The organism is Chitinophaga sp. CF118 (assembly GCF_900112615.1).
In the GTDB taxonomy this organism is placed as follows: domain Bacteria; phylum Bacteroidota; class Bacteroidia; order Chitinophagales; family Chitinophagaceae; genus Chitinophaga.
This window is the reverse complement of record NZ_FOMK01000003.1, coordinates 1-115,343: the sequence shown is the minus strand read 5'-3', so window position 1 is coordinate 115,343 and position 115,343 is coordinate 1. Positions and strand designations below refer to the sequence as shown.

The following is a 115,343-nucleotide window of genomic DNA, read 5'->3' as shown; positions in this document are numbered from 1 at the left end:
GTAAACTGGCCAGGAAATATCACCCGGACATTAACCCTAACGACAAAGAAGCTAACAATAAATTTCAACAGGTTAATGAGGCTAATGAGGTACTGAGCGATCCGGCAAAACGCAAAAAGTACGATGAATATGGGGAGAACTGGAAACATGCTGATCAATATGAACAGGCAAGACAACAACAATCCTGGTCTGGCGGTGGCAGACAACAGGGCGGCTTCTCCGGCGACTTTGGCGATGAACATTTCTCTGATTTCTTTGAATCCCTTTTTGGTAACAGACGTTCCAGCGGTAGCGGTGGCCGTAAATACCGCGGACAAGACTACAATGCAGAAATACATCTTACCTTACAGGATGCACATAAAACCCATCAGCAGACTTTAAACGTAAATAATAAACAGGTAAGGATTACCATCCCTGCCGGTATTGCCAACGGACAGGTGATCAAACTGAAGGAACATGGTGCCCCGGGCGCAAATGGCGGCCCTAACGGCGACCTGTATATCACCTTCGTCATTGCCGAAGATCCTGTATTTAAAAGACTGGATAACGACCTGTATACAACAGTGCAAATAGATCTGTATACAGCCGTATTAGGTGGAGATGTGATGATAGATACACTGGATGGTAAAGTGAAACTAAAGGTTAAACCTGAAACACAGAATAATACAAAAGCAAGATTAAAAGGTAAAGGATTTCCTGTTTATAAAAAAGAAGGCCAACATGGTGATCTGATTATTACCTATAACGTCAAAATCCCAACGGAATTAACAGAAAAACAAAAAGAATTATTCAGGGAGTTAGCGAAGTCTTAACAATAAAACCCATGTTCAATGCAAACAGAATTAATAGCTGTCAGCCAGTATTGCAGTGTACACAACATAGACTCTTCCTTTATCCACTCACTTGTAGATGAAGGTCTAATATCCGTAACCATTGTTGAAGGTGGTACCTATATAGCGTCTGAACAGTTGCCCGACCTTGAAATATATACCCGCTGGCATGCAGAGATGGGTATCAATACTGAAGGGATCGATATTATTAATTACTTATTGGGAAAGATAAAAACGATGCAGCATGATATGGAATTGCTGCAAAACAAGTTGCATATCTACATGCACGACTAGTAGAATCTCATAATGTTCATCTATGGATAACCTGGTAAATATTGAAACCCTCTTTATGGAAAGGGCAACTGGTTCTTTTTCGGCCTGTATAGCCACTTCACAACAAACGTTACCTTCTTTACAAACATTGAAAAACAGTTTCCTTCATCCGGATGAACATACTTATTTCAATACACTTAAAGCCGCTAAAAGACAACACAGCTATCTTCATGGGAGATATACTGCCAAGCAGGCTGTTGCTGCTTATACTCAGCACAAGGAACTTGCTGACATTAAAATAGCTACAGGCGTATTTCAACAACCCATCCTGCAGATAACTAATGTACAGTTAAGTATTTCTCATACTGAAAAATGGTGCGTGGCAGTTATATATCCGGAGGCACATCCCATGGGAGTTGATGTAGAATTAATCTCCCCGCAAATAAATGAAAGTATCAATGAAATCATTACGGAGAAGGAACGGGGATTACTTCCATCTGATGCACCTAATTTATCGTTGCTGTGGACTATCAAAGAAGCTCTTTCAAAAACACTCAGAACAGGCTTAATGACTCCGTTGCAGGTGTATGAGGTTAGTAAGGTCATACACAAGGAAGGTATGATAGAGGCGCATTTCACTAACTTCGCCCAGTACAAGTCTTTATCATGGATTTCGGGTGATCATGCCTGGTCAATTGTACTTCCCCTGAACAGTATGCCCGACCCGCTGGTTCTTGCACGTATACAAAAGAATGTGCGATGATTATTCATCCATCCCTTCAGCACTACTTCCCTTATCAGTTTTACTGCTGGTAGCCACCATCTCATTGATCGTACTGATCTCTTCTTTGGTGAAGTATCTCCATTTACCCGGAGCCAGATCTTTCAGCGTCATGTTCATGATACGTGTCCGCTTCAGGCTTCTTACATTATATCCCAGCGCTTCACACATCCGGCGGATCTGCCGGTTCAATCCCTGTGTGAGAATGATCTTGAACCTGTCATTGGTTTCCTGCTGCACAAAACATTTCTGGGTAGTAACGCCCATGATACGTACACCGTTTCGCATTGCTTTGATAAACTCCAGGTTGATGGGTTTATCCACTACTACGGTATATTCCTTTTCATGGTGATTACCAGCGCGCAGGATCTTATTCACTATATCCCCATCGTTCGTCAGGAAAATGAGCCCTTCAGATAATTTATCCAACCGCCCGATAGGAAAAATGCGGGAAGAGAAATTGATATAATCTATGATGTTGGTCTTATCCTTCAGATCTGTAGTACAGGTGATTCCTTTGGGCTTATTCAGAGCAATGTAGATAGTTGCCTTCTTCTTTTTCAGGGGTTCTCCATCTACTTCCACCACATCACCATCTTCTACACGGTTACCTTTAGAAGCGATGTTATCATTGATGGTAACGCGCCCCTGCTCAATATACTTATCTGCTTCCCGACGGCTGCAAAAGCCCGTTTCACTGATATATTTGTTTATGCTCTTGTCCATGATAACCTTAATATCCTGCAATATTAGGCAAAAGGAGTTAAATGCTAAACCGCTTTATCCAGGATTAAATGACTTGCTGATATAATTGTTCATCCCATGTATCTGATTGTCCGCTTATTCAGTAATAAAACGGAGTTGGAAGTTTATTAGAGCACTGAAAAGGCTCCATTTATATAAAACAATCATTATATTTACAAAAAACAGTATACAATGACGCCTATTAGTCCGGAGAAATTGATTGAGATTGGCTTTTCTTTCCTGGAAGGTAAAAAGTATTTTAAGATTGAAGTAGGCACATCTTCCTATGGCGTTGTGCCACAGGGAGGTGTATGGTTATTTTCACCCCTCCCCATGCAGTTTGCATCGCTTGAAAATGTTATGACTATCGAAGATGTAGACAAAAGCATATTCAGAGAAACCGGCAAGCATCTTATGAATGCTTAGGATTCACCTTTAAAAGTCTCACCAGCCACGGCAGACTTAATCCCTGCACTACAAGTGTAATCAGTACAACCATTACTGAAATAAAGATAATAATGTTCCGCTGAGGGAAAGCACTTCCATCACTTAATGTCATGGGTAAAGCCAGTGCTGTGGCCAGCGATACGATTCCACGCATTCCAGACCATCCAATGATCAGGCATTCTTTCCAGTTCAGCAATGCCCGTTTATTACTCCTGATACTCTTTCTTTTGAAAGCTCGTTCCAGGTTTACACGTTGCAGGAAAATTCTTGCCATTCTGATAATCAGCGCCACAAAACATATAAGGAAGCTATAACCTATCAAAGGTAGGATGAGGTTATGATCTATATTTTCAATTACATAGGGAAATGTAAATCCGATCAGGACAAAGATCAGCCCATTCAGAATAAAAACAATAATATCCCAGATTGATTTATAGGCAACACGAAGTCCGCCGGCTGCTTGTCTTCTGCTAGCTCTGGAAATGAGGATACCAACTTGTACTACAGCAATTACACCGGAAACATGCAGTTCCTCCGCCAGCAGATAAGCAATGAAAGGCATTAATAAGGTGAAGCTGATTGCAACATTTCCCTTATGATGAGTGTACTTTAAGATCAGTATTAACAGCAGACCTAATACCAATCCTACCAGGAAACCACCAAGGATCAATATGAAGAATTGTAAACCAGCTTTCCATAATATGAAAGAAGAACCTGTTATTGCCGCTACCGCCAACCGGTAAGCAATGAGGCCGGAAGCATCATTGATCAGGCTCTCTCCTTCCAGGATGGTCATTGTTTTATGAGAGATTCCAAGTCCTTTGGTGATGCTCATGGCAGCTACGGCATCGGTAGCAGACAGGATTGCTCCCAGGGTAAATGACAGTTCCCAGCTCATACCCGGAATCAGGTAATGCACGAGTACGGCAATACCGGCAGCTGTGAAAAAGACCAGTGCAAAGGCCAGGGTCATGATTGTATGGATATTCCTTTTGAATTCTATAACGGAGATATTGAATGCCGCATCGTACAGCATTGGCGGCAGGAACAACAGGAATATTATTTCAGGGTCGAGTTCGATCTTAGGCACTCCAGGAAGGAAACCTACACCGATCCCCGCTATCACCAGTAATATTGGATAAGGTAATTTTACTCTTTCAGCAATTGCGGATAAGCCCAGCATGATAGCCAGGATAAATAAAATGATACTATAGTTTTCCATCCTGCTGCTTTAGTTTCTTTCTATGAAGATAATGAGCTATCAGTATTTCAACGAGAGGTATTGCGATAATCAGAAAAAAAGTAATCAGGATCCCCTTCTGTACACCCTGTAAAAAATGGTCCAGCTGAATCAGTATGATCTTTGCAAACAGCCCTGCACGTAATATTTCTTCTACCTTTGTTGCCATCAGATCTTTACTTACGCTCTCATCCAGCCCACCTTTTTCTGACAGTAACTTACGAATAGACTTCTTCATAAAATAAGCTACTCCCTTACCTTTTGTTACACTGGCAATAAAACTAACGAGTACGTTCCCTCCTTCTTTCAGTTCTGACTGTTTTTCCAGTGTATTGTAATACTCCCTGTAAATGATCTCCGCAGCGGAATCTATGAGTTGATTTGTAGAATAGCTGGCCAATGGGGCAACATTTACGCCTGCACTATCCCGGATAAAAAAGGCACTAAGTGCGGCAGATGTCTGCTGATCAAAAGATGGGGGAATATGCTGGATATAAATACTGGTATGCTGTTTTATATCTTTTCTTAAAGAGTTGAACAGTCCCCATTTAAAGCCGAAAAAACCTGCCAGCGCAGGCAGTAACAGGAAATAAGCCCAGGCAATATATTTCAGCAGCTGATGACGACGAGGCACCAGCATAAACTTACGCAGTAAAATAACAAGTACAATAGCCACGATAGCGGTGAGAATGCCTATAATTATGGCGCCGGATACAATCTTAAAGGGGTTCGTGAATTCACTGAACAGATGAATAACTCTAAAGGTTTCCTTCATGATATAGGTTTGGAAACCACTAAAGTATAAATTAATTCTAATATCTAATAATCCAATGTGTTCGCCAGAAGCTTTAACTGGATCTCCGCTGCTTTGGCGGCATATGATAAATTCACCAGCATATATCCTGCATTTTCAAAACTCTGCTGTGCCGTTTTTACATCAACGATAGTTGCCTGCCCCAGCTGGAACCGTTGTAATACGAGATTAAGCAACCGGGAAGAAAGATCATAATTATTACCTGATGTTTCGATCTGTTGCAGATTGCTGGTATATGACTGCCACAACTTTATCACACTGGCCGTATAGTCTTTCGTATAGATATCCTTTTCGATCTTTGCATTTTTGGTGGCAATAGCCGCTACCTGCTGTTGCCGCCGGTAAATACTACCGTTAAAAATAGGGATCACTAAACCGGCACCAACATAGGGCCCATAGTTCTGGTTGAACAATACATTGCCCGCTCCGGCTTCTGTACGGTTATAGTTAAATCCTGTGTTAAAGCTCAGGGAAGGATAACGCTGTGCAGCAGTTTCTTTTTCCCTCAGTTCATTGATCCTGATTTGCAGGTCTGCCGCCAGCAGGCGTGGATTCTTTGTTTCCATGTAAGTGAGTACACTATCCAGGCTTATTTTTTTATCGATGATGATCGTATCACGGACAAGGATACTTGAATCCGGTTTTAATGTAAGAAGACGGAGCAGATCTGTCTTATCCTGATCGATGATCAGTTGTTGCGCCTGTAAGGTTTGCTGTTGTGTATTGATATCTACCTGTGCCTGGAAAAGATCTGCATCATTTGACATACCCAACTCCCGCTTTGCTTTTACGATATCCAGTTTTTGTTGTGAAACAACGATAGATGCCTGCAAAGTATTAGCGTAACTCTGCTGACGGACAACATCAAAATATTTTAGCTGAACGTTGGCCACCACATTAATGATCATAGAATCCAACTGGCGCTGGCTCAGTTTTTCCAGAGTGGCCAGCCGCTGTTTGGTAGCCACTACATGCCTACCGTTATACACCAGTACACTTGCACCCAAACCTGAATTTAATGTGTTGGTAAAAGTCCCGTCCCTTTGGATGGTAACCCCGGTATTCAACCGCTGATTGAGATTCGTACTTTGTGCATTATCTGTACCCGAAGCCTGGATGAGCGGATATCCACCCGCCACGCCATAGTTATTATTAATAACGCTGGCATCGAGATTATTCTTTGTCAGCTGGATATCAAGGCTGTTCTTCAGCGCAATGTCAACAGCCTGTTGCAGCTCCAGCTTTTGCTGTGCTACAGCAAAAGCAGGGAGCAGTAATAACACGAACACATATCTCATACTATTTCTCTTCATGTTTATGTTTGCCGGAGATGAATGTATATACAGCCGGTATTACCAATAATGTGAGGATCAGCGAGAACAGAATACCTCCTACTACCACTATTCCCAGAGGAACACGACTGGCAGCGGCAGCTCCAAGACTTAACGCGATGGGTAAAGCACCTAAGGAAGTAGCCAGGCTGGTCATCAGGATGGGGCGCAAACGCTGAGAGGCGGCTTCTATAACGGCCTCCACTTTATTCATCCCCAGTTCTCTTTTCTGATTAGCAAATTCCACTATCAATATCCCGTTTTTAGTAACCAACCCAATGAGCATGATCATACCAATTTCGGAGAAGATATTCAGCGTTTGTCCGAATACCCACAGGCTTAATAATGCACCGGCAAGTGCCAGCGGTACCGTAAGCATAATAGTAAGCGGATCTATAAAACTTTCAAACTGGGCTGCCAGGATCAGATAAATTAATACGAGTGCCAGTCCGAATGCAAAAGCAGTATTCGAAGAGCTTTCTGCATAATCCCTGGAAGACCCTGCCAGTGAAGTATGGAAAGTAGGATCGAGCACTTTCGCTGAAATAGCCTGCATGGCTTTGATCCCATCCCCGATAGTATTGCCGGGAGCCAGTGAGGCAGAAATAGTGGCCGACTTATACCTGTTATAGTGATACAGGATAGAAGGACTGCTACTCTCTTCCAGATGGACTACAGCATCCAGCGGAATGTTGTTTCCGTTGCTGCTCCTTACATATAGCTTGTCTATATCCGCAGGTTTATTCCTGTCTTTATATTCCACTTGCCCTATTACCTGATACTGATATCCATTCATGATAAAATAGGCCAGCCTGCCGCCGCTAAAAGCCGATTGCGCAGCGCCTATCACATCGGCAGTAGAGAGCCCCAGGTCTTTCGCTTTTGTTCTGTCTACCGATAGTTGTACTTCCGGTTTATTGAACTTCAGATCTACGTCTACGTTAGAGAAGGTTTTATCGTTACGGGCAGCTTCAAGAAATTGTGGAATGACGGACTTTAATTTGTTCAGATCCAGGTTTTGCAGTACAAATTGTACGGGTACCGACGACTTGGAACCTGATCCCACAGAGATGGTTTGTTCCTGGATAGCAAAAATTCTTGCATCATTGAAACGGCCCATTTTCTTTTGCAGATCTGTAGCAATATCATTCTGACTACGGTCCCTGTATTCGGGATCAACAAGCCCAATCCTCGGCTGTGATGCATTCACTGCACCAGCTGCCCCGCTGGGTGTTCTGCTGAATACAAAGTCTCTTTCAGGCACAGAATCGTAAAGGTAATCTGATACCTTGTCGGTGATAGATTGCATGCGACCAAAACTTGTACCCTCTGCCGCTGTGACATTAAAACGTATACTGTTCCTGTCTTCCAGCGGAGCTATTTCACTGCGGAGGCCCGACATTGTTAGTACAATGAGAACACCACATATCGCAATGATAAGCCATGCCGTCCATCTCAGTTTCATGAAACTTTCCAGCAGTCGTTTGTACCCCGTTTCCATGCCTACGAAAAAAGGCTCTGTCTTTTTATAAAACCACCCATGTTCTGCATTCTTTCGGTTCAGTACCACATTCAGAACAGGCGTGATAGTCAGCGATACAAAAGAAGATATCAGCACAGCAGATGCCAGCACCACTCCAAATTCGCGGAATAACCTTCCTACGAAACCCTGTAAAAAGATCACAGGAAGGAATACAACGGCGAGTGTGACAGATGTGGAGATAACCGCAAAGAAGATTTCTTTACTGCCTTCAAGTGCCGCCTCTTTAATAGACATGCCTTCCTCTATCTTCCGGAAAATATTTTCCGTCACTACTATCCCGTCATCCACCACTAACCCTGTTGCCAGTACGATACCAAGTAATGTCAGAATGTTCACGGTAAAGCCGGCCATATACATGACAAAGAAAGTAGCGACCAGTGAGATTGGAATATCAATCAATGGCCTGATGGCTATCAGCCAGTTACGGAAGAACAGGAAGATAACCAGTACTACCAGTCCGAAAGCTATCAATAACGTTTCCTGCACTTCTTTCAGCGACAGGCGGATATTCCGTGTATTATCTACCAAAACGCGAAACTGGATATCATCTTTATTTGATTTCTCTATTTCTTTTAAGCGCTTATAAAAATCATCTGCGATCTGGATATTATTGGCGCCAGGCTGCGGAATGATAGCTAAGCCTACTGCATTCACACCGTTATACTTCCAGTTTTGTTCATACTGTTCCGGACCTAATTCTACCCGCGCTACATCGGACAAGCGCACGATACCGCTGCTGTCTTCCCGGATAATGAGATCACTGAATTGTTTTTCTGTAGTCAGCCTTCCCAGTGTTCGGATCGTTAATTCTGTGTTGCTGCCATAGATTTTACCGGGAGGCAGATCTACATTTTCATTATTCAGTGAAGTACTGATATCTGTGAATGCCACATTATACATGCTCATTTTATCCGGGTTCAGCCAGATGCGCATGGAGTAGCGTTTTTGCCCGAGTATATTAATTGAGCTAACGTTATTGATAGTCTGAAATTGTTGCTGTAATACATTTTCGGTGTAATCACTCAGCTGCATGAGGCTTTTGGTGCGGCTCTGCACGGCCATGATCACAATGAAATCTGCATTGGCGTCTGCCTTGGTCACAACAGGCGGGGCATCAATATCCTGCGGAAGGTTACGTGTAGCCTGGCTCACCTTATCACGTACATCACTGGCAGCAGCTTCCAGATCTATACCCAGATTGAACTCTACAGTGATAGTACTTGTGCCCAGCGAACTGGAAGAAGTGATGGTGCGGATACCGGGAATACCATTGATCTGTTTTTCCAACGGTTCGGTAATCTGACTTTCTATAATATCCGCATTAGCACCTGTGTAGGAAGTAGACACAGTGATAATAGGTGGATCGATAGCAGGATAATCCCTTACGGCAAGAAAGGTAAATCCCACTACACCGAAAAGGATCAAAGCCAGGTTCATTACCGTTGCAAGCACCGGTCTTTTAAGTGACAACTCCGATATATTCATCTGCTATAACGTCTTAACACTATTAACTTTAATCACAGCATCCGGCCGTGCAAACAATACTCCGGTTACCAACACAGAGTCTCCCTCACTGATCCCTTTTGTTATCTCTACATTTGCGGCCTGCCTGATACCCGTTTCCACACTAACAAACTTCGCCCTGCCATTCTTTAAAATCACTACCTGATTATTCTGATCGTTCGGGATAAGTGCATTGGTAGGAACCATGATGGCATGTTTATTTTCTCCTGCATCGATATATACTTTCACAAAACTACCGGGATGTGTTTTTGTATTCTGCAGAGTGGCCCTTACTTTCAGATTACGTGTGATAGTATTGGCTTGTGGCTCTACGGCAACAATGGTAGCACGCTGTTTTATTGTATCTGTAGCATCCAGTTCAACAGATACTACATTTCCTTTATGCACCAGTGTTCCGTATGATTCCGGCAAAGTGAAATCTATTTTCAAAGTATTTAACTGCTGAATAGAAGCAATTACATCAGCAGGAGTAACATAAGCGCCTATACTCACAAGCCGCAGGCCCACTGTTCCGGAGAAGGGAGCCTTTACAACTGTTTTATCGATCAATGCCTGGTAGTAAGCAATATCTGTCTGAATACTTTGTAACTGGTTCAGAGCGGAATCGTAATCTGCCTGGTTGATACCATTAATAGCCAGTAATTTTTTTAACCGTTCTTCTGTTTTAACAGCCAGTTCCAGTTGTACTTTTGATTTGCTAAGCTGCGCCTGTAAGTCAGCATCATTGATGCGGGCAATGATAGTTCCCTGGTTCACGAACACTCCTTCCGGCACATTGAGATAAGTAATCCGGCCACTTGCTTCCGGATGTAATTGTACATATTCGTTGGCCACGACCGTACCATTTGCTTCTACAATATTGCTGATATTACGGGGTGAGGCAATTATCACATCGGCAGATGCAATTGCATTATTACGCTTATCTGAAGGCAATTTTTTACTATGGCATGCACTGAGCAGCATACCTGCATAAACGATTAGAATATAACGCCTCATGAGACCCATATGACTTAAAAATTTTAACAAATCCTTACATTTCAAAACCCATAATTTTATCCCACAGCTTTCCAGCCATTAAAGATACTTTCCACCAAAAGTGTGAAAAGAGTTAGTAGCCGGATAGGCAAAAACAATCGTTAAACAAGTTAAAATGGGCTTTTTGGAGATTAAACAGGATAACTATGCACGATAAGAATCATAAATCACCGCACATATTGAATGCATCATCGAATCTGTTGGGGCTTTGTTTTGTGGTGCTTACTTCTTTAAGATTACTGAACATTTCACAAAAGACGGCAATCGATGAAAGTACGACTGCCGCCATTATATTTTTCATGTCCAGTTGCATTCTCTCGTTTTTATCAATCCGTGGGAATATTAAAAATGGCGGCCGCTATGAGAACATTGCGGATTACCTGTTCCTCGCCGGATTGTTCATTTTATTTATCACTACTATTTTGTTTTCGTTCAACCTGATTTCGTAATATTAATACTGCCATTTCCAGTCTTTTATTTCCGGCATATCCTCTCCATAAGTGGTTACATATGCTTTATGATCCAGCAGTTTGTTTCTAACATACTGCTTGGCGTAAGCACCTTTTGAACCCAGTCCGGATACACGGTCAATCACTTCCCCTACGAGGTGAAATCTGTCCAGTTCATTTAGTACCACCATATCAAATGGTGTGGTGGTGGTGCCTTCACCTTTGTAGCCTTTCACATGAATATTATCGTGGTTTGTACGACGATAAGTGAGGCGATGGATGAGCAGCGGATAACCATGAAAAGCAAAAATCACAGGTTTATCTTTTGTAAAAAGAGTATCAAATTCTTTATCGCTGATACCGTGCGGATGTTCACTTTTGGGTTGGAGGGTCATAAGATCTACCACATTAATCACACGTACTTTCAAATCAGGGAATTGCCTGCGTAGTATTCCTACTGCAGCAATTGTTTCCAGTGTAGGCACATCTCCCGCGCAAGCCATCACTACATCCGGCTCGGTACCTTCATCATTACTGGCCCATTCCCAGATTCCCAGTCCGGCGGTACAATGTTTGATCGCCGCATCCATATCCAGCCATTGTAATTCGGGTTGTTTACCGGCTATAATCACATTGATATAATTGCGGCTACGCAAACAATGATCTGTAACAGAAAGTAACGTATTCGCATCCGGTGGGAGATAAATACGGACAATGTCGGCTGTTTTATTCACCACATGATCAAGAAAACCAGGATCCTGATGACTGTTCCCATTATGATCTTGTCGCCATACATGTGAAGTAAGCAGATAATTAAGAGAAGCCACAGAGCTTCTCCAGGGAATTTTATTGGCCGCCTGTAACCATTTGGCATGTTGGTTAAACATAGAATCCACAATATGTATAAATGCTTCGTAACAGGAGAAGAGCCCATGCCGGCCAGTGAGCAGATATCCTTCAAGCCACCCTTCACACAGGTGTTCACTCAATACTTCCATAACACGTCCGTCGGGTGAGATATGATTATCTGTTTCCAGGATCTCAGCGGTAAAAGTTTTGTCAGTGATATCGAAGAGATGAGTAAGACGGTTGGAGGCAGTTTCATCTGGTCCGAATACCCTGAAGTTTCGTTTTTTCCAATTCAGTTTTATTACATCTCTCACAAAAGCCCCCATTACAACTGTCGCCTCCGCTGTATTCTTTCCTGGTTTGGTTACATCTACAGCATATTTACTAAAATCGGGCATGGTCAGGTCTTGTAGCAGCAATCCCCCATTAGCATGCGGATTAGCCCCCATACGCCGTTTATCTTTAGGAGCCAGCGCTGCCAGTTCGGGTATTAACTCCCCGTTCTCATTGAATAATTCTTCCGGCCGGTAGCTTTTCATCCATTCTTCAAGCATTTTAAGATGTCCGGGTTTTTCCCTTAGTTCAGCCAATGGCACCTGATGTGCACGCCAGGTACCTTCTACAGGGAGTCCGTCAACTTCTTTAGGGCCAGTCCATCCTTTAGGCGTAACCATAATAATCATTGGCCATTGCGGACGTTCTGTAAAGCCATTACTGCGGACGCTTTCCTGGATCTGCCTGATTTCAGCGATGATCATATCCAATGTGGAGGCCATCTGCCGGTGAACATCAGCAGGATCTGTACCTTCCACGAAATACGGTTTATAGCCATATCCGTAAAAAAGTTGTTCCAGTTCTTCCCGGGGAATGCGGGCAAGTATAGTGGGATTTGCAATTTTATAACCGTTCAGGTGAAGAATAGGCAATACCGCACCATCATGCACCGGATTCAGGAATTTGTTAGAATGCCAGCTGGCTGCCAGAGCGCCTGTTTCTGCCTCCCCATCTCCTATTACACATGCCACAATCAGATCAGGGTTATCGAATACCGCACCATATGCGTGCAGCAATGCATATCCCAGTTCTCCACCTTCATTAATGGAGCCTGGAGTTTCCGGCGCCACATGACTGGGAATACCTCCGGGAAAGGAGAACTGTTTGAACAACTTTTTCATTCCCAGTACATCAGGGGTGATATTAGGGAAGAACTCACTATAGGTCCCTTCCAGGTAAGTATTGGCCACCAGTCCCGGGCCACCGTGCCCGGGACCGGTCACGTAGATCATGTTAAGATCATACTGTTTAATAATACGGTTCAGATGAACATAAATGAAGTTTAAACCGGGCGTAGTTCCCCAATGGCCAAGTAGCCTGGGTTTGACGTGCTCCAGTGTCAATTCTTTTTTAAGCATGGGATTATCCATCAGGTATATTTGGCCTACGGACAAATAATTAGCAGCCCGCCAGTAAGCATCCATATTACTGAATGTTTCAGCGGATAACTGATAACCCACTTCTGCGATGTCTTTTGTTTCCATAAAAAAATGTTATGTTTCAATTGAAAAATTCAATACCTCACATATTATTTTTGCTATCATTAACTCTTCGTTGGTAGGAATAACATACACGCTTACCTTGCTGTTATCTGAAGATATAATGTGCTCATTCCGGTGGTTCTTTTCTTTATCCAATGTGATTCCAAGGAAGCCAAGAGATGTGCAGATACGTTCCCTGACTTCAGGAACGTTTTCCCCTATCCCACCTGCAAATACAAGCGTATCCAGTCCGCCAAGGACGGCGGCAAATGAACCTATCCATTTACGGGTCTGGTAACAGAAAAATTCCACAGCTTCCGCAGCATGGGGATTATCTTTCTCCTGCTTCATTAATTCCCTCATATCGGGACTTATTCCGGAAATACCCAGTAAGCCGGATTCATGGTTAACAAGATGATTAAACTGTTCGGGGCTGAGTTTTTCGGACTGCATTAAATACCAGGCCACACCTGGGTCTAAGTCACCTGTGCGGGTACTCATAGGCAACCCTGAAGTTGGAGTAAAGCCCATAGAGGTATCCATACTTTTACCCTCTTTTATTGCAGCAAGGCTAGCGCCATTACCTAAATGTGCCAGAATGGTCCGGGCACCGGCATCTTTACCCAGCTCTTCCAGCAGGTAAGCATAAGAGAGGCCATGAAAGCCGTATCGCTGAATACCTGCCACATCAAAGCGACGGGGAAGCGGCAACAGCTTTGCCATTCTTGGCATATCTGCATGGAAAGAAGTATCAAAACAGGCAATCTGTGGCAGGTCCGGGTTATGTGCCGTGAATACTTCAATAAGTTTGATCTCTCCCGGCATATGTTCAGGGTCTAAGGCAATGCTTCCCTTCAGTTCTTTCATTAATGCCGGGGTGATTTTTTGAGGTCCGGTATGCCTCATACCGTATACTATTCTGTGTCCTATAGCCTTCACGACTGCAAAACCGGGTTGTTTCTCCAACCATTCAATGAGGAACATTGCAGCAGCTGCGTGATCGCTTGCTTCCACTTCAATGCTTTCTTCTTTATTCCAGGTTAGTTTTGTGCCTTCAATGCCTATCCGTTCAATTTCTCCAATCAGCACATTTTTCAGCGGCCCCTGCACTTCATACAAAGAGAATTTAATGCTGGAAGAACCCCCATTAATAGTAAGTATGCAATCTTTTACTGCTGTCATGGTTAACTATAATATACCATGACAGCGCATCAACTTTCAGGCCATCAATATCTCGTTTTGAAAAAATGGATGTTATAAAACAGACCTATCTGCATGCCTATCCATAATTTATTATAGCTTGAAGAGGAAGGAGAATAGTTACTCCAGATAGAATATGGAGGTTTCAGGAAATTAAATCTTTTGTCGGCTGTTGGCTCGGGGAAACTCAAAGGAGCTTCTACACCATTCCGGTAATATTTTGTTTGGAGATCGTTGAACGAAAGTCCCAGTTGTACTGTAAAGTGACGGCCTAACTTTCTTTCTGCCAGCACAGCTGCTTTATTTAGTCGCATTTTCACAAGCCTGTTCATTCTGCTGGAATCATATGTTTGCTTGATGCTGTTGCCGGTAGTGACCATCAGGTGCAACCGCCAACTATCTGTTAAACGAATAGAAGTCCTTAAGCCATACCTGAAGTTGGAGTATTTAAAGTTGGTATTATAAGAAGCTATTCCATACAAAAAGGGAAGGCCAGCCTGTATGCCAGTATTCATGTAAAAAAATTCTTCTGCCGTAACACCTGCTTTTACAAAAAGTGGCAATTCAATTCTGCTCTTTTCTGCAGATACGGGATTATTTATTACTTGTGATAACTTGCCGGGATGAATAGCATGGATGTGTATGGAAGGAGTGTCAATACTTCTGGAAATACCTGCCAGAGAATGGAGTTCCAAAGGCACGACAGTTACCGGTTTTGCAGGTAATATTTTTTTATGATGATGGACAGTTGGCAGTATAACTTCTTCTTTTTTATGAGGTGGATTATCTGCGAAAATAATATGGGAATCTAACAACGTATAATAAATACCTGTACCTGCTTTTATATCTGCAAGCACTTGTGCTACGGGTTGTGATCCTTTTTTTACATGAATGATTTTAGATGGTGGAAATTTCCGGGTATTCAGGGAAAATTTCACACCTGATTGTTTACTGATCAGATGAAGTAGTGAATCGAACCGGATATTTTCAGCAGGAACTACTATTTTCTGTTGCAGGCGGGATCCTGTTTGTCCGTAAGCAGAAATACCGGCTATTATAAGTATTAAAACAGGTGGAACTACTTTATTAATTACATCCTTCACCACTGATATATACTGTATTGTTCTCAATCCTGCATTCAACATTCAACGTAATTGAAATAACTTCAAAAATATATTTAATGGATTTGTTCTCAAAAGGGCTACTCATAGTACAGTTTTCCAGCTTTTTGTTTTCGAATACTACAGTGATGTCATAGGCTTTTTCAAGTTGTGCTACGATTTCTTTTAAAGAAGCATTCTCAAAATTAAATATTCTGGTAACATATCCTATACTATTTACATTGAACGAAGAATCCAATTTAAACAGATGATTTTCTACATTATACATACCCAGTTCATCTGCCTTCACGATAATTTGCTGATTGTCCCGGTACATCATCACAGCACCGGTTTTTACTGCTACTTCAATGGTTTTCTGTTGCTGGTGTACATTAAAAGAGGTGCCCAGTACTTTTATATAAATGTCTCCAACGCTTACGATAAACGGATTTTCCTGATCAGATGTTACATCAAACCATGCTTCTCCTGTTAAATGCAATGTTCTCTTAAAATTCTCGGGGTATTTTATATTAGAATTACTATTCAGTACTACGAGAGAATGATCGGATAATGTATCTCTGTAAATTCCTGTCCCTGTTGCTCTGTTCACATAACGGATAACCTGCTCCCTTTCTCTGAAGAAGAAAATGTAGATAGCGGCAGCGGCCAGCAGCAGGAATACTGCGGCAATACTGCTCAGATAAAGGCGCTTTCTCACTGGGTACACTTTAGCTGTTGCTAAATGGGCCTTGATCTCATGCAGGAGTTTTTCTTTATCAGGTAGCTGATGTCCTTGTTGCTGCTTAGCCTGGTTCCATATAACAGAAACCTGGTCAAACAGTTTTCTGTTTTCCGGGGCATCAAGGATCCAATTGTCCAGTGCTACACCTTCTTCCGGTGTAGCTTCGCCAGACAAATATTTCCCCAATAATTCAAAATCAACCTGTTGATGATTATGATTGCTCATTTTTTTAAATTGTACGCATCAGCTTCTTTATAATGTAAGTAAAATGATGATAGTTATCATGATTTCTGCCAGCTTTTCCCGTAAAATTTTCAATGCTTTGCCCATCTGTACCTCCACTGTTTTTACAGACAACCCTAATTCTGCTGCTATTTCAGTATATTTTTTCTCTTCGAATCTGCTCTTGGAAAAAATCAGTTTGCATTGAGGTGGCAGCTCATCTATCTGTGCCAGTATCTGCCGGTTCGTTTCTTTACTTATCAAGTCATTACTCTGACTATATACCGGCATGTTATTGTCCGTAACATATTTATCTTTTATTTTCTGATGCCTTTTCACGTTAAGACACTGGTTATAAACGCATGTGTATAAGTATGATTTTACAGATTGCTGTTCATCCAGTATTATCCCTTTTTCCCACAGTCGCAAAAAAACAGTCTGCACAGCATCCTTCGCATCATCATTATCTTTCAGTATCATAAAAGCATAACGATGTAACCCTTCAAAGTAAGTATGAAAGTATTGCTCAGTTACATTAGTCAACTTATCCTGTGGTAAATCCAATTTAAGCCTGGTTACATTTTTTAAGTTCCACAATAATACAACTGAAAAAGAAAATACCCTTATGCGATAAAAAAAAATTAATTTGGGATAAGGGTATTCTCTTTTTCAAGTGTAATGGCATAAATAAGTTTACCTATGAAAAAGAACCAGAGGTATGTATACCTGTTGCTAACAGCAACTATCTTTATTATCAATACCCAATCCTGTAAAAAGAATTCTTTTGATGCCAAACTTCAAACGGAAGCGATATCCGTGAATAGCAGCCCTGTACCTAATCTGCCTGCTACTTTGTATGATTATGTAAGTACCGGAATCAATATTCCTGCCTATTTGCAGACACTGATCACAAACAATCCCGGGATCGACAATACACCTGCTGGGAATGCTATCACTAATGAGGGAGCCACTTTGGGAAGGGTACTTTTTTATGATAAATTATTATCTGCAAATAATACAATTTCATGTGCCTCTTGTCATCATCAGGATAAAGCATTTACAGACGGAGTAGTATCGTCTGTAGGATTTGAAGGAGGATTAACAAGACGGAATTCCATGCCAGTGGTAAATACCCGTTTTTTCAAAGCCAAATCCATGTTCTGGGATATGCGGGCCGCCAGCCTGGAAACACAAACGCTGATGCCTATATTGGACCATATTGAAATGGGTATGCCTACACTTGCAGCACTGGAATCAAAACTGGCACTTACAGCTTATTATCCTGACTTATTTAAAGCTGCTTTCGGTACACCCGATATTACTTCAGACAAAATAGGGAAAGCATTGTCCCAGTTCCTTCGTAGTATTGTTTCGTTTAATTCACGATATGATCAGGGAGTAGCAAATAATTTTGTTGATTTTACTGATGAAGAAAAAGAAGGCAGACGCATCCTCAGCGCAAACTTCTGTACAGAATGTCATAGCGACCTTGCTAATTCACGCGTGGGACTAAATGCTTCTTACCTGGTTGTGGAAAATTCCGGAATAAATACAGGTTTTGGTTCTAATAACGGACTGGAAGCCGTTTATACAGACAAGGGCATCGGAGAAATTACCCAGCAGGCGAAGGACATGGGAACTTTTAAAATCCCCAGCTTAAGGAATGTGGAATTAACCGCGCCATATATGCATGATGGACGTTTTGCCACCCTCGAAGATGCAATTGAACATTATTCGTCAGGGATCAAACAAAATCCTAATATCGGCATACAATTGAGAGGGTTGAGAACCGGGGGAATTCATTTCACCGATCAGCAAAAAAAGGATATTTTCGCTTTCCTGAAAACATTAACGGATCATTCTCTTGCAACAGATCCTAAATATGCAGATCCTTTTACAAAATAGGTAACTACTCCTCTGTAGCTTTTAATTTACTTCGTTTTATTTCCGATATAAATGGACCAGAGATTCGATCATCCTACGTTCATCCTACGTTAATAACGTAGGATGAACGTAGGATGATCGAATCTCTGGTATATATCATCCGCGAATAAAGCGAATCTCTGGACTTATCATGATCCGGATTGTATGGATATCATCATTCGTTTATGAGATTACGCGACAATTATTCCTATAAATTGTCGCAATAAACTTTTCACGACAGTTTCTGTCGTAAAGTAGTAATCTATAATATGAGGAAAATTGTAATGGGAATATTGAATAGCCGATAACTTTTACTGAAGCTAAAATAAACCTACTCAAATACATCCCTGATATGGATCAGGATAGCATATCTTCCCACATCAGGCAAGTCTTCAATATTCAATTGTTTCTCATCAAATGGAGTGGTGAGCTTATCCTGAAACTGCTGATATACTTCTTGTAATACCACAATTGCTTCCGGCTTACTCTCCACTACCCAGGATTTAGATGCTTTATTGTTGTCGAACAGCTTATTAAACTCTTTCCTGCTGACCTCCGTTTTTTCATAGGGTACTACTTTAACGGTCCATACCTCCCCGATTTTTTCCGGAACTACAGGGTTATCCAGATTTATTTTAAACCGCTCCAGGCCTCCAGGATCCAAAGCACGAATGATATCCATTGCTACCGACATAACAGAATCTATTTAGAAGAGGCCGCAAATTACAATAATCAGGGTTTTTATCTGCTTCCATTTTTTTACAACTACTTTAGGGTTACACTAATTGCAAAGGCAAGCCAACTGTTAAAGGGAAATAGACATCCATTGCTATGCAATAGCCCTCTATTTTGAATATTACAACTTCATCAGAATTCATTAATCACACCAGCTATGGAAGCTAAACTTACTAAAACTGTAATGAAATTAGAAGATATAGCAAATATGGCTACTTCCGCATAAATATTTATTCCTTAAATTTCTTTATTACTTCCCATGTAGCCATCCATGAGACTGCAAAACCACCTCAGAATCTTCAAGGTTTATTGGATTATTATTTAATTTGTTCAGGATAGTCACATACATGAGTTTTATTCCACCTAAGATAGAGGCGGCAGATAGAAATGTAGTTACTACATTAACCAAAGAATCACGAGATAATTTCTTCTTGTATATAGAAGTTATTATATATCCCATGGTAACAAACCCTGCTATTGTTATAATCCAATGGGATTGAAAGAAGCTTTCATTCTTCAAGGTAGAAGGTAATTGAGGTTAAATGTAAATTGTGGAATTAAAAGTTTTTGGTGGCTTCTGTAGAATTTGCCTTTATTTCTCGTTGATATTCGGCTATGCTTGTTACACCCGCGCCCAACAAACTACCTAATACCATCGCAGCCGCTCCAGGAACAACTGATGCAATAGTAATAACTCCCCCCGCTAGACCAACAATGCCAGCTGTAATGATTTTACGAATACTTATTTTGGTGCTTCTAGCCATGATAAAGAATTATCAAATTATACTTTATCGAAGATAAGAAATTACGATAAAAAAACTGTTTGTCTATCATATTATTGTGTTGATATAACATCGCAGAGGTTACCTCTTAGCTATAAAGGCTAAACTTACTAAGACCACATGAAAATTGAGGAAATCACAAAACTACCGGAGACTTATATAATTTGAAATTGGTGCTTAACGCAGTTTCAGATATTTTGCACAGTTGTTTGATTTTTGTAGTTTTGTAAAATGGAGAAGCCACAAAGTATTGAGGATTTCTACAAATCCAAACTAAACTGGATGCCAGACAATCTGCAAAAGGAGATCGGGCATTTCAATGTGTTTAACATGGAAGACTTTGTTGGGCTCTGTGCCAAACCACTTCCATATAATCGTAAGGACTATTATAAGATCAGCCTGATTATAGGGAAAAACAAGATCCATTATGCGGATAAGATGGTGGAAATCAAAGAACAGGCATTACTGTTTGCTAATCCGCATATCCCATATGGCTGGGAATCAATGGATGAACAGCAATCAGGAGCCTTCTGCATCTTTACAGAAGCATTCTTTAACCAGTTTGGCAATATAAAAGACTATCCTATATTTAAGCCCGGCGGTAACCCAATCTTAGAGCTATCAGAAGAACAAAGTATCCAGGTAAAAGCAGTGTTCAGCAAGATGTTTGAAGAAATAAATTCAGACTATACCTTTAAATATGATGTATTAAGGAATCTTGTATTTGAATTGATACACAATGCGATGAAGATGCAACCTGCCACTTCTACTTTATATACAGGTTCCAATGCTTCTACCAGGGTATCGTCCTTATTCATGGAACTGCTGGAAAGACAATTCCCGATAGAATCTACTGTGCAGCAGATCAAGTTTCGTTCTCCTACAGAATATGCCAACCAATTATCTGTACACGTGAACCACCTGAACAGAGCACTGAAAGAGATCACCGGCAAAACCACCTCTCATCTGATAGCGGATAGAGTAGTGCAGGAAGCAAGGATGCTGCTGAAACATACCGACTGGAACATTTCAGAAATCGCCTGGTGCCTGGGCTTTGAGGAACTATCTCATTTCATTAACTTCTTCAAAAAGAATACACAGATAACGCCTAAGTCGTTCAGAACTGCAATTATATAAGGTCTTTTTGTGTAAGAATCTTATCAGAACTCTTTCTCTCAATAAGATATACAAATTTATATAAATCAATAAGTTAAATAAATAGATTGGCATAATAATTTAAGTCTGATACAAGGATTTATATCTTTGTTTATGAATTCAGGTTCATGTTAACTAAATGATTTGAGCCCGGATATATAGATTTATTTCCTCCTTTGTGAATACCAGTTCCATAATTAACAGAATGATTTAAGCCGGATGTATAGACTTCATTGTGGTTTGGAAATTCTTTTCAACGACTTACCTCGTTTGCGACCTCCGTTAATGTAAGTTCCCAGGTAGAGAGATGTAGTCATTTAATCAATTTCCAGAGCCCTCATTATTATTAATAGTCTAAATGACAGATTTCTTTTGGAGTTCGTCGTTAATTATAATTGTTTGATTTTCGCAATTATCTGTTTGAATCATATAACAATCAGGGTTTGTCTCCCAGCTACCTTTGTATCATAATAAACAGAACATTATGAGCAACAAAGTATGGTTCGTTACCGGCGCCTCCAAGGGCCTGGGACTCACACTCACAAAAAGACTTTTAACAGAAGGATATAAAGTAGCTGCCACATCAAGAACAGCTGATGCACTGATCAAAGCCGTTGGCACCAGTGATAATTTCCTTCCCCTGGAAGTTACTTTAACTGATGAAAATAGCGTTCAGAAAGGGATAACAGACACGCTGAAAAAATTTGGCACTATTGACGTGATTGTAAATAATGCAGGATACGGACAGTTTGGTACACTTGAAGAACTCAGCGATGCGGAAGTCCGCAGAAATTTTGACATCAATGTATTTGGTTCTCTGAATGTGATCCGCCAGGTAATGCCTTTTCTTCGTGAGCAGCGTTCCGGCAGAATCTTTAACATCTCTTCTATAGGTGGGTTGTTTGGTAACTTCCCGGGCTGGGGTAGTTACTGTGCTACTAAATTTGCTGTCGTGGGTTTTACTGAAGCCCTCGCTGCAGAAGGAAAAGAGTATGGTATTTCCGCAACAGTGGTATATCCGGGTTATTTCCGCACTGAATTTTTATCCAGCGAGTCGCTCGCATTGCCAGCGAAACAGGTCGATGCTTATCACGAAGCTAAAATATCGTTAGCGGCACATCAGAATGAAATTTCAGGCAACCAGGCCGGAGATCCTGAGAAAGCTTCCGCTTTACTGATCAAAATAGCTTCAGAACCAGATCAGCCACTACATCTGATCCTGGGACAGGATGCCTATAACCTGGCAGAGGTGAAAATAGATGCACTTAAAAAGGATATGGAGCAGATGAAAGCTGCTGCAGTAGCGACTGCATTCTAATCATCAAAAATAAATGAAGGGTTTGAGAATTGCTTAAACACTGCATATCTCCCATCAGAGAAAATAAAAGAGCCTGTATCGCACGTGATACAGGCTCTTTTTATTTTTAAATTTCGTCTTTCAGAATATTGGTCAGTTTGAAATTCTGAGATGCAATTCCAGCATGGAAAATTACATTTCGGATAAAGTGACACATAAACAAGCTCAGGGTAAAATAGCACCTTCGATTAAGCCGGTCAGATCTTTGGTGATTAATTTATCGCCATCATAAAATGAAACGGTCATTTTCTTGTTGATAGTGAATTTTTGAAATTGCCCCAAAAGAACAGTACCAGAGAAATCATCGAGTGTAAGTACTTTACCGTTACTTACCTTTTGAATCTGCATGTAGGTGATTGGATTTGGAGATGCTTTAGACAGATCTGCATAAAAAGTATAGTAATACATTCCATCTTTTTGATAACCGATTTCGGTAACAGTTGGTATAGCAACTTTTTTTTGCGGCGTCGTAAATGAAAGAAGTACACTTGCGATCGCAATCATGAATAGGGATAGTGATAGTTTCTTCATGGAATGTAATTGTATTTTAATAATAGGTCATCTCCATACAATTTAACATTTATTTAAATATTTCCACAAAATTTTTTCCTTATAAGCATAAATATAGTAGCGCATTTTAACTTTCAGGGGTATATGAAATTTTTTTAGACTGATTTTCAATTACTTAGTTCTATTACCCGATTGAGTATTTTTTTTAAGATTTTCCGTCCATAACCAGCCCCAGATGGAGAAATTACCACATTTCTGATATCCTTAATATCTATGAGTAATCAGGAGCCCTAACCTATATGTTATATTTTTTTTTAAAGCTTGTACGCATATCGGGTATTAAAAGTTGTCTTATATGCAAAGGGTTATTCCAAAGAACAGTGAGCGATGTTTTTTGAGATGGTAACAGCGGTCTGTTACAAATCAATTCTTCGCAGACAGTATGTTGCACTGTATATAATGCAGTACTATATACTATATTATTAAAGGTAAATAGAATGATTAAAAGAAGTTTAACGGCTCTTACGGTATGTTTTCTGTCTCTGTCTGCTTTAGCACAGACCAGTTTTACTATCAAAGGAAAATTAGGCAATCTACATGACGCAAAAGTTTACATCGGTTACAGTTATGACGGGAAGTCTGTATTTGACTCCGCATATCTTAATCATGGTACTTTTGAAATGACACACGAAACTCCATATCCCGTAGTTGCTTTATTATCAGTAAGCAAGGACGGAGATACTAAAAAGTATTTCGATGGTGAAAATATCGCCCGTATATATGTTGAACCGGGCGCTATTATCTGGATTACATCCGATGAGAACATTTCCAATTTTGAGTCAAGTGGTTCTAAATCACAAGACGACTACCTGATCTACCAGAAATACATGGCTGGTATAGAAAAGAAGCTCGACGCACTCACACTTGAAGCTACTCAGGGTACGGCAAAAAAAGACTCTACCAACAGAAGACTGTATATGGAGCGCTTCCGTACAACAATGGAAGAAAGGAGAGAATTAATGAAGGATTTCGTGGCGCAATACCGCGAAATGTATATCAGTCTTGATGTCCTGGAAGAGTATGCCGGTCACTTCATTGATTATCAGGAAATAGAACCTATGTTCTCCCAATTGAGCGTTACTGCACAAAAAAGTGCAAAAGGTAAGGCCTTCCTGAAAAGAATCAATGAGTCAAAACAAACGGCCATTGGTACACAGGCGCCTGATTTTACACAGAAAGACAGTGAAGGAAGTAAAGTTTCATTATCATCTTTCAAAGGTAAAAACGTGTTACTCATTTTCTGGGCCAGCTGGTCTGCTCCTTCAAGAGCAGAGAACCTGGAAATAAAGGAAATGCTGAAACAATTTAAAGGAAAGAACTTAACAGTAATAGGTGTTGGACTGGAAGACCGTAAAGATAGCTGGATAGAAGCGATTCAGCAGGACGGACTGGGCTGGTTACAGTTAAGTGATCTGAAATACATGAAAAACGAAGTAGCAGAACTTTACGATGTAAGGGCTGTACCGCAGAACGTGCTGATAGATGCTTCAGGACATATTGTTGCCCGCAATCTGAAGGGTAATAATCTGAAGGATAAACTGACCAGCATTGTTGCGCAATAAACATTAAGTGGATGAATCGAGAATAAACAAATGACCTGATGATTGCTAAATGAGACGACATTGTCTCCCTCAGGTAACCCGTATAAAGAGGATGTATCACACTTCGATACATCCTCTTTTCTTTTGAACAGATGGCCATCCATCAACCATTCTTAAATTAATTTATTCAGGCAGGATACCCATCATTCCTATAATCTATTCAAACAACTCCTGCTCGTCTGTAAAATAAGTGTTTCTACCACCTGCTGTGTGTTTCTTAATCTCCGCACCTGTGGGGCTTTTTTCCAGTGCAGAATTATGAATCAGCATAAAATCTCTTATTTCACCGGCTATAATATCAGGGTTCTTCTTCTGAATCTTTACTATGGCATCAGATAATACTGAGTAAATGGATCTGGCCAGTTTCTTGGTTTTTGCTATTGGAATCTTATTACTGATAGAAAATGGTGAGATACGGGCATCCCACAGAATCTCATCTGCGTAAGCATTTCCTATACCTCTGATAATATGTTGATCCAGCAACACATTTTTAATAGTAGCACGGGTAGCAGACAACTTTTCATCCAGATACGCTGCGTTCAGGTCATCAGACATCGCATCCGGGGCTTCACTCTTTGCCGGGTTCACGGTCAAAGCAGCTATCTTCTGAAAATCTGTTAATGCCAGTCCGGTACCATCCGTAAAATGTAACTCGGCAAGAGTATGCTTTTCCTCGTTATCATCCTTGAATAAAAATAATTTACCGTGTAGCATTAAATGCATTCCCAGAATATGTCCATTCTTAAATTCAAACCGCAGCTCCTTCCCTTCCCGGTATACTTTATATAACTTTTGCTGTTCGAATGATTTTTTGAAAGTAGCAGCGTTCGCTATTATATTTTTTGTATTGGTAATCGAAATATGATCTATCGTTTTTCTGGCTAACTTCTTATCCAGATTACTACTAAAAACTTCCAGATCTGGTAATTCGGGCATATGATCAGTTTTATCAATTGTAATAGTAAGAATTATGCCGGAATATAAATAATTATCTTATTGGGCAACATGGGATAACACCAGGTTAGTATTACTTTGTGAGGCTATAAATTCATCCAAAGTATTACAGGGAAGTTTACTACCATTTGATTTTACATCATGAATAAATGCATCACATTCTTCCTGGGTTAAGATATTTTTCTTAAAGGCTTCCAGCAAAATATCCATTGTGGTCAGATACATAATACCATGAGTCCGGCAATATGCACTTATATCTTTTAAATTACTGCTGGCAATAAATTGCTTTTGATGCCGGGCTACAGACATACAAGCACTTTCTCCTTCGCCAAATTGCCTTGTAAGTAATGCATATTCCTGCATGATTATCCTATCTGTTGGGAAGGGAATAACCGGAACCTTGGTCATTGAGAGAAAATTATTCACTTGAAGAACGATACCTCTGCTTCTGCAGAGTTCATTCTTTACTTTATCCAGCATCACAAAACGGTTCGGAAAAATCCTTGAGAGTATAAGGAGCTGGTTACCGTTAATGAAGTGACGAATAACATCTGAATCTAATAATATTTTAGGTTCATCATTATTCCTGCTCATCGGTGTTAATTATTTTGGTAATATCCACACCGATATCACTCATCAGATTGATGAAGTGGGATTCAGAAATGACTCCTTTATCAAATAATTTTTTAGCTCTTGGTCCATAATCACCAATTACAACATTATTATTACCTGCTTTGTAAAGCAGATCATCATAACCAAGCATTTGAGCACTGGAGGCAACATTAATAATGAATTGCTGATATTTACTATATTCAATCAGGTCCATCCCATCAAGACGTAATAATAAAGCCGTTCTGCTACAGGCAAAATATTGCTCTATTTTCACTATAGTTTCCAAGCGGATCTTATTTCTGGATAATTCCTCTTTCGGGATAAGAGAAAGTATTCCCTCTTCCGGCATCAGTAAATAAGCGGCAAACCAATCAGCCTCATATTCAACTTTATCTTTCCTGTCAAACCTACCCGCATGACTTATTTCCGCAACAAATTCTTCCTGAATGAAAAGATGATACAGTTCATGTGCAATAGTAAAATGCTGTTTACTGAGACGATGGGAAGAATTAACAAGGATAAACTTATGTTCCCCCTGTTTTACAGCCATCCCTGAGAAATTGTTACTTAACGGCCTGAACATAACAACTACTCCCAGCTTAGGAAGCCAGCTCTTTATGCGAATGGGTTCACTGGAACCAATACCATGCTCTATTCTAAACCGGGAAGCTCCACTTCGTAAGTGATAATTATTAACCATTATTACGTTCCAGTTCTAAAATTTTAAAGTAATTCTTTACCACTTTTCTAAATTGGGCTATTTCACTCAAATCAGATTTTTCAATGCCGTTAGCTCTAAAAGCAAAGGCTATATTAGCTTTGACTTGATTATATTCAGTTTCAAAAAAATCGGTAAGATCCGCACCATATAGATCTGCGAGTTTCTCTAACACATCTAAAGGAGCCTCCCGGCTATCATTTTCATAATAACTTAATACTTCTCTTTTAACGCTTAAAAAAGAAGCAACATCTTCCTGTGAAAGATTATTCCTTTCACGAAATGCTTTTAAAATAGCACCTGTTGTCATATCTGTAAGTTTGATTAAGGGTTATCGTTAAACTGTTACAAAATAACTCATTTTTTATTTTTTATCCAAAAATGTAACAAACTAATTTTGTCTTTCCTGAAAGTAAAAGATTAACCATATTTCGAAGGGCGTTCGCAAATTAACGATATATCGTTAATTTGCAATTCTTCAAAAACAACATAAATACATATAAATCAACATCTTATAGCGATGGCATCCTTATTGACTATTGAGGCCCAAAATAGTCTTTATGAAACCATCACCAGATTTGCTGTCGCCAGACAACCATGCCTTAGTATTAATTGATTTTGAAGGACAGATGGGATTTGCTACAAAAAGCATTGCCCTTAGTGAACTCCGTACCAACACCGCCATCATTTCAGGGGCTTCTAAAATTTTCAATGTAGCGACTATCGTTACTACAGTAGCTGAGCAGTCATTTTCCGGCCCTGTATTTCCTGAGATAGAAGAGTTTTATCCACAGGCCACGTCTGGTTACATAGACCGTACCAGTATGAATACCTGGGAGGATGAGGCAGCTTATAAAGCCATCACAGGTACCAAAAAAAAGAAACTGGTATTGGCTGGTTTATGGACAGGAGTATGTATCGTAGGCCCGGCATTGTCTGCCCTTGCGGAAGGATATGATGTATATGTTATTACCGATGCCTGTGGAGATGTAAGCACGGAAGCGCATGAACGTGCTGTTCAGCGAATGGTACATTCAGGTGTGAAACCTATAACCTCAATACAGTACCTCCTCGAGCTGCAAAGGGATTGGGCGAGACAGGAAACTTATGTGGCCGTAACCAACCTGATGAAAAAATATGGAGGTGCTTATGGCATCGGGATCCAGTATTCCCATACTATGCTCAAACACTAAATCAGCATCTAAATCTAAATCGTAAAAGGCAGGGCTTAAAATACCGCCATAATCCGGGTTAAACGTGCAATCAAAACACATCATACCATCATTGCGGCAGATTTTCCCTGCCTTTATTGTCATCTGTATTTGCCTGACGACTATCAGTACTTATGCCCAATCTTTTAAACTGATGCGTTATGATGAAAACTATTCCATCCTTAAAGATTCTTCAAAGAATTTTTATGATCATATCAAGTTCATTCCGCTTTCAGGAGATAAAAAGATCTACCTGTCATTCGGAGGTGAAGCACGGTTTGAATATGCAGCCTTCAACAATGAAGACTGGGGGAAAATGAATACTGGTCATAATAACTTTCTGTTACAGCGATACGACCTGCATGCAGATCTGCATATAGGCAGTAACGTGAGGATTTTCAGTCAGCTGAGAAGTGCACTGGAAGGAGGAAGAAAAAACGGGCCCAGACCTATTGATGAAGATCAGTTAAATGTACAGAACCTGTTCGTTGATGTTGTAGCCTGGAAACACCAGGATAAGTCACTCACCTTCCGTGCCGGCCGACAGGAAATTGATTACGGTTCCGGCAGACTGATCTCTGTGAGAGAAGGTCCGAATGCACGACTGTATTTTACCGGTGGTAAAGTGATGTATGCATCATCAAATTTGTCGGTAGATGGTTTTGTGATGATGGCTGATACTACCTATACTGGCGTGTTTGATAATAAAAGCACCAGGCAGGCCAACCTCTGGGGAGTGTATTCAAAACTCATCATCCCCCGCTCTGGCAATATGGATTTCTATTACCTGGGAATCCATAGGGAAGCATCCACTTTTGAAGAAGGCACAGCTAATGAAGTAAGACATACAATTGGTACCCGCTTATGGAAATACGGAGGAGGTTTCATTTATAACCTGGAAGCCGCCTGGCAGTTTGGCAAATTCGGGAATGGCAATATCAGCGCATGGACAGGTTCCATTGATATAGGTTACTCTTTTGAAACAGTAAAATTCAAACCAACCATTAATCTCCGTAATGATTATATATCCGGAGATAAACGTGCCGGTGATGGTAACCTTCAAACATTTAATCCGCTGTATCCCAAAGGAGGATATTTTGGCTTTGACCCACAGGTAGGACCAGTAAATCTTATCGATATCCATCCTTATGGTACACTCGCCTTACTAAAGAACCTTACACTCCAGATGGATGTAGTCTTTAACTGGCGATATTCCCTTCAGGATGGTATTTACAGGCCCAGCGGCACATTTAATATGGCAGGTGCAGCTTCGGGCAAACGCTATATAGGAACTGCTTACCTGGCAAGTGCGGTGTACAGTCTGAGTAAGTTCATCAGCATGAATACGGGTATACAATATTTCAATACAGGCAGTTTCGCTCACGATGTAATACCTGATCCTAAAAATGGATTATTTATCAATAGCAGGATAGCATTTAAATTCTAGTTATTCAATAATAAAACTAATTACAATGAAGATTTCCGGATTAATCGCAGCCTTTTTCATGTTCAATGGTTTAGCCGCATTTGCCCAGCAGCAGACAGCTATAGGCACATCCACTATATGGGGAAAGATTGATGGCGTTGCTATTGAAGGAATGGTACAGGGCCCGTCAACAGAAGTGACTCCTTTGCAGGTGGCCTGCGTATTTGAATATACCGAAGGTGATATTTTTAATTCACCACCAGCCTTACCAGCAGCTGTGAATGGGATGGTACACCTGGATCATGATCTGAAAGGTATCATTACTGATATCAGGAAAAGCGGAAAGTTTGCCGGACATGCTTTCGAAACATTACTGATCACTCCTCCTCCTGGCACTATTGCTGCAAAAAAATTACTGCTGATAGGATTGGGTGACAGGAACAAGTTCACTCCGGACCTTATGACAGGCATTGCCAGTGTTGCGGTGCGTGAAGCATTACGTTTAGGCGTAAGTAGTTATGCTTTTGCAAGTGATCTGAAAGATGCCGGAATCGACTCTCCTACTGCGCTTGTTACCGGTAATGTAGTGAAAGGTACATTCGAAGCTTACCGCACAGAAGCTTATCTCAAAGAAAAGAAAATGTCTTTATACAAACCGCTGACTAAAGTAACACTATTGGCGGGACCTGCTTTTTACACAGTAGCTGGTGAAGGTATCAAAGAAGCGATTGCAACTTTTAACAATTAGTGAATAATGAAAGCAGATATCGTTCTATATAACGGAAGGATCCATACGAAAGAAGGAGCTACGGCCGTCGCTATAAAAGATGGTAAGTTCATTGCCGTAGGTGATGATACAACCATTATGCATCTCGTATCAGAAGGAACAAAGAAAATAGACCTGCAGAAAAAACGAGTGATTCCAGGCATCAACGATTCACATACGCACCTGATTCGTGGAGGACTCAATTACAACCTTGAACTCCGCTGGGATGGAGTACCTTCACTTGCAGATGCTTTACGCATGCTTAAAGAACAGGTATATAGAACCCCTTCCCCGCAATGGGTGCGTGTAGTCGGAGGCTGGTCCGAATTCCAGTTTGCCGAAAAGCGGATGCCTACTCTCGATGAGATTAATGCGATAGCTCCGGACACCCCCGTATTTATCCTGCATTTATACGACCGCGCCTTACTCAACAGGGCCGCACTGAAAGCTGTAGGATATACCAGAGACACCCCTGCCCCTCATGGCGGACAGATTCAGAAGGATTCAAACGGAGAACCTACTGGCCTTATTATTGCAACACCAAATGCTTTGGTTCTTTATTCCACACTGGCAAAAGGGCCTAAACTTTCTTATGAACATCAGCTGAACTCTACCCGTCATTTCATGACAGAACTGAATCGTTTTGGTATCACCAGTGTAATAGATGCCGGCGGAGGATTTCAGAATTTTCCTGATGATTACAAAGTCGCAAATGAGTTAAATGAGAAAAAGCAGTTAACAGTACGTATTGCTTATAATCTTTTTACACAACGGCCCAAGCTGGAGTTTGAGGATTTCGACAACTGGACAAAAACAGTAAAGTTGCACCAGGGAGATGATATGTATCGTCATAACGGTGCAGGTGAAATGCTGGTATTCTCGGCAGCGGATTTTGAGGACTTTTTAGAGCCACGCCCGGACTTACCTGAGAACATGGAAGCAGATCTCGAAAAGGTAGTACGGTTACTCGCAGAGAAACGCTGGCCTTTCCGGATTCATGCCACTTATAATGAAAGTATTTCCCGTTTCCTGAATGTTTTTGAGAAAGTAAACAGGGATATTCCTTTTGATGGATTACACTGGATATTTGACCATGCAGAAACCATTGATGAACGGAATATTGAAAGAGTGAAAGCACTGGGTGGAGGTATTGCCATACAAAGCAGGATGGCTTACCAGGGAGAGTATTTCACTAACCGTTATGGTGCGGAAGTCGCACAGCATACTCCGCCGGTAAAACGGATGCTTGAAATGGGCGTACCTGTGGGAGCCGGTTCAGACGCTACACGGGTAAGCAGTTACAACCCCTGGGTATCCATATACTGGCTTACAGTTGGCAAAACAGTAGGTGGGTTACAGTTATACGGCGAAAAGACCCGCATTGGCCGGGAAACGGCACTCGAATTATATACAAGAGGCAGTGCCTGGTTCTCCAACGAGCAGGATAAAAAAGGTGCTATTGAAGTGGGCATGTTCGCAGATCTCGCTGTATTGGATCAGGACTATTTCACAGTAAAAGATGAAGAGATCAAAAATATAGAGGCTGTACTTACAATTGTGGATGGCAGGATCGTATATGCAAGGGATGAGTTCTCATCATTCTCACCGGCACCGCTACCTATTTTGCCTGACTGGTCGCCCACCCATATTTATAACGGGTATGCACAACCGCCGGGAAGGCTGGCACAACCAGCCGCGCCGGTACATTGTTGTGCTGGTAGCTGTGATGTACATGGGCATCAGCATGATACCGCCAGGTTCAGTAATATTCCGGTCAACAACTTTACAGCTTTCTGGGGAGCCCTGGGTTGCTCTTGTTTTGCATTTTAATTCTTACAAAATGATAGAAATAATAAAACACTTGTTGTATTCCGATGTTGGAAGTGATCTTAATAATCTGGCGATACTCATTTACAGAGTTTTATTAGGATTCGAATTGTTCAGGGTACATGGTTTGAAAAAATTCAGAGTAGAAAACGGGCAGCGGGAACATGTACCTAATCCCCTTCATCTACCGGACAAACTGAATGGTATTGTCGCCACTTTCTCAGATACTGTAGTACCATTTCTCCTGATGCTGGGTGTATGCACAAGGCTAATTCTTTTACCCGTTATAGGAGTAACCGCCATCGGTTATTTTGTGGTACACCGAAAAGACTCTGCAGAGGTAAGGGATGTACCTTATATGTATACACTGTCGTTCCTCTTCCTGCTTGTAACAGGAGCAGGCACTTTTTCTGTGGATCATTATCTTTTACAATCTTTCTTTAATCAATAAAACACAATAACAATGGAAGCAAAAATTGGTATTAAACAGGAGTACCTGGCAGCAGTTGCACTCTCACTCAGTAAGATCCTTGCAGACGAGTTTGTGCTGTATACAAAAACACGTAAAGCACACTGGAATGTAGTAGGGCCGGATTTTCTCAGCAAACATAAATTCTTTGAAGAACAATATGGCCAGTTGGAAGAAATCGTAGATGAAGTAGCTGAAAGGATCAGAAGTCTGGGGCATTATGCACCTGCATCTTTAAAAGAATATCTGGAGCTTACCCATCTCACTGAGCAGACCCGGGAAAAGAACACCAGCTTAGGCTTTATAAAGGAATTACTGGCAGACCATGAAAGTATCCTGATTCACCTGCGTGAAAATATCAACAACTATGTATCGGCACTTCACGATGCAGGTACCAGCGATTACATTACCGGTTTAATGGAAACCCATGAAAAAATGGCATGGATGCTCAGAGCTCATTTAGAATAATAAGTTATGGAACAGCCCAAAAACATATGGTACGTTACCCTGTTGCTTACAGCTGTTGCAGGATATTGTGATACCGTCACCTTCGTTGCAGCCGATACAATATTCTCTGCCCATGTTACGGGTAACTTTATTGTGTTCGCCTACCAGATGGTAAAAGGTTCGGATATTCAGGCATGGATAAAACTGTTTACTTTTCCTGTATTCATTCTTGCTGTGATGACGGGCGGATGGATCTCCATCAGATCGTCCAATCAGCATATCCTGTTACTCTGGCAGGGCGCAATACTCCTGCTTGCCGGTATTCTGGCCTGCACATTTGGATTATACAGCACTTCTTTAAAGGAATGGCCGGTGTACCTGGTAGCAATGCTGGTGGTATTTGCCATGGGGATACAAAATGCCTTCGGGAAACTTTTCAGTAAAGCAACCTATGGTCCTACCACGATGATGACAGGCAACGTTACGCAGGCATCACTGGATCTGGGTACATTAATCAGGGCCAAACTAAAGGATGCTGTTACTTTTCAGAACCTGAAGAACCAATTTGTGACTATTGGTGGTTTCCTGGCAGGCTGCCTCCTGGGAGCATTGTTTGCGCAACGATTTGGTTTAAGTGTCTTACTTTTACCAGCTCTGGCAATGATCGTGTGCTATTTCAGTACACACAAAAGAGCTGAATGATATGAATACCTGCTTCAATATGTTATCAAAACCATTGCTGCTATCAGCAATGGTTTTGATGTTTGTATCAAATACACATGCACAATACTTAAAAGAACTGAAGCACAACAGGAATGATACCGGAAGGGTGGAGTTATTGCAGAAATACAGCCATTATTACCTGAGTAAAGAAGGAGAACTTGCCAATGATCTTGATAGTGCGTTGAGACTGAATGATCTTGCCCTGAAACTGAGTGTTAATTTAAAGTATAATAAAGGGATTACAAAAGGGATTTTACTGAAAAGCCAGATCTACCGGGAGAAAGGGGAATGGAAAAAGGCGTTGGAAATATTAAATGAGGCATTTACAACATCAGAGAGATTTCACCTAAAGGAACAAACAGCGGCCATTTATATTGAATACGGGCAGTATTACAGGAATGAAGGCAATGACCTTGAACAAAAGATCAGTTATTATAAAAAGGCTTTACCCCTTTTCAGAGAAACCGGCAATAAAAAAGAGGAAGGAACAACGCTCCAGTTACTGGGCGACTTTTACCAGCTTAAAGGAAATGCAGATACAGCTATCTTATACCTGGAACAATCGCTGGTAGCTTATCATGGTGCAAATTATAAAGACCTTCAGGGAGTGTATAACCTGATAGGTATGGTATACATGCAGAAAGGGAATTATCCGCTCGCTTTAAAATACGGATTAATGGCTGTAAAAACCGGCGAACTGTTGAATGATTCCAGCATCCAGATGGGTACCACCTATAATCGCGTGGCACTTATCTATTATAACCTCTTTAATGACAAAGAGGCTATGGAGTACTGGAATAAGGGGCTGGCTGTGGCTGTCAGACATAAGGACACGGCTTCTTACCAGGTGATCACGTCCAATATTGTTGCAGGGTTACGAAGAGCGGGTAAATATAACGAGGCACTGGTAGTGCTTACGAATATGATTAAAAAGTATCCGCCATCTATGCTGGAAACACGACTGAGGGTGCCCTATCTTTTCTTTAATCTCTATATGGATATGAAAGAATATAACAAGGCACTCCCCTATTATAATCAGATTGTCCGGTTTCATGAGCAGGTTGGTAATAATGCTGTTTTCCAGATATATCTTTCCCGTAGCATCATCAGGTATCTGATTTATACCAAACAATATGAACAGACCTATAAATATCTGAAGGAAATTGATGAAACCTGTAAGTTAATCGGCAACAACCAGAACAGGTCGGAAAATCAACTGGACTGGTTCAGGGTTGACTCTGCTCAGGGCAGGTATTTCTCAGCTATTCAACATCATCTGTTATATAAATCTTTGTCAGATTCTATTTTTAATATTGAAAAGAGCAAGCTGTTCTCCAGCCTGCAATTACAGTTTGAAACAGAGAAGAAAGATAAAGACATCCTGTTGTTAACACAGCGAAGTCAGTTACAATATAACAGTTTGTTAAGGGAAAAATCAATCAGAAATATTATTATCGGCGGTATAGTGATATTGTCTCTTTTTTCAGGGCTGATCTATAACAGCTACCGGAGTAAGAGACGCAGCAATATGAATCTGGAGTTAAAACAAAAGGAGATCAATCAACAGAATGAATTACTCAAAAAGCTACTGGGAGAAAAAGAATGGCTGCTGAAAGAAATTCATCACAGAGTAAAAAACAATCTGCAGATCGTGATCAGTTTACTGAACACACAATCTGCTTATTTAGATAATGAAGATGGTTTAGCGGCTATACGTAATAGTCAGTACAGGATGTATGCCATGTCTCTCATCCATCAGAAACTATATCAATCGGACGACCTGGCCAGTATCGATATGTCCTGGTACATCCGGGAACTGGTAAATTATATGCAGGAATGTTTCCATACCGATACCAGTATCCAGTTTCACCTGAACACAGAAAAAGTAGACCTGGATATAGCACAGGCAGTGCCACTCGGACTGATCCTGAATGAAGCCATCAGTAATGCCATCAAATATGCGTTTCCCGGAAAAAGGAAAGGTGATGTAGAAATATCGCTGCAAAAGCTGGCAGGGAATACCTGTGAGTTAATTATTGCTGATAATGGTATAGGGCTGCCCGAACATTTTGAACCGGGTAATACAGACTCATTAGGCATGAGTCTGATGCTGGGATTAAGCGAGCAGCTGGATGGAACATTCGAGGTAGAAAATGATAATGGATTGAAAATTAAAATCACTTTTGACAAACATCAGCAGTTGCTTCAGTATGAAAGATAGAACAACCCTTTCTTTAATGAAAGAAAAAATACTGATCGTAGAAGATGAATTCATTGTAGCCAATGACCTCCGGATCATGCTCACAAAAGCTGGATATATTGTTTGCGGAACGGCATCTTCTGTGGAGCAGGCCCGTAAAATTATCGAATTGAAAAATCCGGACTGGGTGTTACTGGATATCATCCTCAAAGGAGATCTTACAGGCATTGATCTGGCATGGGAACTCCATGAAAAGAAGCTGCCTTTCTTATATATCTCAGCCAATACCGATCAAAGCACACTGGAAGCGGTAAAAGAGACGCAACCCTATGGCTTTATGGTAAAGCCTTTCCGTGAAAGAGACCTGCTGGTTATGCTGGACATTGCCCGTTACCGTTATGCCGTTGAAACAGCACAGATCACCAAAGAACCGGTTACGCCTACCACTATTGGAAATGCAGAAGAGATTATTGGCCGTAGTGAAATCCTGTTACATGTACTTGAAAAAATCAGGGTTGTTGCACCGTCATCCACCTCAGTATTAATAATGGGAGAAAGTGGCACAGGTAAAGAAAAGATAGCACATTCCATACACAACAATTCAGCATATAGCTCAATGCCCATGATCACGGTCAACTGCGCCGCCTTACCCTCCGCATTAATAGAAAGCGAGTTGTTCGGTCATGAAAAGGGAGCATTTACCGGAGCAAACAGCAGAAGGATAGGAAAGTTTGAACTGGCTAATAACAGCACACTTTTCCTGGATGAAATAGGTGAACTACCCCTGGATGCGCAGGTAAAACTACTTAGGGTTTTACAGGAAAAAGAAATAGAAAGGCTGGGAGGTAATGAAACGCTGAAAATTGATGTACGTGTGATTGCCGCAACTAACCGTAACCTGGAAAAAGAAGTAGCTGAAGGTCGTTTCCGCCTGGATCTCTATTATCGTTTAAATATATTTCCAGTGGAAATTCCTCCATTACGTAAACGCAAAGAGGATATTGAAGAATTGGCATATTATTTTCTCAAAAAGTATACGCAGCGTACAGGAAAGAACCTCACAGATATCTCGCCACGGGCATTGGAGCAGTTAAAACAGTATTCCTGGCCTGGTAATATCCGGGAATTAGAACACCTGGTAGAAAGAAGTGTTCTGATGGCAACCGGGAATGTGATCAATATGGTTGAAATACCAGTCATTACAACTGCGGACCAGGGGAGTGATAACCGGATCAGGACAATGGAAGAAGTGGAAAGAGAGCATATCCTGCATGCGCTGAAAGCATGTAATGGAAAAGTTTTCGGACCGGGAGGAGCCGCAGAAGTATTAAATTTGCCTCCAACTACCCTTTATTCAAAAATGAAGAAACTGGGAATCAAACAAGGTTATGTATAAAACTATAATTTATGGAGGTTATTAATAATGAAAAAGCACAACAGTTTGAAATAGAACTGGATGGAGAGAAAGCCTTTCTTGTATACCGCTTCTACAAAAAAGATATTGCATTAATGCATACTACTGTACCCAAAGCAATGGAAGGAAAAGGAGTTGCCAGCACATTAGCTATCGCAGCATTTGATTATGCAAAAGCTCATGGAAAACCTGTGATGGTGTATTGTCCGTTTGTAGCGAAATTCCTTACCAAACATACGGAGTACAGGATCCAACTGGACCATGAATATCATAAATGAAGTTAGTTTCTATCTACAAAATGTTCTTTTTTAATACCCAGCCGCTGCATTTTTGAAATCAGGGTGGTAGGTGGGAGTCCTAGTTTAACTGCAGCCCCATGAGGCCCTGAAATTCTCCCGTTACACACTTTTAATACTTTGAGGATATATGTTCTTTCCATTTCATCCAGCGGCAGGATCTGAAATTCTTCCGGTGTATTTACAGGCTCTTTTGGGGTACGGGAAGGCAGATACATTTGTTTTATAGTAGTTCCGTTAGTAAGCAACACGCTTCTTTCTACAAGGTGTTCAAGTTCCCTTACATTGCCCGGCCATGAATAAGCAACCAGTTCCTCCATTACTTTAGGAGACAATGTCATCATTTTTTTCCCTGCATTTCTCGAATACCGCGCAATAAAGTGGGCTGTCAGCACAGGAATATCTTCCTTACGGTTACGCAATGGCGGCAGGGTGATTGGGAAAACATTCAGGCGGTAGAATAAGTCTGCCCTGAATTTACCTGCATCTACCTCTTTCTGAAGGTTCCGGTTGGTAGCGGCAATGATCCGCACATTTACTTTAATGCTTTTTCTGCCACCCACACGTTCAATCTCTTTCTCCTGCAAAACACGCAATAGTTTAACCTGCAATTCGAGGGGTAACTCTCCTATTTCATCCAGGAACAGCGTACTGTTATTGGCCAGCTCAAACTTACCTATCCGCTGATCTGATGCGCCGGTAAAGCTTCCTCTCTCATGTCCGAACAACTCGCTTTCTATCAGGCTTGCGGGTAAAGCAGCACAATTTACTTTGATCATCAGTTTATTCTTACGCGGAGATGCCATATGAATAGCGCGTGCTATCAGTTCTTTTCCTGTGCCGGTTTCGCCTAATAACAAAACAGTTGAATCAGCCGCAGCCACCTGTGATACCAGTTGAAAAATCTTTTGCATTTCAGTACCTGAACCTACTATTTCGGAGAAGTTATAAGCCACATTTCTCTCTTCCTGCAAATAAAGATTTTCTTCTTCCAGCTGTTGCTTATAGTGACTGATCTCTTGCAGCTGTTTCTCTATTTTCTCATTGGCTATAATGTTGGCAATAGTAATAGCCAACTGATAGGATAGCCCTTGTAACAGCCGGAGTGCTTGTGTGGTAAAGGTATCCGGATTTTTCAGAAGCAGAAAAAAGGTACCTACTTTCCCTTTCTGATTGTGTAAGGCGATTGCGATCACTTCCCGGATCCCATTATTATACTGATATTGTATGTATTGCGGGAGTTCCTTTTTATCCTTTAACAGTTTGGCAAGATCAAATCTTACAACCTCCGCCGACTGAAGCACCACATTATAGAACCCATCCTCTACCGGGTAACTTTCGCTGATTACCTGCATGTAGAAATCATAATCTTTGGGCTTTTCTCTGAAAAAATGAAAGAATGTTTTATGAAGCCCCTGTTCTTCATCTACCGTGCAAATGATGAAATCGTCATAGACAAACAGTTCTGTTAATCGTTGATGAATGATTCTTGAGAGATCCTCTTTATCACGGGCAGCAGCAAGGTCATTACTGAATGAAAGTAATACAGCTTGCTCCTTCTCTCTTTCCTGCAGGCTTTCCCAGAGGGCGCTGGCTTCAGTATTCGTTGTCATGGCTGCAAGTTCGTAAAAACTTACGACATATCGTATTTCCACATCCTCCCACACGGATAAATGACAGAGCGTGACAGCATCATAAAATTACGGTATATCGTAACTTATTTTTCAGGTTAATTATACGCAAATTACTTACTATCAATGTATTAAATGAGTGGCATACCCTTTGAATACTCCATACTGTTGAATAACATTTATAGGGGGCGACCAGGCATGTTCTCAGGAACTGCCGGTCCCCTGTTTACTTATAAAATACCTGTATGGAACAACCAGCTTTTGACACAGTAACCGAATCTATTAACTGGCTAATGGCATTGGGTTATGAGCACGACTTTAATCTGGATAATGATTGCCTCTGTTATGAAAACGGAAAAAAGAAACTAACACCTGAACAATTCCAGATCGATAAAGTATTCCGTTTTGAAGGAATGACAGATCCGGGCGATGAGAACATTGTATATGCCATCTCTTCCAATGATCATACGATAAAAGGGATCCTCGTGAGTGCCTTTGGGATGTATTCAGATTCTGTCTCTGATGAGATGGTGAGAAAGTTATCAATTATTGTGTGATATAAGCAAAAGGGGTTCTATCAGCAGTATGATACAACCCCTTTTTATTCCGATTGTCAGACTTCATTTACTTCTTCTCTGCTATAACCGGTTTCACCTCAAAGTTCTCAAACACAACAGGGAAGCTCTTTTTTCCCGGCGCTGCAGCCACTATTCCGATCTGCGCTTTTACATTTGGCGGGAAGTATGCCAGTCGCAACATATCATATTTTGCACCATCAAAAGAGTATTTGATTTCCACGAAATCTCCTTTTCTCAATAACTTCAGCCATACATGTTCAGGGCTATCATGACGGGGCACCACAGACCAGTCAGACACTTCGCGGGTTACTACTGCACTTACATTCTGCACTCCATCCACATATTCAATCCCTGTTTTGATCCAGTTCTTATTATCAATCCGGACCATTAATCCAGCCTGATGGAATAGTTCCTGATAATGTCCGGAAATCTTTACACTTGCTTCAAAGTCGCCTTCCTGTTCCTGGAAATAAAACGGACCATTATCGCGAATAAACCCGTAATGGGTTACCCGCCAGTAATCGGTAGCAGGATCAACAGTTACATCTAATTTCTTTGCATTACCAGTCCATTTACCGGGTTCATTAAACCATTTCATAACGGGTGTTTGATTTTGAGCATGAAGGTTACCAATACAAAAACTAAGTACTAAAATTAATAATAGGATTTTTTTCATAAACGATTAATTTAAAAAAGTACGGCAAATGTAATACAATTACATGTCCCAAATCCCCCCTTAAGAAGTCGTAAATACGCCCTCTAATTGTCCATTTTAGTATAGACATTTGGTATATCAATAAATACTTTTATGGAAAGTCAATTAACAAATACCCCTACCCTGCAACTGCTACCCGAATTTGAATCTATAGCAGCAGAACTATTTGAGGTACTATCTTCCTTTACCGAGGAAGATATCAACACCATCCCCTTTGAAGGCAGCTGGACTGCCGGACAAGTAGGTGAACATATCTATAAATCTGCATCAGGCATATCGCATTCATTACAGGGAGAGGTAAAACAAACAGACAGGGATCCCGGACAAAAGATTGAAGCGATCAGGGATGTATTTTTAAATTTCGATTTAAAATTCACTTCTCCAGAATTCATTCGGCCCTCTGAACTTCCACATGACAAAACACTGTTATTGAGATGCCTGAAAATAATTATGGAAGAAATTCGTCAGCAGGCACAAACACAGGATCTTACAGCTATCTGCCTTCAATCTGTATTACCCGGTTTCGGAGATCTTACGCGGCTGGAATTGAACTACTTCATTATCTTTCATACACAGCGGCATATTCATCAGCTGAAAAAAATTAAAAGTTATTGTTGAGTAAAATATCTTAAACGTAACCTCACTTCTGTTTATTAAACAGTATATTTTTTATCCTTCCGCTTGAGAGTCTGAAGCTGGTCACCTTATTTTGTTCGTCTTTAAAAAAGTTGATAGTACCATTGGAACTACTGAATCTTTCAGTAACAACCATATCCGGCTCAAAGTTAAAATCGCCCAGACGCATATGGTGAGCAACAAGTTTACCATTTTCTACCGAAAGCCTGTATGCTGTTTCCAGTTCTTCGCTATAATAAGTACCAGCATATTGGTTAAGCTGTGAAAGGTCAACCTTAACTGGGATCACTCTTTTTGCTATTATATTCCGGTATTTAAGTGCACCTGCCTTATCTTTTATATCCCTGAAAGTAACAGATGAATGATAGTCCGGTACCCAGAGCACTGTATCCGATTTAAGATCTGTAGCGAATTTATCCTCACCATTGGCCTGTACCATTATGTGCCCATTTTCAAGGGTAAAGGTTACATACCAACCCACTCCCAACTGGTAGCTGCCGGTATATTTTTTCAGCAATAGCGTATCAACGTTAACTGTTGGCAGGCTACTAAGATCTTCACGCTTTTGTCCGGGCGCTATTTTATCTCTTAAAAAAAGTCTTGCAATTGCATTTGTACTTACGTAAGGGTCAAAATCACCGTAATTACTTAGCAGGATAATAGCAACTTTTTGATCCGGATAATTGGAAACAATGGTACGGAAGCCTGCCCAACCGCCATCATGAGATATATTTCTTACACCGTTATTATTAGTTACCTCCAGGCCATAGGCATAATTTATCTTTTGTTTGTTATTGAGCTCGTCTGTTTCAATCATTCTTAAATAAACCGGATCTTTCTCGTCGAGAGCTTGTTGAAAATGAATAACCCATTTAGATAAATCTTCTATAGTAGTAAATATGGAACTGGAACCATAGGCCGTCAGTGCATCATTACTCTTATTGTATTCATTACCATTAGGGTAGTATGAGCTTGCCAGATGTCTGATAACTTTTGAATAGTCGCTGCATACCTGGGATGAGTTCATGTTTAAAGGTTTAAAAATATGCTCATCGATCCATTCGGGGAATGTTTTACCGCTTACTTTGGCCACTATAGCTGCCAGCAGGTTATAGCCAGTATTCGAATACGAATATTGTGAACCAGGGTCAAAATTGAGCTCGCGCTGCTGCTTAACCATTCGCATGATGTCCTCATATCTGAAGCCTTCGTCCCAACGCCACCCTGCCGTATGAAGAGTCGCGGGCCAGTCTCTTAGTCCACTGGTATGGTGAATCAGGTTACGAATAGTAATTGTTTTACCAAACTGCGGCACATCGGGCAGATATTTATGGATATCATCATCAGGAGATATTTTCCCCTCTTGTATCAGCGTTGAAATGGCGAACCCTGTGAACTGTTTTGATACTGAAGCGATATCAAAAACTGTGGTAGGAGTAACCGGGATATCATACTCCAGGTTTGCCATCCCGTAGCCTTTTTCGAAGACCACCTTTCCTTTTTCTACAATTAAAACAGCTACGCCCGGGCTGCCCGGACGAGTATATGCACTAAACAATGAATCAATGTTTGTCTGAAGCGAATCGGGGGTATTTTGAGCAATACCGGACAAAGAGCTTAAAAGCAGCCCAAGAACATAATAATATATTTTCATAGTTTCTTATCATGATGTTATATCTAATGACGCCAAAAGTTTACAAAAGTTGCATGCCCTTTATAAAAGAGAAAGCCGCTTACATTCTACGATGTAAACGGCTTTCCAAATGATGACCTATATATTATTTACAGGTAATATAAGGATCCCAGTTAATGAAATATTTAGAACCTGAAGAATCGGTCAATAAGATTTGTACCTGGTATGTTTGAGAACCAGCATTTACGGCTCGTCCTATCCAATAAGCCAGATTCGTTGTGGGCTGAGGATAACCGCTAGAACCTGCAAATACATTTCCTGAAGAAACATTAAAACCAGTGATCTGAACTGTATCACCACGCGTAGGATCAATGGGCACCAGGTACCAGCCTACACGGTCGCCCGCAAAACAAACAGTGGAGAGTTCCATTTGCCCTTCATTCTTGCTTCCTAGCTGAGCACGGTTATCAATCATATAAATACCTGTGGAAGGTTGTGTTCCGGGAGGCAAACTTTCGAGATATGCAGTATCAAGCGCAATCCCAATTTGTGTTTGTGGAGTTGATGCAGCTGCCAACATAACTGTTTTTACAGAGGACATATTTTTATTTTTTTTAGTTAACTGAAATACCCAGGGTTGTTTGAGGTTGATAACCACCTCCGCTTTGTGGCAGAACATTCAATAGAATGTTATACCCCGCACTACCACCATTTTGAGTCGTACCTGTATAAGCTCCATCTGTAGATGCGGTTGGTTGTCCAGTAGGTCCCCATGCATTACTGCTACCAATAACATTGATGGAAACCTTGCTTCCATCATTAGGGTTTAACGGATATACAGTCCAGCAAACATTATCCATCTTGAGAGAGGCCGTATTTAATTTGGCAGTACCTTCATTGCTGCTACCATTATTTCCCCTGTTGTCTACAAAGTATAATCCGGTTGATTGTCCTGAAGAAACAATGCTGCTATCAACAAACCCTATAACGAATACCTGGCATGCTGAAGGAGGGAGAGCATTTGACATATTATATGTTTTAATTTAAAAGGGGTTGCCTACTTTTTTATATGGCTTTTCGGCATCTGCCATTTGTATCTTTCAAGCGCTTTCAGATAGTTCAAAGTAACAACAGGAATCTTGTTTTCTTTCGCGTGAAAATACGCGTTCTTAAAGCAGGTATTTTTACGGGAATAAATAACTATTTAAAACTCCATTTCAAAAATATGGTACTTAACAGCAAACAATACCAGTCCGGCAGTATTGCGGCAACCGGTTTTAAGTATCAGGTTATTCCGGTGACCTTCCACAGTTCTTGCGCTAAGATGTAGATCTGCTGCAATTTCCACATTGGTATATTCCTTACATATTAATAACAATACCTGTGTTTCTCTTTCAGTTAACTCAATAGGAATGTGGTTAATATTTTTAATAACCATATTGTGAAATTCTGATGCACGCCGCAAAACTTTCAACACAGCGTCATTCATATAGAATCCACTTTTATGTACAGTTTGTATAGCGGTAACTAATTCTTTTTTATCACAATTTCTGGCAAGATAAGCGGCGACGCCGGCCTCAATCATCTGGGTAATAAGCCGGTCCTGCGTATGCACGGAAATAACAATTACTTTTATCTTTGGATAACGACGATGCAGAAAATTATTTAATTCTACTCCGTTCATTCCAGGCATATTCATATCAATTAATGCCACATCCGGTAATAACTTCATTTTCCGGAGTTCTTCTAAAAAAGCAGTTCCACTTTCTACTTCTGCTATTAATTCAAATTCTTCTGTATGACTTACCAGCATTGCCAAACTTTGCCGGAACAAATTATGGTCATTTACAATTGCCACGCGTATCCTTTCCATATAAATAAGTTAGAATAAATTCCTTAGGGGTATATAGGGGCTAACCCTGCCAGGACATTGTAACACCGTGTTACTATCCTTTATAAAATAAAATCTGTCTGGCACAATAATATTGCGCCTATGGGACATGAATATCAGTTAAAGCTAGAGACGCTTAAAGGGAAATAAAGTTCAATGTGCAAAAGCAGGAAATATTTTAATTTTCTTCAAAAAAAACCTGCAGATTATCCGGAGGACTATAAATAATGCGTGGAAGGATTGCTGGAGGGTAATCCATAGGAATTTGGGGATAGGTTATGGCGCTCATGATACATCTGGGTTTAAAATATTACAATGGCTTGTAATGAAGCTAAGGTAGCTATTCTTTTAGAAAATATAACGAGGAGAAGTACTCAAATTTTAATCATTAGATTCATTCTAATGTTCTTATCCGAAATAGTTGATTGTTATTCTAAGACTTTATTTTTGATGCCAATAATGTAGTTCCAAAACCCAGTATCGCAATCAGCGCAAATGACCATCTTAAGTTCATAGCCTCTGCTATAAAACCAATTACCGGCGGGCCTAATAAGAAGCCCAGGAAGCCTACCGTTGATACCGCTGCTATAGCTACTCCTGGCGGCAAGGTTTTCGACTTCCCTGCCAACGCTATTACAAGTGGCACCACAGAAGATACCCCGATACCTACCATCAGAAATCCCAATGTAGCAGTATAGATATTGGGGAAAATTATCGCCATCAATAATCCGGTGGTACTAATAACTCCACTGAACTGCAATACATGCTTTACACCGAAACGGGTAACAATACTATCGGCAGCAAACCGGCCTCCGGCCATCGTTCCCATAAAAGCAATGTATCCTGCCGTGGTCAGAGACTCCGGCACTGCGACTACCTTTTGAAAATATACCCCACTCCAATCGAACATTGTGCCTTCTGTAACCAAACTGGCAAAGGCAATCAATCCAAGTTTGAGGATGTTACTATCTGGTTTTGCGAATAATGGTTGTGATTCCGAAGGTTCATCTTCCGGTAATAAATTTTTCCAGGAAATGAATACTAATGTCCAGCATAAGATCCCTATTATAACGAAATGAATCCATACAGGCCAGTTCATTGCGATTGCCAGTGTGCCAATGCCAACACCGGTAAAGCCAGCCAGACTCCATAAACCATGAAAGGACGCCATGATAGAACGCTGATACAGAACTTCAATGCCTACTGCCTGTGTGTTCATGGCTATTTCAAATACATTGTTCATGAAACCGAACAGGAAAAGCACGATTACCAGCTGCCAGATAGATGTAGTTAACCCGATCATACAAAGCATGAACGGGAAGAGCAGTCCTGCGAAAATGAGCACCCTCCGACTACCAGCACGCGTGACCATCCATCCTGAGACCGGCAGGCTGACCATCAGTCCGACGGGCAGGGCAAACAGCACACTACCCAGTTCTGCATTATTAAGACCGAAATGTGCTTTCATGTCATGGATACGGCAGGCCCAACTTGAGTAAGTCAGGCCTGCTATAAAAAAGAAGATACTTGTCGCAATTCGGTAAGACCGTTTTACGTCGATCGTCAATGGGAACATAGATTATCTTTTAATCTGCATATACGCCGATATGCTGATGGATCTCATCATAGTCGGCAATCTTTATAATATCGTTAAGATGTGCGATCTTTTTATTCTCTATTCCGATGAATTGAATACCGAGTTGTTTTGTTGCCAGATAATCCCAGTTGCCATCGCCAACATATACAATACTTTCGGGCACAATATTATGCACTTCATTCATCCTGCGGATAGTATGACTAATAATCTCGTGACGGGCCATTGCATCCTGAGCAAAAGACGCTGCAGTACATCCATCAATATTGATGCCGGCACAATTGAGTTTGAATAATGCAGATTCACGCCATCCACCGGTTGCCAGTCCGACGCTGATATGTTCCTGCTGACAAAGTACTTCAATTACCTTAGCCGCTTTATTTATTTCGCGGATACTTTCGTTTCTATGTGCTTCTTCCAGTAATGAGCAAAAGTGACTGATAAATAGCTGTTGTTCTTCCGGTGTATAAGAACGTTCCATCCTTTCGCGGAAGAGTTGATCTATGATACCGGAGTCTGTAGTATTCTTATAATGCCCGTAGTTGGTTTCAAAATTGTGAAAGCCAAATACGTCTTCAATCGCTTTTGTGTAGCATTTATCGTCTACTTCCGTCGTATCTGTTAAAGTACCGTCAATGTCGAAGATGATATATTTCATATAACTATTACGGATTTAAGGCTTGAAATATTATTGTTTCGTTGTTTGATATCCAGATCACAGCCCAGATCTTTAATTGCAGCACTGAAATCATTCAGGCTGTACTCGTTGGTAATGATCTTTTCCAGTCCCATCCTACCGCTGTTTATCAGATCTACAGCATGTTTAAATGTATCCTGTGAATCGATGGAACCAATGATAGAGATACTACGGTCTGCAATTTCGCGGGGGTTGATAGTCTGCTGGTTATTACGCAACCCCATCAGCGATATTTTACCACCGTCAGCAATAGCCTGCATAGATTTTTCCAGCAGGCTGCCGGTTGTATCAATGATCAGATCATATTGATTTTTCTGTGGGGTGAAGGCCGGCTCTACTTTCCAGCCTTTCGACAATACATTGTTCTCTTCTATCAGCCGGATCCTGTCCTTTGAGGTTTCATAGATCACGCCTTGCTGAATACCGTGCTGGGTAAGTGCCATGTAGAACAGCAAACCGATAGGGCCGCCACCCAGGATAGCGGTCCGCATGAATGGAGTAACTGCCAGCTTTTTCACGGCCGTTAATACACAACTCAGTGGTTCGGACATAGCCCCTTGTTCAAAAGGAATGTCATCCTGCAATGGATAGATAAAGCGCTGCGTAGTTTTGAAATACTTTGTGAAAGTACCATCAATAGATACACCCGCTTCGGTAGTCGCTTTCAGCAGGCAATGGTTGCGGAGGCCCTTTCGGCAGTTATCGCAATATCCGCAATAATAAGTTGGGTCTATGATTACGCGGTCGCCCAGATTACAATTATCCACGCCGCTTCCTTTATCAACTATCACACCAGCAGATTCGTGACCGATAATTACCTGCTGTCGTGCAAGATATTCTCCGGAGATAATGCTGAGGTCTGTCCCGCAGATTCCGGTAGCGCGTATTTCCACGATGACTTCATCCGGTAGGATAATAGCCGGTTCTTCCTTCTCTTCTATCCTGATATCCCAGGGATTGTTATATACGATTGCTTTCATAATTTGCTGAATAATTTATTTAAACGTGAACAGATTTCTTCAATATCATCTAATGTTGCGGTGAGTGCGGGTCTTACTTTTACCACATTTCCGAACCCGTATCTTGAACCTCTGAGGATCATTTTATGATCAGTCAATGCCAACTCAATGATCCTGTTAGCCAGGTCTACATCGGGAGCACCGTCTTTATCCACGATTTCCAGTCCCCACATATAACCGATGCCCCGAACATCTCCGATGATATGTCCATAACTTTCTTTCAGTGTATTCAGCAGGTCACCAAGGATTGTTCCGTTTTCACGTACATTTTCGAGAAAGCCATCTCTGGAAACTACTTCCATTGTTTTCTGTGTAGCCGCCAGTGATAAGAGATTACCTCCTGATGTATAGGAGTGTTCAAACTTTTCAAGAACTGCAAACTCAGATCTGTAGAGTATGGCAGCAGCCGGAATACCGATACCGCCAAGTCCTTTTGCAAGTGTGATAATATCGGGCTGGATATTGTAATGTTCACTTGCAAACATATAGCCTGTTCTGCCAATGCCGGTTTGCACTTCGTCGGCAATCAGCACAATATCCAGCTCATCACAGATCTTGCGGATCCTTTCGAAATATCCTTCCGGAGGAACGATGTTGCCACCATTACCCAGGATAGGTTCAAGGATGATGCAGGAGATATTATCAGAGCTGGAATACTGAATATAATCGTAGATCGCTTCTGTACATAAATAGCCACAGGCAGGAGCTCCTTTTGCGGAATATGGGCAACGGTAACAATACGGAGCAGGCACAATTCCATTCTGCGTGGTAAGAGTATTCGAAAAGGATTTCCGGCGAAAAGCGTTACCAGAGATGCTGGTAGCATACAGTGTTTGTCCGTGGTGCGACATAGACAAACTGATGACTTCATTTTTACCGTTATACTTGTTGGCGATCTTCACCGCACCTTCATTGGCAGTAGATCCGATAATATCACGCATCCAGCCATCGGTAATATGTTCCGGTGCATGATCAAGAATACTGTCTAATACATTTTGTGCGAGCTCTCCTGTAAAGGAGGAGGAAACATGGACGAGGTCTTCTAACTGTGTTTTAAGTACTTCTACTAATTCCGGGTGGCTATACCCTAATGCGATGTTAAATGTTCCGGACACTGCATCGATATATTCATCATTCTGAGGGGTGTAAAGGCGTATGCCTTTACCTTTGGTAAAATGAACATTACTGGACATGGTAAATGGTTTAATAATGAGGGTTGTGGAATTTCTGTCTGTTTGCTGGCAATAAGTTTCCATTAAGACACCTGTCTTTTACGCGTTTTAAAGGTTATCTGAGTGCATTAAAGGCTTCTTATCTGCTTTACGGTTTTACATTGGATCTGAAAATAAAAATACAAGTGAAATAAGGGTTACATAAGATAAATTTGGATTTGGGTAATAAATAATAACGTAGAATTATATGGGTTAAATACAATTGCAAAATAGAACCCATTCTCAATAATTTATTTTTTTTGTTTTCAAAAAATGAGTTATAATATATTATTCAGATTGTCCTTTTTAATCAATTGTTTATTGGGCTTGTATTAATAATATAAAATGGACAAGTTGCAGTTTCTTGTTATGCTTCAATTATTAATGGTTTAACATTATCATCAGAAATAATAATTTAGTTTATTATAAGTACACTTACTATATTTGCACTTATAATATACTTTTATGATACAACAATCCTACTCCGTTATTACCAATGAAGTGACCAGGGAACAGATGTGGCAGATCATGTCTAACATCAATGACTGGAAATCCTGGGACGACAGTGTTGAATTTTCAGAATTGCAGGGAGAATTCAGGCCTGGTTCTACCTTTCTGCTGAAGCCCAAAGGTGGTCCTAAAGTAAAGATCAAACTGGCAGAAGTAAAGACTGGCGAATACTTTAAGGATCTTACCGTATTTCCCCTCGCTAAAATGTATGGAGAACACTGGTATCAAAATACGCCAGAAGGGCTTAAAGTCACAATTACCATGACGATGACCGGTTTATTATCCGGCCTCTGGAACAAGATTGTTATGAAAGGCATTGTATCAGGATTTGCGGCAGATGTGCAGAACCTGATAGCAGCAGCGAAGAGATTAAACTGATTTATATTGGGGGATATTTTTTGAAATAGCCCCCAAATTACTTTTCTTTGAGATCATGAAAGCAAATGATAAGATTTTCAGCGTGGAGAAGTCGGAAGAAAGTTCGGGGTTTCTCCTGTGGCAGGTAACCACTCTATGGCAAAGGGAAATTAAAAATATCCTTGCCCCACTGGATCTCACCCATCCGCAATTTGTGCTGATGGCCTCCCTTATGTGGCTATCACAGCAGCAGGAGACAGTCACCCAGATTGATATTTCCAATCATAGCAAGATAGATCCGATGACCACCTCTACGGTATTGCGTACGTTGCAGGCAAAAGGATTCATTGGCCGTAAAGAACACGCTACCGATACGAGAGCGAAAACAGTAGTAATGCTGGATGCAGGTAAAAAGGTAGCCAAACAAGCTATAAAAGTAGTAGAGAAATTTGATCATGATTTCTTTTCAGTACTTGGCGGGAAAGTGAAAGATCTGAACAAAAAACTGAATATCCTTATCAGGTCATAAAATTGGACACCGCATGTATCAAAAGCGGACAGTTCATAAATGTAAATCATTCATTATCAATACTGATAAAAGCGGCATTTTCTTTGAGACCTCCCGTCATCAAACCCATCACCCACATGCTGCAAAACTATATCAGGATAGCCTGGCGGAACATCCTTAAGAACCGCTTTTATTCTTTGCTGAATATCGCCGGACTGGCAACAGGTATTGCTTTTGCCATGCTGATCATGGCTTATGTATGGAATGAGCTACAGGTGAATACCCGCCTGAAAAACGCGAACAAACATTATATCCTTCAAAGCAAATGGAAAGATCCCAATATGGGATATGAACTGGCTTCTATAGGTGCATTACCGAAAGCGTTAAAAGAGCAATACCCAACACTTGTAAAGAACTACTACCGCTGGGATGGCATTACCACCAACGTAACCGTAGGTGAAAAAAGTTTCCGGGAGGGATTACAGATTGGCGATAGTACTTTGTTGAGTATGTACGGATTCAAAGTATTGTATGGAGATGCCACTACTGCCCTGCGTGATCCATACTCAATAGTGATCACAGATGAAATGGCTAAAAAGTATTTCGGAAAAACCGATGTGGTAGGAAAAGCCATGACAATAGAAAGCTTTTCAGGATCAAAGCATGATTTCCTTATTACGGCCATACTACAAATCAATGGTAAAAATTCTGTAGTCAGTCTGAATGATGAGAATAAAAACGAATTATTCCTTCCGCTTGGCGCGTTATCTTATTTCGGACGGACGTTGGACAACTGGACTAATACAGCTATTGTAGGGATGATAGAAGTGCAGGACGGAGTACAACCTGAAAATCTTAAAAAGCCGGTGGCCGCATTACTGAAACAAAACACAGCGGCACAGATCTATGAAAACCTGACACCTTATTTTGTGCCGTTAAAGGATTATTATCTTGATAAAGATAATAGCCTTGTGAAACGGATGCTTTATACCTTAGCAGCAATAGCGTTATTCATTCTATTGATGGCTGTTGTCAACTTCATTAATATGTCTGTCAGCCGCTCCTCTTCGCGGATGAAAGAAATAGGTGTACGCAAAGTGTTGGGGGGATTGAGAAGACAGCTAATCTGGCAATTTCTGATAGAATCCACTATTCTGGTTTGCTTTTCCTCACTGCTGGCATTTGTAATCTATCTATTGGCCAGTCCGGCCTTCGGACAGTTGCTGGATACTAAGATCCTTGCTCCGTCGGCATTTCCGCTCTATTTTATCGTATTCCCCTTGTTGCTGATTTTTATAACCGGATTAGCGGCGGGCTTATATCCTGCCTTTGTATTATCAGCATTGAAATCTGTTGATTCATTGAAAGGGAAACTGAAAACTGTGAAGGACAATGTACTGTTGAGGAAATCTCTGGTAGCCTTTCAGTTTTTCACAGCCGCAATCGTACTCATTGCCGCCTTTATCATTTCGAAACAGGTACAGCTCTTTTTCAGCAGGGATCTTGGATATAGTAAAGACTTTATCGTTTCTGCACAGGTACCAAGGGATTGGACGCCTGCCGGGATCAACCGTATGCAGGGTATCCGTAACCAGTTTGCAGCCATGCCAGAAGTGAAAGATGTTACTCTGTCATTCGAAGTACCTGATGGCAATAACTCAGGCAGTTTAAACATCCATAGAGCAGAGTCAGATTCTAATACTGCCGTAGCCTCCTTTATGTTGACTACAGACCAGTATTATGCTGCTACCTATGGCATTCCTATGGCGGGAGGTCAGTTCTTTAATGAGCCGGTTGATACCAATAAAGTTGTAATTAATGAAACGCTGGCCAGATCACTGGGCTGGAAAAACCCGGAAGATGCAATAGGCCGTCAGGTAAAAATGAAATTGACAAGTAACATATTTACAGTGGCAGGTGTTACAAAGGATTTTCACTTTACATCCATGCAAAAGGCTATGCAACCTATCATTTTCCTGCATGTAAAGCTTTCCAATATCTTCCGTTTCTATTCTTTTAAAGTCAAAGGCACATCTTCTATTGCAGCATTACAGCGTAAATGGTCTGAGTTAATGCCCGGAGCGCCGTTTGAATATAAGTTCATGGATGACCGGCTTGCTAAAATGTATAAAACAGAGATACAGTTGAAACAGGCAGCGTATACCGCTACACTCCTCTCCATCATTATAGTATTGCTGGGAGTAACCGGCATGATCTCTTTAAGTGTGCAGAAGCGCACCAAAGAGATTGGGATACGTAAAGTACTTGGCTCATCGGTTAGCGGTATTGTAGGACTTTTTGTGAAAGAATTCATGGTCGTAATTGCAGTAGCAGGATTGGTTGCCTGTCCGGTAGCCTATATCATCATGCAGCGATGGCTGAATAATTACGTATACCGCATTGATATTACAGTTACGCCATTTATTATAACGATCGCCATACTGGCTATTGTAACGGGGATATTGATTGTATTGCAAACGATTAATGCGGCACTGAGAAATCCTGCCAGGAGTTTGAAAACAGAATAATGATATATTTTCAAGAATATTTGGCCGGCAATAACCATCTTATTGCCGGCCAAATCTATTTATTGAAGAGTCGTACAGTAATTTTTCCTATTTTCGTTTTAATTGTTAGCCAAAAAGAAGGTCCTTATATCTGACAGGGGGAATTCAATAGCGAGCTTAAAAGTAAATCATACAATAACATTCCTTATGACCACAAAAGAATCTTTCGTACTGCATGGTGAAAACCTGCTCAAAAAAGTAAAGGAGCTAATTGCAGAAGGTAACATCAGAAAAATAACAATTACTGATAAGTCAGGGAAAGAGATCATGTCATTTCCATTAACGTTTGGTGTAGTAGGCGCATTACTGGCACCTGTATTTGCAGCTATAGGAGCTGTGGCAGCGGTAATCGGGGAATGCACGATCACGGTAGAAAGAGAAGAAGAGCCTAAAAAAGATTCATAATTTCATAGCGACTTTTCATAGTAAAGCCCTGTTTAAAGCGGGGCTTTACTATGTCCGGACGAACCGACTACACAAAGTCGGCATATACTTTCCTGGAGAGCAGGTAATTGCGTAATTGTCCGTCCCAGCGAAAGCCATGCCCGGAAGTGCCGCCATATTCCACAAATAATTTGGCAAGTGCATCAGCAGTATCTTTCTGTCCTCCGGTATCCTGTAATTCATTGATATAGGACCAGGTAGTAAGTAGTATAGCCCCTGCTTCCGCCATACATTCAATAGCTTTCTGATGATCTTCCAGAGAGGCCCCTCCGGAAGCATCTGTAATAATATAGACCTCATAACCGGCAGCGAGGGCATTTAATGCCGACAACTGCAAACAGACTTCTGTCCACAATCCGGCCATTACGAGTTTTTTCCCGCCGTTATTCTTTATCCATTCTGTTACATGTACATCCTCCATAGCGTTCATCGTATTTCTGTCAAGGGGAGTCTGTTCCGGGAATAACTCTGTTATTTCACGGATCACGTCCTTTTGTTCTGTAAAGGCGGTTGTCACTAATGTAGGAATCCCGAATATTTTACCTGCCTTGGAAAGTGTCGTTACATGGTTGATTACCGAAGAGGTATTGTGGGAGCGTATTGTAAGAAGTTGTAAATACTGATAATCGATCAGCAATAGGGAATGATTACCGGGGCTTAATGAAAAAATCCTTTCCATAGTTTCTGTTTATAAGTTATCAAATCCTGGTCAATGCTCAAAATTATCAAAATAAGGCTGAAACATTGTTGCACGATTCAAAGCATTGCTTGCATAAATCAACTGATATTTGATATTTTAATTATTTTTATGCCCGGTAGCTGTCTTCCTCCCATACTTACATAGAATGAAAATTACTTTATTACTTTGTTTTTCTTTACTTCAGATAGGCCAGGTGTTTGCAAAGCCGGAACAGGAGCCATATGAAATACAGCATTTCTCTGATCAGGATGGATTACCGCAGAACAGTGTAAAAGACATAGCACCGGATGAACATGGGTTCCTATGGCTGTCTACTGAGAATGGATTAGTACGATTTGACGGGTATCGTTTTTTGAATTTTAATGGTAGCAACCTGCCAATAAAGGACAGCCATATTCATTTTATCTATCCTAATGCAAAAAGAAATGGTATTCTGGCAAAAACAATAATGAAGGAAGTACTTACTATTCATAATGGCAGTGTTAATTTATTAATGCCTGCTTCCCGGGATTTTGGATATCTATCTTATAATGATGCTACTGATAATTATTCTGTAACCGGGTTACCCGATTTTTTTTTAAACGTATCAGGAGCTAATCATTATCTTATTCCCCTGGAATCAGATTCATATTTTAAGATCAGTAAGGATACCATCAGATTTTTCAAAGGAGATGTTGAACGTTACAGAACAGCCTATCCACATCTTAATCCCGCCAATTTTTTCACGCTGCAAGGTCAACTTTGTTATCTGAAGGAAAATGGACAACTCACCCTGTTTAATCAGGGAGGAGCCCATATGCTTAACCTTACAGGAGATCTGTCACAATCAAAAAAGGGCGGATTAATCTGGAATTTTGCTGCCGGACAAGTGTTTATTTATGTAGCCCATTCTTGTTACAGGCTGCAATTTTCGGATGCATCTACTATTCGGTCAACACTGGTATTGAAGGATTTTGACTTTTACAGAAATGGTATTGCAACCGTTTACCATGATGAGCAACATAACAGGGTTTTCCTGGGTAGTATTACTAAAGGACTATACATATATACAAAGAAACAGTTCCGGGGCTTAAAAGCAGGAGGAGAAGATGACGAGGTATATTATGCACAGGCTCCTTATGGTAAGAATAGTATTGTAACTCCGCGTGGAGTTATATTTGATTCTACCGGAAAAACAACCCGGCTTCCATTATTGAGTCAAACTAGTGTACCCGATAATTATAGTATCACACCGGATCTTCGCGGAAACTACTGGTACAAAAACGGGGCAAAACTATTCGGGTTTAACAGTGATTTTACGGCCATACTGTCGGAACAAAATCTTCATGATAAAATTGACCAGTTGTATGCCGACAAGGATGGCCGTTTGTGGATAGGAATGAAAACCAAAGGATTGTATTTTTTGCGAACAAAAGATGTCAATCCTCAACCACAGCTTTACTCGGCTGAAGTAAAAGATGTTACCTACATGATTCTGGATAATCAGAACATTTTATGGACGGGTACTGGAAACGGATTGTATCGCGTTGATTTATCTGCGCACAAGGTAGATACTATACCTGGGTTAAGTAACCGCTACATCCGAAGTCTTTACATACCTACAGTAGGGGAAGTATGGATCACGACCTACAATCATGGAGTTTCTTTATATAAAGATGGCCGTCTTATACACCTCCCTTTAGACCAGAAAGGATATATGGCCACCGCTCATTGCATTGTGAGGGATGATCAGGGTTTTCTCTGGATTACGACCAATAAAGGGCTCTTTCAGGTTAGCTACGAAGATGCAATTTCCTTTGCAAAAGGAGCACAGAAAACATTATTCTATCTTTATTATGGAAAGGAACAGGGCTTTAATACAAACGAGTTCAATGGCGGTTGCCAGCCCTGTGCATTGAATTTACAGAATGGAGATATTTCTTTGCCTTCCCTGGATGGACTCGTTTATTTCACACCCTCTAAAATATGGAGAGAAGTACCTGAAAACAAAATATTCATAGATCGGGTAGAACTGGATGCAAAAAAAATTGACGCAGAAAATGCTGTTTTCCTGCCAAACAATTTCCATCATTTAAAGCTTTCAATCAGCACCCCTTATTTTGGTGATCCTAATAATTTACACATCTATTATTCACTGGAGTCAGCAGGGAAGAATGATCCCGAACTATGGCTACCGGTTAGTGATAGCAGGATTATAGAATTTTCTTCCCTGCCTTCGGGAAAATATAATTTACGGATCCGTAAATTAAATGGGTTTGGCAAAGAGAATATAATGGAGAAGGTATTCGTTATTCAGGTGGAGCAAGCATTCTATGAAACTATTTGGTTCCGTATACTGGTTGGCATTTTGATGCTTCTGACAGCATTTGCATTTTCCTGGTTCCGGGTTCGTAAAGTAGAACAAAAGAACAGGATACTTGAATTGCATGTTTTGGAACGCACCCGCGAATTAAAAGAAACGCTAGACAATCTGAAAATATCTGAGCAACAATTACGGAGGCAGGGATTTATTCAGCAAAGACTAATAACAGCCATTTCACATGATTTAAGGACTCCGTTGAAATACTTGCTACAGGTAATTGGTAAGGGAAGTAAAATTGATACGGATGAGCAGAATATCATTCATGAAAGTTTGTATGGGATGTACTATCTGGTAGAGAATCTGATCCAATACATGAAATCACAATTCATAAGCGATGATTCATCTCTGGAAATGGTAGATCTCTGGCAGGTGCTGGAAGAAAAGGCAAATATTTTCCGGCCTGTTTCTCAGACTAAAGAAGTAGCTATTATCAATCAGACATTACCTGGTACCCTGGTGCTGGTCAACAGGCAGCTACTGGCAATAGTAATCCATAACCTCCTGGATAACGCTGTAAAATATACGAAAAAGGGATCAATACAATTGAAGGCATCCAGCGATGATGAGAAAATTCATATTCAATTTATTGATACGGGAATTGGCATGCCTCCACAGGTAATTAACTGGATTAATCAATATAGAAAGGAAACTCCGATTATGGAGGGAAAACCATCTTCTTATGATGGTATAGGGTTATTAATGGTGGTGGAACTATTACAGCTGATTAATGGCAATATAATGATCACCCCAAATATTGGTAATGGTACTATCATTGATATAACGCTGGACGTTATCAAATAGAAATATTATGCAGCCTTATTTTTTCCAGCAGCTCTATTATAGTAGTGACTTCCAGTTTTGCGAAAATGCGGGTTTTATACGTGCTGACAGTAGAAATCTGCAAATGGAGCATTTCTGCTATTTTTAATAACGGAATCCCTTTGGTTAACAGGTTCATTACTTCAACTTCCCGGACAGAGAGTGTCTCGAATGGGTTAGTTTGCGGATTTTTATTCTGACTAAATTTACTGAGCATTAGTTGACGGGTAGATGCGCTCATGTATTTCTCACGGTTTAGAAGAGTACTGATAGCTAATTTTGTCTCTTCTTCTGTTGAATTTTTGCTTAGATATCCATCAGCGCCTGCCAGCAAATAATCAATGGCATACATTTTCTCATCGTATGCAGAAAAAATAAGAATCATAATATTGGGTTGCCGAAACCTTACAGCATCCAGCATTTGAATACTGTTTCCCCCAGGTAGGTTGATATCTAATATCAGCAGATCAAATGTTTTTTCTCCGATAATAGTAATTACATCATCAAATGTTTCAACTGTTGATACTATGGAAGGTGTTGACAGTGCAGATACTATCTTCCTAAGACCATAACGAACAATAGAATGGTCATCGGCGACAAGAATGTTGATCATTAAAAGTAGATAAAATCAATACAAAAACCGGCTATCCGGGGCATGGTTCACAGTAAAGGTAGAATATTTTAAACGGATGCCATTATTTCCTGTGTAGTATTATTACTACACATATAGTAGTCTATTACTATATAAAGCCCCTTGAAAGGGATCTACTTTTGCCCCCGGGACATGAATGCTGGTTTGTTTGTTAGCTCCCTCACCGGAGCAATGCGCTGGTATTCAATATATTATCGTAAACAATCCCTTTACTATCTGGTAAACCTGTAGCAGGGAATGCCTTTAAAAAATTTATCCTGTTAGCGTCAGATTATGGCCTTGTTGATCTCCCTTTTACAAAAAAACTTATGACTTACTTAAGGTTTATGAATCAATTTTACAAAACAATTCTTACCCTCTTCTGCGTACTTACAAGTCTTAATAGCTACGCTGATGGCTCAAAGGACTTGTACCCTAGTGGTATACCAGGGCAAAGGGCTTACCTGATCAGTACAAACAATTCTGTAACTGCCGGATGGCCTTTTACCACTTTGGGTGTACATTATGTATATGCGAATCCCGGAGAAACGGTTGCTGCAGCTTCCAGCACACAAGGGTTGGGTCTGGGACAGATCATTCTAACAGCTCCCGATGGTACGGTATATAGTTCAACGGTGGGATCATCTGCTGTTGGCAGAATCGTTAACCGTACGCAGGAATTGCAGGGACCTTTTGTGGGGTATACCCCTTTTACACAACTGGTGGGAAGTACCCAGGGAGGCATATGGAAGGTGGAATTATTATCCTGTGTGGCTCCAGGTATCAACAATTCTGCCGGTGCCACAGGGAATGCAGACGCTAACTGGACCCAAAATACTACAGGCAGCACAATTGCAGCCTGGGATGTTTCTGTAATAAGTGCTGCCAGCGCCCTTATTCCGGGCAGGGTGTATGCAACGGTGATGAATATGTACGTAACCACCGGAAATTATTACGGCAAATTGTATGTGCAGACCAGTGATGGTTATACCTATAAGATAAATAATAACGGCTTAAGCGGGATAGGATTTGTCTTTTTTGTAAATAACAAGGGGATAACTACCGGTACAGGTGATGCTGCTCCGCCATCTTACAAAAGCCTGAATAGTACCGCCAGTATCCCTACTAAAGATCCGAGAACTGCAGATGGTACCCTTAGTATTACCCAAAAAATATTTTATACAACGCCCGATCCGGGATTGCCGGCAACTGCCCCCTTACCGGGAGGAGGTACCACCTGGCTTAAAGTAACCAAAATAATCCCAACAGTAAGCAGCGTTGCTATTGAGGGCGTGGAAGGAACATCCGGACAAGTGAGTAGCAAAGGGGCTTATGTTAAGTTTAATGCCAATACTGCTGGTACCTTCCGGATTACTTTATCAGGTGCAAGTCCTTTTGTAACGCGAACTATTATCGGGTCTGCTGTGTCAGGAAATAATTCCGTATTCTGGGATGGTAAAGATGGAGCGGGCACCGCTCCTTCTCTAGGTACCGCTGCAATCACCGCAAATGTACAGTTACAGGGGGCGGAGGTGCATTTTCCGTTTATTGATGTAGAGCAAAACCCAAATGGAACTATCATTGAACAGTTAAATGATGATGGCTCTGTAAAAAGTGACGTCGTTTACTGGGATGATAGCGCTTTCCCTACAGTTACCGGTGCTTCGAACCCTCAATTTAACGGGAATAGTGGCAATGGAATTTCCAGCAACACTAACGGACATAAGTGGAGCAGTAATTATGGGAATGACAGAACAATGGATACCTGGACCTACATCCTGGGGGATATTGTAAGTGAGAATACTGTCCTGAATATTCGACAAGCAGACCTTGAAGTGCAGAGTGTTGCGCCATCTACACCAATAACACAGGTGGCTGCTGGGCAAACGGTTACTTATAATGTTGCGGTCATTAATAATGGACCAAGTGATGTAACCGGCGCGCCTTTTAAGTTTAAAGTGCCTGCTGGATTTACCATCGAAAACATTTCAGATGTGATTGCCACTTCTGGTTGTGGTACGCTGAACAGTTCTTCGATAGATGTTTCAGGAAATTATACAGCATTGCTGGATTTACCGAATGGTTGTGTTTTTAACTTCAGTGTTACAGGGAAAGCAGGTGCTTCACTGGCAGGAAATAGTATAAACATAGAAGTTAGTATTATGCGGCCAAACGATGTAACTGATCCGGATGCAACAAATCCTAACGCATCAGTTCCTCCAACAGACCCTCATGTGGAATGTTTGAATGGTACCGCTACAGAATCATGCAATAATATTAAATACAATACTTCAGTTGCTGTTACTGCCAGTGCAGATATTGTAACGGTGAAAACAACAAAGAATGCTTCTCAAGCAACTTTCGTTCCCGGAGATGCAGTGGTTTATACTATTACAGTGACAAACAATGGTCCAAGTGACGCAACGAATGTAAATATCATTGATGCGGCTCCTACCGGAACAACTATCAGTAGCTGGACTGCAAGTGTAAGTACAGGTACGGTAACACTTCCTTCCACCAGTGGTACTGGTAATCTGAACGAAACGATCGCAACTTTACCAAATGGTGCGGTAGTAAGTTATGAGATAACAGTTCAAACACCATCAGATTTTAATAGCAACTTAAGTAATATAGTGGCAGTGACCAGTTCAACAACTGATCCTGATCCTGCTTGTCCAGCTTGTACTACAACACCAATTACTCCTGCACCGAGTGCAGATATTGTAACGATGAAAACAACTAAGAATGCTTCTCAAACATCTTTTGTTCCCGGAGATGCAGTTGTTTACACTATTACTGTAACCAACAATGGTCCGAGTGATGCAACGAATGTAAATATCGTTGATGCGGCTCCTGCCGGAACAACTATCAGTAGCTGGACCGCCAGTGTAACTACGGGAATGGTAACACTTCCTTCCACCAGTGGTACTGGCAATCTGGATCAAATAATTACTACACTTCCTAATGGTGCGGTAGTAAATTACGAAGTAACGGTTCAAACACCAGTAACTTTTAGTAGTAACTTAAGTAATACAGTTGCAGTAACGAGTGCAACAACTGACCCTGATCCCGCTTGTACTGCTTGTTCTACAACACCAATTACTCCTATACTAAGTGCAGATATTGTAACAGTAAAGACAACTAAGAATACTTCTCAAACATCTTTTGTTCCCGGAGAAAGCGTGGTGTATACCATTACCGTGACCAACAATGGTCCAAGTGATGCAACGAATGTAAATATCGTTGATGCAGCTCCTGCCGGAACAACTATCAGTAACTGGACTGCCAGTGTAACTACGGGAACGGTAATACTTCCTAATATCAGCGGTACTGGTAATCTTAACGAAACGATTGCCAGCCTGCCAAATGGTGCAGTTGTGAGTTATGAAGTAACAGTTCAAACACCATCTACTTTTAGTAGCAGTTTAAACAATACTGTTGCAGTAACGAGCGCAACACCAGACCCGGTTCCTGCTTGCACTAGTTGTACTACAACATCAATCACACCTGCCCCAAGTGCAGATATTGTAACGGTGAAAACAACAAAGAATATATCTCAAACAACTTTTGTTCCAGGAGAGAATGTAGTATACACTATTACTATAACCAACAACGGTCCAAGTGATGCTACGAATGTAAACATCGTTGATGCTGCCCCTGCCGGAACAACTATCGGTAGCTGGACTGCCAGTGTGACTACGGGAACGGTAATACTTCCTAATACCAGTGGTACAGGTGATCTTAACGAAACGATTGCCAGCCTGCCAAATGGTGCGGTAGTGAGTTATGAGGTAACGGTTCAAACACCAATAACTTTTAGTAGTAACTTAAACAATACTGTTGCAGTAACGAGCGCAACGCCGGACCCGGTTCCTGTTTGCACCAACTGTACTACAACATCGATTACCCCAGGAGCTAGTGCAGATATTGTAACGGTGAAAACAACGAAGAATACTTCTCAAACAACTTTCGTTCCCGGAGATGCAGTGGTTTATACTATTACAGTGACTAACAACGGTCCGAGTGATGCCACGAACGTAAACATCCTTGATGCAGCACCTGCCGGAACAACTATCAGCAGTTGGACTGCCAGTGTAACTACGGGAACGGTAATACTTCCTAATATCAGTGGTACAGGTGATCTTAACGAAACGATTGCCAGCCTGCCAAATGGTGCGGTAGTGAGTTATGAGGTAACGGTTCAAACACCATCTACATTCAGTAGCAGCTTAAACAATACTGTTGCAGTAACGAGCGCAACACCAGACCCGGTTCCAGCTTGCACTAATTGTACTACAACATCAATCACACCTGCCCCAAGTGCAGATATTGTAACGGTAAAAACAACTAAGAATACATCTCAAACAACTTTTGTTCCTGGTGATGCAGTGATATATACTATTACTGTGACCAACAACGGCCCAAGTAATGCAACGAATGTAAACATCGTTGATGCAGCTCCAACCGGAACAACTATCAGCAGTTGGACTGCCACTGTGTTTACCGGAACGGTAACACTTCCTAATACCAGTGGTACTGGTAACCTGAACGAAACGATTGCCAACCTGCCAAATGGTGCGGTAGTAAGTTATGAAGTAATGGTTCAAACACCGATAACTTTTAGTAGCAGTTTAAGTAATACAGTTGCAGTAACTAGTACAACGCCGGATCCAGTTCCTGCTTGCACTAATTGTACTACAATATCAATCACACCAGTTGTAATACCTCCTATAGCATCAACAGATAATGTAAATAACATTATAGCGGGTAATAACATTACAATACCGGTGCTTGATAATGATAGCCCGGGGCAAGGAGGAAGTCCAATTGTTCCTGCTTCACTGGAAATTGTTGAACAACCAGAACACGGAACAATAAAGATAAACCAGGATGGAACAGTCGTTTATACGCCCGACCAAGGATATTCCGGAACAGATACATTTACCTATAGGGTTAAAGACGAAGCTGGAAACTGGAGTAATGTAGCAACTGTATCATTAAATATTGTACCCAGTGACCTGGAGGTGCCTAATGTAATTACACCTAACGGGGATGGTAACAATGACAAATTAGTAATTAAAGGGCTGGAGAAATATTCACAGAATGAGGTTATCATTTTCAATCGCTGGAATAATGTGCTTTATAAAGGAAGGAATTATGCAGGTGATTGGGATGGAAATGGATTGAATGCAGGTACATACTATTATACCCTGAAAGTACAAGAAGCCAATGGACAGTGGCATACACATAACGGCTATATCATGCTGTTGCGATAATACTTAATATACAAGGCTGCCGGCATATACTCCGGCAGCCTTAATGTGTCGGCCCCGTCTTTTTAACAGTAAAAAATGAGATTATGCATAAATGCTTTACAAATATTACTCTCCTTCTGATATTCATGTTTTCATTTTTATCCGCGTATAGTCAACAGGATGCTCAGTTCAGTCAGTATATGTTCAACGGGTTGTATATTAACCCGGCCTATGCAGGCTATAGGGAACAATGGAATATAAATATGTTTTACCGTACCCAGTGGGCAGGGCTTCCCGGAGCTCCAAAAACCTTTTCAGTAGCAGCAGATGGAGCTGTTAATGATAATCGTGTAGGATTGGGATTGCAGGTGGTAAGCGACCAGTTGGGAGCAGAAAAGAATACTGCTATGTATGGAAGTTATGCCTACCGCATACATATGGACGATGATGGAAATAGAACATTAGCCATAGGCATAGGCGCGGGTTTTATACAACAGAAACTGAACACGGAAGCATTGAGTCCGGCCTCCCAGAGTGATGCATTATTAATGAATGCAAAAAAAACAGCCTTTATGCCAGACGCGCGTGTAGGTATTTTCTACAACAGTGAGCGGATTTATACGGGGTTGTCTGCCGACAACCTGATAACAAGGGCATTTCAGAAATCAGATAAACTTAGAACCTATTTACCGTTAAAACCCCACTTATATTTTACTGTCGGCGGATTGATACCATTATCTAATGAAGTGTTACTGAAACCTTCTTTGCTGGTGAAAGAAGATTTTGCTGGCCCAACCAGCGTTGATCTGAATGCCTTCTTCCTGTTTAGTAAGGTGATATGGTTAGGCGGTTCTTATCGCACAGCTGTACTCAATAAAAATGACATCAGTAATTCGGTGCCTAAAGCAGGTGCTCTCGTAGCCATGATGGAAGTATTCGTTAATAGCAAGCTCCGGATAGGATATGCTTATGATAAAACAGTGAATGGTACAGGAGCAACCAGTTATGCTACTCATGAGATTTCGCTGAATTATTTTTTCGAAAACCGGAAGGCAAGGATGTTGTCTCCAAGATATTTTTAACTGAAAGCATTGCAGCGTTTATAAAATTTGAGAATTATTATGGATAAGAGAAAACTCCAGGCGTTGTTTAGCATACTAATGGCAATAGCACTGTTTAAACCAGCGCATGGCCAATATATACTAAAGCAGGCTGACAGCCAGGCTGCCTTGTATAATTATGTGAAGGCCATACCTCTTTATAATAAAGCGTATAAGAAAAAGAAAACAGCAGCGGCGGCACGTGGAATGGCTGACAGTTATCGCCTGATGAATGATTATGTTTTTGCAGAGTCGTGGTATGCCAAATTGATAGCCATTCCGGATCATACTGCCATTGACGAATTTCATTACGCAGGTATTTTAATGAATAACAGTAAATATGCTGAAGCGAAAGGGATTCTTGATAGTTATTTAAATAAAAAACCGGGGGATAAAATAGCGGAGAATATGCGGGAAGGATGTTCTAATGCTGTTAAATGGTTAGCAGCTCCCATCAAAGGAGATCTGGTAAATGTGCATGCATTGAACAGTCAGTGGTCGGATTGGAGTACGGAATTCAGTAATGGGAAAATCATCTTTGCTTCTGACCGTCCTTATGATTCTTTAAGGCGCAAACCTTTCTTCAGCTCAAGTAACATCAGGAGAAAATACTACGGTTGGACAGGCAACAGTTACCTCCATCTTTATGAAAGCAATGGAAAAGATAGCAGTAGTACAAACCTACTCACACGCAATATCAATGGAGACTACCACAGTGCTCATGCCAGTTATACAGCCGATGGCAGGAAGTTTTATTACGCAGTAACCAAGCTGGTAAAAAAGAGACAAAGTCTTTTAGGCAAGGATACTCCGTATACATTGAATGTAGAGATCATAGAACAGCAACGGGATACAACTACTGATGGCTGGCGACAATCATCTACATTTCCGTATAACGGGATCTTTAAATACTCTGTAGGCGATCCTTTTATAAGTCCTGATGGACAGACCCTTTATTTTGTTGCTGACTATGGGGATAAGGGATATGGAGGTACGGACATCTATTATAGCCGCATGGATGAAAACGGTAAATGGCAAACACCCGTGAATATGGGACCTGGGATCAATACGGCTGGCAATGAACGTACACCTGTATTCAATAATAAGGGTATACTCTACTTTGCTTCTGATGGCTGGCCAGGAATGGGAGGTCTTGATATCTACAAGGCTACCAAAGGAAGTGATTGGAAAGTAGAGAATATGGAAAGTCCGGTAAATAGTCCGCAGGACGATTTTGCCCCGGCTTTTGCCAGCAATGAAACATTCTATTTTTCTTCAAACAGATTTGGGGGCAGAGGCAATGATGATATTTACCATTTTAATGCAGCAAGAGTATTACTGTTTAATCTATCAGGAAAAGTATTTGACAAAAAAACAGAAACTCCATTGTCCGATGTTGTGGTAACGCTCGTTAACAAACAAACGGGCACACCACTCAAGGCAATTACAGATGATAAGGGGAATTACCATTTTATGCTGGACAGCGCATCCACATATGGGTTAAGTGTGGTAAAAACAGACTATGCCACGGTAACGGATATAGATGTTAGTACTGTTGGCTTAACAGTGTCTGGCGATCTGCACCAGGATATCTATCCCGAAAAGGCTGATCTGGACAAACCCTTTAAGATGGAAACCATCTACTTCGATCTGGGTAAATCGAGTATCCGTAAAGATGCTGAAACAGAGCTGGATAAATTGGTAAAACGACTGAATGATAATCCGACATGGAAAGTGGAAATATCTTCTCATACGGACTCTCGTGCCAATGACATTTACAATATGAAGTTGTCCCAACGTCGTGCAGAATCCACAGTAGCCTATCTGGTTGGGAAAGGGATTGATAGCACCCGTTTAACCGCTAAGGGCTATGGAGAGACAAAGCTGGTGAATCGCTGCACCAATGGGGTATCTTGTCCGGAAGAGGAGCATCAGGCTAATCGCAGAACAGAATTTACGATATTGGATAAGTAAGAGGATTACATTATTATACCGGGGGCTGTATTCTTTTGATACAGTCCCCTTTTTATTTTCTGAGAACCAGTCCAAATACATCAAGCCAAGGTATAAATTCATTTCTGTCACCTGGAAATGCGGTTCCATCACATTCATTTAAATATCCCACCTACTTATTCTAATCTTGCAGTAACAAACAATTTCTCCCGAAGTCATGAAAAAGATCGTCATCACACTATGTATTCTTGTCATCATTATTAAACTCTTTCCGGCAAAAGCTCAATCCGGTAAATTTCAAAATGTACAGGCGGCAGCGTTATTGGCTATGAGTGAGACTGATCCTGCAGAAGCTGTTATTATGGCAAAAATGTATGAGAAAGATAGTAAAGGGGCATTGGCTGATGCTATATTCACTATTTATACGACCGGTGGTGGGAATCCAGAATGGCCCTATGTGTATAAAACATTTAAGAATAAATCTGCGCAACAACAGTTCAGCCTTAGTGAGAAATTCGGAGATCTGACAGGTCATGTAAAGAACCCAGAGTATGTACAACAGGGCATTGAAGCCCTTAAGGATCTAGGAATAGTATATAGAGAAAATGATACGGAGGAAAAGATCGTTGCTATCTTAACACTCATCAGCACGAACAGAAGTGATGATCCCGATTGCGTAAAGGCAGTTGAGATGGCTATTACAGCGATTCATGATACTAAATAAGAGTGTTTGCTTTATTATGTTCATTGGGCTGTAATAAATCCCATTGATTACCATACAAATCTTCGAATACGGCAACAGTACCATATGCTTCCTCCTTAGGAGCACGGACAAAATGGATTCCATCTTCCAGCATCTGATTATAATCCCGCCAGAAATCGTCTGTGAATAAGAAAAGGAACACTCTCCCACCTGTTTGGTTGCCAATACTGGCAGCCTGCTCCGGGTTAGCGGCCTTAGCCAGCAGCAGGCTGCATTCTTTTGCTCCTTTGGGCGCTATTACTACCCATCGCTTATCTTCACTTAATACAGTATCTTCTATCATTGTAAAATGTAACTTCTTCGTGTAGAAAGCGATCGCATCATCATAATCGGCTACCACCAAAGCAATGTGGGCTATTCTTTGTTGCATATCTTCTATAACGGATTTCAGAGGTCATAAAGATACATAATCCATGAATATTTGATTAATACCACAGAATCGCTAAATAGTGCCATTAATAAATCCGTATCCATCCTACATTTGTGTCTAAATTAATTGTCATGGAACAGAAACATCCTTTACCACCGTTTACCTTCGAAACAGCTACTCAAAAAGTACAGCTGGCAGAAGATGCCTGGAACAGCCAGGATCCGCAACGTGTTTCTCTTGCTTATACGATTGATACAGAATGGCGAAACCGCTCTGAGTTTGTGAATGGCCGTGAAGCGGTGGTTAAATTCCTCTCCAATAAATGGCAGAAGGAACTTAATTATAAATTAAAGAAAGAGCTGTGGGCCTATACAGATAATCGTATAGCAGTAAGATTTGAATATGAATATCATAATAAGGAAGGACAATGGTTCCGTGCCTATGGTAATGAAAACTGGGAGTTTGATGAGAATGGCCTGATGCAAAAGCGATTTGCCAGTATTAATGATCTGGCAATTAAAGAATCAGAGAGAAGGTTATAATAAAATGGAGAGGGACCATTATTTGACTCCTCTCCTCTTACAATTAATCTCTATTTTATAATCTTCTATTTCTTGCCATATTGAGGTGGGCACTGAATTATTAATCTAAAAATATTTCTCACATCACGGCAGTCGATCAGATGGAGATGTACTATAAATATGCTGAAAATATATCGCAATAGAAATTAATGCCCAAAGAAAGAATAAAATCCATTGAATAATAAATACTCTTATAAAAGAATATTCTTGTAATTCTAATTTATTCTTTGCGATCTTCCATATTATTGTCATAATAAATGCAGACACCAATGACAATATAAATCCCAGCAATATTTTTGTTCCCAGGAAAGAAAAGAATGATTCTTGATACATTTCATAGATCCCGTATGGAGAAGCATTAGCAATGTTAAGTGAAAGAAATAAAATTATTACAAGAAATAACTCTATTAATAAATAGAACAACCAGGTTATTATTTTTATACCTTTCATATTTGGCGCACATTAAAGAAGCTGGCAAAATTTCATGAGCTATTTTCCCCATATATCCACGATACCTTTATCTTTGAAATTGTTACATTTGATTGGACAAGAAGGTAAGATAAAATACCAACATTTTAAATATGCGCGTATGACTTTTAAAAGATCTACTATCAATTCCTTTCTCCTTGGAGTATTACTATCTGGTTGCTACTCCCTTAAGATTCCTCTTTCTGAGGAAGAAGAAAATTTTGGTAATGTGTTAGCTGAGAAATATCATTGTGAAGTTAATTTGGAACATAATTATAAAGCTATAAAGGAAAATAGGAGAGATGGTGAGTTTTGGATAGAATTAAAAAACAGTCATGCTGATTTATGTTCAAAGGATCGTATTGCCCTTAAAAATATAACCTCCGATATAGGAAAACAATTCTTCCCTTCACTCACACATAAATTGAATTATAAATACATTGAGGTAGTATTTTATAAATCAGAACATCCTGATAAACAAACCGAACATACTCTTTGCGAAAAACATCTAACAGTTAGCATCGAAAATTTCAATAATGTACAAGTAACCTATTGGCACTAAAATAAAGGCTTGCTTATATCTACAATACTATATCCATTGCTATTATTAACCCTTTCTTTGTAATTTTTTTTCTATTTCTTATTGGATAAATTTATTCTCAAATTATTCACATGATATTTAAAACCCACTATGCATCACTATTCCTTATTTGTATCATTCTACCCAGTTGTTACTCACCTAAGATACCTCTTTCCAAGGAAGAAGAAAATTTTGGCAATGTGTTAGCTGAAAGATATCATTGTGAGGTTAATTTGGAGCATGATTATAAAGCTATTACGGAAAATAGAAAAGATGGCACGTTTTGGATAGAATTAAAAAATAGCCATACTGACTTATGTTCAAAGGATAGTATCGCCCTTAAAAATATGACATCCGAAATAGCTAAAAAAATCCATCCTCTTCTCACGCATAAACTTAATTATAATTCCATTGAAGTGGTATTCCGCAAATCGGAACATCCAGACAAAAAAACCGAATCACTTCTTTGTGACAAACATCTAAAAATCAATACAGCAACCTTTGATAGTATACAAGTAATATATTGACATATGAAGTGGGGCTGACCCAAAAGAGAGCCCCCTATATAATGCATTGAGTCCCCCGAGAAAGGACAAAAGAGGCTGTACCACATAGAATACAGCCTCTTTCTTTTTATAATTTCTTCTCTGCCGGAATAAAATCCTTCATCACTGCATCTCTGATCAATGCAGGTGGGAGTAAACCCTGCGAAAGGATAAAGTCATGGAAATGCAAAGCATTGAATTTGTTTCCCAGTGCCTGTTCGGCATCTTTTCTTAAGGCCATCATTTTAGTGAACCCATAGAAATAGCTGTTTGCCTGTCCCGGCATCTGGATACTATAACGTTCCATTTCCTGCTGGGCCATCGCCTTTGATTGAACAACATCTGTCATCAATATATTCAGTACATCCTGTTGAGTGATCTTACCAGCTTGCAGTTCAGGGTCCAGGAATGCGCGTGCAGCACGGAGCAAAAGATAATCAAGGGAAATCAGTTTCCCTTCAAGCGGCATATAGGGACGGATGATATATTCAGAATACAGCCCCCATCCTTCTACGTTAGTAGAGTTGAATGCATATAATGTACGGGCCTGGGAAACACCTTCCTCCACCATTTTATCAAACTGCAGTTCATGTCCCGGACGGGCTTCATGCGCGATGATAGTCCAGGAGGCAGCATCAAAGGTGAAGTCATCGTATTTATCGGCTTCCTTTTCACCGGGTGCCGGTGGCATATTGAGTGGCAGTACAAACACCCCTTTTTGACCGGTATTATTCAGGAAAGGCGGAGGTACCATATGTGGTGCGGGAGACCTTGCCGTTTCGGCTGTTGTTGCAAGTCGGATAATAGCCGGACGATCAGGTAGTGTTAACAGCTGATGATTGCGGATAATCGCTTCTATATCTTTCAGATGGCCTTCGTATAATGGGATGATTGAATCGCCATGGATCTGTTCCTTTTTCAGTTCACGGATCACGCTACGGTAATCTGTGGCCGTCCAAGGCCGTTGCTTTGCAATCTGTTCAGCTATCGGCTGCATTTCCTGCTGGATTTCCTTAAAGGCTTTGTGCGCCATTTCTGTTAACTGTGCAGGTGGAATGTCAATGCCGAAGCCTTCCAGTTGAAGGGCATATTCTTCAGGAGGCAACCGGAACTCTTTACGTGCTTTAGATAGCACATTTTTACGTGTCCAGCTATCGTACTCTTCCAGTTGTTTTTTCAGTGTGGCATAAGGTTGTTCCCAGCCTGTCAGTTTATACTTCCTGCACAGATCAGCCATACCATCAACGATACTTGCATTCCGGGACATCTCCACTTCCATTTGTTGTTTGGAAGGATAGATCATATCCTTGCCCTTCATCTGTTGTTCTACACGTTCTTTTAAGATGGTAGTCAATGGTTTTAAACCCGCTTCCAGTCCGGCATATTTCTTTAGTCGTACGATGGAAGCAGCTCGCCGTTCAACAGGTGTCTGATCGTCCAGCAGTGCTTCCAGTCCACCGTAAACAATGGAAGCGGCATTCAGAAAAGGTACCTGCCTGCGGATGCTATAGTCCTGCTGGCGGAAACCGAGCTTTAAATGCGTAATCAGAATATTCAGATCCTGCTTTACCGCCAGATCCGGCTCTACCGGCAGGTATGAATTGTACCGGGTGACAAGCGCCTCTTCTTCCTTTCTTTGTGCCAGCATATTAGCCAGAGTGGGAATCGTGATCAGGGTGTCATATTCAGCCAGTCCCTGGGAGGAACCATATTCCGGAGAATATTTCTTATCAAGATCAATCAGTTGTTGTGTGTAATGGTTCGATTTGGCAATCCATGCCTTGCTGCCCTGTTCTACTGTCTGCGATCTGACAGCCAAAGGTATTACGGCAAAGGAACATGAAACCAGGATCAGTTCTTTAAGCATAGTTCATGATTATGTTGAGTCATGAATTTACGATGTGTATTTCAAAGATCTGCTATGAAATATGACAAAATAACCTGGAAAATTGCAAGTGGTAATATCAGAAGTAAATAAAAGGTCTGAGGATAGTTAAATGAAGCACTGTGTCTACCAGGTGTACCCATAGTCAACTACATGTTTCCATCGGTACCCTAAATAAAAGACCATCTCCATGTTTTTGCAAACACAAGAGGCGGCCTTCCTAAATCAGTATTAATTATTCAATCTATTTGCTCAATGCTTTTTTAATTTCCGTTCCCGCCTGTAATAATGCGGCCGGTGAACCGGGAACATGCGCCAGCGGATTTAACAATCCCCAGTCATGAATCATTCCATTGTATCTAACAGCAGTCACTTTTACACCTGCTTCATCAAGTTTACGTGCATATGCTTCCCCTTCATCTCTCAGTACATCATTTTCCGCGGTTTGCACTAATGCAGTTGGCAGTCCTTTTAATTGCTCAACAGTAGCCTGTAAAGGTGAAGCATAAATTTCTTTGCGTGCATTCATATCTGTGGTATAGTTATCCCAAAACCATTTCATCATATTCTTTGTAAGGAAACGGCCAGTTGCATATTGGTTGTATGAATCCGTTTCAAAGTTAGCGTCAGTTACCGGCCATAAAAGTACCTGTAATTTGATTTCAGGTCCCTTTTTATCCTTAGCCATCAGCGCCACTACTGCCGCCATGTTACCGCCTACACTATTACCTGCAACTGCCAACCGGCTTCCATCTACTCCAATCTCTTTACCATGTGCTGCTACCCATTTTGTAGCCGCATAAGCCTGATTAATAGCTACCGGGTAATGAGCTTCAGGAGAAGGTGTATAATTTACAAATACAGCTGCTGCACCTGATGTTACAACAAGGTCACGTACCAAACGCTGATGTGTAGGAAAATCACCTAATACCCATCCGCCGCCATGAAAAAACATAAATACAGGCAAGATTCCTTTTGCATTGGCAGGTTTTACAATGTCAATTATAATAGACTGTCCATCTTCAGTGATCGTCTTACGGGTAACCGTAATTCCTGACAGATCAACTTTTACGGATGCCTGTGCACCAGTCAATACAGCACGCGCTTCAACAGGTGTAAGTTGTTCCAGCGGTTTACCGGAACCGGAATTGAGTACATTTAAAAATGCTTTGGTATTACTTTCAATATGGACATCTGTTGCTGGATTAATAACCTGGGCAGATAACGCTGTACTTAAAACTGTTGCTGCCAATAATGCTGTGCCCTTGCTGAAGATGTTTTGCTTTTTCATTTTTGTTTTTTTTCAATTTGATATCACAAAAATAGAAGAAGGCAGCAGCGTGGACAATGCACAGTGTTATACACTTACAGCACAATTTTCCCCTGGGGCATAAAAAAGGCCATTTTAAAGGGTGGATTTGACCTCACGGTATTTTAAACGAAAGGTTTGGGGAGGTATATCAGCCTGTTTGGTAAAAAGTCGTATAAAATAAGAAGTATCCTCATACCCTAGTTTATAACCAATCTCTTTTACACTTAACTCAGTATGCACCAGTAGTCTTTTAGCTTCCAGTATGATGCGATCCTTAATGATATCATTAGGTGTGCTGTTACTGTAACGGGTAATACGCTTATTTAATGCTTTAGGGGTAATATGCAACAATTCAGCATACTCAGCGACTGTATGATGGCGGGTATAATGCCATTCCACAAGCTGACTGAAGGTTCTGGAGAATTCAACTTCCTGCCGGCCTTCTTCAGTCACTACCCCGTGCTCCTGTTTCCAGATACGGGTAGATCTGATGATCAGTTGCTTTAATAAGATCCGGATCATCTCCTCCATTCCTGTCGTATCCTCTCCATCCAGCTCAGCCTTTAACTCTTGTATCACCTTCTGCATGGCGGCGGAGATTTCCGGAGACATGAATATTACAGGAATCTCATAAACATTATGAAAAAGGATCCCGTCGCAGGCAACCTCTTTATCATGTATTTCAACACAATAAAAATCGCGGTTATAATATAAGAGGACTCCTTTACAGGAATCATCAAAGTGATAATACTGGCCGGAATTGATAAAGAATAATGCATCCTGTTCCAGCCGGTATTCTTTGAAATCTACAACCACCACTCCGCCGGCCTGTATAAAAACAATTTTGATAAACCAATCAATATCATGTTCTGCTATTTGATCTGCGGGACTCTTATCAAAATCAAAATATCCGAACTTCTTAAAAGCAAACTGTTTAAAACGGTGCATAGGGCCTAAAAATACTACTTTTTATGTACAGGAAGCCCTACTTATAAATCTTCCCTTCCTTGTTAAATTCCCTGATCAGTCCTTCTTCCACATCATTAGCAGACACAGGTTCTATGCGGCCATCCGTCTGAATATTTTTAAGGAAACAATACTGTGCCACATTGATGATGGAAGCACCGGAAATCTCATGCGTAGTCGCTATTTTCTCAAGGATACCTTCTTTCTGCATCATCTCATCCGGCAGGATCATCTTCCACAGCTGTAAACGCTCTACCTGCGTAGGCATCGGGAATTGTATAATTGACTGGAAACGGCGTGAGAAGGCCGGATCAATATTGTTCTTAAAGTTAGATGCGAGGATCACTAGCCCGTTATAATTTTCAATGCGTTGCAAGAGGTAGGCTATTTCCTGATTCGCATATTTATCATGCGCATCACGGATGCTCGTTCTCTTACCGAACAAGGCATCGGCTTCATCAAAGAAAAGGATCCAGTTTTTGTGCTCTGCTTTATCAAACAGGCGGGACAGGTTCTTTTCCGTTTCTCCAATGAATTTGGATACAACCAAAGACAGATCAATGCGGAATACGTCGAAGTCTTCGTCTGTGTCATTGGCGGGGTCACGTTTACCCAATAAGCAGGCGGACAATGTTTTACCCGTACCCGGAGGACCGTAAAACAAGGCACGGTAACCAGGTTTGAGGCGTTTGTTTTTTGTGATCAGCTTATCTTTTACACGAAGCCATTTCTTCAGCTCCTGTAATTGCTCCATTGTCTGAGCATTCAATACCAGGTCTTCCCAGTCGAGAGCCGTTGTGATGCTTTCTGCGGGAAAGTCATTACCGAACCGGGGTTTGGCATGTGCGCCGGTCAGGAACAAATCGATATATTCCTGGGAAAGCACTAAGCGCCCACTCATGGTTGGTTCTCCTTCCGGGGGCGCTTCCAGCCATAATATCTGGCGTTTGGCAAAGAGGTGCTCTTCTGCCAATAGTGTCATCTTCTCTATTCTCGATGAAAGATCCAGTCCCGCTAACAGGAATAAGAACGTTTCACCAGTGGGAAGTAAGCCTCGGAACTGAGTACCTTTCACACAACCTATCAACGGGAAATCGCCCTTATCGACAAGGAATTCATTGATCACCTCTTCAAAGAAGACTGCATTGATATGGGGGGCTAAGGCCATAATCAGCAATAGCTGTTCATCTTTATTCAGCCCATTGCTGGTAATGAATTGTGTTAATGGAGCATCAGGCCAGGAAGTTCCGGGTAATATAATTTCAGTGAGGGGATCATTCTTCTCAGTGCTGAAATATTGCTCCAATCTTTTTCTCATTTCTGCTTGTAACCAGGTCAGATATGCCTGGAGTACTTCAGCATTTTTAGTATTGTCAGTCATTGCTTTTCTTATATTTTTTTCTGTACAGGATCCTTGACATTATCTGTATTGTCTTTAATGCACTGTATCATATCATCTACAGCGATAGTTTGATTATTCACAGTTTTTTCGGTTCACAGTAACTACTTCTCGTTCATAACTATTCCAAGCTAAACTGATTGATATTTTCGATTGAAAGAAAGCGTACTCATTTTTCTGAACTGCTTTCTGCTAAGGGGAAAAAGCGGGGGGCTTTAACTTCTGCATTTTCGAAATTACGGTATCTTCGATAGCGACAAGTATTCGTTTTCAAATCTATCGATTTTAATTACAATGAATAATGAGTTATTTTATATATTCAGAAATATCTGTGATCAACAATTTACCTCCACTGTCCCCAGAAATAAGTTGTTTACCATCCTTACTAAATACTAACGCGTTAACTCTTTTCTTATGCAACCATTCTTTAAAGACTACATCTGCATTTTTGATATTCTTTAGAAAGATATGTCCGGCAGCAGTTCCCGTTACAAAAAAACGGGAGGATGGATGAAAAGAAACAGCTGATGCTCCCCGATGCTTTTCATTCAGATGTTTCGTTAAAGCCCTTTTCATTGTCTTCAATTCCCATAAAAGATCAGTATCCGGAAAAAGGGAAATCAGAAATAAATATTGCTCCGTTTCATCTGTAACCATATGCACTCCGCGTTCAATCCCTCCCGGAAATGTTGCCGTTTGCTGACCAGAGAGAATATCAAACTTAAAGAATTTACGTTCCTCATTGCCTGTAATGATTACACTTTTATCATTGTCACAAGACACTGCTACCGATGGGAATTGGTTCTCAGCAGCCCTTTCTGGTTGTGATTTATAATCAAAATAAGAAAACAATTCTTTATATGCTTCATCCATTACTACTACCACATCGCCTGAAATCAACAATAAATCTTTACTCCGGGCATAACAAACTTTGTTTATTCCAGGCATCTGAATAGTCTTTTTAAACTTCAGGAATTTCAGATCAACAATAACTACCGTATTATTGTTTGTTGAATAAGCCAATGTATCACTATTACGGTTAAATGATACAGATACAACATATCCGCTTTCAATTCCTCCTACATATTTTCCGCTAGCTGTATCCCATATACTAAGACAAAGTTTATGACCTAAATTATCAGACTGTCCAACAGCTAGCAATTTACCATCCGGACTAATAGCCATACATTCAATCGGTTGCTTGTTTTTAAGTTCAATTTTCATACTATTTCGCATTAAATAACTGTAGTTTATGCTATACTATCTAAATAGTTCGGGCTTATCACCCGGTTTTTTACTAATCGTGAGGCCTTCCGGATCCGTCAGGACACTTGTGAATTTTTTCCCTACAGTTAACTTGTACCTGTCACCACCCAAATGGGAGTTCCATCTCGCTGTAATAACCCTCAATGTAATACCACCTCCTTTTTCTCCCAGCACCTGACTTCTTCTGGTTGCATCATCTGTATTTCTTCCCTTCAAATTCCACATTGTACTAAGGGCCGGATTATGATCAACTGAATAGTTAATTTTCATTGGGTTATAATTACTGTTTTTCTTTACAAAGTCATAAAATTCCAAATCGAAATCTATTACTGTGTCTCCATCCCTTAATTCGTAAAATTCTGCTTCAAATTTCTGTATCTTATCCAGATTTCTCCGGCACTTATCCTGAAAAGCTTTTACTCTTTTCCTTTGATAGTCTTCTCCTTTGTCACCAAACTTTAATTCATCCGCTCTGCTGCTCCAGCCATGCATATTATCATACAGATATGGTCTTATTCCTTTACTACCGGAGCCCCAGCTTGAAGGCAGTGTTCGTTCTTCAGGAATTACAGGATGATACACTTCCAGCCTATCACTTTGTTTAATCTTTTTACCATTTTCATCAGTTGTACTTTTCTTATCGAACAAATAACTGACACCCCAGAAATCCTTATCCTGATTTGTAAGTATATTGTTTACTAATATAAAGTCTTCCTGTCTATCATAGAAAACTACCCTAAATATATCCTTGCCTCTTTTAATCAATCCTCCTTCTCTCAATCCTGCGACAGGCTTTTTAGGCTTACCTTTCTTAGAACCCTTCTCTTTCCCATCATTTTTCTTCTGTACATAGTAATACTCCCAATGATCTCCACTTTCAAGTACCGTAATAGATTTAAATGGACTGTCTTTAGCATCCCGTATATCCCCAGCTACTTTTTGCGCTTCTTCTCTTTCCAGTATTCCATCTCCTGCAACTGCCTGATCCTTTTCATGCAAAGCCGCCAATCCTTTAGACAACTCATTACCTTTACGCGCTTCATCTCCATTCTTTACCTTTTCATCTCCCGCCTTCATATTTGCCGGAACATACACGGATTGTTTGTTCTTTTTACCGGCAAGACTTCCTGTTATCTTCCACCTGTCATTACCTTGTGGGATCACAATAATTCCAGGAATATTGTATTGATTTTTAATTGCTTCTATCGTTGAAGTTATCTCTGCACGGGTCATGGGTTTATGGCCTTCCAATGCTTTTACCTTCTTCATAGCTTCGGCGAAATTCTTCATTTCGTCCAGTTTTCCAGCGCCTTTATCTTTGCCTTTGCCTCCACTCTTAGGAACCGGAACGGGTTTACTTCCCGGCTTAGCAGGAGGCGGAACTTTACCACCTTTAGCCGGTTTAGCTGCACCTCCATCTACAAACTTACCTTGTTTATCTTTTTTATCCGCACCACTTTTCTTCGGTACATTATCATCCACAAGATCGGTCATGAATTTGGAACCATCAAAATTTGCATCTGTAAATTTAATATCAGGTACTTTTCCCGAACCCAATACATAATCCACATCTGCTCCTATTCCAAATTCCCCAGGCAATGGATACTCCAGTGAACCTATTGGCCATGACCACTTTTTATCCGGCAACGGAGAATACCACGGACTATCTAATTCTACAAAGAAATCTCCACTAAGACCTAGTACAGGTTGAGCGGCTATTTCCATATGTCCTTTAAAGAAGAACTCTCCTGGATCACGGTAACCGATGGTTGGCCGTGCGTCCACATATCCTTTCACGCCCGCATCTGCATTAACGCCTACTCCTGCTTTCAAATCATGCCCTAATAAAGTAATTATTGCACCACCTGCGGCTCGCAAACGTAACCCTGCATAGGCAGAAATATTCAGGGAACCTGACAGGGAAATACTCTTTGCAATATCCGGATTATTCGAATATGTTCCGCTTACTTCGATGTTATAAATTTTCGCAGGACCTATTCTCGAAATTGCAGACAAAGACACTTCAGCGAAAATACCGATCATACCTAATACGGGTATACCATAACCAGCAGTTGCACTCAGCTTGAACAGTTCTTTATCATAATTACTCTGTTCAAATAATTTAATCTCTTTAGGCGGTGCTATTTTGCCAATCACCGTTACAAAACCTTTACCATCCACGATCACATTTACACTACCTGCAAACCATTCTGTCATATTGAAAGTAAGGCTACCTATGCCCGCCATTCCGCGTGGACCTTTCCCTTCTGTCACCGCAGGCACCGCTTCCGGCATTACTGCATCTTCTGGTTTTACGCCAGCTAATTGCGTTTTCGCAAAATTATCTGCCGTCTTTTTATCTGTCATGATGAGTGTAAGAGAACCACTTAGCCTGTCGCCACTATAACCCACTACTCCTTTTACATCCAGCATACCTTCATTAAACCTGGCTGCTATTTTTCCTCCAAAGCCTTTGTAGGTGACATCGAAACCACCCTCGCCTGACATCTGACCGTCTTTCGACATATTAATATCGAAACCTGCCCGTACGATTCCTGCGACATCCATTATAGCTCCTACATGTACCGACGGCTTCAGATTTACAAACCCAATATCCATTCTGGCTTGCGCAAGGCCTCCCACTTTAACGTTTACTCCATTGAGGGTAAACTGGAAACCTGCACTATCAAATGTATTGGTACCTGGTGATGGGATACTACTCAATTCAATGCCCGTAAGCCATGAAAGCTCCCTACTATGCGCCCGCAGCCAGTTGGGAATACCGTCTGCTTTACCTCCGGCAATTGTAGCATATCCTTTAATTCCTCCCTTTATCAATTGTACAGCCAATGCGGGATTTGCTGCACTGAAAATTGGTATATTAAGCGGCAGATAGTCATTCCTCATACTTTCCAATTCTCCTTTTTCTTCACGCACCTTGATAATACCATCCCCTGCTAGTTTGCCTGCTGAAATTTTAATCTCTAGTCCTCTCTCTTTTGTTGCTTTGATTTGCTCCCGTAATTTAAATGAAGGATTAAATATACCCGACGATACATTTACTACTTCTGCAGGGATCGCGGTATGAGCACTCGCCTGGGTAAAAGAAGTAGCTGGTTTAGCAGGAGCCAGCTGTACATCAGGCGAAGCTGAGACGGCCGTCATATCCGGTTTCTTCTGCACGGCAGCACCTTGTTGTACTGTATGTGTTAATTCATGGGCCAACAGATGCCTGCCAGAACTACTGCTGGAATCATATTTCCCTTCATTGAAATAAATATCCTTACCGTGAGTAAATGCCTGTGCCTGTAAATCATTACTTAATGCCGCGGCCTCTGTGCCTGTATGAATGCGTACACCGCTAAAGTCTGCACCAATAGAAGATTCCATTGCCGATCTGGTGTCTGATGGCAATGGGGAGCCTGATCCTTTAGTACTATTAAGACGTGATTCTACACTGGGAGAGGTTTCTGTTTTTGCATCACTCCCTTCGGATTTACGTTGTATGGAATCTCCCATACTGTCAAAAATAGGTTTGCGTTGTATGGAGTTCTCCGGAGGATCTCCCATACTATCAAAAATCGGCTTACGCTGTAATTTCTCTTCACCTGCAGGTTCTTCGCTAATCTCTTCTTTCATTTGTAATGCCTGCGGCTGTACAGGCGTAACCGTTGGTGCAGGAGTTGCTGCCTTTGCCTGTACTGATGGCGACTGACTCATTCGCTGTACTACTTTATCCGCAACCTGGTCTGCCTGCTTTTCGTAATGATCATCGGGCTTCCCGATACTCAGTTTCCGTTGTACAAAAAATGGCTTTGGTTCTGTCTCTGATTCTCCAAAAAAAGAATTACTTCTTTCTTTATCGAAGAATACATTACCGTCTGACTGCTGATCCTTTTTCGGGGCAGTTCTGGCGGTACTTTTGGCATCGGTCGCTTTCATCATGGTTTCGTAGTATAGGATGGTTCTTATGAACAGGGGGTTAACAGTAATTCTACAGCACTAATGCCTGGGTAAAAGGATAACAAATATTATGATATTGTTGGCACAATAGGAATCAACTTCGTTTTCTTCTTCAGGGCTACATCATTGTTCTTCTATTTTTTTTCTTCTACGGGATCTTTCACATTATCGGTCTTCTCCTCTGTGTTCTTTAACATATCAGCCACGTAAGCTTTAAGTTCCAACTTCCAGGCTTCTACTAAAGTCGCAAATTTTTCCTGCGTAACAGGTGATTTTATGACTATTTCAGGAAACGCATGTGTTTGTACATATTCCATTAGATCTGTTCCGTGGCTACCCTCATGAAAGCCCAGCGTACCATGTCCATCCTTCTTATCCTGTTTCAGCGCTCCCCTGCCATATCCGGAAGAACTCTGCGCCGTCACACTAGCGGAATAGACCGTTTCAATCATCAGCGTCTTCTTGATGCTGGCACTTTTTACTTTCTTTGGATTACTGTTAGTATATGAAGGATAAATCAGATAAGCAATATCACCTTTTGTAATAGCGCCATTTGGTTTTACGATTTCCCCCTCTACTGCCTTTCTATCCGGCTTGATTTCAACGGAAAAACTTCCAATGGGAAATTTAGCCACTTTTGACTCTTCATCAGGTTTCACCCCTTCAGGTAAGGGAGTAGAAATATCCCGCTGTACGCTGGGTGCTGAAGTTCCCTTCTTTGACCCGGATAATTCGGGAGCTGCGCCTTGTTGTACCACATGCGTCAATTCATGTGCCAGCAGGTGTTTTCCTGTTGAAGATTCTGTATCGTATTTACCACTATTGAAATAAACATCGTTGCCGTGTGTAAAAGCCTGTGCACCCAACTCGTTACTTAGCTCTTTGGCCTTATCACCAGTATGGATGTTTACACCGCTAAAATCAGCGCCGATTGCATTACTCATTTCGTTACGCACTTCAGGAGAAAGCGTAGCACCTTTGCCGCTTTGTTCTTTCAGTTGCTGGCTAAGACCGTCAGTATTACTTTTCAGTCCACCAGGGTTTTCCTTAGCCATTAGAGGATGTTTCCCTGCTACGTCCTGCTCTTCTTTCAGTACTTCATCAGCAGCAGGTTTCTTTTCCTGTTCTTCTTTTTTCTGAATGGGTTTTTCTTCTTCCTTTTTATCTGATTTCTTCTGTACTTTTTTCTCTTCCTCTTTTTTATCAGGAGCGCTTTTCATTTGTACTTCTTCTTCATTGCCCTCCGACTTTTTCTGCACTTTCTTTTCTTCCTCCTTTTTATCCGATTTCTTCTGTACTTTTTTCTCTTCTTCTTTTTTATCAGGAGCTCCTTTCATCTGTACGTCTTCTTCATTACCCGATGACATTCTCTGTACGGTGGATATTTCTTTCTTCTGTACAGGAGTGCCTGTCGCAGTTTGTTTATTCACTACCTTGCTGGCAACAGCATCTGCTTCCCGCTCATAACTATCCCCCGGCTGGCCGATTGACAATTTCGGTTGAAAGAAAGCATCATCCTTTTTCTGAACAGCTTTCTGATGAGGGGTAAAAAACGGGGTTTCTTTGTTCTCCGCGTTTTCGGGGTTACGATGTCTCCGATAGCGACGACTACTCGATTTCATATGTAACATTTTGGGGGTAAAACAATCAGTACGTCAGATTTAGATTTCCACTTTCATTTACTTCATACTCATTTCCAATTAATCTTGTATCATAATCATCCAGGTAATCTAAAAAGGAATCGTAACCGGATGCCATAGGTCCTTCTTCAACATAATGAATGATTACCTGTCCTACAACACCTCTGGGTCCGGGAGCCATATCAATACAAACCCTGTCGCCCTGACTGCTGAAGGCGATAGGAACCCACTTCTCATGCCACCACTGTGTCTGTAAACGATCGTCTTTATTAATCTTTTTCAAGGCTTTTTTGAATTCACCTTTGTTATTCAGGTTATTCAACCCTTTCATGTGATCGATTATCTGCTCTTCATCCAGCATAATATAATCGTCTATTACAATCTTCTCATATTGAATATCAAAAGATGCCTTAAAGTCTGGCGACAACTTAAATTTCAGTTTCTTTTCCAGTTCATCCCCTGTATTGTTCTCTGATTTTGAGGACAATACTTTTTCCAGCAACTTCGCTCCTATCACTTTATTTTCTTTGTACCAGGCCGATATTCTGTTCCAGTAATTCAAAAACGCAGTATGAGCAATTTCTGAAGGTTCACGTGCTGGATCTCTGTAAGAAATATTTGATCTTACCACTAATTTGTGTCTTAGCTCAGGCAGATACTGTTCCAGTTCGTCTGCTTCTTTTTCAAATAGCGGAATCAGTCGCATCAATCTCCCCTTTTCATCCTCTTCATCAAGCCATTGCGTTTCACCTAACACTTTCTCAGTTATCATTACGGCATTCATGTTATCAAAGGGAGGTAATGATACTGACCTGTAAATCTTTCCGGGAACGATTTCTTTTTCCTTTTCCAGCCGGTCGAATATAGTATGATATACAGCACCTATTCCATTTACTGTTTCATCTGATACCTTATCATGAATCTCAGTAAATAATTCTATGCTGTGTTCTTTTTTATGAGAAATAGCAGACAGTCCAAGTGAAGTAACTGCACTATCAGGAAGATCCTCTTCCGGATCCGGATAAGCAACGGCCAGATCGAATGCAATTTTATTATCGTCTGATTTTAACTGGATTAAGGTATCCGGTTTATCAAACAATTCTTCATATGCCTTATGTAGTTTTTTCATAGAATTTATTTTTTATAGTATAACGGATGTGAGGTCTTCCACCACATCTCATGGCTTTTTTCTTTCTTTGAGGGCACCTTGTACCTTGGGGCAGAACCTCCACTTGCATTGGATACATCCTTGTCTTCCATACCATGGTAATTTCTTGTTTGCTTATTCCATGCCTCGTTATCCGCTTTCGTTTGCTTGTGTCCTATTCTGTTCCAATGTCCTGAAGCTCCATCGCCCGCGTGTCCAAGGATACAATCAGCAAATTTAACTTCTTTTCTCTTATATGAAGGATCACCTTTTGCGTTCTGTTTTGTCTTTGCGCACTCATATCTTGCCCTGCCGGAAGTAAGATAAGCCATATTGTTTTCCAGTCCGGGCTTCCATCCAAACCGTGCTTCCCTGATTATACTCTTCCTTAATATTGGCAAGGCGAAAGCATCTGTCTTTTTAAATTTAATTGTATATCCATAGTTATCACGGTTCCTGTCACTAACCTCCCGTACACCTTTTTCAAGTAAATTCTTGTCAAAACTAAGGAGTTTATAGGGATCTTTATCACCCGCACTGGAAGCATAGAAGAATAAGATCTTGGCCTCTTTCCACTCTGCTATCCTGGTGTCCATTGTTCTGGACTTGAATTTATGCTTCTTTACAAGGAATTGCTTCAGATCACCTGGTGTAAACGTCTTTCCTTTAAAATTACTTTTAGACAGCTCCAGCGGATCTTTATTATCCTTTTTCGGACCCGTTTTCCTTGCAGCCTGGATATAATCAAAATCCCAGGTACTTCCTCCATCAATGACTTTGATCGATTTAAAGATAGGATGTTTTGCTTTAACAGTTGCAGCCACTACTACCGCCTCTTCTTTTTCAATCGCCTTATTATCATCCAGGTACTTACTATCTTCTTTATCAATCGCTTTCAGACCAGCATCCAGTAATTTATCCTTGTCCTTATCTTTACCTTTCTTATTCTTATCCTTCTCATCTCCCGGTTTCATATTGGCCGGTACATACACTGATTGCTTATTCTTTTTACCGGCAAGACTACCCGTCACTTTCCATTTGTTGGTATCCTTGGGTATCACATTGATTCCAGGTACATTGTATTGCTTCTTAATTGCATCTACAGTAGAATTGATCTCTTCACGGGACATCGGTTTATGCCCTTCCAATGCTTTTATTTTCTTCATAGCATCGGCGAAATTCTTCATTTCGTCAGGCTTCACTTTATCCTTGCCTTTATCTTTATCCTTGCCTTTACCACCACCTTTTCCAGGAGCTGCAGCTTTAGCAGGTTTAGCTCCCGGTTTAGCAGGAGGCGGAGGAACTTTACCTCCACCGGCAGGTTTAGCTGCGCCTCCATCTACAAACTTACCTTGTTTATCTTTTTTATCTGCACCACTTTTCTTCGGTACATTATCATCCACAAGATCGGTCATGAATTTGGAACCATCAAAATTTGCATCTGTAAATTTAATATCAGGTACTTTTCCTGAACCCAATACATAATCCACATCTGCTCCTATTCCAAATTCTCCCGGTAATGGATATTCCAATGAACCTATCGGCCAAGGCCATCTTTTATCCGGTAAAGGAGAATACCACGGACTGTCTAATTCTACAAAGAATTCTCCGCTAAGACCCAGCACTGGTTGTGCTGCTATCTCCATATGTCCTTTAAAGAAGAACTCTCCGGGATCACGATAACCGATCGTTGGCCGCGCATCAATATATCCTTTCACACCTGCATCTGCATTTACTGCTACACCTGCTTTCAGATCATGCCCCAATATCGTAAGTACTGCACCACCGGCAGCACGCAAACGTAACCCTGCATAAGCAGAAATATTGAGGGAACCTGACAGGGAAATACTCTTTGCAATATCGGGGTTATTAGAATAAGTTCCTTCTATTACGATGTTATAAATTGTTGCTGGTCCTATCCGGGCGATGGCTGACAAAGATACTTCGGCGAATACTCCAATAGTACCCAGCACTGGTATACCATACCCGGCAGTTGCACTCAGTTTAAACAGCTCCTTATCATAAGGCTTTTGTTCAAATAATTTAATCTCTTTTGGCGGTGCTATTTTGCCAATCACCGTTACAAAACCTTTACCATCAACGATCACGTTTACACTACCTGCAAACCATTCTGTCATATTGAAAGTAAGGCTACCTACGCCCGCCATTCCCCGCGGACCTTTTCCTTCTGGCTCAGGCACCGCTTCCGGCATGACTGCATCTTCCGGTTGCACACCAGCTAATTGTGTTTTCGCAAAATTATCCGCAGTCTTTTTATCTGTCATGATGAGTGTAAGAGAACCACTTAACCTGTCGCCATTATAACCCACTACTCCTTTTACATCCATTAAACCTTTAATAAACCTGGCTATAATATTTCCTCCAAAGCCCTTGTAGGTGATAGCGAAACCACCTTCTCCCGACATCTCTCCGTCTTTCGACATATTAATATCAAAACCCGCCTGTACGATTCCTGCAACATCCATTTTAGCTCCTACGTGTACCGCCGGTTGCAGATTTACAAACCCAATATCCATTGTTGCTTCCGCAAGACCACCTACTCTAACCTTTACTCCATTGAGCGTAAACTGGAAACCTGCGCTATCAAATGTATTGGTACCTGGTGATGGAATACTGCTCAAATCAATACCCGTAAGCCATGAAAGCTCCCTACTATGCGCCCGTAGCCAGTTGGGAATACCATCAGCTTTACCTCCGGCAATTGTAGCATACCCCTGGATTCCTCCTTTTATAATTTGCACAGCCAATACGGGATTTGCTGCACTGAAAATTGGTATGTTAAGTGGCAGATAGGCATTTCTCATACTTTCCAACTCTCCCTTTTCTTCACGCACCTTGATAATACCTTCTCCTGCAATTTTACCTGCTTTAATTTTTATCTCCAGTCCCCTGTGTTTCGTTGCCTTAATAGCTTCCCGCAAATTGAATGATGGATTAAATGTTCCGGAGGATACATTCACCACTTCTCCGGGAATTGCTGTTGAGGTAGTAGCAGGATTAAAAGAAGTAGCCGGTTTAGCAGCTGCCAACTGTACATCAGGTTTCTTTTGAACAGCAGCTCCCTGCTGTACTGTATGCGTTAATTCATGGGCCAACAGATGCCTGCCGCTACTGCTTTCGGAATCATATTTTCCTTCATTGAAATAAATATCATTGCCGTGAGTAAATGCCTGTGCCTGCAAATCATTACTCAGTGATGCTGCCTCTGTACCTGTATGAATACGTACACTGCTAAAGTCTGCACCTATAGAAGACTCCATTGCAGATCTGGTATCTGATGGTAATGGAGAGCCTGATCCTTTAGTACTGTTAAGACGTGATTCTACATTAGGAGAAGTTTCAGTCTTTGCATCACTACCTTCGGGTTTACGTTGTATGGAACTTTCCGCAGAATCTCCCATACTGTCAAAAATAGGTTTGCGTTGTATGGAGTCGTCCGGAGGATCTCCCATACTATCAAAAATAGGCTTGCGCTGTAACTTCTCTTCACCTGCAGGCTCTTCACTAATCTCTTCTTTCATTTGTATTGCCTGCGGTTCTACAGGGGTAACCGTTGGTGTGGGAGTTGCTGCCTTTGCCTGTATTGATGGCGACTGACTCATTCGCTGTACTACTTTATCCGCAACCTGGTCTGCCTGCTTTTCGTAATGATCATCAGGTTTTCCGATTGTTAATTTACGTTGTACAAAAAATGGTTTGGGGGCGACTTCCGATTCACCAAAAAAAGAGTCACTACCCTCTTTATTAAAGAAGGAATTACCTGCTGGCTGCTTCTGTTGCGGCGCAGTCCTGGCGGTACTTTTGGTATCGGTCGCTTTCATCATAAGTTTAAATCCAAACAGTTTTTATAAACCAGGGCATCCACGATAATCCTACCACACTAAAACCCCACGGCAAACGGTTTAATAACATATCATATGACTGCTGCGTTACATACAGCTGCCATTCCTCTTCTTTCCATTCCAGTTTTCCTTCCCGCATCAGGAAGCTACCTCTCAAGCCATCCGGTGTAGTACTGCCCAATGCACTCCAGTGGGAGATTACCGATAACAGTAATTCATCCGCTTCTGTTTTTTCTGTTGCCGTAAGCAGAACATTCCGCTTTACTGGTTGTGAAGGCAGAATACCACAGAGCAATTTGGGTAATACCAAATCGTATTCCGGTATCTCATCTTCACCACTGGCGAGGTAACCCAGTAGTTGTACTGCTTTATTTAAAGCCGCATCATCTTTGAAATGATTTTCTTCACGTAATCCCAGGGCATCGAATAAAATACCCAGATAAGGATGCAGGAGTATTAATCCGGCATTATTGATATACAATACTGTTCCTTCCGCAGGTGGTTTCCGCTCTTCTTCAATTTCTTCAACATCTTCATCAGCGGATGCCGTATTGTTTATGTTTTCTGTTTTTTCTGTCCCAGATGTTGTATTATCTTTCCCTGTTACTGGTGCTTCTTTAACTTCTCCTCCATTAAGTGTTTTACTTTCCTTCTCTGACTGTTTAGCTTTTGTTTCCGGTGATGTACCGGCAGGTAAAAAATTATCCCCCCCGTCGGGTAGTACCATGGGTTTCGAAGGATCGACTGACTTAACAATTACATCATCAATTTCAGAGGATGATTGTTTAAATTCATTATAAGAGGCCTTAACGGCTAGTTCCTGCTTCAATACTACAAGATCAGAAGTATATTGATCTGCGAGCTTTAAGGTGGCTTGCTGTAACAATGGCGATGCTTCCATTACTGTTGATGGCATCTCCTGTAAAAGATGCAACCAGTATTTAACAGGCAGCCCTGGAAACGATAACCGTATAACTTCTTTCAGAAAAAAAGCATGATCTGATTGTCTGGCTGATACTACTTCCTTAATCAGCCACACTGTTATTGTATGATGAAAGTCTGTTCTGGCGGGAAATAGCGGGATCGTGACCAACTGTTGCAATCCAATACGTTCTATCGTTTTTAATAACTGCGGATGATAAACAACCGTTTCCAATTCCGTTACAAGTTGCAACAGTGGCTGATATACGCTGGCACTATAAGCCAGCAACCAGTTTTGTACAAACTCCGGTGAGAACTGTAATACCAGGCGTTTCACTGCATCGGGAGTGCTTAACAATAATTCCTGACATAACCGGCAAGCTTGCGTTTCTGCAGATAATGTTTCAAGGATGCCGGTTTCCCACTCCTGCCGTTGCCACCTGATAGCGGCATGCGGCAGTACTCCGTGTTCCAGAAAATATAACCAGCTTTCAAAATAGCCTTGTCCTACTGGAACCCGCTCCATACCTTCTTCAAGATAAGCCTCCTGCCGGATGCCCGGATAACGCTTACGCAGCCACTCAATTATCAGGTGAGGTAGTTCTTTCTCAAGGGTTTCCAGGCTACAGGAACCAAGGTCTATTTCAAGCTTGTCTATCTGTAACAAAACTCCGGGATCAGTCCAGCTATCAAGCAATTCCGCCAGTAAGGGAAGCAATTCCGTTGTGCAACGGCTACTCAGCCGGCTCTGTAGCGAAAACGCTTCCTGCCGGGAAGGCAATTGCACTTCCAGTAAAAGTTTCCCTATGGCGTGCTGCTGTTCCATTATGCGATCATAGCTTTATATACTGCGACTGTTTTCTTATTCTGATCAGTAGTGATATCGTCTGCAATCCATACTGTGTTCCAGAATGCCAGACCTTCCTTCTGTGAGGTAATAGTGTTGGCTGCACTTAAGACCAGCTTTTTGGCGGCTGACTGTACCTTTTCTGGAGAAGCAGCTATTTCTTTATCTACAAAATAAGCAGTGGCATATACCAGGAGTTTGATAACCTGTAACTTCTGTACCACTTTTAATTTCGAGAAGCCTGTTTGCAGAGTATTGATCAATGTTCCATAATCTCCTTCTCCTGCTAAGAAGGCTTTAGTATCTGCAAATTTAGCATCTGATGCTAACGAATCATCTTCATTACCCAGGGCATCAACCCCACCGATATAAGCTTCTGTACGTTTGTCCGAAGTAGTGCTCTTTGATTTTCTTGCTGCATTATCTGTCGTGATACTTGGGACAGGCGTAGTATTCCTTGTTGTGATTTTCAGAGCATCTGTAGAATCGGTACATTTTTCGAATAAATAATTTAATGTGTAAATACCGGTGAATGGTTGCACAATGGTGAGAATGGCGTTTTTCTTATCGGCCTTCCACACTACTTTGTATTCAGACGGATCTACTTCCTCATCTACATCACCATTAAACATCAGGCGGAAACTACCTCCATATGGGGATATCTCTAACGGTAACAGCATTGGATTGGCTGTATTCCACTCCGTTTCAGGTTTACCACCGCTGGTTAATGTGACTTTATCTTTCTGCGGACAAATAGTCACCTTGTCGTGATATTTGCTGTCCATTCCATCACGGGAGGCGGTTAATATAATGGTGTATTCAACGCCCTTTTCAAACAACAGATCGAATTTTGTAGGTTTGGTGAGATTATCCGAATCCTGTTGACCAATCTGTACACCATTATAGTCCAGCAACTGCCAGTGGTAAGTAGATGCACGAATTGATTCATTTGTGAGTGTAACAGTATATCCTTTATTATCAGCAAGCGGTTCCAGATCTTCTACAATAAAATAAGCAACAGGTGGTAATTCCTGGAATGTTATGTTTATAGATGGCTGTCCGGAGCAACAGATATACGGTAAACAGAAATCAGCTACCACTTCATAATTCTGTAATTCCTCGACCAAACTCTTTGCCTCTGCGATCTTCTCTTCATCATTACTGAGCACGAGATTTACCAGCAAAGCCTTTTTATCTTCTGAAATCGAATTGATATTTAATTTTGAACATACCAGTACCAACGTACCGCCACGGGGTACTCCACCGTTGTGTTCCAGTCCGGGATGATTTTTTGCAAACCGGTGAAATAACAATCCATCTAATAGTTCTGCTTTACGACGTGTATATTCATGGCATACTGCATACAAAGAAGTAAGATGAGCACGACAACAGGTTTTATCTTCATCCTCACAAGCCGCACTGGAACAGAATTTCTCTATAACCTTATCCAGGACTACCGGTTCAGGACCAAACAGCAATACCAGATCCTCAAACATGGCTCCAATTTCATTGCGATCAAATCCGCCTTTGAAAATTCTATCTTCAAAATCATCAGAGCAGGTATGGCCACAGCGGATATCGTTCACAATCTTTTCAAGGATCACCGACAGATCACTGAAGCTGGAAGATCTTTCTTTGATCAGATCACTCATATCACTGTCAGTTCCCAGGTACACGATCCGCACATCAAACGGAAGATGTAATTCCGAACGGAGTTTAACTATCGCGTCCTGTGTAAATTGTATAGAACTTCCAATATGCCCTTTGATACGATAAAAGGTATAACCGTCTATGTTAGACAAAAAGTATTTTCTATCCTGATCATCTGTAATACCCGGAATACTGAAAGTGCGGTTATTACGGGTAAGACCGGCATTCCATATGCGGGATAATGCTGCTGGATCTTTATAGTAAAAAGGAATTGCCCTTTCGGCCAGCTCTTTATTGATACCTGCATCCGGCGTCAGTTTCACGTTGAAGCTCAGCATCCCTGTGGGGTCTGCAAATCTTGTATTTGAAGCAAGATAAACCATACGCTTCATGAGTAACAATGGTTTTTCAAGCGCATTGATGCTAAGGTCTGCAAAGGGAGGACGATAAAGTCCCATCCGATAATCTACTGTGGCCTTCGTCTGCCCTATAGTGGTGCGGATACTGCCTAAAGCAATATAACCACGGAAACGGTCTTTTTCAGGGATGGAAGAAAGGAGGCTGAAAACATCTGTTGTGACAAACTCCTGGTAGGTAGATATCAGATCCCTGTAGTAATCATACAACCAGGGAAGTAACCGTTCGTCTGAAAGGTGTGTACGTAATGATTGCAGATTGGCAGTCAGATTTACAAAAGGGTTATCTGTGAGTGACAGTTTCTCTTTTACAAGATTGAATATCTGATTATATGCATTGCCGATACTTAGTTCTGCGGCTGCACACACTTCATTGAAGCCAGCACTCAGAGTATGCAGGTTTGTAAAACGATCAAATGAGATATGAGTTCCTGCAGTATCATTCAGATAACCAAAACGCTGCATCACTGGATCATTGCTGCCCGCATTTGAAGTATCGCCGGCAAACCAGGCGTCCAGTTCTGCTTGTGTGAAAGCATTTTTATCTATTAGTGCGGCTTCTACTTCCAGCACCTTTTTACTTTCATTATTCTCATACCCATACAGGCAGGATGCTTCTGTAGATTCATCACTACGAACTGCCAGGATCAGCAGGTATTGAGTTGTGTCCGGTACTCGTCCCGGATTAGTAGGATCTGTGCCGGTAATATGATATACAAAATCTGCATGATTCTCATTACCGGTACTGAGCGCCATCACTGTTACGGTACGGTTGAGAAGTGTTACTTCCACATCTTTTCCCTGTTCAGTTTTGCTGATACCATTATAAATGATTTCCTTTTCCAGTGAGAAAAGTTGTCCGTCGGAAGTAACGGCAGTTCCAGGCAACAGCCTTAATGTGCCGGCAGTAGCATTCCAGTCAATAGTAAGACCGTAAAAGATTCCGGAACCTTCCAGGTATACCCGTGTGTCCTGTTCTTCCAATGCGGCAAAATCAACAATGCCCGTCAGGCTACTGCTCTTCAACTGCTGCCCCTTTTTAAAAAGTGGATAAGGGGTAGGATTATTTATTATCATTATCTGAAGAATTTATTTTTTAAATATTATCCAAGCATGGCCTCATCAAGTATAATCAGCGGCTTATTATCTCCTCCTTCATCGTCATACAGATATGCTGCCGGGAATACATTTTTAAGAGATTTTAATACATCGTTTAATCCTGTGAGACTGGTATTATAGTCACAACTATCTTCCCGTGCAACTGCTGCCAGCCATAACCTCCAGGCATCTTCGAATTGCAGCATCTGCTGTGGGCTGATCCAGAGAATATTGAGCCTGATATGGGCAGGTGCTTCACGCCGTAGCGTATCTTCAAAGAATTGCCGGAAACGTGCTAGACGGAAACGCTCAGGCCATGCGGGCAATACTACGGTGGCCCAGAAAGAATACGGATCTGCCAGATAGGTAGTGTCGCAATAAATCTTGTTCTCTTCATCTATTTCGCCCTGATCACAATCGCATACACATACATCATTGCATACCGGCAATATGGTATCGGCATCATCACAACCGAGCGATATTGTTTCTGTTGTGATATCTTCTGTTGATGCTGCTGACAACAATTCCGGAACAGCATTCAGAAAACCTTCTGGTTTATCCGGTACCGCGAATGCTATCTTTTCATCTCCTTTCCACCAGGAAATACCAGACTTATCTTCGTATGTGCCGGTGGCTTTCTTCAGCGTTTCCAGGAAAGCTGCTCCATCCGGGAATACCATTTCACTCTTTACCTTGACTGTTGATGAATTCCAGTTCAACGTAAGTTGTAAATTCTCATATGTCTGAGGCTGTGAACGCGGACGTAACAGAATATGTTCCAGCATATGAAAACCTTCTGAACTGATGGCTGCCTGTACTTCTTCTATGGCTGTATTACGGGCTGACATACTGGTATATGTGAGCGGATGGCTTGCCAGGATACCATCGGGATTAACAAGTGCAATACCATATGGTCCGCAGGAATTTTCATCACCACGCCGATAGTTCTGTAATAACAACAGCAGGTCACATGCTTTATTCAATCCGGTTCTTGCTTCGTCCGGAGTATTATAGATCTGTTCAGATTCCCAGATAGTGGTGTAATCATATTCGAGGTCGTCCGACTGTAATACATCATTGATCTCAAATCTGTAACCGCTGCCACTTTCCATAATGGGGAACATCATTGCATTGAACATGCGGGTAGCGCGGTCCTGCTCAATGTCTGCTTTACAGATCACATCAGGAGCTACTGCAATTACTTTCCCATCCATGTCTTTCAGGAAAAGAGTGAAAGCATTTTCACAACCGGGCATTGGTTCATAATAATAAGAGGATGCTGAGCGGGCCATTTCCAGCAGGAATACATAAAAATATTGCTCTGCTGCTTCTGCCAGTGCCGCTGTGGCATAACGGGTGATTGTACTCCAGATCACTTTACCTCCAGTATCGGTCAACTGATAATAATGTAATGGAGATGTTACGCCCGTTAATAATTCTTCCGCAGGCATCCATAATTTATCAACGTTGGATGGATTTAATGATGGGATCTGATCATAACTCATCCACAGTGATTCAAATTTCACATTTTCAGGATGCGGAAAATAACAATCCAGAATGTGGCGATCTTCGTTATGTTTTGCGTCCGGATTTACAAACCAGCCATATAATTTTTCCTTACAGAAAATGTCGGCCAACAACTGCATTCTCACTTCCTCCCGTTTCTCCATTCCCTGATACCAGCCAGTGTGCTGTGCTACGCGATATACACTGCTATCCACCATATGGAAAGCATAACGGCAACCAGCAGCATAATTGGTATAAGGGAAGAAGTTATCATTGTTAGGCTCCCGTTTATCCAGGAATACCTGCAATCTATCCCAGGCATCATTTGCACTTACCTGGTCTGTATCTCCTTCACATTTCTCTGTTACCCGCTGGATATCCAGTAATACTTTCCCTATGTTGATGGAATAGTAACATCCTACAGTTTCATTATCCAGACTATAGTTTCCTCTGAATGATAACAGCTGTACAAATTCCAGCAAAGCTGCTGCTGCATCGTCCGGGTTAGTATAGGTATGCGTACTTTCCCAATCGTACATTCGTGTTATTGCATTATAAATATGGAATGCAAAAGTGTTATCGCTGGTAAGGTAAACGCCATGCTTCAGGGCAAACAACTGCCGGATCTGAATAGCCGCATCATGACTTTCAGTGGTGCCGGTATATACCGCTATTGGCTGACCTTTTACATCGTTCAGGAAAAGTCCCGCATCGCTAAAACTATAGTTTGCTTTGTTAAGAGAACGTTGCAGGATATTCCAGCAGTTATCACGGAACGCTGTTGCTGCTGCCGTTGCATCTCCGTACCCTGTAATACTTTGCCAAAGCAAGAGATCATTGCGGCGCAGCTGAAAATAATACTGACCATTCTGGAATACGACGGCAGAATTTCCTTTTTCCAATGTGGTATAAGAGGGTAGCTTACGATGATAACGTTGTAATAATTGTTCCAGCACAGCGGTTCTCTTCTCTTCCGTATCAAACTGCACACCATAACGGGCAATGCGGAATTCCCTATCCCAGAGGCGATAGCCGATTACGGCTTTCAAATCACCCTGTTTATATAAATCAGTGCGAACATCCTGCTCATAAGAGTAGTCCGCTTTATCCAGGTCACTTAATTTAAATGATGCCCAGTCAATCAGCCTGTCCCGCGCATCTTCTGCGGCACGTTCACAATCATACCAGCGTGGATGTACGGCTATCCGGTTTTCACCATCGAACAGGTAAACACGCCAACCGTTTTCTTCCTGTATACTTTTATAGTTGGATACTGTGAGTGCAAGATTCAGTATATACTGCAATGCATCTATCGCCTCCTGCTTTTCCGGTTTCTCATCCAATCCTTCCAGGGCAACTTCCGGATACCAGCAACAGCAGGATAACCACTGCCAGTTATATTGCCAGGCACCTACCAATTTAACATCTGTCACGGCCTGACCGCGTTCCTGCAAAAATCGGATGGTGCGTTCCACAGCTGCATCTCTTGCCGCAATGGAAGTATATTCCTGCGGATGTACTGCCAGTACCACCTGCGCCGGATCAATCACATTGAAACCATAGGTACAGTTTTCGCGGGTAGTGAGCTGATAATATTCCCGATGTTTGCCAAACTTTACGGTATTATAAAATGCAGTGCGTACTTCGTTATAACCCGGGTAAAACTGAGGTTCCTGTAATAAGAGGAATCCATTGTCTTCCCTGATCTTAAAATAGTAATGATATAGGGTAACAGGCTGCAATCCTGTGTTGCCCAGCAAAGCGGACAACTGTTGCATGATCTGTAGAATAGCGTCATCCCGCTGATCGGCAGTAGCGTACCATTTTACCTGTTTGGCCAGGGGCACTTTATTTTTTGTGAATATTGTATATCCATATCCGTTACCTGACTGGTATTCGGGTACGATATCGGGCTGACCATCCAGCACCCAGCTAAGGAAAGCAGTAGCAGCTACCTGCTGGGATTCCCATACTGCAAAACTTTGCAACAGATCGTCTTCCCAAAGGAAACCGTATGCATCTACTGAGGTTCCTTTTTCTACCCACAATGCATCGTTCCCTGCTTTTGACAGAATCTTCTGCATGAGGTTAACAGCTGAAGCATAATCATTTGTTTCCTGGCTCTCAGCCATTAGCTGTCCATATTCATCGTGAAGTTGCACGTTATATCTGCAACCCGAAGCCGGTACCACTGTCAGATGTTGCGGTTCTGCTGCCAAACGTTCGATGTGGCGGGTAAAAGGCGCCACTCCGGGGCCGTCCGGAACAGGTATGGAAGTCAGTAATATAGTTCCTGTAGCTTCTGAATCCTTAAAGTAATATACTGATGCAGATACTTCTTTTACTGTGCCTGAAACGGTAAGCCATAAACTGCTGAACAGGGCTACGTAATGATTGATTCCCTTTTGGGCATCCTCTTCGGTAGCATAATTCCACAGATGTGTGGCCATTATTGTTTCTATCGCGTCGTCACCTGTTTCTGTACGGATCACCTGCAGATTATGCAAATCTGTGATCCTGTAATTTTCTGGCTTAGCTGCCAGTTCTACGAACTGGGTAAATGCTACCGGCAGCTGGGCCATACTTTTGAAAGGGAACATCCCTTCCCAGGCTGGCTTACCGGCATCGGTCATTTGCCAGTTGTATAATTCCGTTGTTTCTTTCTGATATACGAGGTTGTGCCGGTGAAAGTATTTCTGGAGGTCCTCCATTTTAATCAGGGCACTTTCTTCTGTACCGAAGGTGAGCGGATGATATGCTACCTGTACTTTATTATGGAATATAACAATTCTGAAATTAGAAATATCGGGTATTACATCCCAGTTATTGTCGTCCTGTAATATCTCCAGCAGGTTATATCCTTCCGCCAGGGCTTCTTCTTCCGTAGCATAGCCCTGTTTGGCTTTCAGCAGGATTTTACCATAGTCGTCCGGCAGCTGAAAATAATATCCTTCCTGTGTTTGCGGATATACTTTGTACTGACCATCATCTTTAAAAAACTGCACCATCCAGTTCACCACCTCATCTCTTTCTGCGGCGGTAGTATACTCTACGCTGAACCTGGCCGCTATCCATTCTTCTGCATATAATGGCGACTGGATATAGAATCCAAACACTCCTTCGCCGGGGCATCCGTAGGATTTGTAATTATTTTTATTCTGGCCCAGTGTTAAAAATTCCTTGAATACGGTTGTAATATCTTCACTTTTATGCAGACTGTCACTGATAAACAATGGTGTATTCTGATGAGGTAATTTCACCACGAACCCTGTTTGCTTGATGGCAGTTACCAGGTCGAAATTATTCAGTGATACTGAAGGAGAACGCCGGATACCCATCAATCCACCTATTCTTTTCTGCAATCCATATACGGGAAAACCTTCAGAAGGATGTTTGTAATCGAACGCTCTCGCACGGTTAGCACTGGTTTCAGGATAAGCCGTTAAAAAGGCTCCTTTATCCTGGATGCTGCTTTCAGGGTCATTCTTTTTACCACTGATATTGTACATCATCAGGGCATAATCTGTAAAATCTTCAGAGAACCTTGCCAGCAGGTGATTCTGGAATCGTTCTTTTCTTTCCTCGTATTGAGCGGAAGTTTCATACAGAACAGTCAGCATTTCCGTACTACCGGCATCGTTATATACCAGGTCAAAGCTGAACTTCTCTTCCAGCCGGTTGTTAATCCGGCTATAACTATCCGGTAAGGTAACAAGGAAAGCGATATCACGGGCAGCCTGTTCGGCTTCTGTTTCTGTACTGAAAAACACCGTACCTCTCAGTAACACGTTGCCTGCAGTATCTGTTAACAGAATATACCAGCTGGTATCGTTTTCCACCTGTACTACTTCCCTGTTGATGCTGTTATTACTACTTTCACTGATAATACGGCGAATCATTTCATCACGCAGATACATGGTACTGTATTCCTTCCGCGTCACGCCATCCTCATCTGGTTCATATGCCAGCTGCATACCATTATAAAACGTACCCTGCAATTTCTTTTCATACCTGAGCAGAGAAGGCAGTTGAGGAATACCGCTGATATCGGCCATGAAATAAGTGTGCTGTCCTTCATCCTGGCCTAAAGAAAATAATTGTCTGATATTGGCCAGTTGTGCAAAGTAATCTGCCAGCAGGCGGTCGTAAAACAATAAATAGCCCTGCAACTGTAATGACTGTGCTTTTCTTGCAGCAGTTTCATCATGAGGTACTTCATTCTTACCCACCATGTATACCTTCGGAAATTCGTATTGTACGGAAGTATACTGAGCAAGATCCAGCTGCCGTCCTTTAGGGATAATGGTATCCAGTTCGGCCGGTTTCTTGTTGAATTTATTATAATCAGAAATGCTCTTTATAAATCGTTGCTGTACCAGTTCTTTATTCGCAGTAAATGAAATTTTATTGCGGAAAAAGATCACGTTCGAAGTTTCCGGAGATAACACCGGACGATGATCTTTTTTCAGTTTGAGGCACCATTCAGCTCCTTCAACCACAATCGGTTTTCCGTCTTTATCTATTAGTTCGTAACCATCTTCATCAAAGCTGGTCATTTGCAGGCGGGTGATACCGGCAACACCCGGAATCCCCATGATAATACGGTAAAGGTCGGACGCATGTATCTCTGTGAGTCTTTCCAGACTTTCGAGTTCCTTTGCATCTATAAATCCATTCTGCTGTAATGGTTCGTTATTAATGAAGTCGTACGCACGGCCTTCAAATATTTCTTCCATGCTGCGCCCCTTATCCAGCAATTGCTGAAGGGTATAAAAAACGGGCGCAGGAGAAAAGAAATCCTGGATACTGCTGTATACATTTACCAGTACATCATTCGGATCAAAGTTTGCGGCCAGTTCAATATGGATACAAAAGCTGATGGGCTCTTTTTCCATCACCAGTACTTCTGCAAAGTCTTCGCAGAGATTACGGTGTCCGTGCAGGCGTTGATCTATAGCAGTGAGCACAGTATCCAATGGGAATACACTATTTCCGCAGGCATCCTGTTCGTAAGCAGCTGCATACACATCATCAGGTTCTATCAATATCCTGTACAATCCTTTCAGCGGTATGGGTGTTAAACCTTCCGTGGCTGGCACATTGAGCAACTCACCGGTATCGCAGTTGAAAGAGAGTGAATATTCATCGTCTGCAGGCAGTTCCACCCAGGCATTGCGTACTCCTTTGATATCAATGAGCATCCTGCGGATGTCCGTAATAGTGAGAGGATTATTGCCAAGGATCTGTGCAGCAGTATAGAAGTTGTCTTCACTTGCTCCCGCAGGCACCGCTATAAGATCTTTAAAATCCAGTTTGGTACGATAGTCTAAATCAGTCAGTACGTAGCACAAAGCTTCCAGCATGGTGATTCCCGGATCATGCAGATTGTGATCTGTCCAGATCTTGCCTGAAAACTCCGCCAGATGCTGAATGCCTAATTTGCGCAGCGTGGCGAAATCCAGGTATTCCGGAAAGCCGCTGTTCTTATCTGTTGTTATAAATTTCAGTTCAGGCATTTCAATGATTTTATCTGCTTATTTTCCTTCCAGCGCTTCCACACGTTTCAGCAGCGCGTTAATCTGTTCCTGCTGTTCCTGGATAGCCCTTGTGAGTACGGCTACCATATTGGCATAGGCCAGCGTTTGTGTACCATCACCATCAGTGTTCACCAGTTCGGGGAAGAACTCTTCTACCTGGTGAGGCAGGAAGCCTACCTGTTTTTCATTTGCAGGGCAATTGGCTCTATTGTTGAATGTGAAAGAAACCGGATTCAGTTTATTTACATTCGCTAATACGTTGCCTAATTTGGTGGGGTTACTCACCTTTCTCACATCAGTATCAAGGTATAATCCGAAACTCCGGGTTTTACCTTTTACATTCAATTCAAAATCCTCTGGTGTTAAACCTCCTATGATTGTTTTCCCCTGGGAAGAGATGGTAAATACATCATCACCCTGGTTTATTTCCACTTCATTTCCGTTACCATATTCTGTACCTTTTTTGAATACGAAACCTTTGGAAGCATCTGTGATGAACGCTCCCCAGTCGTTATCCGCACCCAGTAACATGTAATTACGTTTCACATTATTAGGGCGGTTATTGATAATGCTGAATGCGGGATTTGTATTATCAAGAGATAACAGGAAAGCACCAGCGCCACCTTCTTTCGTGATTTCCACATTAGCAGCCGGCGTTTCCGTACCAATGCCCACGTGGCCATCCTGTTTTACTGCCACCAGCGTTTGACAACCGGGGGTGGCAATATTTTTCAGATAGTTCTTGCCTTCTTCCAGTCCTTTGCGGATATAAAAACCTTCCGGCGCATTGGTGGTAATGCTGGCAGTCGCAGCATTCAATTCAGTGGTCAGGTAGTTCTGCTGAGCATATTCTCCTTTATAGATAAGTACAGCCTGTGGCGTAGTGGTAGATAAAGGATTCAGCAGAACCCTTGCAGATGGCTGGTTCTGGATATCTACGGCTGCCTCCGGATGTACAGTACCAATACCTATTGCAGCTCCGGCTTCCGGTGTGGTGATATATACCGGTTTTGCGGCAACAGCTGTTTTGCCTGTCGGCTCCTCACCATCCTGCGGAGGTTCGGGAGCGCAAATATTATTGAAAAGGAAGCCTTCTGTATCTGTTACATAATTCACCTTATCATCACCGATACTCTGAGAGTAGAAATGGCAGTCCTCACCTGTTTGTTTAATCACAAACTCCGGTGTGGTGGCAGGATCCGGACTAAAAAGAAAATCGCTGTTCAGTTCTTCTACGTGAATGTGTACACGTGCCTGAGGGTCTTGTGTACCCATACCAATCTTGCCGAATACTTTCGCATACATGATGATTGGCACCTTATCAGAGTTCTTGATAATTTCCCAGTCTTCATCCGAAGCATCGATGTCCAGCATTTTCCAGTTGGCACAATCTATTTCGGGGTTATCTACTGAGCAATGCCCATTTGACGGGTCTGTAGTTCCGGTAGTGGAAGGCGTTTGTCCTTCACATCCGCAGGGCTTATCGCCAGCAGGTGTACAGGTATAAAGTGCATTGTTATAGATCACTACATCGCCTTCAAAATAACAGAGACCAGCAGCCCACTTGCCGAAAAAAGCATCATCCCTTCTTACCAAAGTAGAATCTATCAGATTGAAGAAATCCTGCGAGGTTGGTATGGCGCCTGTTTTAAACTGTGCTTTCAGGGCTGCTCTGGTTGTAATAGACATGGGTATATCTTTTAAATTTTTTAAGAATGATTATTTGATCCTGAATACAGGTTGCTGACCGGCACCTGAACAGGAAGTATTGTTAATGATAGTGTACAATTGTTCTCCGGCTGTTAGCACAGACCACGGCGTATCTGCTGTTACTGCCTTTACTGGTGGGCCATCAACACCATTCCTGGTTACATACATAATGAAGTCTGTTACATAATCCACGTAGTCGCGCTGTTCTATGAACTGCAATACGGAAGACATCATCAGTGTACCGCCGAACACAATATCCTGTGAGCCGGTATTGATCCAGGGTGATAAATATGCCTGCACTTCTTTCACCAGTTTTTTAAGATAATAGTTCTCATCTTTCCCATCCTTCAGGCGGATATTTCCTTTAAAACTGATGGGCTGATAAACCGGATTTATCACCTGCACATTGGCAAATACTGTGGTGCGTGAGTCGAGGTAAAGACTTACATTTTCCAGTGTGATCCTGCTTACTTTGGGATTAAACCTTTCGTCTGAAGGATAATCATCTATTCTTGGAATCACTGCCAGCGTTACCCATCCCGGAGATCCCAGTTGTGTGATCTCACCGGTTTCACTGCGGCACATTTTACTATGCGGGATACATTTGATCTTGAAAATTTCCGGAAATGCATCCAATACAATACGTTCATAATCGAATACATTAATGGCTCTTCCCTTATGACGCAAACGCTCGCTGATCCTTGTATGGAACTCCCCTTCTGTTTCTTCTTTTCTTCCTCCGAAAGAAGGGAAAGGCTGTGATAATTTGTTGATCATAGCATCCGGTACAACCAGACTACTGATAGTCTGACCAGGCAACGCAACGCCTACACGGGCCGGATCATTATCCTGATTAAGGAAAACTGCGCGTGAAGCCTGTGCAAGGACTGCCACTGCTTCACATACTGCAGCTGAATATTTTTCAGTACTTACCCGCAGCCAGTGAAAGCCTGCCGGAAGCATTGTATGTGTTGTATCTGCATCCCAGGGTAATGCAATGGTGACAATTCCGGATACCAGCATTTCATTGGTGGTATCACTAAGCACCTGTGTATTTTTCTCCAGCGTTTTCCATTCGTTGCCTACCAGGTAATGCCATTGAATGCCAGCCCTGCGCATATCGGGATCTGCTGTGAATTCAGACAACTGGAATAACAATGTGATGTTAGTACCGGGCACTGCCTGTTCTAATCCGATATATAATGTACCCTCTTCATTAACTACCGGCATAAAAGTAGTTGCTGAGGATAATGACTTATAGTTTCCTTCTTCAAAAGGATATTTATGTAATAGCGTAATCTCTGCACCGGTCGCCTCCGCCTTATATTCCAGGGATAATGTTTTGATAGTAGGTGTATAGGGAGGTAATGGAACGCCGATCACATTGCCGGCACTGCCATTTACATATGCATTTATGTCATTCGCATCTGTAAGGGTTGCAGCTGCACTTGAATTAGCATTAGATGCAACAACCGAAAGCTCATCGAATGCTGCGTCCGGATCATCAGGTGCATTAGTTGAAAAAGCATCTGCCATAGCCGACGTTTCACCGGTCTTTCCTTTCGTAGCAGTTGCATCCACTGCAACCTTATTTGCTTTCACCTGTAAATCACTCAGCTTCAGATTGCTGATCTTAATCAACTGTGAGGCCAGTACGGAAGGATATCTATCATGCAGAAAACTCTTATCCAGCTTTATTCTTACAAAACCATACAGGGAAGCATTGTTATAAGCGATTAACGGGGCGGACTGGGTTAGTAAAGGAATACTGCCTGTATCTGGCACGTCGATTTCTTTCACAGACGCCAGGTTTAATGAGCTATCATCATCAAATAACCGTCTTTTTTCTGTACCAGGAATATCATCCCACACGCCGTTATTCAACCGCTCCATACTGGCTGTAAAGTAGGCATTATTAACTCCTGCATTGTAGGCGGAGTAAATATCATCAAATTTATCCGGCAGTCCTTCCCACTCAGCTTTTAATTCTAAATGAGCCAATTTCTTTCTGAATACTTCATCACTGCCTATATAAAAGTTACTGCCTACCTTAGGTACTCCTGTAAATGGCAGGAATTTATTATTCGGATCAAGCGGCCCTTCATCATTCCCCAGCAACAGCTTACGCACGTTTTTCACATCCACCTTTATAGTTGCATTTACAATTACAAGATTACTTAAGGTATCATACCAGGCCACTTCTTTTTCTGCAAGAGAATAATGTAAACTGTGATTGAACAATACGCGTAACAGCGGGTCCTTTACGGGATATGTAGCTTTGAGCACATCGGGTGCAGCTGCCACCAGTGCGGGTGCATCTGCAGCCAGTTCAAAAGTAAGATCCAGATTATTGCTATTCAGTGCGATTGCTAACTTAGGAGCTGCATACCAGCCACCTTCTGTGGTACAATCTACCTGAAGTAATCTTCTTAAAGCAATGCCTTTTGCAAGATCCACTTGTGTGCTGATATCAGTATATGTTACAAAGTCTGAATCATCCAGCCATTTTTCCGCACCACTTAGTTTAGTCCTGATAGCGGCAACAATAACTTTATCAATACCGCTTTTTTCGAATGCTGTCAGCACCTCTGCATTCAGCAAATAAAAGGGTTTGGTTAATAATGCGGCCAGTTGCGGGCCTTTATCTCCCAGGCCATTTAGTTGTATCGTTACCGTAACATTCCTTGTGCCTTCTCTCAGTAGTAATACAGGTGATGACAAAAGTAATCCTGTGGCAGCAAAAGGAAAATGTGTAGCGGCCGACTGTGTATTATTTTTACTTACGTAAGAAGCTGTTCCTAATAATGGCCAGCTGTTAAATGCCGGGTTACGGAATCCCTCACCCAGTCCATCGGCACTGGCAGCCACTGGTGCAGCATACAGATTCGCGGTTCCATCTTTGAAGAGGGTGCGTAACTCACTCACCTTTGCTTTGTTTAACACAACATCCTCTTCTGTATCAAAAACCACATCTTTACCTGTAGCATCTTTTCCGGCTTTCAGTGCAGTATCTTTTTTCAGCAGGTAATCGGGTAATTGTTTGGCCAGTTCTGCTACCACATGTACATGATCTGGCGTAAGTGGTTTCTTTTTCAGCTGCAGCACCTGTTCGTAGAAGAAATTAAGATGCTGGCGGCTGATTGTATTCATCTGGGTTTTAACCTGTCCGAACAACTGAAGGAATGCGTAGAGCAATCCCACATGTGGCTGATGTTTTTGTTCTCCTTTTAATACTACCTCAAAATCCTGGAGAGCAAAATCCTGCACCTGTTGAATGCCTTTATAGAAGATATTAAACAGGTCGTCCAGCTGGGTTAACATTTTGTCCCGTTTACGGCGGGGATAATCGTTCAGTCGTACCAGGTAAGCATCCTTAGCAATGAGTTTATCCATTGTAAGAGCCCATCCCGGGTTGCTTCTGAGGATAGCAATGCTGTTCACAGCCTCATCCGGCAGTGGATTATCTGCATCTACCATTGTATTGGCAATGGCAATGAGGCGATACAATGCTTTGCTGAAATCTGACTGTACCAATGCTGTGAGCACTACGCTCAGGCCGGTAGTATTGTCCAGTTGTGTAACCCAGCTATTCAGCTGCATCACCATATCCAGTATCCGGAAAAATATGGACCAGAACTGATCGGCGGGTTGCTGATGCGTGAGGGACGTACGTGCTGCGGTATATGCGGCATCAAATGCAGCGGTATCCATTTGTTGGATAGCCGCGTACTGGAAAGGAGGATTGTTGCGAAAAAAATCCTGCCAGTCGCCATTCGATGCCAGCATCATATCTGCCTTACCGTTAGGCTGGTCTGTATCGTCGTAGTACAGTACGTACCTGGCGTAGCGATATAAGAATCCCAGGAGCTGTTCAGTGCTGCGCTCATCTACCTGGACCTTTTCAGTCCCAAGCGCATCCATTTTGCGTTGCAGCTGGCTTATTCCATCGCGGATCAGGTTATTCGATATGTTATCTGTTGCGCTCATTATCTTATAGCTATCGATGCATTTATTATATCCGTGTTACCATCCTGTAAATAGAAGTCGTATACGAAGTTGTATCTGGAATTGGTAGCGCGAATAGTGTACTCAACGTTGATGCGTAAAAAGCCCTGGATGGCATCCCAGGAATCCGACTCTGTAACAGAGATGCTGTCTAATTTTATTCTTGCTTCGTAATAGAGAATTGCATTAGACACCAGATCTGTAATAAAACCTATCAGTGTATTATTGATGGCTTCAAACTGGAAGTCGGCCAGGTTACAGCCAAACTCCGGGATCATTACGCGTTCTCCCAGGCTGGTAGATAAAAGTATATGAAGGCTTTGCTCGATATCTTCTCTGCCCACAACCATTACAGCGTGACAGTCACTACCATCGTTGTCTTTGCGGAATGTGGGCGGGAAAGACCAGCCACAGCCTAAAAAATCTTTTGCGTCAAGCATATCAGTAAATTATATTCAACCTCCAATCATCACTGTTGGCTCACCGGCTACTATTGAGCCTCCGTGTGCCGTCGAATCGCCCATACGGGCAGCTGGCTTTCCTCCTATCAGTACAGTCGCAGAACCTTTCACTATCACATCCGGCGGACCGGTACAGACCAGCATATCTCCTACTACTGCGGCAGGCATGCCAGCTATCAATACCGTTGGAACACCGGGACCTGTAACGGGGCCGCCTACATGAGGCACCGGACCTGTGAACATCGGGCAAACGTGCATATCTGTTAATCTTGCAGCAGGTGGCATAATCAATCGTTAATTAATTTTTACTATTCCGCCTTTTAATTCCAGCATAGCAGAAGAAATTACTTTTGCACCAGCCTGGCCATTAAATTCCACTGAGTTGGTGGCTTTGCCCGCGATAGTGGTACCGTCAATCTTCACATCTGTTCCGGCTTTGATAGAGATAGCACCATCAGCTTCTATCTTTATATCTTTCGGACTTTTCATGGTAATACCACCAGCTTCCATTTTGATGCTATTCCCATTTTCGTCCGTGATAGTGATAGCCTTGTCTTTCTCACTCAGCTCTATAAAATTACCGGCAGGTGTTTCCATCCGCATCACTTTATTTTCATCATCGAACATTGTTTTCATTTTACTTCTGGTAACAAGTCCTTTGATGTGGTTAGTATCTTTAGCCACTACAGGTGCAGGTTTAGCACTACTATGCAGCATGCCTAACACTACAGCGAAACGCGGATCATCATTAACAAATCCCACGATCACCTCATCACCTATTTCGGGGCGAAAGAAATAACCTCTGTCATTGCCGGCGTCCAGGGATGCGATGCGGGCCCAGGTACCATTATCCTGGTTATCTGTTACCGGCATTCTTACAAGAATGCGGTGTTCCCCGTCGGGATCATTTTCCAGGTGTACCACTACTCCTATCTGCAAGCCATGTACAGCAGGCATCATCCCGGCAGCGGGTGTTTCAATCAGATCTTCTTTGTGATGGAACCATTCGGGAGAGATTCCGAACTGAATATGTGTGGACCAGATGCCATCAGCGAATTCGTGACGAACACCACTCACATATACGTTTCCGTTAAAACGGTTACCAAGTCCTTTGAGTTCAATGGTATCGCCGGGTTTTGCAGCCGGAGAGCCTTTGATCTTTGCACGGCCGCGTATTTTGGCCATACGGCTTTTCAGCATATAAGAAGTAGCCCATTCTTTTAATTCAGGCACACTTACCAGTCCGCTGTGACGCAATTCCAGATTATCAGGTGAAACTGCTCCGGCAAGCTTACTTCCACTGAGGTTACCAGCTTCTGTGAAAGACACACTTTTTACATCAGATGTTTTTATCGTCTGATCCTTATAGTCCCAGGAGCTGGCATTTACCGACTGCCATTGGGTGCGGGCATCTATTTCAGCATCGAATTCCTCAATGGTATCGCCATATACCAGTGTAATTACTGAAGAAGACAAGCGTGGTTTTACCATATCCACTTTACCATCTTTCACTATTAGAAGGCAACCATTCATTTCTGCCCGGCTCAGTGCAAAGTCCCAGTTTGTACAATCGTACTGTACCAGTTCCTTGTGTTTTAAATCTGTAGTTGCCAGGGATCCCGATTTACTGCCCAGCACCTGCTTTAGAGCATCGCTGTCGCTCATATCCCGGAAGTATTTACTTTTCCTTCCCAGTGTAAGGGAGATAGATTCATCCCGGCAATCCAGATGTAACTGACCGCCGCCTTTTTCATTAGCGCGGATAGCATGTTTTACAATTACGCCTTTAAAGACTTTGTTTTGTGTGCTATCGCGGCCAATTATAATTTCGATGATATTTCCCGGAATAAAATCTGACGATTCGCTCACACTGAAAGTTGCAGTTGAAGCATCCCCATCCAGGAAACAGAGACGGGCAGACGGGATGATGTTTGCTTCCTTTACAATAGAAACAGTACGCAGAATATACGCAGGGTTATCTACCTTGCTGCCATTAATATGTATTTCAATATTGGTATTATCAAACTCGTTCGGGGTAGGTATGATGCGTTCGTCCGTGACTATATTCTCTGTATCTGCCATGTTCAGGGATTTTATTAGTTACCGGATTGTTTCACCGGAGGGAATACCAGTTCCTGGTCTGTTTTTAGTGCTCTCACGCTCACCAGTTCATTGAACCAGGCCACCTGTGCGTGAAGGGCAGGATCTCCGTAACTTTTGTAGGTAAGCAGCGGAAGAGTATCTCCATCTGCCACCCTTACACTACGGTAAAGATCCGGTGAGTGTTTATCTTCTGTAGCAACCCGTTTTTTGGGTTCTACATACTGGGTAAAGCTAGCACTCACTTTTGCCCGTAAAGGGTCTCCATTGGGCTTAAAAAGCACATAGTTGATATCCAGGGTAGCCAGGATGCAATCGAAGGTGAAAAGTCCCCACTGAATTTTGAGGATTGCCGGTTTATGGGCATCGCTCCTCATGTAGTAGGTGGTATCCAGCAGTTGTTTTACCTGGTCTTTTACCTCTGTACCGTCCAGCACATTTCCTTCAATAGTACCCGTATTGTCCAGGGTAAAATCCAGCTTCAGTTGTTCCGGGGCAGTAAACTTATACTCCGGAGCACTACCCTGGTTGCCACCGGTAGACTTTTCATCCAATCCTATTTTGAAAGACTGTGCATAACCTTCCGGATTGATGGGGATGGTAAAATCCGCTCCGGCAGATTTTTTCTGTTTCGGATCCAGGTAAGGCCGGATCACAATCTTTTCAACGTTTTTTGCTTGTTTCCTGGGGGTAGCCATCAGCGTTCTCTTTGATCTTTCAAAATTTGAAGTACCTTTTCCACACAGAGGCTTACGATCATTTCAGGCGCAGCATCCTTCTGTGTACTATTACTATTACCACCGCTGCTGCCACTGCCGCCGGCTTCATCTACAGCTACTTTAATAACCAGTTCTTTTATCTCTACGGGCATGTGTGTGTTGTTTTATTCCAGTATGAAATAATTATAATTCAGTTCGAAGGTTTCGATCACTACTTCACCTTTATCTGCATTGAAGTCTGCCACTTTCCAGTTCTTGGGCCATGCGCGATGCACTTTCCATGTCATGAGTGGCTGATGTTTTTCATTCAGCAGGCTAACATTGAGATCGATAGGTGAGAAACTGAAATTCTGGAATGCTTCCTGGCACCACTTGGTAACGGTAGAATCTGAAGGTTTGAAAATACCGCGGCGCAGCACCAGGTCAGTACATTTGTTACGGAGTGGTAATACATGCTCAAAGCGGTTCTCGCCTCCCTCCCGCAGGGTGTCTGTCTGCATTTGAAAGTTGAGTCCTGATACAGACTGGAACAGGATATCATTGTCCGTTTGCTGGGCTGTACCCTTTTTGTCGAACAGGAACTCTACTTTAAAATGGAACCCTACAGGAGGATAATTACCGTTTGCCATTGTTATTTATTTTCTATTTATTTTCGATCACCAGCCCTTCATGTACCAGTTCCACGCTTTCAATAGCGATTTCATTTGCATCTGCTTTCAGATCGGCAGACTGTACTTTGATTGGCCATGCGTTTTTCACTTTCCATACAATGATGGGTTTGTGTGTTTCGTCCAGCAGGCTGATAGTAATATTGCGACGGTATTTACCGTTCTGTTCCTGGAAGAATACAGTTTCCTTCCACCAGTCGAAGTATTCATTGTCCGACTGGAAAGTGCCGCGTTTCAGCGTGATGTTGCTGTACTTCTGCAAACCTGTTTGTTTGGTTTTACTATATTCCGGGCTGGCACCGTGGCGGTACTCGATTGCTTCTGTTTCAACCGTGAGACCGGTAACTTCTGTAAAGCCGATGTTCTTACCACCCCATTCTACCTGGAAGTGAAATTTTGGTAATGGATAACTTGCCATTTTTTTATTTTTTGTACAGTGATGATTGAGTTATTATTTTTTGCTAGCAGTATCGCAGGCTTTAGCGGCCAATGCTGCAGCGTAAGCACTATCCAGGGAGTCTTTTCTTGCTTTTGCAAATTCGCGTTTGCAGGCAGCGAGATCTACTTCCCTTTGTAGTTGTTTTAACTGGATAACGGTTTCGTCGTATTGTTCTTTGGTCCTGGTATAGAAATCGCAAGCCGGATCATCCATCGGGAAGATGGGAGTTTTCTTGGGATTGCAGGAAGCGCATTCATCCAGGCCGGGTTTCTTACCATCAGTCATCAGCACATACATGCCAATCAGCTGATATAGCAGTCCTTTTTCCCCTGCCAGTCCGCCATGCAGTTCTTCTTCCAGGTGAAAGGTAACCAGCAGTGCGTTAATTGCATTTTTAATACTTACCAGTGCATCATCTGTAGCTGTTTTTAATGCCAGCAGATTTGCCAGGATGGAGTTAGTACCTTTTGAAGGTATTTTATCGTCTATACGATCAGATAATACTTTAATCAATCCTTTGAGCACTTCGGAGCAGTCAAGTACTTTTTTTGCTTCGCAGATAAGTATTTTGATAGCATCAATACAAAGGCGGGCATTTCTACCACTTTTTTCATTGTGTTTGCGGGTCCTTTCCAGGGTGCCCATATAGATGAGGCCCAGTCTGTTTGTTTCGGTGATAGTACCTAGTACGTCTTGCAAAACGTCTGACCAGCGTTTCTTTTTTTCCAGCGCGCTTCTTTTATCGGCCTCCTGGGCCTGAACGCTGGTGAGAAACTGAGCCGCTTCTATGGTATCTCTACGCAGGCGGTCAATATACTGTTGAACGGTATCGTTATTTGAAGCCATGATGATTTAATTGTTACGATATATAATAATGTGAGGCTGCTGTTTCTATGCTTCTTCCTCGCTCTGTCCCGGGTTGCAGTTAGCACTATCAAATGCATGTTCTGCTTCATCAGAAATGTCGTCCAGATTTTTACAGTCGTGCTGACAGTCTTTATCTTCCACGAATTGGCTGATATTGGTCACCGCATTTTTGAGGTTCCATGCCTTATTCATATCGGTAACAGCAGAACTGAGTCCTTTCAGCGCATTGCCTAGTGGTACCCTGGAATCATCATATTTTTTCTGGGAGCTTTTCACATTAGCTTCTACATCGGTAATCAATTTAGCACCATCGGTTTTCGTTGCCGCTACAAGTATAGCCAGGTTATCGATGTTGATAAAGGAATTGATCCCGGCAACTTTAACCGCAGCCTGTGCCACATCATCCACCTGATTTACGATCTTGTTTGCATAGTTTACAAATTCCTGTACGCTCTCTTCCAGGCTCTTTTTATTCGAACCGCCTTTGCTCAGATTTTCTCTGATCAGTTTCAGTTCTTCCGAATTACAGGAATCGGCCACCGCATCTTTTAGTTTCACGGCCGCAGTGCTTACCAGTCCAACTTTCTGTTTGGCAGTTTTAATCAATGCAATAGCCGCATCGAAAGATGTTTTTATGTCCCTGCTTTTAGGTACCAGCAGTTGCGTAATTGTATTGTTTATACCATCCAGATCCTGGCCTGTATATACCGTAATACAATTGCTGAGGAAATTATACTCGCGTACTGAGCGGGCATATTTTTCATTTACTTTACGTTCCACACAGGTAACCTGTGTAGCAGTACTGGCCGTGATCACCTGAGCTTCCAGGTTGGCCGATGTTTGTTGTAATTCGTCCTTCAGGATGATCCCGTAATCCTTCATCAGCAGATCAAACTGGGATGGAGTTGGGGGAACGCATGGCGTATCAACTGGAGGATGGTGCGGCGGCTGCTGCTGCGATTTATTATCACTCATATGGGTTGTATTTTTGGGGAATTATAGTTACTAGGACTCCTGCATTTTGTGGCTGAACTTGAGGATAATGAACTCTGCCGGACGAACTACTGCAAGTCCGATTTCCACGATCATTTTTCCTTCAAGGATATCGAAAGCCGTCATCGTTTCATTAATGCCGATCTTTACATAGAATGCATGTTCTGGTTTAGCACCAGCCAGTGCACCAGAGCGCCATTCATTGATGAGGAAATTTTCAATCATTGCCTTCACCTTCACCCATGTATTAGCATCATTGGGTTCAAACACAAATGCTTCAGAAGCCTTTTTAGTAGACTCTTCCACCATGTTGAAATAACGGCGAACAGATACATAGCGCCATTCGTTGGAGTTACCATCAAGTGTGCGGGCACCCCAAACTTTGATACCTTTACCGGAGAAGAAGCGGATAGCGTTTATTGATTTACCGGCATCCACGTCTACGTTTAATCCACTCTGGATCTGATCGTTGATATCGCAGGTAAGACCGGAAACAGAAAGTAAGCCTTCATTAGCGGGCGCCTTCCATACACCACGGGCGTTATCTACACGGGCATATACACCAGCAATAGCACCACTTGGAGGTAATATGATAGAGAAATTGGAGATAGCCAGTCGTACATTTGCTTTGTCCAGGTTATTGAGATCGCCAAATGTAGTAGCATCCGGAATACCTACAATTGTAACAGTTGCCTCATCATACACATAATCAAATGAAGATTTGATATTAGGGAAATACGCAGCACCATAGCGCAGGAGTTCCGCATCACCGCTGATAGTATCTCTGAAATCTTTTGCAGCAGCGCGGATAGCAGCTTCTGTTTTAAGAGTCTCACCACTATTAAAAAGATCCATGATCACGAAGCGATCTTTCAGTTCAGTGCATTGTAGCAAAGCCGCTCCAAGGAGTGATGCGTAGGTATCCTTTGGCAGGTTCTGGCCTTCAGGGAATACGATGAGAGTAGGTTCGTCCAGTTTTTTCAATTCTGCAAGTGCATCATCAAAAGGTCCTTGTTCTGTGATAGGTGTACCCAGGTCCAGGTATCCTCCCGTAGAAATGATGTAGCATGGGCCACCACCATTAGCAAAGAACTGTTGCAGGGAATAATACATGATGTGTTTGGACAATCCTTTACCAGGGGCCGGATCAGCACTAACGGTGTAGCGGGTCCCGGTCGAATCGTTTGTGGTGACAGTAACGATCAGGTTTATCTCCTTCTGCGGACCACCGAAAACATTTACGTATTCCAGCAGGGAGCTGATACGAACCGGTACTCCGGTAACATCCTTGCCATCCAGAACATGGGTTTCAGTGAAGCCTATGAATGCAGGAATTGCTGTCTCTACCGCCGTAATTGAGGGCGGGAATTTTGAGATTTCTTCAATATACACGCCTGGTGTATAGTATGTGTTTGCCATAGTCGATTAATTTATAATTTCAGTTTAGGAAGCAAAATTTCAGAACAGATAAGATCCCCTTGCCTGCTAAGCAGGTCTCCTTCCGGGTTTGGGAGACTGATAGTCGCATAGTTCACTTTACGATAAGCCTGCATTAGTGTGTAAGGCTCTTTGCTGATGATTACTTTTTTCATTCCCGGAGGCACCGGCAATACATCATTCCAGTTTAAATCAACAGCAGGAGGATCTCCTTTTTGCAGGTAATATTTCCAGTAGGTAGCCCTGCTGGTAAAGCGGAGTTCAAATGCAGGTGAAGTGAGCAATCCACCGGCATCTATCAGTTGGAAAGCAGGATTTGCAGGCTGTATAACTAGGTCCAGTACACCCCATGCATCGCGCTGATATAACTGATTGTTCAGGTATACAGTATACTGACGGTTGTAATTATTGGATCCTGTTATCACCAATGTATATACATCATCAGGCGCAGGTGTAAAGTCGGGCGTTACATTCTGCAAGCCATCTGCATTATTGAAAGAAACATTTTTAATCTCAACAGCACCTTTCATCAATTTAAAAGTAGCCTGTGTGATGCCTGCCTGTTCGAATGTATAAGAGAATTTAGTAGGTAATAAGATGCGATCGTATTCATTGATACCATGTACATCATTTGTAGTTACCCATCCTGTAGCAGCAGTGCTGGTGCGGGTAATAGCCTGTGAAACGTTTCCGTTCACTATGGCCCATTCGCCCATTTCATATATGCGTCCATCTGTAAAATTCTTTACGGATGCAGAAAGAGAAGGAAATGTTTTACCTGTGGTAATGTTATCATTTGTAAAATAATAACAGGCCGGGAAAACAGGGTTAATTCGCAGATTACTACGGGATATTAACGCAGCCTGTTTCAACTTTATGATGAACTGTAAGCGCAGTTCTGCATTTATTGGTATAGCTGGTTTCGGACCGGGTGAAGAGGCAATGCCTAAAACAATTCCGGTAGCCGTTTGACGATATACGATCTTTTGTCCTTTTAATATTTTCTCTGTAGCTGGAAAAGGTGTTATCAGTATATTATTCATCAGGTCATACCTGTTATCGCTCAGCAGATCTGTCAATCTAAGTTGCTGATCATCCTGTGACAGGCTATAGTAAGCGCTCCCCTCTTTGTCGAGGTAAAAGTTGTGCAACATATTTACAACCGCCAGGCGGGTGTACGTGATCTGGAATGCCATTATAAAATGAGGTTGTCTTTTGATTGGATTTTTTCTATGATAGGACCAATTCCTGTGATCCTGTTCTCGGTGATCTTTACCAGTCGCACTTTATACAAAACACTCGGCATTTGTTTACCTCCCAGTGCGCCCCACAAATGGTTTAGCTGTTCGAATGAGAGGGAGAACATTTCGAGGTGTAACTGCATATCATCGAGATTCTGCATGGTATTCAGCAGTGTATCATCGGGAGAATTCTTCAGTGTGAAACTACTTTTCCCCTGGAAGAATTGTATAGCCTGAGAGAGCCGTGACAACGCATCTTCGTAATTCTTATAATGTGCTGATACCAGCATATATAAGTTTAGATAAACCGGAGGATTATGATATGAAACACCTTGTGCATTCTTATAAAAATGCGTAGAATTTTTCAGTGTTGCTTCTTCCTCTATATTCACCATACTGAGGATGATCCTTTCCTCTGCACCAGGCGGTCTGTCTGGTGTTTCCAGTGTAGCCACGTTATCAAGTACCACGTGACCATCGGGATCATTTCCCATAGGATTGAATGACTGGATATAGTTATCCAGCTGATCTTTTAATAACTTAAAAGCAGTGAAAATCATTCTTTGGTTTTTAGGATATCAAAGGCTAGCTGTTGAGATTTTCAACAACAGCAATTCGTGTTTTACATAAAATTGACAGGATATGCGCTGAGCGCAGATCTATACAGTAGTGGCGACATACTGTTTTACGGAATTATTTGGGGGCAATTATGTCCATAAAAATGATATTGTGTTAACTGTGGTATATTAAATGAATATAATTACTTCTTTAGTGGTGTTATTCTTTTTGGGGTATAAAAAAATGTTAATTGTACTTCGGGAATTTTATCAAACGCTTCACTATGTTTTAATAGTTGAGTAAAACTATGTATAAATTTGTAAATAAAAAAAATTTGATAAGGGATAATTTAAAATCACGTAGAACTACGTATCATTCATATTAGCTATCTTAAAAATGGGAAAATCCCTTCAATCTATTGCTGGTATTAAAATGCAACAGACCACGCATTTTTAAAAATCCCTGCCTTTCTATTTCCCATAAAAACCATTTTGGACAAATAATATTTCATCCCCTCCTGCCTATTTTTTAAAAGTTGTTCAATTTAGCTCTAAAACGCTGTAATTTCCGAGAATAAATTCGCTGGAAATCCTTTGTCATGTTCACTTCCAGAGAGATAAAGCATATATAAAGCATATGTAAAGCATATATAAAGCATATATAAAGCATATTTCTAGTCACCCAATAAGGGACTGATGTTTCGCTAAAAATAACTTGGAGATCAGAAGAAGGCTGCAGGATTTGAAGATGAGCCGTAAATTTAAGA

The 115,343-nt window shown here is 41.6% G+C and carries 90 protein-coding genes (1 of these 90 running past the window's edge); 33 read left to right on the top strand and 57 right to left on the bottom strand.

The genetic code is table 11. The features are described 5' to 3' along the window. The 3 genes in view from BM176_RS12830 to BM176_RS12820 are tightly spaced (at most 22 nt apart) and all read left to right on the top strand, a layout consistent with a single transcriptional unit that may run on beyond the window. Positions 1–812, top strand: partial view of a DnaJ C-terminal domain-containing protein gene (locus BM176_RS12830; protein ID WP_090103571.1) — the 3' portion only. 76 nt of this gene lie to the left of the window's left edge; 812 of the gene's 888 nt are visible here — the last part of the coding sequence; the start codon falls outside the window, past its left edge; it ends in the stop codon at positions 810–812. Positions 813–830: 18 nt separating this feature from the next. After that, a complete protein-coding gene (locus BM176_RS12825) occupies positions 831–1,124 on the top strand; it encodes a chaperone modulator CbpM (protein ID WP_090103570.1) in 294 nt (97 codons plus the stop codon). Between the two features lie 22 nt (positions 1,125–1,146). Beyond that, positions 1,147–1,866: a 4'-phosphopantetheinyl transferase family protein gene (locus BM176_RS12820; RefSeq protein WP_090103568.1), complete on the top strand. Its 720-nt coding sequence runs from the start codon at positions 1,147–1,149 to the stop codon at positions 1,864–1,866. On the opposite strand, the gene rluF is transcribed toward BM176_RS12820, so the two are convergent. Next, the gene (gene rluF / locus BM176_RS12815) at positions 1,867–2,610 is read right to left on the bottom strand and encodes a 23S rRNA pseudouridine(2604) synthase RluF (RefSeq protein WP_090103566.1); all 744 of its coding nucleotides are present in this window, start codon (positions 2,608–2,610) and stop codon (positions 1,867–1,869) included. A gap of 210 nt (positions 2,611–2,820) precedes the next feature. Between rluF and BM176_RS12810 the strand changes: the two genes are divergently transcribed. Continuing rightward, entirely contained in the window at positions 2,821–3,054 is a 234-nt protein-coding gene (locus BM176_RS12810; RefSeq protein ID WP_090103565.1) for a hypothetical protein, read from the top strand. Here the strand turns inward: BM176_RS12810 and BM176_RS12805 are convergent. Genes BM176_RS12805 through BM176_RS12785 form a run of 5 tightly spaced genes read right to left on the bottom strand, consistent with a single transcriptional unit; the run spans position 3,041 to position 10,523 of the window. Beyond that, the gene (locus BM176_RS12805; RefSeq protein ID WP_090103563.1) at positions 3,041–4,297 is read right to left on the bottom strand and encodes a Na+/H+ antiporter; all 1,257 of its coding nucleotides are present in this window, start codon (positions 4,295–4,297) and stop codon (positions 3,041–3,043) included. The genes BM176_RS12810 and BM176_RS12805 overlap by 14 nt on opposite strands. Then, on the bottom strand, positions 4,284–5,090 hold the full coding sequence (locus BM176_RS12800) for a hypothetical protein (protein ID WP_090103561.1): 807 nt from the start codon (positions 5,088–5,090) through the stop codon (positions 4,284–4,286). The genes BM176_RS12805 and BM176_RS12800 overlap by 14 nt, the downstream gene beginning before the upstream one ends. 44 nt (positions 5,091–5,134) lie before the next feature. After that, positions 5,135–6,442 (bottom strand): TolC family protein, encoded by a 1,308-nt coding sequence (locus BM176_RS12795; RefSeq protein WP_090103559.1) that lies wholly within the window; start codon positions 6,440–6,442, stop codon positions 5,135–5,137. Continuing rightward, entirely contained in the window at positions 6,429–9,488 is a 3,060-nt protein-coding gene (locus BM176_RS12790; protein WP_090103557.1) for an efflux RND transporter permease subunit, read from the bottom strand. The genes BM176_RS12795 and BM176_RS12790 overlap by 14 nt, the downstream gene beginning before the upstream one ends. Positions 9,489–9,491: 3 nt before the next feature. Further along, entirely contained in the window at positions 9,492–10,523 is a 1,032-nt protein-coding gene (locus tag BM176_RS12785) for an efflux RND transporter periplasmic adaptor subunit (protein ID WP_255373503.1), read from the bottom strand. Positions 10,524–10,708: 185 nt separating this feature from the next. Between BM176_RS12785 and BM176_RS12780 the strand changes: the two genes are divergently transcribed. After that, complete coding sequence (locus BM176_RS12780) at positions 10,709–11,011, top strand: hypothetical protein (RefSeq protein WP_090103553.1); 303 nt, start codon at positions 10,709–10,711, stop codon at positions 11,009–11,011. Positions 11,012–11,013: 2 nt separating this feature from the next. On the opposite strand, the gene BM176_RS12775 is transcribed toward BM176_RS12780, so the two are convergent. Genes BM176_RS12775 through BM176_RS12755 form a run of 5 tightly spaced genes read right to left on the bottom strand, consistent with a single transcriptional unit; the run spans position 11,014 to position 17,223 of the window. Beyond that, on the bottom strand, positions 11,014–13,398 hold the full coding sequence (locus BM176_RS12775; RefSeq protein WP_090103551.1) for a phosphoketolase family protein: 2,385 nt from the start codon (positions 13,396–13,398) through the stop codon (positions 11,014–11,016). A 9-nt stretch (positions 13,399–13,407) separates the two neighbouring features. Beyond that, positions 13,408–14,577 carry an acetate/propionate family kinase gene (locus BM176_RS12770; RefSeq protein WP_090103549.1) on the bottom strand — a complete coding sequence of 390 codons (1,170 nt, stop codon included), beginning with the start codon at positions 14,575–14,577 and terminating at the stop codon, positions 13,408–13,410. Positions 14,578–14,621: 44 nt separating this feature from the next. Beyond that, positions 14,622–15,740: a hypothetical protein gene (locus BM176_RS12765; RefSeq protein WP_090103547.1), complete on the bottom strand. Its 1,119-nt coding sequence runs from the start codon at positions 15,738–15,740 to the stop codon at positions 14,622–14,624. Further along, positions 15,682–16,662 (bottom strand): FecR family protein, encoded by a 981-nt coding sequence (locus BM176_RS12760; RefSeq protein WP_090103545.1) that lies wholly within the window; start codon positions 16,660–16,662, stop codon positions 15,682–15,684. The genes BM176_RS12765 and BM176_RS12760 overlap by 59 nt, the downstream gene beginning before the upstream one ends. A 27-nt stretch (positions 16,663–16,689) precedes the next feature. After that, positions 16,690–17,223: an RNA polymerase sigma-70 factor gene (locus tag BM176_RS12755; protein ID WP_090104879.1), complete on the bottom strand. Its 534-nt coding sequence runs from the start codon at positions 17,221–17,223 to the stop codon at positions 16,690–16,692. Positions 17,224–17,358: 135 nt separating this feature from the next. Here BM176_RS12755 and BM176_RS12750 point away from each other — a divergent pair, with 135 nt between their 5' ends. Beyond that, entirely contained in the window at positions 17,359–18,564 is a 1,206-nt protein-coding gene (locus tag BM176_RS12750; protein WP_090103543.1) for a cytochrome-c peroxidase, read from the top strand. A gap of 349 nt (positions 18,565–18,913) precedes the next feature. Here the strand turns inward: BM176_RS12750 and BM176_RS12745 are convergent, their stop codons facing one another. Both BM176_RS12745 and BM176_RS12740 read right to left on the bottom strand, forming a co-directional pair. Further along, positions 18,914–19,276, bottom strand: coding sequence for a hypothetical protein (locus BM176_RS12745; RefSeq protein ID WP_090103542.1), 363 nt, complete (start codon positions 19,274–19,276; stop codon positions 18,914–18,916). A 598-nt stretch (positions 19,277–19,874) separates the two neighbouring features. After that, positions 19,875–20,081: a hypothetical protein gene (locus BM176_RS12740; protein WP_090103540.1), complete on the bottom strand. Its 207-nt coding sequence runs from the start codon at positions 20,079–20,081 to the stop codon at positions 19,875–19,877. Positions 20,082–20,330: 249 nt separating this feature from the next. On the opposite strand from BM176_RS12740, the gene BM176_RS12735 reads away from it, so the two are divergent. Beyond that, on the top strand, positions 20,331–21,236 hold the full coding sequence (locus BM176_RS12735) for a helix-turn-helix domain-containing protein (protein WP_090103537.1): 906 nt from the start codon (positions 20,331–20,333) through the stop codon (positions 21,234–21,236). A 502-nt stretch (positions 21,237–21,738) separates the two neighbouring features. Further along, entirely contained in the window at positions 21,739–22,572 is an 834-nt protein-coding gene (locus BM176_RS12730; RefSeq protein WP_218162199.1) for an SDR family oxidoreductase, read from the top strand. Between the two features lie 204 nt (positions 22,573–22,776). On the opposite strand, the gene BM176_RS12725 is transcribed toward BM176_RS12730, so the two are convergent. After that, positions 22,777–23,142: a hypothetical protein gene (locus BM176_RS12725; RefSeq protein WP_143097794.1), complete on the bottom strand. Its 366-nt coding sequence runs from the start codon at positions 23,140–23,142 to the stop codon at positions 22,777–22,779. 476 nt (positions 23,143–23,618) lie between these two features. Here BM176_RS12725 and BM176_RS12720 point away from each other — a divergent pair, with 476 nt between their 5' ends. Next, a complete protein-coding gene (locus BM176_RS12720; RefSeq protein ID WP_090103532.1) occupies positions 23,619–24,743 on the top strand; it encodes a TlpA disulfide reductase family protein in 1,125 nt (374 codons plus the stop codon). 195 nt (positions 24,744–24,938) lie between these two features. Here the strand turns inward: BM176_RS12720 and BM176_RS12715 are convergent, their stop codons facing one another. From BM176_RS12715 to BM176_RS12700, 4 genes are read right to left on the bottom strand one after another with little or no spacing between them, the layout of a single operon-like run. After that, positions 24,939–25,718 carry an Fpg/Nei family DNA glycosylase gene (locus BM176_RS12715; protein ID WP_090103529.1) on the bottom strand — a complete coding sequence of 260 codons (780 nt, stop codon included), beginning with the start codon at positions 25,716–25,718 and terminating at the stop codon, positions 24,939–24,941. Positions 25,719–25,775: 57 nt separating this feature from the next. Further along, positions 25,776–26,330 carry a hypothetical protein gene (locus tag BM176_RS12710; protein WP_090103527.1) on the bottom strand — a complete coding sequence of 185 codons (555 nt, stop codon included), beginning with the start codon at positions 26,328–26,330 and terminating at the stop codon, positions 25,776–25,778. After that, on the bottom strand, positions 26,317–27,048 hold the full coding sequence (locus tag BM176_RS12705; protein WP_090103525.1) for an ImmA/IrrE family metallo-endopeptidase: 732 nt from the start codon (positions 27,046–27,048) through the stop codon (positions 26,317–26,319). The genes BM176_RS12710 and BM176_RS12705 overlap by 14 nt, the downstream gene beginning before the upstream one ends. Beyond that, positions 27,041–27,376 carry a helix-turn-helix domain-containing protein gene (locus BM176_RS12700; RefSeq protein ID WP_090103523.1) on the bottom strand — a complete coding sequence of 112 codons (336 nt, stop codon included), beginning with the start codon at positions 27,374–27,376 and terminating at the stop codon, positions 27,041–27,043. Before BM176_RS12700 ends, BM176_RS12705 begins: the two co-directional genes overlap by 8 nt. A 250-nt stretch (positions 27,377–27,626) precedes the next feature. Between BM176_RS12700 and BM176_RS12695 the strand changes: the two genes are divergently transcribed. The 10 genes from BM176_RS12695 to BM176_RS12650 all read left to right on the top strand — a co-directional run bounded on the left by BM176_RS12695 (position 27,627) and on the right by BM176_RS12650 (position 37,827). Then, positions 27,627–28,259 (top strand): hydrolase, encoded by a 633-nt coding sequence (locus BM176_RS12695; RefSeq protein ID WP_090103521.1) that lies wholly within the window; start codon positions 27,627–27,629, stop codon positions 28,257–28,259. A gap of 64 nt (positions 28,260–28,323) precedes the next feature. Further along, positions 28,324–29,724 carry an alginate export family protein gene (locus BM176_RS12690; RefSeq protein WP_255373502.1) on the top strand — a complete coding sequence of 467 codons (1,401 nt, stop codon included), beginning with the start codon at positions 28,324–28,326 and terminating at the stop codon, positions 29,722–29,724. A 25-nt stretch (positions 29,725–29,749) separates the two neighbouring features. Then, complete coding sequence (locus BM176_RS12685; RefSeq protein WP_090103518.1) at positions 29,750–30,451, top strand: M17 family peptidase N-terminal domain-containing protein; 702 nt, start codon at positions 29,750–29,752, stop codon at positions 30,449–30,451. 6 nt (positions 30,452–30,457) lie between these two features. Next, positions 30,458–32,299: an amidohydrolase gene (locus tag BM176_RS12680; protein ID WP_090103516.1), complete on the top strand. Its 1,842-nt coding sequence runs from the start codon at positions 30,458–30,460 to the stop codon at positions 32,297–32,299. 10 nt (positions 32,300–32,309) lie between these two features. After that, the gene (locus BM176_RS12675; protein ID WP_090103514.1) at positions 32,310–32,747 is read left to right on the top strand and encodes a DoxX family protein; all 438 of its coding nucleotides are present in this window, start codon (positions 32,310–32,312) and stop codon (positions 32,745–32,747) included. A 12-nt stretch (positions 32,748–32,759) separates the two neighbouring features. Continuing rightward, positions 32,760–33,233, top strand: coding sequence for a Dps family protein (locus BM176_RS12670; RefSeq protein WP_090103512.1), 474 nt, complete (start codon positions 32,760–32,762; stop codon positions 33,231–33,233). 6 nt (positions 33,234–33,239) lie between these two features. Continuing rightward, the gene (locus tag BM176_RS12665; RefSeq protein WP_090103510.1) at positions 33,240–33,914 is read left to right on the top strand and encodes a YoaK family protein; all 675 of its coding nucleotides are present in this window, start codon (positions 33,240–33,242) and stop codon (positions 33,912–33,914) included. 1 nt (position 33,915) lies between these two features. Further along, on the top strand, positions 33,916–36,156 hold the full coding sequence (locus BM176_RS12660) for a tetratricopeptide repeat-containing sensor histidine kinase (RefSeq protein WP_090103508.1): 2,241 nt from the start codon (positions 33,916–33,918) through the stop codon (positions 36,154–36,156). A 16-nt stretch (positions 36,157–36,172) separates the two neighbouring features. Continuing rightward, positions 36,173–37,531, top strand: a complete 1,359-nt coding sequence (locus tag BM176_RS12655) for a sigma-54-dependent transcriptional regulator (RefSeq protein WP_090104875.1) — start codon at positions 36,173–36,175, stop codon at positions 37,529–37,531. A gap of 11 nt (positions 37,532–37,542) precedes the next feature. Then, complete coding sequence (locus tag BM176_RS12650; protein WP_090103505.1) at positions 37,543–37,827, top strand: GNAT family N-acetyltransferase; 285 nt, start codon at positions 37,543–37,545, stop codon at positions 37,825–37,827. A gap of 2 nt (positions 37,828–37,829) precedes the next feature. Here the strand turns inward: BM176_RS12650 and BM176_RS12645 are convergent, their stop codons facing one another. Next, on the bottom strand, positions 37,830–39,458 hold the full coding sequence (locus tag BM176_RS12645; protein WP_090103503.1) for a sigma-54-dependent Fis family transcriptional regulator: 1,629 nt from the start codon (positions 39,456–39,458) through the stop codon (positions 37,830–37,832). Positions 39,459–39,721: 263 nt separating this feature from the next. On the opposite strand from BM176_RS12645, the gene BM176_RS12640 reads away from it, so the two are divergent. Continuing rightward, positions 39,722–40,033, top strand: a complete 312-nt coding sequence (locus BM176_RS12640) for a phosphoribosylpyrophosphate synthetase (RefSeq protein WP_090103501.1) — start codon at positions 39,722–39,724, stop codon at positions 40,031–40,033. 67 nt (positions 40,034–40,100) lie between these two features. Here BM176_RS12640 and BM176_RS12635 read toward each other — a convergent pair whose 3' ends face one another. Further along, entirely contained in the window at positions 40,101–40,652 is a 552-nt protein-coding gene (locus tag BM176_RS12635; protein ID WP_090104873.1) for a DUF1349 domain-containing protein, read from the bottom strand. A gap of 210 nt (positions 40,653–40,862) precedes the next feature. Here BM176_RS12635 and BM176_RS12630 point away from each other — a divergent pair, with 210 nt between their 5' ends. Further along, complete coding sequence (locus BM176_RS12630; protein ID WP_090103499.1) at positions 40,863–41,387, top strand: DinB family protein; 525 nt, start codon at positions 40,863–40,865, stop codon at positions 41,385–41,387. A gap of 22 nt (positions 41,388–41,409) precedes the next feature. Here the strand turns inward: BM176_RS12630 and BM176_RS12625 are convergent, their stop codons facing one another. The 8 genes from BM176_RS12625 to BM176_RS12590 all read right to left on the bottom strand — a co-directional run bounded on the left by BM176_RS12625 (position 41,410) and on the right by BM176_RS12590 (position 49,432). After that, positions 41,410–43,059: a serine hydrolase domain-containing protein gene (locus tag BM176_RS12625; RefSeq protein ID WP_090103498.1), complete on the bottom strand. Its 1,650-nt coding sequence runs from the start codon at positions 43,057–43,059 to the stop codon at positions 41,410–41,412. Positions 43,060–43,183: 124 nt separating this feature from the next. Beyond that, on the bottom strand, positions 43,184–43,639 hold the full coding sequence (locus BM176_RS12620; RefSeq protein WP_090103496.1) for a hypothetical protein: 456 nt from the start codon (positions 43,637–43,639) through the stop codon (positions 43,184–43,186). A gap of 13 nt (positions 43,640–43,652) precedes the next feature. Further along, entirely contained in the window at positions 43,653–44,066 is a 414-nt protein-coding gene (locus BM176_RS12615; RefSeq protein ID WP_090103494.1) for a hypothetical protein, read from the bottom strand. A gap of 176 nt (positions 44,067–44,242) precedes the next feature. Then, on the bottom strand, positions 44,243–44,911 hold the full coding sequence (locus BM176_RS12610) for a response regulator (RefSeq protein ID WP_090103492.1): 669 nt from the start codon (positions 44,909–44,911) through the stop codon (positions 44,243–44,245). Positions 44,912–45,362: 451 nt separating this feature from the next. Beyond that, a complete protein-coding gene (locus BM176_RS12605; protein ID WP_090103490.1) occupies positions 45,363–46,505 on the bottom strand; it encodes an MFS transporter in 1,143 nt (380 codons plus the stop codon). Positions 46,506–46,515: 10 nt separating this feature from the next. Beyond that, on the bottom strand, positions 46,516–47,181 hold the full coding sequence (locus BM176_RS12600) for an HAD family hydrolase (protein ID WP_090103488.1): 666 nt from the start codon (positions 47,179–47,181) through the stop codon (positions 46,516–46,518). Beyond that, on the bottom strand, positions 47,178–48,200 hold the full coding sequence (locus tag BM176_RS12595; protein WP_090103487.1) for a zinc-dependent alcohol dehydrogenase: 1,023 nt from the start codon (positions 48,198–48,200) through the stop codon (positions 47,178–47,180). Before BM176_RS12595 ends, BM176_RS12600 begins: the two co-directional genes overlap by 4 nt. Then, positions 48,197–49,432 carry an aspartate aminotransferase family protein gene (locus BM176_RS12590; RefSeq protein ID WP_090103485.1) on the bottom strand — a complete coding sequence of 412 codons (1,236 nt, stop codon included), beginning with the start codon at positions 49,430–49,432 and terminating at the stop codon, positions 48,197–48,199. Before BM176_RS12590 ends, BM176_RS12595 begins: the two co-directional genes overlap by 4 nt. A gap of 483 nt (positions 49,433–49,915) precedes the next feature. Between BM176_RS12590 and BM176_RS12585 the strand changes: the two genes are divergently transcribed. The 4 genes from BM176_RS12585 (at position 49,916) to BM176_RS12570 (ending at position 53,797) form a co-directional block, all read left to right on the top strand. Next, positions 49,916–50,338 (top strand): SRPBCC family protein, encoded by a 423-nt coding sequence (locus BM176_RS12585; protein ID WP_090103483.1) that lies wholly within the window; start codon positions 49,916–49,918, stop codon positions 50,336–50,338. Between the two features lie 55 nt (positions 50,339–50,393). Continuing rightward, positions 50,394–50,846: a MarR family winged helix-turn-helix transcriptional regulator gene (locus tag BM176_RS12580; RefSeq protein WP_090103481.1), complete on the top strand. Its 453-nt coding sequence runs from the start codon at positions 50,394–50,396 to the stop codon at positions 50,844–50,846. A gap of 116 nt (positions 50,847–50,962) precedes the next feature. Beyond that, positions 50,963–53,353: an ABC transporter permease gene (locus BM176_RS12575; protein ID WP_090103479.1), complete on the top strand. Its 2,391-nt coding sequence runs from the start codon at positions 50,963–50,965 to the stop codon at positions 53,351–53,353. 186 nt (positions 53,354–53,539) lie between these two features. Then, complete coding sequence (locus BM176_RS12570; protein ID WP_090103477.1) at positions 53,540–53,797, top strand: DUF4342 domain-containing protein; 258 nt, start codon at positions 53,540–53,542, stop codon at positions 53,795–53,797. Positions 53,798–53,864: 67 nt separating this feature from the next. On the opposite strand, the gene BM176_RS12565 is transcribed toward BM176_RS12570, so the two are convergent. Then, a complete protein-coding gene (locus BM176_RS12565) occupies positions 53,865–54,515 on the bottom strand; it encodes an isochorismatase family protein (protein WP_090103475.1) in 651 nt (216 codons plus the stop codon). A 166-nt stretch (positions 54,516–54,681) separates the two neighbouring features. On the opposite strand from BM176_RS12565, the gene BM176_RS12560 reads away from it, so the two are divergent. Beyond that, positions 54,682–57,699, top strand: coding sequence for a ligand-binding sensor domain-containing protein (locus tag BM176_RS12560; RefSeq protein WP_090103473.1), 3,018 nt, complete (start codon positions 54,682–54,684; stop codon positions 57,697–57,699). On the opposite strand, the gene BM176_RS12555 is transcribed toward BM176_RS12560, so the two are convergent. Continuing rightward, positions 57,692–58,330, bottom strand: coding sequence for a response regulator (locus BM176_RS12555; RefSeq protein WP_090103471.1), 639 nt, complete (start codon positions 58,328–58,330; stop codon positions 57,692–57,694). The two genes, BM176_RS12560 and BM176_RS12555, sit on opposite strands and share 8 nt — an antisense overlap. Before the next feature lie 365 nt (positions 58,331–58,695). Here BM176_RS12555 and BM176_RS12550 point away from each other — a divergent pair, with 365 nt between their 5' ends. The 4 genes from BM176_RS12550 to BM176_RS12535 all read left to right on the top strand — a co-directional run bounded on the left by BM176_RS12550 (position 58,696) and on the right by BM176_RS12535 (position 67,380). Further along, the gene (locus BM176_RS12550; protein WP_177230389.1) at positions 58,696–63,624 is read left to right on the top strand and encodes a T9SS type B sorting domain-containing protein; all 4,929 of its coding nucleotides are present in this window, start codon (positions 58,696–58,698) and stop codon (positions 63,622–63,624) included. Positions 63,625–63,707: 83 nt separating this feature from the next. Continuing rightward, entirely contained in the window at positions 63,708–64,685 is a 978-nt protein-coding gene (locus BM176_RS12545; RefSeq protein WP_090103467.1) for a PorP/SprF family type IX secretion system membrane protein, read from the top strand. A 39-nt stretch (positions 64,686–64,724) separates the two neighbouring features. Next, positions 64,725–66,677, top strand: a complete 1,953-nt coding sequence (locus tag BM176_RS12540) for an OmpA family protein (protein ID WP_090103465.1) — start codon at positions 64,725–64,727, stop codon at positions 66,675–66,677. A gap of 196 nt (positions 66,678–66,873) precedes the next feature. Next, on the top strand, positions 66,874–67,380 hold the full coding sequence (locus BM176_RS12535) for a hypothetical protein (protein ID WP_090103463.1): 507 nt from the start codon (positions 66,874–66,876) through the stop codon (positions 67,378–67,380). Here the strand turns inward: BM176_RS12535 and BM176_RS12530 are convergent. Continuing rightward, positions 67,373–67,789 (bottom strand): VOC family protein, encoded by a 417-nt coding sequence (locus BM176_RS12530; RefSeq protein WP_090103461.1) that lies wholly within the window; start codon positions 67,787–67,789, stop codon positions 67,373–67,375. The genes BM176_RS12535 and BM176_RS12530 overlap by 8 nt on opposite strands. 131 nt (positions 67,790–67,920) lie before the next feature. Here BM176_RS12530 and BM176_RS12525 point away from each other — a divergent pair, with 131 nt between their 5' ends. From BM176_RS12525 to BM176_RS12510, 3 genes are all read left to right on the top strand, one after another. After that, positions 67,921–68,331 carry a nuclear transport factor 2 family protein gene (locus tag BM176_RS12525; RefSeq protein WP_090103459.1) on the top strand — a complete coding sequence of 137 codons (411 nt, stop codon included), beginning with the start codon at positions 67,921–67,923 and terminating at the stop codon, positions 68,329–68,331. Positions 68,332–68,908: 577 nt separating this feature from the next. After that, entirely contained in the window at positions 68,909–69,400 is a 492-nt protein-coding gene (locus tag BM176_RS12515; RefSeq protein WP_090103455.1) for a hypothetical protein, read from the top strand. 110 nt (positions 69,401–69,510) lie between these two features. Then, positions 69,511–69,945 (top strand): hypothetical protein, encoded by a 435-nt coding sequence (locus tag BM176_RS12510; protein WP_090103453.1) that lies wholly within the window; start codon positions 69,511–69,513, stop codon positions 69,943–69,945. A gap of 106 nt (positions 69,946–70,051) precedes the next feature. On the opposite strand, the gene BM176_RS12505 is transcribed toward BM176_RS12510, so the two are convergent. The 26 genes from BM176_RS12505 to BM176_RS12385 form a co-directional block, all read right to left on the bottom strand. Beyond that, positions 70,052–71,830, bottom strand: coding sequence for a DUF885 domain-containing protein (locus BM176_RS12505; protein WP_090103451.1), 1,779 nt, complete (start codon positions 71,828–71,830; stop codon positions 70,052–70,054). A 262-nt stretch (positions 71,831–72,092) separates the two neighbouring features. Continuing rightward, positions 72,093–73,139 carry an alpha/beta hydrolase gene (locus BM176_RS12500; RefSeq protein ID WP_090103449.1) on the bottom strand — a complete coding sequence of 349 codons (1,047 nt, stop codon included), beginning with the start codon at positions 73,137–73,139 and terminating at the stop codon, positions 72,093–72,095. Positions 73,140–73,253: 114 nt separating this feature from the next. Further along, on the bottom strand, positions 73,254–74,108 hold the full coding sequence (locus BM176_RS12495; protein WP_090103447.1) for an AraC family transcriptional regulator: 855 nt from the start codon (positions 74,106–74,108) through the stop codon (positions 73,254–73,256). Positions 74,109–74,145: 37 nt separating this feature from the next. Then, on the bottom strand, positions 74,146–75,507 hold the full coding sequence (locus tag BM176_RS12490; protein ID WP_090103445.1) for an ATP-binding protein: 1,362 nt from the start codon (positions 75,505–75,507) through the stop codon (positions 74,146–74,148). Positions 75,508–75,831: 324 nt separating this feature from the next. Continuing rightward, positions 75,832–76,749 (bottom strand): WD40 repeat domain-containing protein, encoded by a 918-nt coding sequence (locus BM176_RS12485; protein WP_090103443.1) that lies wholly within the window; start codon positions 76,747–76,749, stop codon positions 75,832–75,834. A gap of 36 nt (positions 76,750–76,785) precedes the next feature. Beyond that, positions 76,786–80,736, bottom strand: a complete 3,951-nt coding sequence (locus tag BM176_RS12480) for an eCIS core domain-containing protein (protein ID WP_090103442.1) — start codon at positions 80,734–80,736, stop codon at positions 76,786–76,788. A 152-nt stretch (positions 80,737–80,888) separates the two neighbouring features. Beyond that, the gene (locus tag BM176_RS12475) at positions 80,889–82,376 is read right to left on the bottom strand and encodes an eCIS core domain-containing protein (protein ID WP_143097793.1); all 1,488 of its coding nucleotides are present in this window, start codon (positions 82,374–82,376) and stop codon (positions 80,889–80,891) included. A gap of 25 nt (positions 82,377–82,401) precedes the next feature. Further along, positions 82,402–83,523: an SMI1/KNR4 family protein gene (locus BM176_RS12470; protein ID WP_090103438.1), complete on the bottom strand. Its 1,122-nt coding sequence runs from the start codon at positions 83,521–83,523 to the stop codon at positions 82,402–82,404. 5 nt (positions 83,524–83,528) lie between these two features. Further along, a complete protein-coding gene (locus tag BM176_RS12465; RefSeq protein WP_090103436.1) occupies positions 83,529–87,386 on the bottom strand; it encodes an eCIS core domain-containing protein in 3,858 nt (1,285 codons plus the stop codon). A 4-nt stretch (positions 87,387–87,390) separates the two neighbouring features. Beyond that, a complete protein-coding gene (locus BM176_RS12460; protein WP_090103434.1) occupies positions 87,391–89,151 on the bottom strand; it encodes a contractile injection system tape measure protein in 1,761 nt (586 codons plus the stop codon). Then, complete coding sequence (locus BM176_RS12455) at positions 89,151–92,315, bottom strand: hypothetical protein (protein WP_090103432.1); 3,165 nt, start codon at positions 92,313–92,315, stop codon at positions 89,151–89,153. The genes BM176_RS12460 and BM176_RS12455 overlap by 1 nt, the downstream gene beginning before the upstream one ends. Positions 92,316–92,341: 26 nt before the next feature. Beyond that, positions 92,342–99,358, bottom strand: a complete 7,017-nt coding sequence (locus BM176_RS12450; protein WP_090103430.1) for a hypothetical protein — start codon at positions 99,356–99,358, stop codon at positions 92,342–92,344. 18 nt (positions 99,359–99,376) lie between these two features. Further along, entirely contained in the window at positions 99,377–101,068 is a 1,692-nt protein-coding gene (locus tag BM176_RS12445) for a tail fiber domain-containing protein (RefSeq protein WP_090103428.1), read from the bottom strand. Positions 101,069–101,098: 30 nt separating this feature from the next. Then, positions 101,099–105,076, bottom strand: a complete 3,978-nt coding sequence (locus BM176_RS12440) for a baseplate J/gp47 family protein (RefSeq protein WP_090103426.1) — start codon at positions 105,074–105,076, stop codon at positions 101,099–101,101. Continuing rightward, positions 105,076–105,534 (bottom strand): GPW/gp25 family protein, encoded by a 459-nt coding sequence (locus BM176_RS12435; protein ID WP_090103424.1) that lies wholly within the window; start codon positions 105,532–105,534, stop codon positions 105,076–105,078. The genes BM176_RS12440 and BM176_RS12435 overlap by 1 nt, the downstream gene beginning before the upstream one ends. A 15-nt stretch (positions 105,535–105,549) precedes the next feature. Then, positions 105,550–105,840 carry a PAAR domain-containing protein gene (locus BM176_RS12430; RefSeq protein ID WP_090103422.1) on the bottom strand — a complete coding sequence of 97 codons (291 nt, stop codon included), beginning with the start codon at positions 105,838–105,840 and terminating at the stop codon, positions 105,550–105,552. A gap of 9 nt (positions 105,841–105,849) precedes the next feature. Next, on the bottom strand, positions 105,850–107,637 hold the full coding sequence (gene vgrG, locus BM176_RS12425) for a type VI secretion system tip protein VgrG (protein ID WP_090103420.1): 1,788 nt from the start codon (positions 107,635–107,637) through the stop codon (positions 105,850–105,852). Between the two features lie 14 nt (positions 107,638–107,651). Next, complete coding sequence (locus BM176_RS12420) at positions 107,652–108,353, bottom strand: CIS tube protein (RefSeq protein ID WP_090103418.1); 702 nt, start codon at positions 108,351–108,353, stop codon at positions 107,652–107,654. Continuing rightward, positions 108,353–108,526, bottom strand: coding sequence for a DUF5908 family protein (locus BM176_RS32450; protein WP_177230388.1), 174 nt, complete (start codon positions 108,524–108,526; stop codon positions 108,353–108,355). Before BM176_RS32450 ends, BM176_RS12420 begins: the two co-directional genes overlap by 1 nt. A gap of 12 nt (positions 108,527–108,538) precedes the next feature. Continuing rightward, positions 108,539–109,003, bottom strand: a complete 465-nt coding sequence (locus tag BM176_RS12415) for a phage tail protein (protein ID WP_090103416.1) — start codon at positions 109,001–109,003, stop codon at positions 108,539–108,541. A 13-nt stretch (positions 109,004–109,016) separates the two neighbouring features. Beyond that, positions 109,017–109,460: a phage tail protein gene (locus BM176_RS12410; protein WP_090103414.1), complete on the bottom strand. Its 444-nt coding sequence runs from the start codon at positions 109,458–109,460 to the stop codon at positions 109,017–109,019. Positions 109,461–109,493: 33 nt separating this feature from the next. Continuing rightward, positions 109,494–110,327, bottom strand: coding sequence for a hypothetical protein (locus BM176_RS12405; protein ID WP_090103412.1), 834 nt, complete (start codon positions 110,325–110,327; stop codon positions 109,494–109,496). A 45-nt stretch (positions 110,328–110,372) separates the two neighbouring features. Beyond that, the gene (locus BM176_RS12400; protein ID WP_090103410.1) at positions 110,373–111,323 is read right to left on the bottom strand and encodes a hypothetical protein; all 951 of its coding nucleotides are present in this window, start codon (positions 111,321–111,323) and stop codon (positions 110,373–110,375) included. 30 nt (positions 111,324–111,353) lie between these two features. Then, the gene (locus BM176_RS12395) at positions 111,354–112,760 is read right to left on the bottom strand and encodes a phage tail sheath family protein (RefSeq protein WP_090103408.1); all 1,407 of its coding nucleotides are present in this window, start codon (positions 112,758–112,760) and stop codon (positions 111,354–111,356) included. An 11-nt stretch (positions 112,761–112,771) separates the two neighbouring features. Continuing rightward, positions 112,772–113,974 (bottom strand): hypothetical protein, encoded by a 1,203-nt coding sequence (locus BM176_RS12390; protein ID WP_090103406.1) that lies wholly within the window; start codon positions 113,972–113,974, stop codon positions 112,772–112,774. Beyond that, entirely contained in the window at positions 113,974–114,579 is a 606-nt protein-coding gene (locus BM176_RS12385; protein WP_090103405.1) for a Pvc16 family protein, read from the bottom strand. Before BM176_RS12385 ends, BM176_RS12390 begins: the two co-directional genes overlap by 1 nt. Positions 114,580–115,343 lie beyond the last annotated feature (764 nt).

Excerpts from the sequence above, each read along its gene's own strand:
- BM176_RS12825 (WP_090103570.1), top strand. The coding sequence starts at position 831 with ATGCAAACAGAATTAATAGCTGTCAGCCAGTATTGCAGTGTACACAAC.
- BM176_RS12820 (WP_090103568.1), top strand. The coding sequence starts at position 1,147 with ATGGATAACCTGGTAAATATTGAAACCCTCTTTATGGAAAGGGCAACT.
- rluF (WP_090103566.1), bottom strand. The coding sequence starts at position 2,610 with ATGGACAAGAGCATAAACAAATATATCAGTGAAACGGGCTTTTGCAGC.
- BM176_RS12810 (WP_090103565.1), top strand. The coding sequence starts at position 2,821 with ATGACGCCTATTAGTCCGGAGAAATTGATTGAGATTGGCTTTTCTTTC.
- BM176_RS12805 (WP_090103563.1), bottom strand. The coding sequence starts at position 4,297 with ATGGAAAACTATAGTATCATTTTATTTATCCTGGCTATCATGCTGGGC.
- BM176_RS12800 (WP_090103561.1), bottom strand. The coding sequence starts at position 5,090 with ATGAAGGAAACCTTTAGAGTTATTCATCTGTTCAGTGAATTCACGAAC.
- BM176_RS12795 (WP_090103559.1), bottom strand. The coding sequence starts at position 6,442 with ATGAAGAGAAATAGTATGAGATATGTGTTCGTGTTATTACTGCTCCCT.
- BM176_RS12790 (WP_090103557.1), bottom strand. The coding sequence starts at position 9,488 with ATGAATATATCGGAGTTGTCACTTAAAAGACCGGTGCTTGCAACGGTA.
- BM176_RS12785 (WP_255373503.1), bottom strand. The coding sequence starts at position 10,523 with ATGAGGCGTTATATTCTAATCGTTTATGCAGGTATGCTGCTCAGTGCA.
- BM176_RS12780 (WP_090103553.1), top strand. The coding sequence starts at position 10,709 with ATGCACGATAAGAATCATAAATCACCGCACATATTGAATGCATCATCG.
- BM176_RS12775 (WP_090103551.1), bottom strand. The coding sequence starts at position 13,398 with ATGGAAACAAAAGACATCGCAGAAGTGGGTTATCAGTTATCCGCTGAA.
- BM176_RS12770 (WP_090103549.1), bottom strand. The coding sequence starts at position 14,577 with ATGACAGCAGTAAAAGATTGCATACTTACTATTAATGGGGGTTCTTCC.
- BM176_RS12765 (WP_090103547.1), bottom strand. The coding sequence starts at position 15,740 with ATGTTGAATGCAGGATTGAGAACAATACAGTATATATCAGTGGTGAAG.
- BM176_RS12760 (WP_090103545.1), bottom strand. The coding sequence starts at position 16,662 with ATGAGCAATCATAATCATCAACAGGTTGATTTTGAATTATTGGGGAAA.
- BM176_RS12750 (WP_090103543.1), top strand. The coding sequence starts at position 17,359 with ATGAAAAAGAACCAGAGGTATGTATACCTGTTGCTAACAGCAACTATC.
- BM176_RS12745 (WP_090103542.1), bottom strand. The coding sequence starts at position 19,276 with ATGTCGGTAGCAATGGATATCATTCGTGCTTTGGATCCTGGAGGCCTG.
- BM176_RS12740 (WP_090103540.1), bottom strand. The coding sequence starts at position 20,081 with ATGGCTAGAAGCACCAAAATAAGTATTCGTAAAATCATTACAGCTGGC.
- BM176_RS12735 (WP_090103537.1), top strand. The coding sequence starts at position 20,331 with ATGGAGAAGCCACAAAGTATTGAGGATTTCTACAAATCCAAACTAAAC.
- BM176_RS12730 (WP_218162199.1), top strand. The coding sequence starts at position 21,739 with ATGAGCAACAAAGTATGGTTCGTTACCGGCGCCTCCAAGGGCCTGGGA.
- BM176_RS12725 (WP_143097794.1), bottom strand. The coding sequence starts at position 23,142 with ATGAAGAAACTATCACTATCCCTATTCATGATTGCGATCGCAAGTGTA.
- BM176_RS12720 (WP_090103532.1), top strand. The coding sequence starts at position 23,619 with ATGATTAAAAGAAGTTTAACGGCTCTTACGGTATGTTTTCTGTCTCTG.
- BM176_RS12715 (WP_090103529.1), bottom strand. The coding sequence starts at position 25,718 with ATGCCCGAATTACCAGATCTGGAAGTTTTTAGTAGTAATCTGGATAAG.
- BM176_RS12710 (WP_090103527.1), bottom strand. The coding sequence starts at position 26,330 with ATGAGCAGGAATAATGATGAACCTAAAATATTATTAGATTCAGATGTT.
- BM176_RS12705 (WP_090103525.1), bottom strand. The coding sequence starts at position 27,048 with ATGGTTAATAATTATCACTTACGAAGTGGAGCTTCCCGGTTTAGAATA.
- BM176_RS12700 (WP_090103523.1), bottom strand. The coding sequence starts at position 27,376 with ATGACAACAGGTGCTATTTTAAAAGCATTTCGTGAAAGGAATAATCTT.
- BM176_RS12695 (WP_090103521.1), top strand. The coding sequence starts at position 27,627 with ATGAAACCATCACCAGATTTGCTGTCGCCAGACAACCATGCCTTAGTA.
- BM176_RS12685 (WP_090103518.1), top strand. The coding sequence starts at position 29,750 with ATGAAGATTTCCGGATTAATCGCAGCCTTTTTCATGTTCAATGGTTTA.
- BM176_RS12680 (WP_090103516.1), top strand. The coding sequence starts at position 30,458 with ATGAAAGCAGATATCGTTCTATATAACGGAAGGATCCATACGAAAGAA.
- BM176_RS12675 (WP_090103514.1), top strand. The coding sequence starts at position 32,310 with ATGATAGAAATAATAAAACACTTGTTGTATTCCGATGTTGGAAGTGAT.
- BM176_RS12670 (WP_090103512.1), top strand. The coding sequence starts at position 32,760 with ATGGAAGCAAAAATTGGTATTAAACAGGAGTACCTGGCAGCAGTTGCA.
- BM176_RS12665 (WP_090103510.1), top strand. The coding sequence starts at position 33,240 with ATGGAACAGCCCAAAAACATATGGTACGTTACCCTGTTGCTTACAGCT.
- BM176_RS12660 (WP_090103508.1), top strand. The coding sequence starts at position 33,916 with ATGAATACCTGCTTCAATATGTTATCAAAACCATTGCTGCTATCAGCA.
- BM176_RS12655 (WP_090104875.1), top strand. The coding sequence starts at position 36,173 with ATGAAAGAAAAAATACTGATCGTAGAAGATGAATTCATTGTAGCCAAT.
- BM176_RS12650 (WP_090103505.1), top strand. The coding sequence starts at position 37,543 with ATGGAGGTTATTAATAATGAAAAAGCACAACAGTTTGAAATAGAACTG.
- BM176_RS12645 (WP_090103503.1), bottom strand. The coding sequence starts at position 39,458 with ATGACAACGAATACTGAAGCCAGCGCCCTCTGGGAAAGCCTGCAGGAA.
- BM176_RS12640 (WP_090103501.1), top strand. The coding sequence starts at position 39,722 with ATGGAACAACCAGCTTTTGACACAGTAACCGAATCTATTAACTGGCTA.
- BM176_RS12635 (WP_090104873.1), bottom strand. The coding sequence starts at position 40,652 with ATGAAATGGTTTAATGAACCCGGTAAATGGACTGGTAATGCAAAGAAA.
- BM176_RS12630 (WP_090103499.1), top strand. The coding sequence starts at position 40,863 with ATGGAAAGTCAATTAACAAATACCCCTACCCTGCAACTGCTACCCGAA.
- BM176_RS12625 (WP_090103498.1), bottom strand. The coding sequence starts at position 43,059 with ATGAAAATATATTATTATGTTCTTGGGCTGCTTTTAAGCTCTTTGTCC.
- BM176_RS12620 (WP_090103496.1), bottom strand. The coding sequence starts at position 43,639 with ATGTCCTCTGTAAAAACAGTTATGTTGGCAGCTGCATCAACTCCACAA.
- BM176_RS12615 (WP_090103494.1), bottom strand. The coding sequence starts at position 44,066 with ATGTCAAATGCTCTCCCTCCTTCAGCATGCCAGGTATTCGTTATAGGG.
- BM176_RS12610 (WP_090103492.1), bottom strand. The coding sequence starts at position 44,911 with ATGGAAAGGATACGCGTGGCAATTGTAAATGACCATAATTTGTTCCGG.
- BM176_RS12605 (WP_090103490.1), bottom strand. The coding sequence starts at position 46,505 with ATGTTCCCATTGACGATCGACGTAAAACGGTCTTACCGAATTGCGACA.
- BM176_RS12600 (WP_090103488.1), bottom strand. The coding sequence starts at position 47,181 with ATGAAATATATCATCTTCGACATTGACGGTACTTTAACAGATACGACG.
- BM176_RS12595 (WP_090103487.1), bottom strand. The coding sequence starts at position 48,200 with ATGAAAGCAATCGTATATAACAATCCCTGGGATATCAGGATAGAAGAG.
- BM176_RS12590 (WP_090103485.1), bottom strand. The coding sequence starts at position 49,432 with ATGTCCAGTAATGTTCATTTTACCAAAGGTAAAGGCATACGCCTTTAC.
- BM176_RS12585 (WP_090103483.1), top strand. The coding sequence starts at position 49,916 with ATGATACAACAATCCTACTCCGTTATTACCAATGAAGTGACCAGGGAA.
- BM176_RS12580 (WP_090103481.1), top strand. The coding sequence starts at position 50,394 with ATGAAAGCAAATGATAAGATTTTCAGCGTGGAGAAGTCGGAAGAAAGT.
- BM176_RS12575 (WP_090103479.1), top strand. The coding sequence starts at position 50,963 with ATGCTGCAAAACTATATCAGGATAGCCTGGCGGAACATCCTTAAGAAC.
- BM176_RS12570 (WP_090103477.1), top strand. The coding sequence starts at position 53,540 with ATGACCACAAAAGAATCTTTCGTACTGCATGGTGAAAACCTGCTCAAA.
- BM176_RS12565 (WP_090103475.1), bottom strand. The coding sequence starts at position 54,515 with ATGGAAAGGATTTTTTCATTAAGCCCCGGTAATCATTCCCTATTGCTG.
- BM176_RS12560 (WP_090103473.1), top strand. The coding sequence starts at position 54,682 with ATGAAAATTACTTTATTACTTTGTTTTTCTTTACTTCAGATAGGCCAG.
- BM176_RS12555 (WP_090103471.1), bottom strand. The coding sequence starts at position 58,330 with ATGATCAACATTCTTGTCGCCGATGACCATTCTATTGTTCGTTATGGT.
- BM176_RS12550 (WP_177230389.1), top strand. The coding sequence starts at position 58,696 with ATGAATCAATTTTACAAAACAATTCTTACCCTCTTCTGCGTACTTACA.
- BM176_RS12545 (WP_090103467.1), top strand. The coding sequence starts at position 63,708 with ATGCATAAATGCTTTACAAATATTACTCTCCTTCTGATATTCATGTTT.
- BM176_RS12540 (WP_090103465.1), top strand. The coding sequence starts at position 64,725 with ATGGATAAGAGAAAACTCCAGGCGTTGTTTAGCATACTAATGGCAATA.
- BM176_RS12535 (WP_090103463.1), top strand. The coding sequence starts at position 66,874 with ATGAAAAAGATCGTCATCACACTATGTATTCTTGTCATCATTATTAAA.
- BM176_RS12530 (WP_090103461.1), bottom strand. The coding sequence starts at position 67,789 with ATGCAACAAAGAATAGCCCACATTGCTTTGGTGGTAGCCGATTATGAT.
- BM176_RS12525 (WP_090103459.1), top strand. The coding sequence starts at position 67,921 with ATGGAACAGAAACATCCTTTACCACCGTTTACCTTCGAAACAGCTACT.
- BM176_RS12510 (WP_090103453.1), top strand. The coding sequence starts at position 69,511 with ATGATATTTAAAACCCACTATGCATCACTATTCCTTATTTGTATCATT.
- BM176_RS12505 (WP_090103451.1), bottom strand. The coding sequence starts at position 71,830 with ATGCTTAAAGAACTGATCCTGGTTTCATGTTCCTTTGCCGTAATACCT.
- BM176_RS12500 (WP_090103449.1), bottom strand. The coding sequence starts at position 73,139 with ATGAAAAAGCAAAACATCTTCAGCAAGGGCACAGCATTATTGGCAGCA.
- BM176_RS12495 (WP_090103447.1), bottom strand. The coding sequence starts at position 74,108 with ATGCACCGTTTTAAACAGTTTGCTTTTAAGAAGTTCGGATATTTTGAT.
- BM176_RS12490 (WP_090103445.1), bottom strand. The coding sequence starts at position 75,507 with ATGACTGACAATACTAAAAATGCTGAAGTACTCCAGGCATATCTGACC.
- BM176_RS12485 (WP_090103443.1), bottom strand. The coding sequence starts at position 76,749 with ATGAAAATTGAACTTAAAAACAAGCAACCGATTGAATGTATGGCTATT.
- BM176_RS12480 (WP_090103442.1), bottom strand. The coding sequence starts at position 80,736 with ATGATGAAAGCGACCGATGCCAAAAGTACCGCCAGAACTGCCCCGAAA.
- BM176_RS12475 (WP_143097793.1), bottom strand. The coding sequence starts at position 82,376 with ATGAAATCGAGTAGTCGTCGCTATCGGAGACATCGTAACCCCGAAAAC.
- BM176_RS12470 (WP_090103438.1), bottom strand. The coding sequence starts at position 83,523 with ATGAAAAAACTACATAAGGCATATGAAGAATTGTTTGATAAACCGGAT.
- BM176_RS12465 (WP_090103436.1), bottom strand. The coding sequence starts at position 87,386 with ATGATGAAAGCGACCGATACCAAAAGTACCGCCAGGACTGCGCCGCAA.
- BM176_RS12460 (WP_090103434.1), bottom strand. The coding sequence starts at position 89,151 with ATGGAACAGCAGCACGCCATAGGGAAACTTTTACTGGAAGTGCAATTG.
- BM176_RS12455 (WP_090103432.1), bottom strand. The coding sequence starts at position 92,315 with ATGATAATAAATAATCCTACCCCTTATCCACTTTTTAAAAAGGGGCAG.
- BM176_RS12450 (WP_090103430.1), bottom strand. The coding sequence starts at position 99,358 with ATGCCTGAACTGAAATTTATAACAACAGATAAGAACAGCGGCTTTCCG.
- BM176_RS12445 (WP_090103428.1), bottom strand. The coding sequence starts at position 101,068 with ATGTCTATTACAACCAGAGCAGCCCTGAAAGCACAGTTTAAAACAGGC.
- BM176_RS12440 (WP_090103426.1), bottom strand. The coding sequence starts at position 105,076 with ATGAGCGCAACAGATAACATATCGAATAACCTGATCCGCGATGGAATA.
- BM176_RS12435 (WP_090103424.1), bottom strand. The coding sequence starts at position 105,534 with ATGCTTGACGCAAAAGATTTTTTAGGCTGTGGCTGGTCTTTCCCGCCC.
- BM176_RS12430 (WP_090103422.1), bottom strand. The coding sequence starts at position 105,840 with ATGCCACCTGCTGCAAGATTAACAGATATGCACGTTTGCCCGATGTTC.
- vgrG (WP_090103420.1), bottom strand. The coding sequence starts at position 107,637 with ATGGCAGATACAGAGAATATAGTCACGGACGAACGCATCATACCTACC.
- BM176_RS12420 (WP_090103418.1), bottom strand. The coding sequence starts at position 108,353 with ATGGCTACCCCCAGGAAACAAGCAAAAAACGTTGAAAAGATTGTGATC.
- BM176_RS32450 (WP_177230388.1), bottom strand. The coding sequence starts at position 108,526 with ATGCCCGTAGAGATAAAAGAACTGGTTATTAAAGTAGCTGTAGATGAA.
- BM176_RS12415 (WP_090103416.1), bottom strand. The coding sequence starts at position 109,003 with ATGGCAAACGGTAATTATCCTCCTGTAGGGTTCCATTTTAAAGTAGAG.
- BM176_RS12410 (WP_090103414.1), bottom strand. The coding sequence starts at position 109,460 with ATGGCAAGTTATCCATTACCAAAATTTCACTTCCAGGTAGAATGGGGT.
- BM176_RS12405 (WP_090103412.1), bottom strand. The coding sequence starts at position 110,327 with ATGGCTTCAAATAACGATACCGTTCAACAGTATATTGACCGCCTGCGT.
- BM176_RS12400 (WP_090103410.1), bottom strand. The coding sequence starts at position 111,323 with ATGAGTGATAATAAATCGCAGCAGCAGCCGCCGCACCATCCTCCAGTT.
- BM176_RS12395 (WP_090103408.1), bottom strand. The coding sequence starts at position 112,760 with ATGGCAAACACATACTATACACCAGGCGTGTATATTGAAGAAATCTCA.
- BM176_RS12390 (WP_090103406.1), bottom strand. The coding sequence starts at position 113,974 with ATGGCATTCCAGATCACGTACACCCGCCTGGCGGTTGTAAATATGTTG.
- BM176_RS12385 (WP_090103405.1), bottom strand. The coding sequence starts at position 114,579 with ATGATTTTCACTGCTTTTAAGTTATTAAAAGATCAGCTGGATAACTAT.